The organism is Soehngenia sp. (assembly GCF_055108775.1).
Genome location: NZ_JBSQIL010000002.1, coordinates 1 through 84,253, shown reverse-complemented (window position 1 = coordinate 84,253; position 84,253 = coordinate 1). Strand labels below are relative to the sequence as shown.

The following is an 84,253-nucleotide window of genomic DNA, read 5'->3' as shown; positions in this document are numbered from 1 at the left end:
CTCCGTTTCTGTTTATTGTCATTGATAACATTATAACAGAGAAGCTCTCATGAGCGTTGTTTTTTTAGTTGTGTTTCATTTAATTATACAATTCGCCTTTTCAAAGAAAACTGGCTATTCAAATAATAATAGGCAGTTTTCTTTATTGATATAAGAAGTTGAGTATGTTATAATTTAATCATACTTAGTGCAATATGTGTGAAAATGTTTTCATACAATTAAAGGAGGTAATATTACCGTGTCAAAGGAAATTTTAAACCCATTAGAAAGTGCACAAAAACAGGTTAAGGATGCTTGTGATGCATTGGGGCTAGAGCCATCTGTCTATGAATTATTAAAGGAGCCAAAAAGATTCATAGAAATATCTATCCCTGTAAAAATGGACGATGGAAGCATTAAAGTGTTTAAAGGTTATCGTTCAATGCATTCGGATGCAATAGGACCTGGAAAAGGTGGAGTTAGATTTCATCCAAATGTAAATCCAGATGAAGTAAAAGCTCTTAGTGTTTGGATGACATTTAAATGTTGTGTAACTGGAATACCATATGGTGGTGGAAAAGGCGGTATATGTGTAGATCCTTCTACTCTTTCAAAGGGTGAATTAGAAAGACTTTCAAGAGGATATGTTCAGGGATTATATAAGTACTTAGGTGAAAAAATAGATATACCAGCACCAGATGTAAATACAAATGGTCAGATTATGTCGTGGATGGTAGATGAATACGTAAAATTAACTGGAAATATGTCATTGGGTGTATTCACAGGTAAACCAGTAGAATGGGGTGGATCACTAGGTAGAAATGAAGCAACAGGTTTTGGAGTGGCTGTAGTAGCTAGAGAAGCTATTGCGAAATTAGGAATAGACATGGATAAATCAACAGTTGCAGTTCAAGGCTTTGGAAATGTAGGAAGCTATACAGTAAAAAATGTTCAAAAACTTGGGGCTAAAATAGTAGCAGTAGCTGAATGGGCAAAAGAAGTCGGAACTTATGCTATCTATAATGAAGAAGGACTAGACTTTAATGATATGCAAGAATATGTTAAAGAACATAAGAACTTAGTAAATTATCCAAAAGCTAAGATGATATCATTAGATGAATTCTGGGGATTAAATGTAGATATTATGATTCCAGCCGCTCTGGAAAATGCAATTACTTTAGATATTGCTCCTAAGATCAAAGCAAAATTAGTATGTGAAGCTGCAAATGGACCTATAACTCCAGAAGCAGATGAAATGTTAAATAACAATGGTATAGTAGTAACCCCAGATATACTTTCTAACGCAGGAGGAGTAACTGTATCATATTTTGAATGGGTTCAAAATCTTTATGGATATTACTGGAGTGAAAAAGAAGTAGAAGAAAAAGAAGAAATCGCAATGGTAAATGCTTTCAATGCAATTTGGAAAATCAAAGAAGAATATAATGTACCAATGAGAAAAGCTGCATATATGTATTCAGTTAAAAAAGTATCAGATGTAATGAAACTGAGAGGTTGGTATTGATGAAAAAACTAGTCGAAAGACTAGTTTTTTTATTGATTATTTTTTTATTGTAGTATAATGTATATAAAAAACGAAGGGGACAAAATATGCTTTATTACGATATAAAAGAAATTAAAGGAAATCTTATAATAGAAGGGTTAAGAGATTTTAATCCTAAACATATATTTGAATGCGGGCAATCTTTTAGATGGAAGAAAGAAGATGATTCAAGTTATACGGCAATAGCCAATAAAAGATTAATAAACATAAAAAAACAAGACGATTATATAATCGTAAAAAATACCAATAGTGATGAATGGTTAAATTTTTGGCATGGTTATTTTGATTTGGATAGAGATTACAGCTACATAAAACAAAATCTATCTTATGATTTGCACCTAGTTAAAGCTATGGAATTTGGAGAGGGCATGAGATTATTAAATCAAGACCCGTTTGAAACTACCATATCTTTTATAATATCTTCAAACAATCAAATACCCAGAATTAAAAAATCGGTTGAATTGATATCGAATGACCTTGGAGAATACATAGGGAGTTTCAATTCTGTAGATTATTATAGTTTTCCTAATGCAGAAAAGATTGCTAGTCTAACTGATGAATATATAAAAGAAAAGTATCGAGTTGGTTTCAGATCAAAATATATCCTAGAAACTAGCAATAAAATTGCAAAAGGAGAATTTGATCTAAATGAGATTTGGAGTTTATCATATGATAAAGCTAAAGAGAAGTTAATGGAATTACCGGGAGTAGGGCCAAAAGTTAGTGACTGTATTTTATTGTTTGCATATAAAAAACAAGAAGCCTTTCCTATAGATGTATGGGTGAATAGAGTCATAAAAACTCTTTATCTTGGAGAAAGCGCAACTAAAAAAGATATTGAAAACTCCAAAACGAAGTTGTTTGGTGATTTTTCAGGATACGCACAGCAATATTTATTCTATTATGCAAGAGAGTTAGGGATAGGCAAATAAATACATCAAAGGAGGAAATTATGTTAGGAACAATAATAAATAGTTTAGCAATAATAATTGGTGCAATTATAGGTATTATTTTAAAAAAAGGAATTAGAGAAGAATATAAAAATACAGTAATGGATGGAATAGGATTAAGTGTTATTATTATTGGCATTTCTAATGCATTAGAATTTGAAAGTCTTGTGGTAGTTATAGTTAGTATTGTTGTAGGAAGCATTATAGGGGAGTTAATAAATATAGACAAGGGTTTAAATAACTTCTCAGTAAAATTGCAAGCTAAGCTTAAAAACCCTGAAGGTAATTTTTCAAAAGGGTTTATCACTGCATCTTTAGTTTATTGTGTTGGAGCCATGGCTATAGTAGGAGCAATACAATCAGGCTTAACTGGGAATCACCAGACTTTATATGCTAAAGCAGTATTAGATGGTATAACAGCAATTGTTTTTGCATCTACACTCGGTATAGGAGTAATGTTTTCAAGTGTGGCAGTATTTTTATATCAAGGAATTATAACATTATTCGCAAGTTCTATTAGCACTTTTCTTAATACACAAGTGATTAACGAAATTTCTTCAGTTGGCGGGATTTTGATAATTGCTATAGGAATTAATTTATTAGGGCTAAAAGAAATAAAGATAGCCAATATGCTTCCTGCAATCTTAGTGCCGCCTATTTATTATTTAATAATATCATTATAATTTTTAGGAAAACTTAGAAAAACAAAGTAAAAAATAGATATTTAAAGAAAATATAAGTAATAAGCAGAAAAACAACTGAAAATCCGGAAAATACACGCTTGATTAGCTTTTTAAATATGGTTATTATTGTATTAGATGTTAGCACTCAATTTAAATGAGTGCTAACAATATGAGCACGAAAAATATGATGGAGGAGGAGTAAAGATGAGTTTAAAACCACTTGGAGACAGAGTTATAATTAAAAAGATTGAAGCTGAGGAAAGAACAAAGAGCGGTATAGTTTTACCATCAACTGCAAAAGAAGAACCATCAATGGCAGAAGTTGTTGCTGTAGGTGCGGATATATTAAATGACGAAAAGAAAAAAGATCAAATTAAAGTTGGGGATAAAGTAATATTTTCAAAATATGCTGGAACAGAAGTAAAATTGGATGGACAAGAATTAACTATATTAAAATTAACTGATATATTGGCTGTGGTTGAATAATAAAAAAATTACTACAAGGGAGTGTTGGAGATGGCAAAAGAGATTAAATTCAATGAAGATGCAAGAAGATCTATGGAAATCGGTATAAATAAGCTTGCTGATACAGTAAAAGTAACACTTGGACCAAAGGGAAGAAATGTAGTATTAGAAAAAAGCTATGGTTCACCAGTAATAACAAATGATGGAGTAACAATCGCAAGAGAAATCGAATTAGAAGATAAATTTGAAAACATGGGAGCTCAACTAGTTAAAGAAGTTGCTACAAAAACTAATGATGTTGCTGGAGATGGTACAACTACAGCTACATTGTTAGCACAAGCAATTATAAGAGAAGGATTGAAAAATGTGGCTGCTGGAGCAAACCCAATGATCATCCAAAAGGGGATTAGAAAAGCAGTTGAAAAAGCAGTAGAAGGAATAAGAAGTTTCTCAGTTCCTATTGAATCAAAGGAAGCTATTGCTCAAGTTGCTTCAATTTCAGCTGCTGATGAAGAAATTGGAAAATTAATAGCAGATGCTATGGAAAAAGTAGGGAATGACGGAGTAATCACTGTAGAAGAATCAAAATCTATGGGAACTACTCTTGAAGTAGTAGAAGGTATGCAATTTGACAGAGGATATGTTTCAGCTTATATGGTAACTGACACAGAAAAAATGATTGCAGAATATGAAAATCCATACATCTTGATTACAGATAAGAAAATATCAAATATTCAAGAAATATTGCCAATACTTGAAAAAATAGTTCAATTAGGAAGACCTCTTGTAATAATTGCTGAAGATGTTGAAGGGGAAGCAATGGCTACATTGGTAGTCAACAAATTAAGAGGAACATTTAACTGTGTAGCAGTAAAGGCTCCAGGATTTGGCGATAGAAGAAAAGAAATGTTACAAGATATAGCTGTATTAACTGGTGGAACTGTTATATCTGAAGAATTAGGTTATGACCTAAAAGAAGCAACTGTAGACATGCTTGGTAGAGCAGGCAAAGTAAAAGTTGACAAAGAAAACACTGTTATAGTAAATGGAGAAGGAAATCCTGATGAAATTCAAAATAGAATAAAACAAATCAGAAGTCAACTAGAAACTACTGAATCTGAGTTTGACAAAGAAAAACTACAAGAAAGATTGGCTAAATTGGCTGGAGGAGTTGCAGTAATCCAAGTTGGTGCTGCTACTGAAACAGAATTAAAGGAAAGAAAACTAAGAATAGAAGATGCTTTAGCTGCAACAAGAGCAGCTGTTGAAGAGGGTATTGTTCCCGGAGGAGGAACTGTATTAGTTGATGTGATACCAAAGGTAGCAGAATTGTTAGAAACTACTGAAGGTGATGAGAGAACAGGAGTTAAGATAATTCTTAGAGCTTTAGAAGAACCAGTAAGACAAATTGCGACAAATGCTGGGTTAGAAGGATCAATTATCGTTGAGAAAGTAAAAGAGACTGAGCCTGGTATAGGATTTGATGCTTTGAAAGAAGAATATACTAACATGCTACAAAGAGGTATAGTAGATCCTACTAAAGTTACAAGATCAGCTCTTCAAAATGCTGCAAGCGTAGCTTCTATGATCTTAACAACTGAAGCTGCAGTTGCAGAGATGCCAAAACCAGAAACAATGCCACCAATGGGCATGGGTGGAATGGACGGAATGATGTAATAAAAAGGTCACATATGTGACCTTTTTATCTTTTTAAAATTAATAAGATAAGTTGACAATATTGCAAAAGTAGGTTATGATTTTAACAAAGATTATATGAGGTGGTTTTGTGGGAAGAGAAGTAGAGCTTTTAAAAGCATTAGCTGATAGTAGCAGACTTCAAATATTAGAAATCCTATCATATGGGCCAATGTGTGCTTGTGAGATAATGAAAAGGCTTGAATTAACTCAACCGACAATTTCTCACCATATGAAAATTTTAGTTAATGTCGGGCTTGTTGATGTACAAAAAGATGGGAAATGGATGAACTATTCAATTAACGAAAAAGCAATGAAAGAAATTCTTGAGTACATAAGTTTGTTTTTAAACAATAAAATGGAATATATTTGTGAAAAAGAAGACAAATAGATTGGATATTACATAATAACAAAAAGATTAGCTTAGGCTAATCTTTTTTGATTTAACATAAAGCTAATTTTGATTTGCTTGACAAAGTAAAATTAAGTTGTTAAATTAGAAAGAAAAACTTAAATACTATTATATGGAGGTATTAAATTGGAATTTATTGGTGAAGGATTAACTTTTGATGATGTTTTATTGTTGCCTGGAAAATCTGAGATCTTACCAAGAGATACAAGTGTCAAAACTAATTTGACAAAGACAATATCTTTAAATATTCCCCTAATGAGTGCAGGCATGGATACAGTAACAGAAGCTAAAATGGCAATAGCTATGGCTAGAGAAGGTGGCATTGGCATAATTCATAAAAACATGAGCATTGAAAGGCAAGCTCTAGAAGTAGACAAAGTAAAAAGATCCGAACATGGAATTATTACAGACCCGTTTTATCTATATAGAGATCATTACATATCAGATGCTTTAGAGCTAATGGAGAGATACAGAATTTCGGGAGTTCCCATTGTAGACGAAAGTCATAAACTTGTAGGCATATTAACAAATAGAGATATTAGGTTTGAGAAAGATACAAATAAAAAAATTGATGAAGTCATGACCAAAGAGAATTTAGTTACTGCTAAAAACTCTGTTACAATGGATGAAGCATTGGAAATTATGAAAAAGTATAAAATAGAAAAACTTCCTATTGTAGATGATGAAAATAAATTAATAGGTTTAATTACGATAAAAGATATTGAAAAATCAATTGAATTTCCGAATTCAGCAAAAGATGTTAACGGGAGATTATTGGCTGGTGCTGCAGTAGGTGTTACATCAGATATGATGGAAAGAGTTTCAGCACTAGTTAAAAGTAAAGTCGATGTTATAGTAGTTGACACTGCTCATGGACATTCTAAAAATGTCTTAGAAGCAGTTATTAAAATAAAAAGAGAATTTCCTGGGTTGCAAGTTATTGCAGGGAATGTAGCTACAGCCGAAGCAACTGTAGATTTAATAAAGGCAGGAGCAGATGCTATAAAAGTAGGGATCGGCCCAGGGTCAATCTGCACTACTAGGGTAGTAACAGGAGTTGGAGTTCCTCAAATTACGGCTATAATAAACTGTTCAATAGCTGCTAGTCCATACAATATTCCAGTAATAGCAGATGGAGGCATAAAATATTCAGGAGACATCACTAAAGCTTTAGCAGCTGGTGCGAGTGTAGTGATGGCTGGGTCTTTATTTGCAGGAACAGATGAAAGCCCAGGGGAAGAAGTTTTATATGAAGGAAGAAGATACAAAGAATACAGGGGAATGGGCTCTATGGGAGCTATGGATTCAGGTAGCAGTGACAGATATTTTCAAACTGAAACCAAGAAATATGTTCCTGAAGGAGTTGAGGGCAGAGTAGACTACAAAGGTGCATTATCTGATGTTGTTTATCAACTTGTAGGAGGATTAAAATCAGGAATGGGCTATGTAGGAGCTAAAAACTTAGTAGAATTGAGAGATAAGGCTAAGATGATTAAAATATCTTCTGCAACTTTGATTGAAAATCATCCTCATAATATAAGCATAACTAAAGAAGCACCTAATTATCAAAGAGGATTAAGATACTAAAAGTATATAAACTGTACAATTAAAGATAAATATAGTAAAATAATTGTATAAATTACAAAAATAAGGTGATTACAATGAAAATAGGCATCGATGTTGGATCAACAACTCTGAAATGTGTTGTTTTAGATGAAAATGATAATATGATATTTCATTCATATGAACGACATTTTTCTCAAATAAATGAAAAGACAATAGCTTTGCTAGAACAATTAAAAAATGAGTTTCCAAATATGAATAAGGCATCAGTCGCTATATCAGGTTCTGCGGGAATGGGCCTAGCTCAGAGGATAGGAATACCATTTGTGCAGGAAGTATATGCTACTAGGTTGGCAGTAATGAAAGAAATAGATAATCCTGATGTTGTCATTGAATTAGGAGGAGAAGACGCAAAGATTTTATTTCTTTCTAACGGAATGGAAGTAAGAATGAATGGTTCTTGTGCAGGAGGAACTGGTGCATTCATAGATCAAATGGCTACGCTAATGGGTATTACTCTCACTCAAATGAATGATTTAGCAAAATCGTATAATAAAATTTATACGATAGCCTCAAGATGTGGAGTATTTGCAAAATCAGACATTCAGCCTTTGCTAAATCAAGGCGCTAGCAAAAATGATATATCTTGTAGTATATTTCAAGCAGTAGTTAATCAGACAATTGGGGGTTTAGCTCAAGGAAGGCCTATAAAAGGCAAAGTAGTTTACCTTGGTGGACCTTTAACATTTTTTTCTGAGCTTAGAAGAAGATTTGACGAAACACTTAAGCTGAGAGGGATATGTCCGGAAAATTCATTATATTTTGTAGCACTTGGAGCTGCTGCATACAGTGCAAAAAATTCAGATATAATTATTGATGAAGTAATATCTAAAATAAAAAATTCACAGGCCGGGGTAAGATCTAAAGGAACTAAGCGATTATTCAGCTCAGAAGAGGAATATAATGAATTCAAAATAAGACATGATAAAAATTCAGTAACATATATAGATCCCACAACTTATTATAAAGGAGCTTATCTAGGAATTGATGCAGGTTCAACTACGATAAAGGCCTGCTTGATTTCAGAAGATGAGAACATATTAGATAGCATATATATGCAAAATGAAGGAAACCCAGTACCTATACTAAGACAATTTTTAATTGACTTTATGACAAAGTATCCACAGATAAAAATAAACGGCTCGGCTGTAACAGGATATGGAGAAGAATTGATTAAGAATGCTTTTTCTATAGACATCGGAATTGTTGAGACTATAGCTCATTATACAGCTGCGAAGAAATATAGGCCAGATGTGGATTTTATAATAGATATAGGTGGACAAGATATTAAATGCTTTAAAATAAAAGATGGGTTAATTGATAACATATTTTTAAATGAAGCTTGTTCTTCAGGATGTGGATCTTTTCTTCAGACATTTGCACAAGCATTAGGATATGATATCGCAGACTTTGCAAGACTTGGAATATATTCACAAAACCCTGTTGATTTAGGTTCGAGATGCACTGTTTTTATGAACTCATTGGTTAAACAAGCACAAAAAGATGGGGCAACAATAGCAGACATATCTGCAGGATTATCTATTAGTGTAATCAAAAATGCACTATATAAAGTTATAAGAGCATCTGATGCAAGTGATTTAGGAGAAAATATTGTTGTACAAGGGGGCACTTTTTATAACGATTCAGTGCTTAAAGCTTTCGAAGATGAATTAGGGAAAAAGGTAATTAGACCTAACATTGCAGGGCTAATGGGTGCATATGGAGCGGGTTTGTATGCAAAACATAATATAAAGGGCAATACAACAACAATAGGTTTAGAAGGTTTGCTCAACTTTGAGCATAAGGTAAGGAGCGTTATTTGTGGACTATGTGAAAATAATTGCACCTTAACTATAAATACTTTCGGAGACAGCAGAAAATTTATTGGCGGTAATAGATGCGAAAGACCAATAAAAGGAAAGATAAAAGAAACTAAATATAACATATATGATGAAAAGAGAGCACTATTAGAAAGTTATAAACCTATACCGGGGAAAAGAGGTAAAATTGGCATTCCTCTAGCGTTAAACAACTATGAGTTGCTCCCATTCTGGCATACAGTTTTTACTATGTTAGGGTTTGAAGTTATTCGATCGCCTTTTTCTAATAGAGAAATGTATACAAATGGACAGCATACGATACCATCTGATACTGTATGTTTTCCTGCCAAATTAGTGCATGGACATATTGAATATCTACTTAATGAAGGGATTGAAGTAATATTTTATCCATGTCTAACATATAATTTTAATGAAAAAAAAGGAGACAACCACTTTAACTGTCCGGTTGTAGCATATTATCCAGAGGTAATAAATGCAAATGTCGAAAGAACGAAAGACATCATTTTTATTAATGATTACATTGGGCTTCATACAAAGTCAACAATAGTGAATGGACTTTTTAAAGCTTTGAAAAAACATTTCTTGGATATTGACATAAAGGAAATAAGATTTGCTGTTGAGTGTGGTATGAGAGAATACAAGCTATACCAGGGAAAGATAAGGAACAAAGGAGAAGAATTTCTAGCATTATCGAAAGAACTCAATAAAAAGGCAATTGTGTTAGCTGGTCGACCTTACCATTTAGATCCTGAGGTAAATCATGGGATCGACAAACTGCTTACTGAGTTAGGAGTTATAGTTATATCTGAGGATTCCATAGCTCATCTAGGTAAAAGAGTTGAGACAAATGTATTGAATCAATGGACTTACCATTCAAGACTTTATACAACAGCTAACTTGATAGCTGACTATGAAAATGTCGAGTTGATTCAATTGGTTTCTTTTGGATGTGGTCTTGATGCTATTACAAGTGATGAAGTAAAAGAAATCCTAGAAGAAAAAGGGAAAATTTATACACAGATTAAAATAGATGAAATAACAAATTTAGGCGCAGTAAAGATAAGAGTAAGAAGTTTGTTGGCTGCCTTAGAGCAAAGAGAAAAAGAGGGTGAGCAAGTTGAGCAGAAAATATGACAGAATCGAATTTACTAAGGAAATGAAAAATGAATATACAATATTATGTCCGGATATGGCACCTATACATTTTGGGATATTAGAAAAGATTTTTAGGCTACATGGATATAATTTAGTTGTATTAAAAAATGAAGGTTCAAGTGTAGTTGATGAAGGGTTGAGAATGGTTCATAATGATACTTGCTACCCAGCTTTATTAGTTATAGGACAGATGCTAGATGCATTAAATTCAGGGAATTATGACACGGATAAGGTTGCTCTGATGATTACTCAAACAGGAGGAGGATGTAGAGCTTCAAATTACATCTACTTGTTGAGAAAGGCATTGAAGAAATCTGGATATGAGAATGTTCCAGTAATTTCATTAAATGCAGGTGGCCTTGAAAAAAACAGTGGTTTTAAAATAACATATAAAATGTTAATGCAATCAGTAGCAGCTGTTGCCTATGGCGACTTACTGATGTTATTAAACAATCAAGTAAAACCTTATGAAATAAACAAAGGACAGAGTCAAGAATTAGTCAATACATGGATAGATGAAATAGGAAATAGATTTGAGAAAAATGATGCTTGGGGACTAAAGAACATTCAAAATGTTTCCAAAGAGATAGCACAGTCCTTTTCTAAAATTCCTGTAAATAGGACTAATAAAGTCAAAGTAGGAATAGTTGGAGAAATATATGTTAAATTTTCGAGCTTAGGGAATAATAGACTTGAAGAATTTTTACATGAAGAAGACTGTGAAATAATGGTTCCTAGTTTAATGGGATTTTTAATGTATTGTGTGGAGAATGGAGTCATAGATTATAGTCTTTATGGAGGAAGTTGGTTAAAGAGTAAAACTATGAGTTTTATCAATGGATATTTATCCAAGGTTGAAGAGGCTACCAGTGAGGCAGTAAGATCTGTTGGTAATTTTGTGGTACCATCACCATTTATGCATACTAAAGAAATCGTTGATGGTATAGTAGGTTTGGGCTGTAAAATGGGTGAAGGATGGCTATTGCCAGCAGAGATGGTAGAGCTTATAAATTTGGGATATGAAAATATAGTCGTTGCTCAACCTTTTGGATGTTTACCTAATCATATAGTTGGGAAAGGAGTAATTTCCAACATTAAAAAGAAGTATCCAAATGCAAATATTGTACCAATTGATTATGACCCTAGTGCTACGAAAGTAAATCAAGAGAATAGAATTAAATTGATGTTATCTGTTGCGAAGGAAAAAATAAATGAACCAGAGATAAAAGAATCGATGAATTTTGAAAAAAGTAAAGAACTGATACTACAAAAATAAATGATGCTTAAGCATCATTTATTTTTTAATATTCTTATAGAATTTATAACAGCTAATATAGTAACTCCAACATCAGCAAATACAGCTTGCCACATAGTAGCAACTCCCAAAGCTCCTAAGATTAAAACTGTAAACTTTATTGTAAGTGCTAGATAGATGTTTTGATAAACAATTTTTCTTGTTTTATCAGAAATTTTTAAAAGATCGACTAATTTATGAAGCTCATCAGTCATTATGACAATATCAGAAGCTTCTATTGCTGCATCAGAACCTAGACCACCCATAGCTATACCAATATCAGATCTAGATAATACAGGAGCATCATTTATACCATCGCCAATAAATGCTATTTTGGACTTTGAATTTGAATTTTTCATCATTAAATCTTCAACTATTCTTACTTTATCTTCAGGTAATAAATCTGCATAATAGCTATCTATACCTAGATTTAAAGCAATATCCTTTGCAGCTTTATCGTTATCCCCAGTTAACATTATAATGTTGGTAATTCCGTTTCTTTTTAATTCTTTTATAGTTGATTTTGCATCTTCCTTTACAGTATCGCTTATCGATATATAACCAGCAAATGAACCGTCTATTGACACGTAAATGCTATCTGATTTCTCGTATTTTTCCGCAATATCAATCCCATTTGACCTTAAAAAATCAATTTTTCCAAGTATTATATTTTTGCCATCTACTATTGCCATTATACCATTGCCAGCATATTCTCTAAAAAAAGTAATTGAGGATGAATTTATATTGCGATTATAAAAATCGACAATAGATTTTGCTATAGGATGATTTGAATTATATTCCGCATGCGCAGCATAGTAAATTAGTTCTTCATCATCAAATTCTTCTGTTGAAACAACATCCTTAACTTTGAAAATCCCTTCAGTTAAAGTACCTGTTTTATCAAATATGAAAGTATTTACGAAATTTAATGCTTCTAAGTAGTTGCCGCCTTTAACTAAAATTCCATTTCTTGAAGCACTGCCAATCCCTGCAAAGAAACCTAAAGGAATTGAAATTACCAGTGCGCAAGGGCATGACACAACTAAGAAGACTAATGCTCTATATATCCAGTCACTAAAAGTAGCACCATTAATCAATAAAGGTGGGAATACAGCAAGCCCTATTGCAAGAAAAACTACCACAGGAGTATATATCTTTGCAAATCGAGTGATGAAATTTTCTGTTGGGGCCTTTTTCTCACTTGCTTCCTCAACAAGTTTCAATATTTTTGAAACAGAAGATTCTTTATATTCTTTTTCTACTTTTGCTTTAATTAGTCCATGAATATTTACAAACCCTGCCAGGATTTTATCTCCAGGTTTTATATCTTTTGGCATTGATTCCCCTGTGAGTGCTTTTGTATCAACAGATGATAAACCTTCTAACACTAAGCTGTCTAATGGAACTTTTTCACCAGGCTTTATCATGATAACATCACCGACATTTACATTTCTCGGATTTTTAGTAACTATATTTTCTCCATTGATTACATTAGCATAATCTGGTCTGATATTCATTAAATCGGCAATAGATTTTCTAGATCTATATATGGCTTTAGATTGAAAGTACTCACCAATCTCATAAAATATCATTACTGCTATTGCTTCTTCAAATTGATTTATAGCAATGGCGCCTAAAGTTGCTACAGACATTAAAAAGTTTTCATCAAATATTTCTCCCTTAGTAATGTTATATAATGAATTTTTTAACACTTTAATACCTGCAATAAGGTAACTGAGAATAAATAGGATAGTTTTAATATATTCATTAACTGGAAATATAAAAGCACAAATAACTAGCAATAAACTTATAGAAATTCTTTTCAAAATTGTATTATTATGTTTTGACCCTAAATCTATTTTCTCCTCTTCTCTTTCTTCATTATACTCTATCACATTTACATCAGGTTCGATTGACTTTACGATTGCTATAATTCTATTTATTAACTCATCAGTAGAATGATTTTTGAATTCTACATGTAATTTTTTACTGACAAAATTCAAACTTGCTTTTTCTACTTCTTTCATTTCGTTTACCTTGCTCTCAATTTTTTGAGCACAATTTGCACAGTCTAACCCATCTAATAAAAATATTTTGTTATCCATTTCTACTCACCTCTGCCCTTATGTGTTATATGAACAATGCCTTGGGCTATTATATCTTTCACATGTTCATCATCCAAAGAGTAATATACAACTTTTCCTTCCTTCCTATTTTTAACTAAATTACTATTTTTAAGTACTCTTAGTTGATGAGAAATCGCTGATTGGCTCATGTTGAGTAAATATGCAATATCACATACGCACATTTCTGAATCAATCAAAGCAGAAACTATCTTAACTCTCGTTTTATCACCAAAAACTTTGAAAAACTCAGATAATTTATATATTGTTTCGTCATCTGGCAATTTATCCTTTACTCTATTAACTATATCTTCATGTATACATGTTGTTTCGCAAACCTGCATATTATCCATAGAATTGTCCAAAAGTTTCACCTCCAATTTATATATGAACACATATTCATATATTCATATATAGTATAACTTAAATTTTACTATTATACAAGATTAATTTTGTAACTTTAATGTTACACTTTTTTATCACAATTGGTTATAATATATAGAGAAAGGAGATTTTAGAATGAAGAAACTGATTTTACTGCTAAGTTTGTTAATTTCGACTTCAGCATTAGCTGGTTGTCAACCTATGAATTCTAATTCTAAGACTAATGATAGATATATTTTGAATAAAATGTTACCTCATGAAATAGAATTGCCTTTAAGAAAAGATTATTTAGAACAAGAAGAAAACAAGAAGATTATTGAAAAATATTTAAATCTTTTAAATTCAAGCTTCGACCTTAATTTAGAAAACTACGATATTGGAGACTTAAATGGTGACGGAATAGACGAGATAGCTATGTATTTTACAGAAACAACAGGCAAAGAAAATATTGGAAAACTTTTGGTCTATTCATATGATGGCAATGGGTATTTTATGATTGATGAGGTTGAAATAAAATACGACAAAGAAAATTTAGATTTAAAAATTGGTGAAATTTATGAAGGGAAGCAAGGAATAATTTTAAAAAATCTAGCAAATGAGAACACCTCTGTAATTTATGTTTATTCAATCGAGGATGGGAAGATTGTTGAGGCTATAAACCCTAAAAAAGTAAATTTATTTTCAATAGATATAAATAATGAAATAAGAGATATAGACGGTGATGGAATTTTAAATTTCAACATTTATACGTTTGACCCAGAAGCAAACTCAGATCAAAACTCGAAAATATCAATATGGTATAAATGTGAGGAAAAAGGATCAGCAACTGTAGTAAAAAAAGAAAATATAAATGAAAACCATATAAATGATAAAATTTCAGTAGAAAAACTAGAAGCGTTTGGCGAAATTTCAAATATAGATGATTTGAGATACATCATAAATTATACTGAAAAAAATGAATTTTCAAATGTACTATATGAGTATTTAAATAAACTCAATGAATCACTTGATAGAGAGAATAAACTTCTATCTAATTATTTATATAATATAGATAGAAATGAATTAGATAGATTTTATGATGAAAAGGTATTAAGTAGAATAAACAATTTGGAAACAGGAATAAATATATCATCAAATATAAGTTTCAATTCTTTCTTATCAGAAACTATTCAAAAAGGATACATGCTTACAATCGAAAACAATAGGATAGTTTTTAAAATAAACTATGATAACTTTATTTAGATATTTGGATACAGTTTAACTAATGAATTAAAAACATACATTAACATAATTAGTCTTTATCAAAATAAACCCTCATCCAATTTAGGTGTTATAACGGTGGATAAAAGAGAAATAGCTTTAAGGCTAGTTGAAATTGAAAAATTCAGGATGGTTTTTCCATATTCAAATATGCTAGATGAAGTTCTAGAAATATATGAAAAATATATTAATGATCTCCTTTTCTTAGAAAGAGATGAACGAATTGTTGAAATGTCAGAATACAAAATAGATCAAACTTATAAAAATGAGCTTTTAGAGATAAAAGAAGAATTTGCGCAAACTTATTTTTCTGAATTAATTGAGAGAATGTTAATCTTAGTAGATGGCATAGGCGGAGGGGCTATAACCCCAACTATTAAAGATTATATCAGAGATATAATATAAAATAAGCACCACAATTAGAGTGCTTATTTTATATTATTTGACAAACTCATATCAGTATTTTATATTATGAATGTAAATTAAAAAATTCAATATACGGAGGCATTTAGGTGTTTGACTTTATAAACAATCAATTATTAAAAATGGAATGGCTCTCAAACTTAGTTGAGAAATTTGTAGTTGAGGTTTTGAATCTTGAAATAAGTTCAAGATTTGGTGCAAGCATTCATTTTTTTATTTATGATTCTATCAAAATATTCATATTATTATCTTTGCTTATATTCTTAGTATCATATATTCAAAGTTACTTCCCTCCAGAAAGGACAAAGAAAATTTTAGGAAGATTCCAAGGAGTGATTGCTAATACATTAGCAGCGTTATTAGGTACTATAACTCCATTTTGTTCTTGTTCATCAATACCGTTATTTATTGGCTTTACAAGTGCAGGATTGCCAGTTGGAGTAACTTTTTCGTTTCTTATTTCATCGCCATTAGTTGATTTAGCATCTGTGATATTATTAGGTAGCATTTTTAATTTAAAAATTGCTATTGCATATGTTTTTGTAGGGGTTATTTTAGCTATAATTGGTGGAAGTATTATTGACAAACTCAAGATGCAAAAATATGTTGAAGATTTTGTATTTTCTTCTAATCAGTTAGGTGAGGATATAGAAAAGTTAAATTTTAAAGATAGATTAGATTTTTCAAAAAATCAAGTAATTGATATAGTAAATAGAGTATGGAAGTATGTTTTAATAGGGGTATTCATAGGTTCTATGATACATAATTATATTCCAGAAAATGTAATAAATTCAATTTTAGGAAATGATAAATGGTATTCAGTACTTATTGCAACCATAGTTGGCATACCAATGTATGCAGATATATTTGGAACTTTGCCAATAGCAGAAGCATTAGTAACAAAGGGAGTAGGCCTTGGAACAGCACTTTCCTTTATGATGGCAACAACCGCATTATCTTTGCCATCAATGATAATGCTATCGAAAGTTGTTAAAAATAAATTGTTGGGATTATTTATATTGATTGTAACATTAGGTATAATAATAATAGGATATACATTTAATTTTATATCATATCTTTTTATCTAAGAGGGGGTTAGTATGGAAATTAAAATATTAGGTTCAGGATGTAAAAAATGCAATGAGTTAGAAGACAACGTAAAAAATGCTGTAGCAGAGCTTGGCCTAGATGCAAAAATAACTAAGGTGACAGACTTCAAGGAGATAGCAAAATATGGAGTAATGACTACTCCGGCATTAGTAATAGATGAAAAGGTAGTATCAAAAGGCAAGGTTTTAAAAAAGAATGAAGTAGAAGAGTTGTTAATTAAATAATAATATGACATTAACATATATGATATAAAATTTTTACAAAAATTTTATATCATATATGTAAAATATGCACAAAAACCCTAATTAAATAAAGCTTGAAAACGCTTCGTTATTTATATATAATAGTTGTAAGGTGTCACCATTTTTCAAAAATATAGGGGGGAAAGTAACTAATGAAAAAATTTTTAGTAATATCAATGTCAATGATATTGTTGATAGCTAGTTTAGCTGGATGTAGTTCAGGCGGAAGTAGTAGTGGTACAGAAATCGTTTTAATTACAGATAAGGGCAATATCGATGACAAGTCATTCAACCAAGGTTCTTGGGAAGGCGTTAAGGCTTTCGCTGAGGCAAACAAAATTTCACATACTTATATTAAACCTGAAGAAGCATCAGATGCAGGTTATTTGGCAGCTATTGATTTAGCAGTCCAAGGTGGAGCAAAAGTAATAGTAACACCTGGTTTCTTATTTGAAGTTCCAATTTATCAAGCGCAAGATAAATATCCAGATGTTAAATTTATCTTACTTGATGGGGCACCACATAATGCAGATTATACTGACTTTAGAACTGGACCAAATGTTGCAAGTATAATGTATGCTGAAGAGCAATCAGGCTTTCTAGCTGGCTATGCTGCAGTTATGGATGGAATGAGAAAATTAGGTTTTATGGGTGGTATGGCTGTACCTGCAGTTCAAGCTTTTGGATATGGATTTTTACAAGGAGCAGAATATGCTGCAAATGAGCTAGGACTACCTGATGGGTCAGTAACAGTGACTTATCACTATACAGGAAACTTTGAAGAAAATGATACTAATAAAGCAACTGCAAGGACTATGTACCAAGAAGGTGTAGAAGTAATATTTGCTTGTGGTGGTGCTGTAGGTAAGAGTGTAATGTCTGCAGCTCAAGAAGCCGGAGCAAAAGTTATAGGGGTTGACGTTGACCAAAGATATGATAGCGAAACTGTTATCACTTCAGCAACTAAAGGTTTAGCTGAATCAGTACAAAGTGTTCTTGAATCAATTTATGTAACTAACACTTGGGAAAACTATGCTGGTAAAACAACAGTATTCAACGCAGCAAATGGAGGAGTTGGTCTTCCAACAACTGTAATTGGAGATCCAAATGCTGATGCATTTGACAGATTTGAAAGATTTACTAAAGAACAATATGATGCTATATTTGCTAAATTAGCAAACAATGAAATTGAAGTTATTCGTTCAATTGATGTTGCAGATGCTACCGGATATGCAACTGCTCAAGAGTTAACTCAAGGCTTAGGATTAGCTAAAGTAAGAGTAACAACTAGATAATAAAAAAAATTAAACTTCAATTAATCATAAAAAAGTAAAAACAGGGGAAGGCGAGAGTTTTCCCTGTTTTTTTCTAAACCAATTGAAGATAATTTAATAGTTGAAAGTGCCCCGATAAATTATAATTATCGTCTGAGTAATTTGGCACTATTTGTTATGATTAAAAAAATGAATTACACAAAGGGTGAAAAACGTGGAAAATGAAAACTATATAATAGAAATGTTAAATATAACTAAAGAGTTCCCTGGAATAGTCGCTAATGATAATATCACCCTAAGACTAAAAAAAGGCGAAATACATGCGCTTCTGGGTGAAAATGGTGCAGGTAAATCAACTTTAATGAGTGTTTTATTTGGACTCTATCAACCTGAAAAAGGTGAAATTAGAAAAAATGGCGAAGTTGTAAAGATAAACAATCCTAACGATGCTAATGATTTAGGAATAGGGATGGTTCACCAACATTTTAGACTGGTTGAAGTATTTACAGTTCTTGAAAATATAATATTGGGAGTAGAACCAACTAAAAATGGATTTTTAAATATGGATGAAGCAAGAAAAAAAGTAGTAGAACTAAGCGAAAGATATGGACTAAAAGTAGATCCAGACGCTCTTATTGAAGACATTTCTGTTGGTATGCAACAGAGGGTTGAAATTCTAAAAATGCTTTATAGGGAAAATGAAATTTTGATTTTTGATGAACCTACTGCTGTTTTGACACCACAAGAAATCCATGAGTTATTGCAAATCATGAAAGGATTAGCTAATGAGGGCAAATCAATACTTTTTATTTCTCATAAACTAAATGAAATAATGGAAGTAGCAGATAGATGTACCGTTTTAAGAAAAGGGAAATACATGGGAACAGTTGACATCAAAAATACTACAAAAGAAGAATTGTCTAGAATGATGGTTGGAAGAGAAGTTTCACTTAAAGTAGATAAAAAAGAGAGCCAACCTGGAGAGGTGGTACTTTCTATTAGAAATATGACAGTTCCTTCAAAAATACACAAGAATAACGCAGTTAGAGATATTTCTTTTGATGTAAGAAGAGGCGAGATAGTTTGTATTGCAGGTATTGATGGCAATGGACAAACAGAATTAGTTCAAGCCTTAACAGGACTAGAAAAGATGCTTACAGGAAGTATTAACATATGTGGCAAGGACATTTCCAAAGCATCGGTAAGAGAAAGATCTATAGCAGGCATAAGCCATATTCCTGAAGATAGACAGAAATACGGACTGGTATTGGATTATACATTAGAGGAAAATTTAGTATTACAAAGATATTGGCAGCCACAATTCCAAAATAAAGGATTCATTAAATTTGATGAAGTAAGAAAATATGCTTTGAGATTGATTGACAAATTTGATATCAGAAGTGGGCAGGGACCAGTTACTATAGTAAGGAGCATGTCAGGAGGTAATCAACAAAAAGCGATAATCGCAAGAGAAATGGACAAAGATCATGAACTTTTGGTTGCTGTACAACCTACCAGAGGTCTAGACGTTGGAGCAATAGAATATATTCATAAAATGCTAATAGAAGGAAGAGATAGTGGTAAAGCAGTGCTTTTAGTTTCTTTAGAATTAGATGAAGTTTTAAACGTCAGTGACAGGATACTTGTCATGTACGAAGGAGAAATAGTAGGAGAACTTGATCCTAATAAGACAACAGACGAAGAGTTGGGCTTGTACATGTCAGGTGCAAAAAGAGACGATGTAAAGGAGATATACAATGCAGGATAAAAATGGTATGAATTCAAAAAATGAAAAGAAAAAGATCACTGAAATCAAAGGATTTTCATCATTTACTTCTGCTTTGATGGCAATTGTTATAGGTTTACTTTTCGGTTTTATAGTAATGCTCTTAGCAAATCCAAGCAATGCAGTAGCCGGATTTAGATATGTTCTACTCGGTGGATTAAGTAGATTTGGCGATGTTTTGTATTTTGCAACACCAATTCTCATGACAGGTTTATCCGTCGCTTTTGCATTTAAAATGGGCCTATTCAACATAGGAGCATCAGGGCAGTACACAATGGGAATGTTTTTTGCACTTTATGTTGCATTTATGTTTGATTTGCCACCAAGCATACATTGGATAATAGCTATTCTTGCAGGAATGCTTGGAGGTATGATATGGGGATTTATTCCAGGTATTTTTAAATCTTTATTAAATGTAAATGAAGTTATTACATCTATAATGACAAACTATATAGGGATGTATTTAGTGGATATGCTAATTCGTAGCAATTCTGCCATGTATATTCCTTCTATGACTAGAACTCAATATGTACCTCAACATGTTCAAATAAGGTCTTTAGGAATAGCAGGTTCGAATGTAAATTTTGGGATAGTTTTTGCACTGATTATAGCTGTTCTACTATATATAATCTTGCAAAAGACAACATTTGGATATGAACTTAAGGCAACTGGATATAACAAGCATGCGGCTCAATATGCTGGAATGAATGGAAAGAGGAACATTATCCTAACAATGGTAATAGCTGGAGCCTTATCAGGTTTAGGCGGAGCTTTTGCAATATTAGCACCATCAGAAATTGCAGGTAGTAGCATGACTTATGAACCCATAAATGTCATAGCAGCTAATGGATTTAACGGAATAGCAGTTGCTTTACTCGGTAATTCACATCCAATAGGAGTTATTTTCTCTGCTATCTTTATTTCATATATACAAAGAGGCGGTACATTAGCAAGTTTGGTTGGATATAAACCTGAGATAATCGATTTAGTTATTGCAGTAATTATTTATTTCTCAGCGTTTGCAGCAATAATGAGCTCTGCTATAAGAAGAATTTTTGCAAATAGAAGAAATAAAGAGGCACTAATTACAGAGCCGCAGATTGAAAATATCGAAGAAGATGTGGGTTCTGAAATAGAAAATTTAGAAAAGAATTCAAATAAGGAGGCAGAATAATGGATACTTTCTACTATTTAGTTCAAAATATGCTTCCTGTATCAATACCGCTTTTATTAGTAGCTTTAGGGGGAATGTTCACTGAGAGAAGTGGTGTAATAAATATAGGACTTGAAGGGACTATGCTCTCTGGAGCTTTTGCTGGTGCGTTATTTGCGTATGCAATTCAGGGCTCGGGACTATCACCAAATATGATACTTTTGATTTGTATGATAGTAGCAGCAGTAGCTGGAGCTATTTTTTCACAACTTCTATCTTTTGCTGCTGTAACAATGAAAGCAAATCAGGTTATCGTAGGAACAGCTATGAACATGATGATGCCTGCATTGATATTGTTAATCTCTAAGATGACTTTCAACAGTGATGGTGTAACTACAAGTGTTAGATATTTCATCAGGAAAGTACCTGTATTAGGGGATATTCCAGTAATAGGCGATATGTTTTTCAAAAACACTTATTTAACTGTTTTGATAGGATTTTTGATATTAATAATATCTACAATTGTATTATATAAAACTAAATTTGGGCTTAGATTAAGAGCCTGCGGAGAGCATCCACACGCAGCTGACTCTGTGGGTATAAACGTTAATAGAATGAGATATATAGGAGTTACAATATCTGGTATTTTAGGCGGTATAGGAGGATATTTTTATTCAGTAGGAATAACTGATGGGAATATAAATGGACACAATGGTGTAGCGGGATTTGGTTTCTTGGCATTAGCTGTCATGATTTTTGGGCAATGGCAACCAATAAAAATAATGTTTGCAGCTTTGTTCTTTGCATTCTTAAGAACTTTAGCATATTCAGTTCCATTGATTCCATTCCTAGACAATTTGAATATTCCAACAGATTACTATAAGATGATGCCTTATGTCGCAACAATTATAGTATTGGCATTGACTTCTAAGAATTCTAGAGCACCAAAAGCAGAAGGAATTCCTTTTGACAAGTCTCAGAGATAGTGGTAAAAAACCTAAGTGTTAAGTCACTTAGGTTTTTTACCACAAATAGTCCTCTCTATTAAACACACCTCTAACTTCTTTACCATCGATAAAACTCAATATATTTTTAACAGCAAACTCTGTAGCTCGAGTCATTGCCCCAGGGACCATACCTGAGTTATGAGGGGAGCCAATTACATTTGGTAGTTCGATAAAAGGAAATTCTACTTTAAACTCACCATGTCTGAATGGTTCAATCCACCAAGCATCGATTCCAGCTTTGAAATCAGGATTATTTAGTAGGTGTTCATAAAAATCCTTTTGATTTATTATCTCTCCTCTTGCAACATTTACAAGAATAGCATCTTTTTTCATAAGCTCAAATTGAGCTTTCCCTATCAGATTTTTAGTTGCTTTTGATAAAGGAATTGTTATAAAAATAAAGTCAGAATTAGTTAACACAAACTCTAGATCTTTTATTGTACCGATAAATGAAACATTATAATCTGTTTTTCCGCTTGTATTAATTGCATATATGTTAGGTTCAAATGGCTGAAGAAGATTATATATTTCTTTACCTATACCACCAAAGCCAATAATTCCATAATTTGCTCCGTGAAGTAACTTACCTTTGCTGGATTGATCAAATATTCCTTCTTTGATCTTCTGATGATTCACAAATAGATTTTTAGAAAGAGATAAAGCCATTGCCAAAGCATGTTCTGCCATTGCTTGAGCATAAGCTCCAACATTTCCAGCAACAGCAAGGCTTTCTGGGAATTTATCAAATGGCAAATGATCAGCACCTGCTGATAAAAGCTGCATAAGTTTTACTCTTTCCATAAAGTAAAACTCTTCTTCATTAAACTCTCTTATAGGATTCCATGAAAATATTATGTCAGCTTCCTTTATAGCATCAGACCTCTCAGTTTCATTTTCAATATACTTAATATTAGCTTTTTCTTTAAGTGAATTTTCAATAATTTCTCTTTGCTTTGAATTAGCATTAAAACTAACTAATACATTTTGTTTCAAACTATCACAACCTTTCTATTTACTAATAATTAGATACCCTTCTATATATTAAATTTAAACATATTTTAATATTCCATTGACACTTAGAACAAAAACTGCTACACTCAAATTGAAATAAATATAGCTCATATAAATCCCATAATAAGGTTGGGATGTTTCTACAAAATGACCGATAATCATTTGTCTATGAGCGAAAGTGTACCTAGGGTTCTTGAAAAAGACCGAGCGGTACAAATGTCTAAAGACATTACACCGGAGGGATAAAAGCCCAGGCGGGTAGGTTTCGCATATGACCTACCCACCTGGGCTATATTTATTATTAAATAATTTTAGGGGGAATATTATGTCGAATTTAAAAACTGACAATCTCTTGTACTCCGGTAAGACGAAAGATGTCTACAAATTAGAAGACGGAAATTATTTACTGAGATTCAAAGATGATGTAACAGGTGAAGGTGGAGTATTCGATCCTGGGGCAAATAAAGTAGGCCTTACCATTGAAGGTGCAGGTAGATCTGGACTAAGATTAAGCACTTACTTTTTTGAACTTTTCAATAGGAAAGGAATACCCACACATTTTGTTTCTTCAGACATTGACAATAACACTATGACAGTTTTACCTGCTAAACTATTTGGAAAAGGCGTAGAAGTTATAGTCAGATACCGAGCAGTAGGTAGCTTTTATAGGAGATATGCATTATATGTTGAAGAAGGAAGAAAAATAGGACCGTATGTCGAATTTACTTTAAAAGATGATTTGAGAGATGACCCACTTATAACAGAAGATGCACTTGAAATATTAAATATTATGAGAAAAGAAGAATCAAATAAAATAAAGAATATGGCTGTTGAAATAGCAGAGATAGTAAAGGATGAATTGGAGAAAAAAGGCATAGAGTTATATGATATAAAATTTGAATTTGGCAGAATAACAGAAGATAATCACATCGGATTGATTGATGAAGTGTCAGGTGGTAATATGAGAGCCTATAAAGATGATGTATATATCGAACCGTTGACACTTGAAAAAATAATGTTAAATAATTAATTAAACGCAATTAGATTAAATTTTATAGACCGAAAGTGTACCTAGGGTTCTTAATAAAGACCGAGCGGTACAGATGTCTTATGGCATTACACCGAAGGGAGAAAAGCCCAGGCGGGTAGGTTTCGCATATGACCTACCCACCTGGGCTTAAAAATTTAGGAGGTTGAAAAATGAAAAATTTTAGAATCATGATTGAAAAAAGGGAAGATTTTAATGTAGAGGCTAAAAAACTAAAAAAAGATGCTGAATTTCTAGGTATAGAAAAATATGACGATATAACTGTATTTAATGTTTATGATTTATTTAACGTTGATGAAGAAAAACTAAATGAAATAGTTGAAAAGATTCTGTTTGAACCAAACATTGACAATATATACTCCGGTGAATTAAATCTAAACAATGGGGAATTGGCTTTTAGATTTGAATACAACAAAGGGCAATTTGACCCAAGACAAAATGCCACAGAAATACTAATAAATAAATATTTAGGATATAAAGACTCATCTGTAAAAGTTTCAAAGATTATTTTAGCAAAAGGCATGTCAAATGAAGACTTCTCTAAATTAAAATTTTACTATATAAATCCAGTAAACTCTAAAGAAGTGCCTCTAAATTTAATAAGTGAAGATAAAGAAGAAATACAACCCAAAGAGATTGAAATCATAGATGATTTTATTAACTATTCAAAAGATGAATTAATAAGATTTAAAAGTAAATACGATCTTGCACTTGATTTAGAGGATCTCTTATTTATACAAGATTATTTTAAAAAATCCATGAAAAAACCTACAATTACAGAAATTAAAGTTCTCGATACCTATTGGTCAGATCACTGCAGACATAAGACTTTTATGTCGGAGATAACTGAGATAAAGCTTGAAGATGGAGATTATAGAGACTTATTTGAAGATGTAATCAAAGAATATCTTTCATCAAGGGAATTTGTCCATAATAACAACAAGCCAATATGCTTGATGGATTTAGCAACCATCAACATGAAAGAAATAGAAAAAAATGGGAAATTAACGGACAGAGAAATCTCTGAAGAAGTAAATGCTGCAAGCATAGAAATTGAAGTTGATGTAGATGGGGAAAAAGAAAAATGGCTTCTGATGTTCAAAAATGAAACACATAATCACCCTACTGAAATAGAACCATTTGGTGGGGCTGCTACTTGTCTAGGCGGGGGTATTAGAGATCCACTTTCTGGAAGAGGCTATGTTTATCAAGCAATGAGAATTACAGGGGCAAAGGATCCAAGTGCAAAATTTGAAGATACATTACAAGGGAAACTTCCTCAAAGAAAAATCACTACAATGGCAGCTGAAGGATACAGTTCATATGCGTATCAAATCGGTGGAGCCTCTGGATATATAAAAGAATTTTATGATGATGGTTTTGAAGCTAAGAGATTAGAATTAGGTGCTTTAGTAGCTGCAGCACCAAAGGATTGGGTAAGAAGAGGCATTCCTAAACCTAATGATCTTGTATTGCTTGTCGGGGGAAAAACTGGAAGAGATGGATTAGGAGCAGCTGTTGGTTCTTCAGTAGAGCAAAAGAAAGATGCCTTAACTACAGCAGGAGCACAAGTACAAAAGGGAGATCCTCAAATAGAGAGAAAGATTGTGAGACTGTTTAGGAATGAAAAAGCTTCAAAGATTATAAAACGATGCAATGACTTCGGTGCTGGTGGAGTAGCTGTAGCTGTTGGAGAGTTGGCAGATGGGTTGCTAATTGATCTGGATAAAGTACCAACTAAATATGAAGGTATGGACGGAACAGAGATAGCTCTATCAGAGTCGCAAGAAAGAATGGCTATAGTTATAGATGAAAATGATTTAGAGGAATTTATTAAATTAGCACAAGAAGAAGATTTAGAAGTGGCAGTCATAGCGAAGGTAACCGAAGAAAAGCGAATGAAGATTGTTTGGAAGAACAAAGTAATCGTAGATTTGGATAGAGAATTTCTTAACACAAGTGGAATTAGGAAAAAAGCTAAAATTCATATATTATCGCCTTCAAAAGAAACTTCAGTTTTCAAAGATAAAACAAAATCAAACTGTTCAAATGCAGATAGATTTGTCGAAAATTTAAAGGATTTAAATTGCTGTTCGCAAAAAGGATTAATTGAAAGATTTGATAATACAATTGGGAAAAATGCTGTAGTTGTTCAACTCGGAGGGAGAGAAAAACTAACACCTCAAGTTGGAATGGCCGCAAAATTGCCTGTTATGGGAAAACACACAAATACTGCTTCTATAATGACTTGTGGCTATGATCCGGAAATAGCTAAGTGGAGTACATTCCACGGTGGTTACTATGCTGTAATTGACTCTATAGCTAGAGTAGTAGCAATGGGAGGGGATTACAAAAGAATTAGATTATCTTTCCAAGAATTCTATGAAAGTTTAGGAGAAGATCCTAAGAAATGGGCTAAACCATTTACATCACTTTTGGGAGCATATAAAGTACAAAAAGAATTGGAAATACCAAGTATTGGTGGAAAAGATAGCATGAGTGGAAGCTTTGAAAATATAAATGTGCCACCATCTTTGTTCAGCTTTGCAGTATGCGTTGAAAAAAGTGAAAATATAGTTTCTCAAGAATTCAAATCAGCGCATTCTATAGTAATTGAAGTCATGCTAAAAAAAGATAACAATGATTTAGTAGATTTGGAAAATTTAAAACACAATTACAATTTAATTAAAAAAATGGTTGATGAGAAAAAAATTCTTTCTTCAAATGTAATTGGACACGGAGGAGTTGCAAAAGCAATATTTGAAATGTGCATAGGAAATTGTATAGGTTTTAAATTTGACAATGACTTTGAAGATATGTATACACCATCATTTGGGAATATTTTATTAGAAATTTCAAAAGATAATTTAAAAGATATTTCAGAATTAAATTATAGAGTTGTAGGAACTACACAAAAAGAAAAATGCATAAAAATCGGAGAAGAAACACTTGAATTGGATGAATTAAAAAAAGTTTATTTAGGTGTTTTAGAAGATATATTTCCTATAAAAGAAGACATCAAAAAAGAAGTATCAAATATTGAGTACAAAGGGTCACACTCAATGAAGAGCACTAAGACAATTGCAAATCCTAGGGTTTTGATACCAATTTTTACAGGCACAAATGGCGAATACGACATGATGAGTTCATTTGAAGAATGCGGAGCAGTTGTAAATACATTCGCACTAAAAACATTTAGCACAAATGAAATAAAAAAATCAATTAGGTTACTATCGAATTTAGTTAAAGAAACACAAATTCTCGGATTAGCAAATGGGTATTTCTTAGGGAATGAGCCTGAAACTGCGGCTAAATTATTGAAGGTTATATTTGATGATGAGTATTTAAAAGAATCAATATATGAATTACTGTATAAAAATGATGGCCTTATTTTGGGGATAGGTTCAGGATTTAATGCACTTATTAAACTTGGACTGATTGAACATGGCAAGTTTGTTAAACAGAATGAACAATCCCCATCGATTGTATACAATTATTCAGGTGATTTCTATTCAAATTTTGCTGATGTTAAAGTAACTTCAAAGTTGTCGCCTTGGTTTAATGAAATGGAAATAGGTTTTGAATACACAGTGCCTATTGCGACAAAAGAAGGAAGAGTGTTTTTGAAAGACAAAAAAGAATTGATTGAAAAAGGGCAAATATCAACTCAATTTGTAAAGAATGGGAAAGCTACCTACGATGGCTTATATAATCCAACTGGATCTGAATTTGCTATTGAGTCTATGACCAGTCCTGATGGAAGAATATTAGGAACAGTATCTGCAATCGATAGAATTGCTGATGGAATTTACAAAAATATAGAAATTAAAGGCAAACATAAGATATTTGAATCTGGAGTAAATTACTATAAATAATGGAGGGATAACTATGAAAGTTGCAATAGTTATGGGAAGTAAATCAGATATAAAAATAGCTATGGAAGCAAAGGAAGTATTAGATAGCTTTGGAATCGAAAACGAAATGAGAGTCATATCAGCACACAGAACTCCTAGGATAGCAATTGAATTTGCTGAAAAACTAGAGGAAAATGGATTCGATTTGGTAATTGCAATCGCAGGGAAAGCCGCTCATTTAGCAGGTGTATTAGCTAGCCTAACAATATTACCTGTAATAGGAGTACCAGCAAAATCATCAACTTTAGATGGAATAGATTCACTTCTTTCAACAATACAGATGCCTAAAGGAATACCAGTTGCAACAGTTGCGATAGATGGTGGTTATAATGCAGGGATATTATCGGCAGAAATTTTATCAATCAGGGATAATGATTTAAGAAATAAATTAAAATCTCACAAAGAAAAACTAAAATTAGAAACGATTAAAAACGATGAAGAAATAAGTAAATTATGATAGGAGGACCTGATTTGAGCGGAATAATAGGAGTTTTCAGCAAAAACAATAAAGAAGTTTCAAAATATATTTATTACGGCCTTTATGCACTACAGCATAGAGGCCAAGCAAGTGCGGGCATTTCAATAAATAACAATGGATTCATAGATTATGAAAAGAATTTAGGTTTAGTTGGTGATGTTTTCACAAAAGAAGTCATGGAACGACTAAAAGGCGATATTGCAATAGGCCAAGTAAGATATGCTTCTTATTCTGAAAAGAATACAAAATCCAATTCAGAACCACTAGTAGTAGGGTATAGAAAAGGTGCTTTGTCAATTTGTATGGATGGAGCGATTGAAAATTACGAAACATTAAGAGAAAAATTTGAAGAAAGTGGACATATATTTCAAACTGATTTATCTGTAGAAGTTATTGCATCTTTGATTGCAAAATATCATAAAGATAGTTTAACATATGCTATAAAAATGGCACTAGACGAAGTCAATGGCTCTTATTCACTTATTATAATGACTAAAGATTCGTTGATTGCTGCAAGAGATCCACATGGAATTAGACCACTTTCAATTGGAAAAGTTGGAGATGACTTCATTATCTCATCAGAAACATGTGCTATTGAATGTATTGGAGGAGAATTTATAAGGGATTGTGATCCTGGTGAAATAGTGATTATTGATGACAATGGAATTAGAAGCGAGAAGCTTCAAAGTAAAAAAAGAGCATTATGCATATTTGAATTAGTGTATTTAGCAAGGCCTGATAGCTATATAGACAACAGATATGTATATACATCAAGATTTAATGCTGGTGAAATTCTTTATACAGAATGCCCCACAAAAGCTGATGTAGTCATTGGAGCTCCCGATTCAGGAACAGTTGCTGCAATTGGTTATGCCAAGAAATCTCAAATACCATACACTGAAGGAATAATAAAAAATAGATATATTGGGAGAACTTTTATTGAACCAACTCAAGACATAAGAGAAGAAGGCGTGAGAATAAAATTAAACCCCTTAACTTCGAATATAAAAGGAAAAGATTTGATATTAGTAGATGATTCAATTGTCAGAGGAACTACTATCAAAAGAACTGTAGAAATGTTAAGAAAAGCAGGAGCTAAAAGTGTACATGTAAGAATTGCTTCACCTCCTGTAAAACACAGTTGTTTTTTAGGGGTGGACACACCAAATGAAGAGAATTTAATAGCAAATTACATGACAGTAGAAGAAATCAAAAAAGCTATAAACGCTGACTCTCTATATTTTATATCGCTTGAAGGCTTAGTAAAAGCAGCTGGTGGAGAAAATGGGTTTTGCAAAGGCTGTTTTACTGGGGATTATCCAGTAAAAAGATCAAAGGAGGAATAAAAATGCCTATTGACTACAAAGCATCAGGAGTAGATGTAGATGCTGCGAACAAAGAAGTAGATCTGTTAAAAGATATAGTTAAAAAGACCTATATAAAAGGTGTGCTCTCAGAATTAGGAGGGTTCTCAGGACTATTTGAAATAGATACTAATGAGTATAAAAATCCAGTCTTAGTATCTGGAACAGATGGAGTAGGTACAAAATTGAAATTAGCTTTTATGATGGATAAACACGACACAGTAGGCATAGACTGTGTGGCAATGTGCGTAAACGATGTTTTATGTCAAGGTGCAAAGCCACTATTTTTTCTTGACTATATTGCTACTGGGAAATTGATCCCTGAGAAGATGGCGCAGATTGTTTCAGGAGTAGCAAAGGGTTGTTTAGATAGTGGATGTGCATTAATAGGCGGAGAAACTGCTGAAATGCCAGGATTTTATACAGATGGCGAATATGACATCGCTGGATTTTGTGTCGGAGTAGTAGATAAACAAAAAATAGTTACAGGCGAAAATATTAAACCAAACGATTTGATTTTGGGACTTCCTTCATCAGGAGTTCATAGCAATGGATTTTCTCTTGTTAGAAAATTATTTTTTGAAGACAACAATTTCAAAATTGATTGTTATATAGAAGAATTTGGGAAAACATTAGGCGAAGAGTTATTGACTCCAACTCGAATTTATGTAAAAGAGATATTAGATTTGATGAAGAGTTATGAAATTAAAGCAATGAGCCATATTACAGGTGGGGGTTTCTATGAAAACATTCCAAGGATGTTAAAAGAAGGGTTAAAAGCCAAGATAGATATGAGTGAATTTAATACACCTTCAGTATTTAGATACATACAAAAACTTGGTGAAATTGACATGAGAGAAATGTATAGGACTTTTAATATGGGAATTGGCTTGGTGATGGTGGTTGATAAAGAAGTTGCATCTAAGATAATATCGCTTTATGAAACAAGGGGCGAAAAAATTTATGCAATAGGTGAAATAATAGAAGGAGAGAGAGGCATAGATCTATGTCTTTAAAAAAAATAGCTGTATTGATATCGGGTGGAGGCACAAATTTGCAAGCCATAATTGATGCTATTTTAGAAAAAAAGATAAATGCAGATATTAAAATTGTCATATCCAATAGAGAAGATGCTTATGGACTAGTAAGAGCTCAAAAACATGGAATTAAAAATATGTTTATAAGTTCAAAAAATCTAACTGATGAAGAATACAGCAAAAAATTATTAGAGATATTTAAACAAGAAGAGATAGATTTTGTAGTATTAGCAGGTTTTTTAAAAATACTCTCAAAAAATTTGGTGATGCAGTACAAAAATAAGATCATAAACATTCATCCATCACTTATCCCTAGTTTTTGTGGTAAAGGATATTACGGCATAAAAGTACATGAAAAAGCAATTGAATATGGTGTTAAAGTAACAGGAGCTACTGTCCATTTTGTTGATGAAACAGCGGATACAGGGCCAATTATTGAGCAAAAAGCAGTAGATGTTGACGATTTTGACTCACCTAACTCTTTGCAACAAAAGGTATTGGAGATAGAACACGAGATATTGGTATCGTCACTTGAAAAGCTCTGCAACGATGAACTTGTAGTGATTGGTAGAAGAGTTATTAAAAGAGGAGGCAAAGATGAAAAGAGCATTGATAAGCGTTTATAACAAGGATGGGATTGTTGAATTTTCAGAAAAGCTAATCGGATTAGGATGGGAAATAATATCCACAGGAGGAACATATAAAGAACTTAAAAGAGCAGGTATACCTGTCACTGAAATAAATGAGATAACGAAATTTCCAGAGATTTTAGATGGAAGAGTAAAAACGTTAAACCCTATCTTACATGGAGGCATATTATTCAGGAGAGATAATGAAAAGGACTTAGAAACATTAAATGAACATGGATTGTGCCAAATAGATATGGTAGTTAATAATTTTTATCCATTTGAAGAAACCATAAAAAAAGATGGGATAACTGAAGAAGAAGTCATCGAAAACATAGACATAGGCGGACCTTCAATGCTCAGGGCTGCAAGTAAGAACTTTAAATTTGTAACAGTAATTTTTGACAACGAAGACTATGAAACAGTTATTGATGAGATAGTAAGATTTGGGGATACTACTTTAGAAACCAGAAAAAAACTAGCTGGGAAAGCATATTCATACACAGCATATTATGACAGTTTAGTTTCGGATTATTTTAACAGTGCAAATTCTATACTATTTCCTAAACACCTCACAATAGGCTATAAGAAAAATATAGATCTAAGATATGGTGAAAATCAACACCAGAAAGCAGCATTATATGAGAAAAACATGCGAAATAAACCGAATATAGTAAATGCTAAGAAGCTTCATGGAAAAGAGTTATCATATAATAACATTTTTGATGCGAATGCTTTATTAGAATTATTAACTGAATTTTACGAACCAACAGCTGTTGCAATTAAACACGGCAATCCTTGCGGAATAAGCTCGTCAAAAGACATCTATACTGCTTATTTAAATGCGTATAATGCTGATACTGAATCCATATTTGGTGGCATAGTAGGATTAAATAGGGAGGTGGATGAAAAATTAGCTTTCAAATTATCTGAGATATTTTTAGAAATAATACTTGCACCTTCATTTACTTCAAAAGCACTTGATATATTACAAAAAAAGAAAAACATTAGATTGTTAGAAATTGATAGATTAAATGATTTCAAAAAAGATAATATGACTTTTAAAGCAATAAACGGAGGGCTTTTATATCAGGAAAAAGATAATTTACTATTTAATGGCGAGTTAGAGGTAGTGAGCAAGAGAAAGCCAACACCAACAGAACTTGAAGATATGAATTTTGCATGGATAATTTCTAAGTATATAAATTCAAATGGCGTTGTTTTAGCAAGAGATAAGACATCTCTTGGAATAGGACTTGGAGATGTAAACAGATATTTTGCAGTTGAGTCTGCGTTGAAAAAAGCAAAAGGCAATACTGAAAACTCGGTTTTAGCATCAGATGGCTTCTTTCCTTTTGATGACTCAATAAAATTATTAGCAAAATATGGCATAACAGCAATAATAGAACCAGGTGGCTCTATTAGAGATAAAGAGATAATAGAACAAGCTGATAAAAATAATATTGCTTTGGTATTTACAGGTATTAGGCATTTTAAACATTAGGAGGTGTGAGGTGAAAGTTTTAGTTGTGGGAAGTGGTGGAAGGGAACATGCTATAATAAAAAAGCTATCAGAGTCAGAGATGGTTGACAAAATTTATTGCGCCCCAGGTAACGGAGGTACTTTAGAACTTGCCGAAAATGTAGACATAGACTCTTTAGATATAGATAGATTAAAAGAATTTTCTATTGATAACAATATAGATTTAACAATTGTTGGACCTGAAGATCCACTAGCTAAAGGAATTGTAGACGAGTTTAAGAAAGAAAAATTAGTGATATTTGGACCTGATTTTAAATGTGCACAACTTGAAGCAAGTAAAAATTACTGTAAGAAATTTCTAATTGACAATGATATTCCTACTGCTAAATATAAGACATACTTCAATTATGAAGAGGCAGTGGCTGGATTGAAGGACTTTTTATTTCCACTTGTAATAAAAGCAGATGGGCTATGCTTGGGGAAAGGTGTAACAATTTGCAATGACAAAGAGGAGGCAGTTGAAACTTTAAAAAGCATATTCATTGACAAAATATTCGGCACACAAGGTGAAAAAGTGATAATAGAAGAGTACTTAGATGGGATCGAAGCATCACTAATGTGCTTTGTATCTCACAATAAAATATATCCAATGGAAAGCGCAAAAGATTACAAAAAAATCTATGACAACGATTTAGGGCCAAATACAGGAGGAGTTGGAGCATATTCTCCAAGCCCATTGTTTAAAGATGAATTTAAGAAGAAAATCTATGATAATATAATTAAAAAAATCGAAAAAGGTTTTGAAGAGTATGACTTTGATTATACTGGGATACTGTTTATTGGTTTGATGATTTGTAACTCTATTCCATATGTACTTGAATTTAATGTTAGATTTGGAGATCCTGAGACAGAAGTAGTATTGCCAAGATTAAAATCGGATCTGTTTAAAATAATGATTGATGCAATAGAAGGGAAATTAGATGCAGATTCACTTGTTTGGGACGAAAGACCATCTGTTGCTGTTGTTCTAACATCAGGAGGTTATCCAAAAGAATATGAAAAAGGATATGAAATAACTGGATTAGAAAAAATAGAAAAAGATGTATATGTATTTCACAATGGCACTAAGAGAGTAAATGGAAAACTTCTAACAAACGGAGGGAGAGTATTAACTATTGGCTGTGTTGAAGATATGAACAAAGCAATCGAGAAAGTTTATGAAGAGATTAAAAAAATAAATTTTCATAAAATGCAATATCGAAAAGACATAGGAAGAACTTTCTTTTTGTAAATAATCTATATTACTAAATATTTTTTAATTATGATATACTAATCTTAAGTTATAAATATAGCTGATTTTAAGGAGGAGATAGCTTGAAAACAGATGTCCAAATAGCTCAAGAGGCTAAAATGCTACCAATCAAAGATATAGCTGAAGGATTGGGTATATCAGAAGATGAAATAATCAATTACGGGAAGTACAAAGCTAAGATTTCACTAGATGTTTACAAGAGACTGAAAGATAAGAAGGACGGAAAACTAATATTAGTAACAGCTATTAATCCAACTCCTGCAGGGGAAGGTAAAACAACTACAAACATCGGATTATCAATGGCTTTAAACAAAATTGGAAAAACTTCAATTTCTACTTTAAGAGAACCATCTCTTGGGCCTAGTTTTGGAGTAAAAGGTGGAGCAGCTGGTGGAGGATATTCACAAGTAGTTCCAATGGAAGATATAAATCTTCATTTTACAGGTGATTTTCATGCTATAACATCTGCTCACAATTTGATTTCAGCACTACTTGATAACCACATACAACAGGGAAATGAATTAGGCATAGACCCAAGAAGAGTTGTGTGGAAAAGGGTCATGGATATGAATGATAGAGCTTTAAGACATATTGTGATTGGATTAGGTGGAAAGCCAAATGGTATGCCTAGAGAAGATGGGTTTGACATAACAGTTGCATCTGAGATTATGGCTATTTTCTGTCTTTCCGAGAGCCTAGAAGACTTAAAAGAAAGAGTATCAAACATGATTGTTGCATATAAATTTGACGGTTCGCCAGTGTTTGTCAAAGATTTAAAAGCACAAGGATCAGTAGCACTTTTGATGAAAGATGCAGTTGCGCCTAACTTAGTACAGACACTTGAAAACACTCCTGCTATAATTCATGGTGGGCCTTTCGCAAATATAGCACATGGAAGCAATTCAATATTAGCAACTAAATTGGCTTTAAAACTTTGTGAATACACAGTTACAGAAGCAGGTTTTGGTGCAGATTTAGGAGCAGAAAAGTTCTTTGACATCACATCAAGATATGGTGGGTTCAAACCAGATGCAGCAGTTATAGTCGCTACAGTAAGAGCTTTGAAACATCACGGAGGAGCTAAAAAAGATGAATATGGCTTAGAAAACTTTGATTATTTAAGCAAAGGCTTTGAAAACCTTGAAAAACATATAGAGAATTTGAAAAAGTTTGGAGTGCCTGCTATTGTTGCATTAAACAAATTCCCAACAGATACAAAAGCAGAACTTGATTTTGTAATAAATAGATGCAATGAATTGGGAGCAGAAGCAGTATTATCAGAAGTATGGGGCAAAGGTGGAGAAGGCGGAATAGACTTAGCAAAGAAAGTTGTTGAAGTTGTTGAGAAGAATGAAGCTAATTTCAAATTTTTATATGATGTAGAAGAAAGTATAAAACAAAAAATCGAAAAGATAGCTGTTGAAGTCTATGGTGCAGATGGTGTGGAATTTAGCTCTCAAGCTTTAAAACAAATTAAAGACATAGAAAAGCTTGGATTAGATAAGATGCCAATTTGTATGGCCAAAACCCAATATTCTCTCTCTGACGATCCTAGTCTATTAGGTAGGCCAAAGAATTTTAAAATTACAGTAAAAGAGATAAAGATATCCAATGGAGCTAAATTTTTAGTTGCTTTGACTGGAGATATAATGACTATGCCAGGTTTGCCAAAAGTACCAGCGGCAAATAGCATTGACATATTGGAAAATGGAGAAATAGTAGGATTATTTTAAAGCTGGATTTTTTTCCAGCTTTTTATTTACTTTTATACTTTTATACTGTAATATATATATAGATTAATAAATAAAAGGAGGACAAAAAATGGCATATAATTCAAAGATAAAAAGCAAACAAGCAGATGAGCTATTCAAAGCTATTCTTCTGCTAGAAGATTTAGATGAGTGTTATAGATTTTTTGAGGATATTTGCACAATAAAAGAAATACAAGCAATTGCTCAAAGATTTGAAGTAGCTAAGTTGCTATTAGCCAAAAAGACATATAATGAGATAGAGGAAGAAACAGGAGCTTCAACAGCAACAATAAGCAGAATCAATAGATCGCTAAACTATGGGGCTGATGGATACCAAATAGTATTTGAGAGAATGGGCCTTACTGATAAAAGATCTGACAGCTCAAAATAAAATCACTAGGGCAAAAAAGATTCGAAAATAATCGTATCAAAATATTTGTTATATTTGATAAAATCCTCTCGTGATTTTATTGTATAACCTACACAATAAGATCTATAAATAAATTTTACAATATTAAGAGATAAATTTGAAGAGAACCTATAGTCATAAGCTATGAAATCAGGTTTAGATACGAAATTTAACAATAAATATGTCAATATAAAATTTTGCAGAGAAAAACCTCTTTCTTTGATTAAATTAGAAGATAACTGGCCTCTAATGTATTGAGGCCTATTATTTTTCATCCATTTTAAAACATACGGATTAAAAGATTCAATCATAAATTTTCCATTATATTTATCTAATAGGTTTGCTATTTGATTTAAATCATCCATATCTTGTGTATTCTCTTTTTTTATCTCTATTATAAGTGGAACTTTTGAATCAACTAATTCTAAAACCTCTTCTAGACTAGGGATGTGTTCTGTCGAGTTTAATAAATTGATTTTTGTTAACTCTTCATAGATAATTTCATTTATATTTATATCTATTCCAGCAACTCTATTTAGATTATCATCATGTATAATAACGGGAATTTTATCTTTAGTTAATCTCACATCAAATTCTATTCCATAATTTAAATCCATAGCATTTTTAAATGCAGATAAGGTATTTTCAACATTGTTTCTTTCATTATCATGTAATCCTCTATGAGCATAATATATATTTAAATAACTTTTTAAATTTTTATCGTGTATAAGCTTAGGGCATATTAAATATAAATATATAACTACAACAATTAATAGATATAAAATATTAATCAACTCCTTAAATCAAGCTATAATTCTTGAATCTCCATGCTTTACTTTAGACATTGTCAATAGTGAAAGCAATGAAAAAACTACTGCATAAGGGAAAAGTATTCTATAACTTAAATTATCGATCAAAATACCAGATAATATAGGTGTAAGAATTTGAGCAGACATTGAAAATGTGTAATAAAGACCTGTATATTTACCTATATCTGTTGTTTTACTCATTTCAACAACCATCGGATAGGAATTTACATTTATACTTGCCCAGCCGATTCCGGTTAAAGCAAAAATAATGTTAATTATCGGAGAGAATTCAACAAAGAAAAATGCTAGAGCAAATGAGCTACCCATGAGAACTATACCAATCATTATAATTTTTTTCTACCATATTTAGTTGAGATGAATCCTACAGGAATGAAACTTAGCACAGCAGCGATAGTAGCCACTAACAATGCATTTGCAAAACTCCCTCCTTGCATACCCCAAACTACATTAGCATATCTCGAAAATGCTGTTGTTACCGCATTGTAAGCCATGAACCATAAAAATATTGATGCTAGAATTAAATATAAACTTTTTTTCACATCTTTTCCTAATTCATCATTAGATGCGGGTTTTTCATAATCTTCTTCTAATAATTCATTTTCTGAAACCTCAATTTCTTTAATTAATTTATTTTCTCTTATAGTTACAAGCAAAACAGTTACAGAAATTATCATAGTTAAAGCTACAGCTAAAAAGACGATAAAGTAATTAGGATTTTCATTAGAAGGGGTAAGCACCGATATATAAATAAGAGTTAATACTCCACCCAATGCACCCATTAAATTGATTACTGAATTTGCTTTGCTTCTTAAAGGTTTTTGAGTAAGATCAGGCATTAAAGCTACGGTTGGAGATCTATAAAAGCTCATTGCTAACAATACAATACCTAAAGATACAAAGAACAAAGTAAAATTACCATTATATGCAGCATTAGGAATGATCATCATAAATATGACCGATACCAAAGTTCCGATTAAAATGTAGGGAGTTCTTTTTCCTAATGGACTTTTAGTTCTATCTGAAAGCATACCGAAAAATGGGAGGAGAAATAGTGCTAATATATTATCTAAAGCCATTATTACTCCTATTAACGAATCTCTTATAAAAAAGTTATTTTTCAGGATCAAAGGGATGATAGTGTCATATAATTGCCAAAATGCAGATATTGATAGAAATGCTAAACCGATAAAAAAAGTTCTTTTATAATTAAGTTTCAAAATAACCCTCCTCATTATTTAGCCTTAAATTATAATTATGATATTTAATACCCTAATAATAGTCATAAAATCTTTTTTAAAAAATTATATAATTAATATTGTTTGACAACATAACTTTGCAGTATTAGAATGAAGAAGTATTTTATTATAGGAGTTGATATAATGGATAAGAATATTTGTTACTTTATTAAACCTGAAAAACACACTAAAAAGGAATTAATTAAGACATTAAATGAAAATCCTCAAATAAAGTTTGTATCATTAGCAGGAGTTGACTTAATCGGGCATGAAACGGATGAAAAAATTCCAATAAGCTTATTTTTGAAAAATATTGACGTATTTCTAGAAAAAACAGCTGTTCAAACAGATGGCTCTTCAGTATATCTTCCAGAAATTGCTACTCTAAATGACGCAAAACTTGATATGAAAGTGGATTTAGATGTTAATTGGTTTGTTGATTACAATTATGACAACATTGATGAGGAAACAAACTTGCCTATAGGAACTCTAAAAATACCTGTTTTTTTAGTTCATGACAGAGAGGCTGTTTGCTCAAGGTATATATTAAAAAAAGCAGTATCATATTTTGAATCTGAATTATTAAAATTAATTAAAGAAAATAAAGAGCAATTCAAAGAGTTTGGAATAAGCAGTAAAGATATAGAAAAAATAGAAATAACATCAGCTACAGAACTTGAATTTTGGGTAAAAACTCCAGAATATGAAAGGAACTTAGAGGAACTGACAAGCTCTCAAGAATTACATGAACAGTACTGGGCAAAGACTAGAGCTGAAGTACGGTCTGCATTAGAGAAAACATTGATTGAAATGGAAAAGTATGGCTTTCATCCTGAAATGGGGCATAAAGAAGTAGGAGGGGTAAAAGCCAAATTAAATCAAGATGGTTCACTTTCTGGTATTATGGAACAATTAGAAATTGATTGGAAATATGATGAAGCTATTCAGACAGCTGATAATGAAATGTTTATAAAAAACATCATAAGAGAGATTTTTAGACAAAATGGGATGGATGTAACTTTTTTGGCAAAACCAATCCCGGGGGTAGCAGGTAGCGGTGAACACACTCATTTTGGAGTTATTGCAAAATTAAAAGATGGCAGAAGTTTAAATTTATTTACACCAGCTAAGAAACATTTTTTAAGTAAAATTGGATATGGTGCTCTGATGGGGATTTTAAAAAATTATGAAATAATTAATCCTTTTATAACATCATCAAATGAAGCTTTCAAGAGATTAAAGAAGGGATTTGAAGCTCCCATTTGCATTGCTACTTCGCTAGGAAAAGATTTTGACACACCTTCTAGAAATAGAACTATTTTGATCGGTTTGATTAGAGATGAAGAAAATCCTTCGGCAACTCATTTTGAACTAAGAAGTCCAAATCCCCATACAAACACATATCTCTGCATAGCAAGTTGTTTAATGGCGATGTTGGATGGTATAAACTATGCAATATCAAACAATGTAGATGAAGATAATTTATTAAGAGAATTATCTAAAGAATATGGAGAAGATGCAAATTATTTGGAAAAAAATAGGGTATATAGAACAGAGAATAATATTTTTGATGATTTTACAGATGAAGAAAGAGAGAAAATGTTTGGTAAAGTTCCATCAAATGTTTATGAGAATGTTAAATCTTTTGATGAACAAAGAGAAAAATTGGAAGTCTTATTTAACGGTGATGTATTCTCGTCAAAAATAGTAGATAGTTATAGGATAGCTATAATTGATAAATGGTTAACTGAGTTAGAGTATAGAATTATTCCGAACTTTATGAAAGACATAAGAAATTTTAGAATCCTGCATGATATTAACACATCAAATGAATTAGATATACTCAACTGGGCAGAAATTGACAGACTGAGAAATGAACTAATGAAGGATTCGGTAAATGAAAAGAGTTTATTCACTCAAATAAAGGTAGCTATAGAAAACAGAGACTTAAATTTAGTCTCAGAATTACAGAATGAGATATATTTTAAAATGGAATATTTAAAATCATTATATGGGCGATATAAAATGAATTTATTGGATATTTAAATTTTAGCTTTGGAGGCAAGTCTTATGAAGAGATATTTTATCGTAGTGATTATTTTGCTTATATTGGCTTACCCAGTATATATTTTAATATTACACACTATGGACCTTTCTAGAAGTTTTGAAAAGGATGGAGTAAGATTTGTCTCCAAAGTAGACGATAAGTATTTTTATGTATATGAGAATGGGGATTTTAACAAATTCTTTATTAAAGGAGTAAACTTAGGTGCTGCAAAGCCTGGATATTATCCTGGTGAATTTGGAATAACAAAAGAAGATTATAAAAAGTGGTTTGAGCAAATTTCAGATATGAATGCTAACACCATCAGAGTATATACTATTTTGATGCCAGAATTTTACGAGGCATTTCTCGAATTTAACAAAGGCAGAGACAAACCACTATATTTAATTCATGGACTTTGGATTAATGAAGAAGATATATCAAATTATATGGATGCTTTCAATCCAAAATTAAAAAACGAAACTATCGACGAAGCCAAAACATTGGTAGATGTGATTAATGGAAATGCTAATATTCCATTTCAAAATGGCAAGGCATATGGTATTTATCAAAGTGATATATCAAATTATGTTATAGGGTATATATTGGGTATTGAATGGGACCCTCAATTTGTTATTGAAACTAATGAGAAAAATTCATCAAAGAATTTTTATTCTGGTGATTTTCTTTACACAGAAACAGCGTCTCCATTTGAGGCTTTTCTATGCGAATTAGCAGATGAAACTATTTCATATGAAACAACTAAATACAATAAACAACGTCCAGTAGCTTTGAGCAATTGGCCTACTACCGATCCTATCAAACATCCAAACGAACCATTGGAGACAGAAGATATGGTAAGTGTTAATGTAGAACATATCAAATGGAAAGACACATTTTTGCCTGGTATGTTTGCTTCATGTCATATATATCCATATTATCCTGATTTTATGAATTATCAAAAAGAATACATTAATTATGTGGATGAAAAGGGGAAAATAAATCCATATCGAGCATATCTCGAAGATTTAATTAAGGTTCACTCTATGCCAATAGTAGTAGCAGAATTTGGTATACCAAGCTCTAGAGGTATGGCACATGAAAATATATACACTGGATATAATCAAGGATTTGTAGAAGAAACAAAACAGGGGGAATTTTTAGTAGATATGCTTGATGACATCAACAAGTCTGGATATGCTGGAGCACTTATATTTAACTGGCAAGACGAATGGTTCAAGAGAACTTGGAATACTATGGACTTTGATAATCCAGAAAGAAGGGCATTCTGGTCAAACATTCAAACAAATGAGCAGATGTTTGGATTATTAACATTTGAGCCAGGCACAGAAGAAAGCATAATTTACAATGATGGAGACTTAACAGATTGGGAAGGAATAAATTCATATGGTGATGAAGAATTAAATTATTCTGTTCATAGCGATGAAAGATACATTTATCTTAAGATATTAATTAATAAATTCGATGAAAATAATGATAAACTTTTTATTGGAATTGATACTATAAAAAACCAAGGCAATAGAAGAGCGATAGACTTTGGGATTGATTTTGACATGTTCGCTGACTTTCTAGTTATTATAGACGGAAAAGATAATTCAAGGGTTCTCGTAGACTCTTACTATGACACTTACTATTTTGTTTATGCACATAACTTAGGGTTTGAAGAAAGAAAAATACAATTAGAAAACAGAAACTCTGGATATTTTAACAAAATATTTCTGGCATTAAACAGACCACTATTTTTGCCAGAAGATGAAATTTATTTACCTATGCAAAAATATGAAACTGGAAAGTTAAGACATGGTATTGGCAACCCAAATGATTATAATTTCGATTCTTTATCAGATTTTTATATCAAGGATGATGTTATAGAATTGAGAATACCTTGGATGTTGTTAAATTTTATGGATCCTTCTAAAAAAGAAATTATTTCGAACTTATATAAAGAGGGTATAAATGGGAATAATATAGACAAGATATCGTTTCAATTTATATTAGAAAGAGATTTTTCTAAAAAAAGAACAGATATATTTGATTATACTTATGATAATTGGGATATGCCTACTTATCATGAGAGATTAAAGAAGTCCTATTACATTGTTCAAGATGCTTTTAGTAAATTGGAGTGAATGAGATGAGAGATTATATTTTATTTTTGTTTAGAAATGAAACAGATGAAAGCATAATCGAAAAACTATCAAAACTAAATGTAGAAAGTGTTTTTGTTGATAGCAATATTTCTAAATTCATATCTTTGTTTGACCCTTTAGCGCTTATAGTAGATGATTTTACATTGTTTTCAAAAGAGAAAATAAAAACAAATCTACCAAAGATATATATATCTAATGAAGAAAATTTATGTGATGATGTTGAGAAAAATGATTTTTTTATTTTGAAGAAAGATAATATTTATGAGATTGTTAATTTAGTCAAACTACTAAAGCAAACGAAGGCTAACATATATTCCTTTAAAGAAAACATATATAAAAAGGAAATAGGAGAAAGTTTTTTATCAGGATTTTTGCAAATAAAGTCAGCAAACATTAAAAATAAATATTTAATGATTACGAAATTCATCTCAAAAAAGGATTATGCTGATTCTAAAACAATAATAAACCAAATCTACGAAAGCATCATTAAAATGATGTATATATATGACTATACCACAAAAGCTCTTTTTAATTATAGAGTAGATATAGATTCATTTGCTTCATTTTATATTAACTTAGATTTAAATAATTTTACAAAGAATTTAAAGGAAGTAATTTCGAGATTTAATTCAGAAAATAAATCAACAGAAAATATCGAATTAAAATTTAAAATAATAAAAATAAATGGAGAGACTCTCCCAGTAGCACATTATAATTTTGAAGAAGAAGAGATTCTAAACAATGACATAATTATCGAGTTAAACAATTCATATAATAGAAGGATTATATTGATAGATGAAGATAAAATAATAAGAAGTATTTTAAAGGCAAGGTATTTAAATAAGGGTTATGATGTTTTAGAATTTGACGATTTAGCAGAAGCATTGAAAGTTTTGGATAAAGATTCTTATGGTGTTATCATAACAGAATTTTACACAAAAAATATGAATGCAGATGATTTTTTGTTAAGACTAAAAGAATTAGAATTGAATATTCCTGTTATTATATTAAGCAGTCAAAAGAATGAATCAAGTGTAAATAGATTGTTGAAATTAGGTGCAGTTGATTATATTTACAAACCTTTCTCACCAATTGAATTGGATGCGAGATTGGAAAAATTATTGGAATAGGTGAGAATATGGAATTTGTGATTATATACTCAATAATTATATTTTCTATCTTGATAATATCTCTGTATCTTTATCTTTTTTATGAAAGGGTTAAAGAAAAAAGGAGGAACAGGGCAATTATTAAAAATGAATCGGCTATAGAACAACTATTAGATAACATAATTTCAAAAATAGAACAACAAGAAATAAACGATGATGAAATTTATGCATTAAAGTCCTTGTTAAACGATGAACTAACTGCGCAAATTTTAACAAAGAAGTTTATTCATTATATTGAAAGTTTTCGAGGAACATTTCTTCAAAGCATAATCAATTTATCTGAAGAAATAGGACTAGTAGATTATCAAATAAAAAAGCTCAATACTAGAAATGTAAATGATAGGATCTTAGCAATTAAGAATTTAGGGGAACTTAGAAGCAAAAAGGGCTTAGAACCGATATTGAAAATGCTAAATAGCTCCAATCCTGAACAAATATATTCAAGCTTAAAAGCAATTTCAAACATAGGAGATGAAGAATACTTCATAAAAGCATTTAACATGATTGATGAGAATATCATCTTAAGTGAAAGAAGTTTGATAGAAATAGCAGATAGCTTTAAGGGAGATAAAAGCAAGGTATATTTAGAATTGATGAAATCGGACAAAGACTTTGTCTCAACAGTTTTCATAAAATCTGCTGGAAATTTTAGAGATTCAAAATTGCTTGATGAAATATACAAATTCTTAAATGACAAAAACAATGAAAAGAAAATAGCTGCAGTTAGAGCTTTTGGCAACATTGGTGATAATAGATATCTAGATGACATCATAAAACTTTTAGATAGTGATTCTTGGGAATTAAGGGCAACATGTGCTAAGGTTTTGGGTCAGATAAACGATAAAAAAGCAATAGAGGCATTAGTAGGGTTGTTGAAAGATGAAAATTATTATGTCAGAAGAAATGCAGCAAATTCTATAATACATTTAGATGGAGGATTAGAATCTGCTAAAGAAATACTTCAAGGTGATGACAAGTTTGCAAAAGATATTATAATAAATGCAATTGAAACTGCTTACTCTTGGAATGAACTTGTAGAGTATGATAAAAAAACATCAGAACCTAAGCTCACTAAATTAATAACAGATTATATTGAAAATGAATAACAGTGGGAGAAATTGCTTATGATAACTAATTTTGTTTTGGGATTTAACTTTTTTATTATATTTTATGTATTTATAATCAACTTTATTTATTTCATTCAATTGATATTTGCAATATTTAATTTATATGAATATATTGAGAAAATCAAGTACTCAGACTATAAAAATTATATAGTTTCGGACAACATGATACCAATTTCGATTCTAGTTGCTGCATATAATGAAGAAAATACTATTGTTAACAATGTTGACTCGCTTTTAGCATTAAAATACCCTATGTTTGAAGTTGTAGTCATTAATGATGGTTCTAAGGATAACACCTTAGAAGATTTGAAAAGACATTTTGAGTTAGAAAAAATCAACAAACCCATCCATAAAAGAGTAGAGACCAAGAAAGTAAGAGGTATTTATGAAAGCAAAAAATATTCAAATTTGATTGTCATAGATAAAGAAAATGGTGGGAAAGCTGACGCATTAAATGCTGGAGTAAATATATCTAGTTATCCTATAGTTGCCTCTATAGATGCTGATTCTATTTTAGAATCAGATGCACTTGTAAGGGTAGTTATGCCTTTTATTGAAGATAAGAATACAGCAGCTGTCGGCGGCATAGTAAGAATAGCGAATGGCTCAAAGATTGTAGATGGAAGAGTAGTAAATGTAAATATACCCAAAAGCAAACTAGCGAGATTTCAAATAATAGAATATCTTAGGGCTTTTCTAATAGGCAGAGTAGGCTGGGATGCTATCAATTCAGTTTTGATAATATCTGGTGCTTTCGGAGTTTTTAGAAAGGATATTTTGGTAAAAGTGGGAGGGTATGCTCATACTATTGGTGAAGATATGGAGTTAGTTCTAAAAATCCATAAATATTCCATGGATAATAAATTAAATCTAAGGGTTAAATATATCCCGGATCCAGTATGCTGGACTCAAGCACCAGAAAATTTAAAGGGCTTAAGGACTCAAAGGAGAAGATGGCAAGTTGGTTTAATGCAGAGCTTGTTTTCATATAAAAGCATGTTGCTTAATCCAAAATACAAGCAAATAGGACTATTTACTTTACCTTATTATTGGATTTTTGAGATGTTAGGGCCACTAGTAGAAACATTAGGGTATATATTAATACCAATTTCATACTTTATTGGCCTATTAAATATTAAATACTTAGTGCTCTTTTTTAGTGCATCGATACTTTATGGAATAATATTATCTTTAGGAGCATTACTATTGGAGGAATATACATTTAATAAATATCCTTCTATAAAGCAGATTTTAATTTTATCGATTTTTGCAATTTTAGAGAATTTTGGATTTAGGCAGCTAATGACATTATATAGAACAGAAGGGTTATTTAGATACAATTCACTAAAAAACAAATGGGGCTCTATAAGAAGAACAAAATTTAATTGAGAGGATTAAAATCCTCTCAATTTTTTTAAGTCATTTTTACTATATTTTTACCTTTTTTCTTTGCTTTTAATAACTCTAAATCTGCTTTTTCAATAGCTTTATGATAATCATCTTTTACCTCATCTTCTTCTATTTCATAAACTCCAAAACTCGCAGTTATTTGGATTTGTATATCGTTATAAGTTATTTTAGTATTTTCTAAATTTGTTCTTATCCTTTCGGCAACTTTATATGCATTTTCTAAATTTGTATTATTTAGCACTATTATGAATTCATCTCCACCAAATCTAGCTATCCAGTCATTTTCTCTAATATGAATTTTCACTAGATTTGTAAAAGATTTCAAAACTTCGTCTCCAACTAAATGTCCAAAAGAATCATTTATATTTTTAAAATTATCTAAATCAGCCATTATTACCGAAATAGGAGAATTATTTATTGCAGATTTATATATGTCCGAAGGAAGAGTATTTTGAATATAAATTCTGTTATAAGCCCCAGTGAGAAAATCTAGAGATGCTTTATTGTTTAATTCATCAGCACTATTTAGTAGGTCAATTTTTATATCGTTTTCAAGGTCTTTTATCGTGAAAGAATTAGAAGAATCCTTGATGAATTCGACAACAAGCTTATCATTATTTATCCATATAGGCACTGCCATTACAATAAATACTGTATCACTTTTTTGTTCAATTTTAACACAAGTAGTCTCGGAATTATATGATTTCATTGAAACACAATTTTGACATACATTATTTTTTTCCCAGTAGCTATAGCACTTCACATCATCTAACATCTTCTCTGAGTTATCAGACTTAAAATAATATATTTCCTTCGTCACAGGGTTAATAATCCTTATTGCATCATAGATGCTAGATAAGGTATCTACAGTATCCATTAATGATTCTATATTCAAAAGTTTTGACAATTAAATCTCCTCCCTATTAGACAAATTATACTAAATAGTTGTAATAATTACAATATAAAAATATTTTAATATTATGTTAACTTACATTATTTATCTAGCAGAACTTTCATTGGAAAATAAATTTAGAATGCTATATAATTATTGTTAGATTAATTGGGATGGTGAAGATATGAATTATTTAGACGGACTTAATGATAATCAAAAAGAGGCTGTTTTATATAACGAGGGGCCGTTACTTATCATGGCTGGTGCAGGGAGTGGGAAAACCAAAGTAATAACTCACAAAATCGCATATATTATCGATAAAAGATTGGCTAGACCTTCAGAAATTTTAGCAATAACTTTTACCAACAAAGCTGCCTCTGAAATGAGTGAAAGAGTAGAAAAGTTGATAGATGTAGATGTATTGTCAATGTGGATTGGAACTTTTCATTCAATCTGTGTAAGGATATTAAGAAAAGATATAGATAAATTGGGGTACAGTTCAAATTTTACTATTTATGACAGGGATGACCAATTAACACTTATAAGAGAATGCATGAAAGAGATAAATCTTAGTAAGGAGACATATAAAGAAAGTTCAATATTAGCAAAGATTAGCAGTTTAAAGAGTTCAAATATTACTCCAGATGAATATATAAATGAGAATTACAGGGATTTTAGAGAAAGAAATATAGGAGAAGTATATGGATTGTATCAAAGAAAATTAAAGGAATATAATTCTCTTGATTTTGATGATTTATTGATCAAGGCTGTGGAATTATTAAGTAGTGATGCCAATATAAGAAAATATTACCAAAACAAATTTAAATTCATATTTGTAGATGAATATCAAGATACAAATAAAATTCAATATCAATTTGTAAGACTATTAAGCACAAAAGAAAACAATATTTGTGTAGTTGGGGATTCTGACCAGGCTATTTATTCTTGGAGAAATGCTGATATATCGAATATATTGGATTTCGAGAAAGATTTTGATAGGGCTAAAGTAATACTCCTAGAACAAAACTACAGATCAACAAAAAACATATTAAAGGTAGCTAACGAAGTTATAAAGAACAATAATTACAGAAAGCATAAAGATCTTTGGACCGATAAAAGCGATGGAGAGAAAGTTTTTTATGCTGAATTAGAGTATTCAGAAGAAGAAGCATATTTTGTGGCAAATAAAATTCATAATTTGCTATATAAAGGATATAAACTTAATGAAATTGCAATATTATATCGGACTAATGTACAGTCAAGACCGTTTGAAGAGGCTTTTATGTCAGAGGAAATTCCATATAAAGTTGTTGGGGGATTGAAATTTTATGATAGGAAGGAAATAAAAGATATTATTTCTTATCTTAAGTTTATACAAAATCCTAATGACAATATATCCTTAAAAAGGATTATAAACGTTCCAAAAAGAGGTATTGGAGAAGCTAGCATAAAAACATTAGAGGAACTAGCAAATAAATCAAATGAATCCATTTATCAAGTATTGTTAGATAAGAATTTAGTAAGAGAAAACATCACACAAAGGACAGTAAAATCAATAGAAAATTTTTTACAACAAATTAACATCTTGATTGCAAAAAAAGAGTTGCTTGGAGTAAAGGATTTTATAGATGAAGTGATTAATTCGATTGGATATATTGAAGAGCTAGAAAAGGAAAATACTGTTGAAGCGAGGACTAGGCTAGAAAATATAAAAGATTTCTTGTCAGTAGCGCTAAACTTTGAAAACAAAAACAAAACAGGCTCTCTAGAAGACTTTCTAGCTTCTATTTCATTATTATCAGATGTAGATAAGACAAATGATCAAGAAAATGCTGTGTCACTAATGACAGTTCATAGCGCAAAAGGACTAGAATTTAAAGTTGTGTTTCTAGTAGGAATGGAAGAAGGACTATTTCCTATATCTAGAAGTTTAGATAGTGAAGAAGAACTTGAAGAAGAAAGAAGATTATGCTATGTTGCAATAACTAGAGCTAAGGAAAAACTATTTATCACAAGTGCTAAAAGAAGAACACTTTATGGCAATACAAACTATACGATACAATCTAGATTTATTAATGAAATGGAAAATTATTTAGAAATCGATGAAAGAACATCAAATAGAAAATTAGAAAAAGAAACTCAATCTAGAGATAAGCTGGTTGAATTCATAGACTATACAAAAGACCATTACACTCCTAAAATAAACTATCAAAATACAAAAATTAATCAAAAAAACAACAATGTTAATATTGAAATAGGCATGAAAGTCAAGCATCCCAAATTTGGAATAGGCATGATTGTGATGATAAAAGACGATGGAAATGACAAGAAAATCACTGTAGCTTTTGATCAAGGCGGGGTAAAAACTTTACTTTACTCAGTGGCACCTATAACAATATTATAGGAGGGTTAATTTCATGGATCAAATTAATAGAATAAAAGAGCTGATTGAAATAATAGAGGACTTGAATTATCATTACTATACCCTGGATGAGCCAAAAGTAAGTGATAAAGAATACGATGAGCTTTATGATGAATTAGTTAGATTAGAAAATGAGACAGGATTTATTTTGCCTTATTCTCCTACACAAAGAATTGGTTCAGAAATTTTAGAAGGCTTTCAAAAACACAATCATATTTCCAAGCTATGGAGTCTAGATAAAGTTAATAGTTATGATGAGCTGAGAAATTGGGCTAAAAAAATTGAACAGACCATAAACGATTATAATAAGAACAATTTAGAAAAATTGCCTTTGCCAACTTATGTACTTGAATATAAATTTGATGGTCTTACTATAAATTTAACATATGACAACGGAAATCTCATACAAGCTGCCACTAGAGGCAATGGAGTTGTTGGTGAAGTCATTCTACCTCAAGTAAAAACTATCAGATCTATACCTTTAAGGGTCAAATATAAATATAAATTTGAAGTCCAAGGCGAAGCTGTAATGCCTCTTAGTGCATTAGAAGAGTATAATAAAACAGCACCAGAACCGTTAAAAAATGCTAGAAATGCAGCTGCAGGAGCATTAAGAAACCTAGATATAAATGAAACAAAAAGAAGAAAATTAAAAGCCCTATTTTACAATGTTGGATATATAGAAAGACATAAATTCAACACCCATATGGAAATGATAGAATTTATAAGAGATAATAAAATTCCAGTATTTGATTATATTAAACTATATTCAGATATAGATGAATTAATTAAAGAAATTGAATTTCAAAAAGAGCACAGAAAGACCCTAGATATATTAACCGATGGAATGGTTATAAAGATTAACGATTTAAGAACTCGAGAAATACTTGGCAACACAAACAAATTTCCAAGATGGGCAGTTGCATATAAGTTTGAAGCTGAAGAAATAAGTACAAAAGTAATTGCGGTTGAGTGGAATGTAGGAAGGAGTGCTAAAGTAACACCTACAGCCATATTAGAACCTGTTGAAATAGGTGGAGTAACAGTAAAACGAGCAACATTAAATAACTATGATGATATTCAAAGGAAAAAAGTCAAGATAGGTGGAAGGGTGCTTGTTAGACGATCAAATGATGTAATCCCTGAAATTCTAGGTAGTTTACCTACAGATGAACCTACTCAAGAGATTGTTAAGCCAACACATTGTCCGGCATGTGGAAGTGAACTTATTCAAAACGGAGTTCATATTTTTTGCCCTAATTCGATTTCGTGTAAACCACAGCTTGTATCAAGATTAGTTCATTTTGCATCAAGAGATGCGATGAACATAGATGGATTTAGTGAAAAAACTGCACAGATGTTTGTTGATAAATTAGGTATTACAGAATTATCTCAAATATATGATGTGACTATTGATGATTTGTTGAAATTAGAAGGTTTTAAAGAAAAGAAAGCAAAAAAACTTTTAAATGCAATCGAAAAAAGCAAAAAGGTAAAACTTGACTCTTTTATTTATGCCCTAGGAATAACTAATGTTGGCATAAAGACCGCAAGAGACCTAGCACTTAATTTTAAATCACTAGACAGGTTAATGAAAGCTAATTATGAAGAATTGATAAGTATAAAAGATATAGGAGATGTGGTTGCAAGAAACATAATAGAATTTTTTAATGATGACAAAATAAAAACAAGCCTATATAATCTTTTAAAAAAAGGCATAGAAATACAAGAATTAGAAGAAAACAAGAAAGAAACTATATTGTCTGGGAAAAAAGTAGTAATCACAGGAAGTTTTGAGAGCTTTAAGAGATCAGAGTTATCTGAAATTTTAAAAGAGATGGGTTGTGAGGTAAATAATTCTGTAAGCAATAAAACCGATTATTTGATTGTAGGTAGTGACCCAGGTAGCAAGTTAGACAAAGCACAGTCATTGGGGATAAATATTTTAAATGAAGAGGAAATTAAAAAAATTATAGAAGAGTATTTAGAAAGGAGAGAGTCTAATGATTAGCAAAGAAGAAGTTAAAAACATTGCTGAGATAGCCAAGTTAAAATTTGGAGAAGATGAACTAGAAGCATTTACTGAAAAGTTTTCATTGGTTTTAGATTTTGTGCATAACATAAATAAAGTTGATACCGAAGGTATAGAGCCTTGTTACGGGATTAGCGAAGAAAATGGATTTTTCAAAGAGTTAGAAGAAGAACAGACACTAGATAGAGAAGAAGTCCTCAAAAATACGACTGAGTCAGAATACGGATACTTTAAAATATTGAAAGTAGTTGAATAAAGGGGTGGAACAATGGATATTACAAATTTAAAAGCCTGGGAAATAAGAGAAAAAATTTTGAATAAAGAAATATCTTCTTATGAAGTTACTGAACAATTTTTAGAAAAGATAGATGAAGTTGAAGACGAGATAAATGCATTTATTACAATTGATGCAGATAGAGCTCTAGATGAAGCTAAAAAGGTAGACAAAAAAATTGCTCAAGGCATAGAAATTGGAATTTTGGCAGGGTTACCTGTTGCTATAAAAGACAATATAATGACCAAAAATTTAAGGACAACTTGTGCTTCAAAGATGCTAGAAAAATATATACCTCCATATAATGCAACTGTAGTTGAAAAAATTAAAAAAGAAGATGGAATAATAATAGGTAAAACTAACATGGATGAATTTGCAATGGGAGGATCCACAGAAACCTCATATTTTGGTATTACTAGAAATCCTAGAAATAAATCTATAGTACCAGGAGGCTCATCAGGTGGTTCGGCAGCAGCAATAGCAGCAAATGAGGCAGCACTTTCTTTAGGAACTGACACAGGAGGATCGATAAGACAACCTGCAAGCTACTGTGGTGTAGTTGGGATTAAGCCAACTTATGGACTTGTTTCAAGGTTTGGAGTTGTTCCGATGTCTAATTCATTAGATCAAGTAGGTGTGTTTGGGAAAGATGTAAAAGATGCATATTTAGCACTAAAGAGCATTGCAGGGTTTGATCCACATGATGCAACATCATCAAAGAGGGCAAAACTAGAAGAATTAAACTTCGATGAAGTATCTCTTAAAGGTCTAAAAATTGCACTACCTAAGGAATATGATGAACTTAGGGTAAAAGGTGATGAAAAGATCAGAGTTGTTTTTGAGAACAGTATTAGAGTTTTTGAAAGAAATGGTGCAAAGATTGAATATGTTTCTTTGCCATATTTAAAATATGCTCTAGAAACTTACTATTTGATATCAACTGCAGAAGTTAGCACAAATTTATCAAGATTTGATGGAATTAGATATGGACATAGGGCATTTGAATATAAAACACTTGATGAGTTATATATAAACTCTAGAACTGAAGGATTTGGTGAAGAGACTAAAAGAAGAATAATGATGGGAACATATGCACTATCTCAGGGATATAAAGATGAACATTATAAAAAGGCATTGAAAATAAGAACTCTGATAAAAAATGACTATGACAGAATTTTTAAAGATTACGATGTTATATTATCTATTACATCTCCAATTTTACCGTTTCCATTTGACTCAGTAATTAACTCTCCTGTGGATATGTACAAGGCTGATACATACACAGTGCCTGTTAACTTAGCTGGATTATGTGCTATTAGTGTTCCGATGGGAGAAGTTGACTCATTGCCAGTTGGATTGCAGATTACAGCAAATAGATTTAATGAAAAGACATTATTTACAGCTGCTTATGGTTACGAAAGGAGTGCTAATGATGAGCTATAAAACACTGGTTGGTTTAGAAATTCATGTGGAATTGATGACTGAAAGGAAGATGTTTTGCAATTGCAAAAATGAATTTGGAGCGATGCCAAATACAAATGTTTGCCCTGTGTGTTTAGGTCTACCAGGAGCTTTGCCAGTTATGGATAAAGAAGCAGTTGAATATGCTATAATGGCAGGTTTGGCATTTAACTGTGAAATTGAAAAAACGATAATTATGGATAGAAAAAGCTATTTTTATCCTGACTTAACAAAAGGTTATCAAATATCTCAATCAGATTTTCCACTTTGTAAAGGAGGATTCCTTGAAATAGATTTAGATGAAGGGCCAAAGAAAATTAGGCTTGAGAGAATTCATATTGAAGAAGATACAGGAAAGCAGATTCATACTGAAAATGGGACAACTCTACTGGATTTTAATAGAAGCGGAGTTCCTCTAATAGAGATAGTAACTAAACCAGATATTAATTCATCAGAGGAAGCTAGGCTATTTCTAGAAAAACTTAAAAATACTATCAAATATTTAGGCGTTTCAGATGTAAAGATGGAAGAAGGATCTCTCAGGTGTGATGTAAATATAAATGTAATTGATGAAGAGAGAAATATTAGGACAAATATTTCTGAGATAAAAAATTTAAATTCTTTTAAATCTGTAGTTAAAGCTATAGAATATGAGCAAAAAAGGCATATTGAAGCACTTGAAAATGGCAGCAATACAGACAAAGAAACCAGAAGGTTTAATGAACTTACTGGAGAAACTATTTTGATGAGAAAAAAATTTCAAGCCTCAGATTATAGATACCAGTTCGAGGCTGATCTGACGCCGATAGAAATAAAAGAAGAATGGATAAACGAAATAAGAACTGCCATGCCAGAATTACCTGATCAAAAGAAAAGAAGATTTATGAAAGATTATAAACTTAATGAATATGATGCATCTATACTTACTCAATCAAAAGAACTATCTTTCTTTTATGAAGAACTAACAGACCTTGTAAATGACGCAAAATTAGCTGCTAATTGGGTAATGACAGATGTATTAAGACGATTAAAAGAAGAAGATAAAGAATTATCTCAACTTAATTTAACACCAAAAGCATTAGCAGAATTATTAGATTATGTCAAATCTGGAAAAGTTAATAATAATACTGCAAAAAAAGTTTTAAGAGAAATGCTAGAAACCGGAGAAAGTGCTAAAAATATAATTGATAAACAAGGGCTTATACAAATTAATGATGAAGAAGAACTTTCTAGAGTGATTGATGAAGTAATAAAAGATAATCAACAGTCAGTTGAAGATTTTAAGAATGGAAAAGATAGAGCGCTTGGATACTTAATGGGGCAAATTATGAAAAAAACTAAAGGTAAAGCAAATCCTAATACTGCTAATAAAATGTTAATAGATAAGATAAATGAGAACTAAACTTTTATAAATCATATTAAAACAAGGGGAGGGCTAATATGACTAAAAAAAGAAGTTTAACAGCTAAAATTTTAATATCATTAGCATTTGGACTAATAGTAGGAATAATTGTGTACCAATTACCTGATTCAGCATTCAAAGAAACAGTTTTAATCAATGGAATTTTTCTGTTTTTAGGTCAGGTTTTCTTAAGAGCAATAATGATGGTAGTCATTCCATTGGTGTTCGTATCATTAGTAAATGGGGCTGCGAACATGGGAGATATCAAAAAATTAGGTAGAGTTGGGACAAAGACGATTATTTTTTATCTTACAACAACAGCATTTGCTGTATCATTAGCTTTGTTATTAGGTTATATTTTAAAACCGGGATATGGTTTAAATATGGGGAGTATTTCTTCTGTTGAAGTAACAATAGCCGAAAAGATACCTCTTGTCCAAGTTCTCTATGAAATGATTCCAAACAATGTGATTTCTGCTATGGCTAATGGCAATATGCTGCAAATAATAGTATTTGCGTTATTAACAGGAGTAGCCCTCTCGCTATTAGGAGATAGAGTAAATATTGTATTGAAACTATTTGAACAACTGAATGAGCTTGTGATGAAGCTAGTTGAGATTGTAATGCTATTTGCACCATTTGGAGTATTTGGTCTTATCGCAAGGACTTTTTCAACTGTGGGATACACAGCGATGATACCTTTATTAAAATTTATCTTAGTAGTATACCTAGGCCTTGTAATACATATGCTTGTAGTATATGGATTGCTTTTAAAAGGATTAGGGAAAATAAATGTTAGTAAATTCTTGAAGAAGTTTTCCCCTGCTATGTTTGTGGCATTCTCCACAGCTAGTAGTTCTGCTACAATACCATTTTCACTTGACATATGTGAGAATAGTATCGGAGTATCAAAGGATATAGCTTCATTTACTATACCACTAGGAGCGACCATCAATATGGATGGTACAGCAATCATGCAAGGTGTAGCTGCTTTCTTTGTAGCTCAAGTATATGGTGTGGATTTATCATTATCCGCAATATTAACAGTAGTTTTAACTGCTACATTAGCATCAATTGGCACAGCAGGAGTACCTGGAGCGGGGACTATCATGTTATCAATGGTGCTTCAATCTGTAGGACTACCACTAGAGGGTATTGGACTTATCATGGGAATAGACAGAATAATAGACATGGGAAGAACAACACTAAATGTTACAGGAGATGCAGTATGTACTGCTATTATAGCTAAACAAGAAAAAGAATTTAATGAAGAAATATTTAATTCATGAGAAGTTGTTTTCAACTTCTCTTTTTATGTCTACCCAGCATGGGTATAAATATTAAAAAGGAGGATTAGATTTATGAAGAAATTAAAAATAGATTTTTTTCATGATGTATTATGAGCTTGGTGCTATGCACTATCGCCTAGGTTGAGGCAATTAAGAAATGAATTTATGGAAGAAGGCATAGAAATCGAGATATATCATCATAGTTTTGCTTTAGCAAAAGAAAAAATAAATCTAGCACAGATGTTTGGTGACAAAGAAAGGGCAAAGAAAGAGATATTAAACCATTGGAAAGCAGCAAATGAGAATTCTGATGAAAAAAACATCAATTATGAATTAATGGCTACACGAACACATGATTATCCATATTCTATGCCAGGACTTATAGCATGTGAAGCTGCAGCGATAATGGGTGGAGAAGAAGCTCATTGGGATTATTTTGACAGAATTCAAAAAGCTCATTTGACTGAATGCTTAGATATAACACAAGAAGACGTCCAGCTAATGTGTGCAAGAGATATTGGACTAGATGAAGATAAGTTTAAACAGTTAATCTCAGATGAAAACACTATAAAATTAGTTGAAAAGGATTTAAAACTAGCTAGAGAATGGGGGATAACAGCAGTTCCAAGTTTAGTTTTAAATGAAAGATATCTAATTTCTGGTGCTCAGAAAAAAGAATATTTGAAGCAACAATTCTTAAAAGTTGTTAATGAAGAAGATATTTTATAGTTGAAGATGCTCCTTTTAAAAATAATCACTTAAAACAAAAAAAAAAGTAACGATATATAAATAGTGATTATGTTTAAGGAGAGTTAAACTATGAGAATTAAAAAATCAAAAGATAATAATAAAAAACAGATAAATCAGAAGCACTTAAGAAGTTACAGCACTAACAAGCAACTTCTTGGAATATGCAGATAAATTGAAAGAATTATCTAATGAACTGAGTAAATTGATACAGATATTTAAAATTTAGAGCTAGATTTTCTAGCTCTTTTTTTTTATTTAAAGTGTATAATATATTATGGCAATACAATTAGCTTAAGGGGGAAAAACTATTGGAAATAGGTAAATTATCAAATGAAATGTTAGAAAAAATCATAATAGAAAACATTAAATATAAGCGAAAAGAAATCTTAGTAGGTTCAAAAATAGGGGAAGATACTGGAATAATTGATTTTGGGGATAATTATTGTGTTGTGAGCACGGATCCTATAACAGGTGCAACTAAGAATTTAGGAAAACTCGCAGTGTATGTATCATTAAACGATGCTGCCACAAAAGGAGCAGAGGCAGTAGCTATTTTGATAACTTTACTATGCCCAGAAGGTACATCTATTGATATCATAGAAAATATAATGAAAGATATTTCTGATACTGCTAAAGAAGAAAAAGTAGAAATAATTGGAGGACACACTGAGATAACTGATGCTGTAAATAGAGTAATAGTTAATGCTACAGTTCTAGCCAAGTTGAATAGAAAATATCTCCCTGATTATTCTCAAATTAGGGAAGGTGATAAAATAATAGTAACAAAATGGTTAGGAATGGAGGGCACAAATATATTGGTAAATGAGCTAGGAGATAAAGCCTTTAAAATATTAAATGAAGATGAAGTAATACATTCTAAGAAATTGATAAATAACATTTCTGTAACAAAAGAAGGTGCTATTGGAATAAAAAATGGTGCACTTTATATGCATGATATAACTGAAGGGGGATTATTTGGTGCTTTATGGGAGGCTTCTATAGCGACAAGCAAAGGACTTTTAGCTTATGAAAACAAATGTCCGTTACTTGATGTTACAAAGAAACTGTGTGATTGGTTTGATATAAATCCATATAAATTGATATCAAGCGGGAGCATGTTAATGATAGTTCCAAGAAACAAATTTGACATATTACTTTCTAAACTAAATGAAGAAAATATATTTGCTTCATGTATTGGTGAAGTAGTTGATAGAGGAGTATTTTTCGTAAACAATGGAATTAAAGAACCAATAGAATCCCCCAAAAGTGACGAATTATATAAAGCTCTAAAACTCATATTTTGATGTTACATTATCATTACAAATTCTCAAATTGCTTGAAACCATTTTTCTAAAGTGATATATATTATTTTAAAGGAAGGATATTCGTAACTAGAAATTTTGAGGAAGGAGCTTTAAAATGAACAAGAAACTAATATCATTATTATTTATAATGTTTTTTATAATTATGAGTAAAAATGCATATGCCAGTGAATTTTTCACTGTAGGAATTGATGGGAATAGCACTAAAGTTAGACAAGTTTCAGTCCTTGTGGATGGGAATGAATTAGATTCTAAAGTTCCTTCATTTATACTAGGAGATAGGACTCTAGTCCCTTTAAGATTTGTAGCTGAGAGTTTTGGAGCGACTGTTGGATGGGAAGCTGACACCAAAAAAGTTACTGTAGTTAATGGGCCAACAGAAGTTATCTTGACGGTTGATAGTAATAAAGTATTAGTAAATGGGGTTGAAAGAATTCTAGACAAAAACTCTGTCCCCAAATTAGTTACTTATAATATTGATGGAAAGCCTGATGGAAGAACAATGGTACCGGTTAGATTCATATCTGAGGTGTTAGGATATGAAGTATTATGGGATCAAAACAATTACACTGCACAAATTAATACATCAATAATAGCTTCTATAACAAACATTAGAACTGTTTTTGACTCAAATGGAAACCATAAATTAGCAATTGATAGTGATAAGGAATTAGAATATCAATTAAATTATGATTCAAATCAAAAGGTTTATAATTTAGTGTTCAAAAATGCTAAATTAAATATAATGGGGAACAATCAACTTATCTATGAGAATGATATTGGAGGCACATTGATTAATAAGGTTGTAGCTGAACAATCATCGCTACCTCCAAATCCCTATGAAATTAAAATGACAATTATTATGAACTCAGAAGGGAAAGAGGTTGTTGAAAAAACTCCTGATGGAAAAACACTAATATTTTCTTTTAATCCAAATACACCTAAAGCAACTGTCAATAATATATCAAATATTAGCATGGGTTTTATGGACGGAAAAGAAGCAGTAGTCATAAAAGGAGTAAATGGGAATGAATTCAATAGCTTTACATTAAACAATCCAACTCGTTTTGTGGTAGATATTAAAGATGCAACTTTATTGGGAAATTCTTCCCAAATATATAACTATAAATTTGGATTTGTTAACTCTGTCAGAGTTTCACAGTTTACATCTGATACCAACAATAGTCAAAATGAAAAGATAGTTAGAGTTGTTTTAGACATAAATTCTGGAGTTAATCCTAAAGTCGATATTATTAAGAGTGGGGATGAACTATACATAGTTCCTGAAAACACTTTATTTAATTATGTTTCTTATACTAGCAATCAAACTTCATTTGATCTTAGTATCCCAGGGATTCCAAATAATCTAGTAATAACTGATTATATTGCTCAAAACAACCAATTGATAATTTCATTTGATAATACTTTAATAGATATTCCAATTGGTAAATATAATATAAATGATAACTTTATAAGTACTATTGAAATAGAAAAGACAGCAAATACATCTATATTGATTATAAATTTGAATAAGAAAATTATATATAATAGAGAAGAAAGTAGTCCATATTATAAAATCAACGCAATATCTGAAAATACAACTCCTTTGAACCCATCAACAAAAACGATTGTAATAGATGCTGGGCATGGTGGGAAAGACCCGGGTGCTATTTCTGTATTTGGGGATAAAGAAAAGGATATAAATTTATCGATCGCTTTAAAACTTGAATCTTTATTAAAACAAAGAGGTTATAACGTCATCATGACTAGAAGAAATGATGTATTCGTTGACTTGTATGAAAGACCCAAGATTGCAAATGATATAAATGCAGATTTATTTATAAGCATTCATGCTAATTCTACACTTTCTAACTCGGTAAACGGTTTGGAAGTGCTATATTGTCCAGCTACAGAAAGTTCAAATAAATCAACTGACCAATATCCTCTTGCAAAAACAATACACGACTCAATAATAAGTTCTACTGGGATAAATTCTAGAGGAATAAAGAAAAGATCAGATTTAGTAGTGCTAAGGCTTACTAATATGCCAGCAATACTTATAGAGACTGCTTTTTTATCGAATCCAGATGATGCCCAAAGATTAGTTGATAACTCGTTTCAGGAGAAAGTAGCTTTAGGAATTGCAAATGGGGTTGAAGAATATTTTAAACAGTATTAAAATGATAAGGGAAGGGATACCTTCCCTTATTTATTGAAAGGAGATATAAAGAAATTGGAAGCTTTTTTAGGTTATGCTATTATTTTTTTTGCTAGAGTACTTGATGTCTCATTAGCTACTATTAGAACTTTGATGGTAGTTCAAGGAAGGAAAGTGCAAGCTGCTGCAATTGGATTTTTTGAGGTTGGAATATATGTCACAATTCTTGGTAGAGTTGTTACCAGCTTGGATAACCCATTAAATTTACTTGCATATTGCTTAGGATTTGCTACTGGAAATTATGTTGGTATAATTCTTGAAAATAGGATAGCTTTAGGAAATCTTTTTGCTCAAATAATCCCAGGGGTTGATAAAAAAGAAGAATTACTTAAAGCTTTGAGAGAAAATGGATTTGGGGTTACGGTTATCGTAGGAGAAGGACTAAAAGGAAGTAGAGAAATTTTCAATGTGGTATTAAACAGAAAAGATTTAACAAAACTTAGAAAAATAGTTGAGAGCATTGATAAAAATGCATTTTTGACAATAAATAACATTAGTCCAATAAGAGGTGGATACTTTAATGCTGTTAAAAAATAAATCTCCTAAAGGAGATTTATTTTTTAACATACTAACTGTTTTTTTTAATAATCTATAAGAATAGGGGAGATTTAATTGAGAATTGACAACAGAGATTATGATGAATTAAGAAACATTAAAATAACTAGGGATTATTTAATGCATCCATATGGTTCAGTTATGATAGAAGTAGGGAATACAAAAGTAATATGTACAGCCATGATTGAAGAAAAAGTACCTTTCTTTTTAAAAAACACCGGAACTGGGTGGATAACGAGCGAATATGCAATGTTGCCAGCTAGTACTTCTGTGAGGAAAGTAAGAGACTCTGTAAAGGGCAAAATTGATGGAAGAAATCAAGAAATCCAAAGGCTCATTGGAAGGTCTTTAAGAAATGTAATAGATTTAAAAGCACTTGGAGAAAGAACTATTTGGATCGACTGCGATGTAATTCAAGCAGATGGAGGAACAAGGACAGCTTCAATCACAGGAGCATATATTGCTATGGTAGATGCTTTATATAAACAATTCAAGGATAAAGGGAATAAACTTCCGATAAAGGACTACTTAGCTGCAGTTAGCGTAGGAATTATAAAAGAGGGACCTGTATTGGATTTATGTTTTGAAGAAGATTCCAAAGCACTAGTCGATATGAATGTAGTAATGACAGGAAAGGGAGAATTTGTTGAGATCCAAGGGACAGGTGAGCATAAACCATTTTCTAGAGAAGAACTAAATATTTTATTAGATTTAGCTTCAAAAGGGAATAATCAAATTATAGAGTTAGAGAAATCAATTTTTGGGGAAATAAATTCATATATAGGGGAATGAATATGAGAAAACTAGTAATAGCTTCCGACAATCAAAACAAAGTTAATGAAATCAAAGAAATACTTAAGGGATTGCCCCTTGAGATCTTATCAAAAAATGAAGTAGGGCTAAAAAACTTAGTAGTAGAAGAAGATGGTGATACTCTTTTGGAAAATAGTTTCAAAAAAGCTAGAGAGATAGCAAAACAAATTGATTGGATAGTAGTTGCAGACGATACTGGGCTGTTTGTAGAAGATCTTTGCGGAGAACCTGGTATATATTCAGCACGATATGCAGGAGAAGATGGTAATGATAAAAAAAATGTAGAATTGCTTTTGAAAAAACTAAACGGCAAAGAGAGTAAAGCATATTTTGAAACAGTAATTTCTTTGATCACCGAAGATAAAAAAGAGTATACAGCTTCTGGGAGATGCTATGGAAAGATAGTTGCAACCCCTAGGGGAGAAAGCGGATTTGGATATGATCCAGTTTTTCAGCCAGAAGGATTTGATAAAACTTTTGGGGAAATGGATCTAGACACTAAAAATAGGATAAGTCATAGAAGAAAAGCTTTAGAAAATTTAAAAGAAATTTTGGAAGAGATACTTGGTGAAGATTATGAAAATATTAGTAATTAGTGACACTCATAGAAAAATTTCACCTCTTATTAAAACTGTAAATAAAGAAAAATTTGATTGCATATTTTTCTTGGGAGATAATGTTGAAGATGGTGAAGAGATAGCTAACAGATTAAAGATTAATGAAAAATATATAGTTCGAGGCAATGGAGATTTTTATGCTGATTATCCAGATAAATTATTAATTGAATTATTAGGGCATAAAATTTTGTTGGTACATGGACATAAAGAAGGCGTAAAGATGGGATTAAGAGAGTTGGAAAATCAAGCAAAGAAAGAAAATGCTCAAGCTGTATTCTTTGGACATACACACATACCATTTATTGACAAAATAGAAGATATCCTATTTTTAAACCCTGGAAGCCCTACTTATCCTAGGGGAGGAGAATTTAAGAAAACTTTTTCTGTAGTAGATATTACAAAGGATCATTTATGGGCTGACATTAGATATATAACAAAATGAGAGTATATGCAAAATTTTTTGAAAACTCTTTTAAATTATATTTTGATTAATTAGAAAATTCGTGTTATAATTTAAAAGCGTGGAACTATTTTGATAAATATTTAATTTATAAAATTCTAGTTAGGGGGAATGCATGTTGAAATCGTATTCAACAGACAAAATTAGAAATGTATCTTTATTGGGGCATAGTAGCAATGGTAAAACAACATTGACAGAAGCTTTCTTATTCCAAGCAGGAGTAACCACTAGACAAGGAAAAGTAACAGAAGGAAACACAATTTCAGATTTTGATAAGCAAGAGATAGCTAGAAAAGTTTCGATAGCAACCTCTGTTATTCCAGTAGAATGGAATAATGTAAAAATAAATATATTGGATACACCTGGATATTTTGATTTTATCGGAGAGATGTATGGGGCCAAAAGGGCTTCCGAAAGTTCAATAGTCTTAGTAGATGCGTCTTCTGGCATAGAAGTAGGTACAGAAAAAGCATGGAAGAATGTTGAAAAATATCAAACCCCTAGACTTATTTTTTTAAACAAAATGGATAAAGAAAATATAAATTTCGATAAAGTGATGGAAGAATTACAGACAAAATTCGGGGAAAAAATCATACCTTTTGCATTCCCAATCGGTGAAGCTGAAAGTTTCAAAGGATTTGTAAACGTAATAGAAGAAAAGGCATACGAATATTCTGGTAAAACAAGGAAAGAAATTCCTCTAACTGATGAGCAAAAGGATAGAATAGAGGAAATAAAAGAAAAGATTATAGAAAAAGTTGCTGAAACTGATGAAACATTGATGGAAAAATATTTTGATGGATTGGAATTCACTCCTGAAGAGATCGAAAAGGGCATAAGATTAGCTGTTAAATCTGCTGATTTGGTACCTCTAGTATTGGGATCAGCTGAAAAAGCAATAGGAGCCGATTTTTTATTGGATTTAATCATTAAATATTTGCCTTCTCCAGCTGATTTAGTAAGTGTAAAAGGGAAATGGAATGATAAAGAAGTCGAGAGAAAAATAGATGTAAAGGAACCGTTTTCAGCGATTGTATTCAAGACTATTGCCGATCCATTCGTAGGAAAAATTTCAATTTTTAAAGTGTTATCTGGCAAGATAACCAAGGAAACTGAAGTTTTCAATTCTACAAAAGAAAAAAGCGAGAAATTAGGGAATCTGTTTTTCTTAAGAGGGAAAAATCAGATTGAAGCAACTGAGATTTTAGCTGGAGATATAGGAGCAACATCAAAACTTAATTTTACTCAGACAGGGGATACATTGTGCGACAAAAATAATCCTGTGTTATACGATACAATAGAATATCCTCAACCAACATTGTTTATGGCTATAGAACCTAAAAACAAAGGTGATGAAGAAAAGATATCGGCATCTTTAGCTAAACTAATGGAAGAGGACCCTACTTTTGTAATACAAAGAAACTCTGAAACAAAACAACTTTTGATAGGTGGACAAGGAAATGTTCAACTTTCAGTAATAGTTGATAAATTAAAACAAAATTTCGGAGTAGATGTAGTATTAACAAGTCCTAAGATAGCATATAGAGAAACAATAAAAGGGACAGCATCTGTACAAGGAAAGCATAAAAAACAATCTGGTGGAGCAGGTCAATATGGTGATGTACACATTAGATTTGAACCATGCGAAGAAGAATTCGTGTTTGCAGAAGAAATATTTGGTGGGTCTGTGCCGAGAAACTTCTGGCCGGCAGTTGAAAAAGGGATTAGAGAGTCTTTGGAACACGGTGTCTTGGCAGGTTATCCAGTAGTAAATATTAAAGCTGTATTGTTTGATGGATCTTATCATGATGTGGACTCAAATGAAATGGCATTTAAGATAGCTGCTTCATTAGCATTTAAAAAAGGTATGGAAGCAGCAAAGCCTGTACTTTTAGAACCTATTGTCAGAGTAGAAATAGTTATTCCCGAAGAGTATATGGGAGATGTAATGGGTGATATGAACAAGAGAAGAGGAAGGATACTAGGTATGGAACAACTTCCAGATGGTAGCCAAAAGATAGTAGCAGAAGCCCCTCATGCTGAAATGTTTGAATATGCAATTGATTTAAGAGCTATGACTCAAGCTAGAGGGAGTTTCACAATGGAATTTGTAAGATATGAAGAAGTTCCATCTATGATAGCTGAAAAAATAATTGAACAGGCAAAAAGAGAAAAAGAAAATCACTAATAAATATAAGAGGTGTTAACACCTCTTATATTTTTTTAAAAAAATATTGATTACAAATTAATATTTGTGATATAATACAGTTGACAATTACAAAAGAGTTTTTGTTTTGTAAACTGTCAAACGATAAAGGCAAACCTGTTGAAAAGCAGGGACGCAAAGCTATAGGGCCTTAAAGGGCAGCCAGCTACCGAAAGGAGAGTTTACTATGTGTAAAAGACTCGTTTGTTTATTTTTGTCCTTATTTTTAATGTTTAACTTTTATGGGGTGGTTTCGGCAGAATCCCAATTTAGTGTAACTGCATTAGATAATCGGATGAAAGTTGAATCATCAGAATATGGGCAAGGGGTTAGAGTTGCTGTACAACATGGAGAAAACAAATACTACTACAGCATGTCAAACTCAACCATATATCTCCCGATGCAACTAGGCACAGGAAATTATGAAGTAAAACTTTTAAAACATATCGAAGGCAATAGATATAGAGTCCTCGATAAAAAGTATATGTATCTTTCTGAAGAACCAGTTGATGCGTTTCTTGCTTCTGCACAGCCAGTTGATTGGGAAAACAATGAGAAGCTTGTGGCTTTGACAAAAGAAGTAATAGCAGATAAATCTACTGACGAAGAAAAAGTTATTGCAGTTTATGAATATATTGTTAAAAACATGAAATATGATAGAGCCAAGATAAAGAATTTAAATGATGATTATGTTCCAGATTTAAATTCCACAATAGACTCTAAAAAAGGCATCTGTTATGATTATTCTTCATTATTTGCCAGCATGTTGAGATCTGAAGGTATACCATGTAAACTTGTAAAGGGTTATAAAAATGATCTTAAAAGTTACCATGCTTGGAATGAAGTATTTATAGATGGAGAATGGAAAATTATCGATACTACTTATGATAGTGCATTTGTAAATAAGAGACAGAAAGTATCGATGTTTAAAGATGACTCAGAATACAATAAAGTTAGAGAATATTAATTAAGCCTTTAAAGGCTTAATTTTTCATCCCATAAGACAAAGAAAGTCAAAGTCAAGGAGGTAGCTGTTATGTCTGGGCTAAGCAATATAATTGAAGAATTTATCAAAAATCTAATCGATGAAATGAATGGTGTTGTCGAAATACAAAGAAATGAGTTAGCGAATTATTTTGATTGTGCACCATCGCAAATAAATTATGTACTAAGCACAAGATTTACTCCGTATAAAGGATATTATATTGAGAGTAAAAGAGGCGGCGGTGGGTATATAAAGATAGTAAAAGTTGATTTCAAAGAAAGGCAAGGTTTTGACTTTGAACATATAATCAATGACTTAATTGGGGAATCAATTACAGAGTCTAAAGCTGCGGATATAATAAAGACATTTTATGAAGAGGGTCTTATATCTAAAAAAGAGGCAGATTTGATTAAAGCTGCTACCAGTGATAGAGCTTTTGGGGTTGAAGTGGAAGATAGAAATAGACTAAGGGCTAATATATTGAAAAACATTATACTAATACTTGTTGAATAGAGGGATAAAAATGATATGTGAATCATGCAAAAAGAGAGATGCTAAAATTCATTACAAAACAGTCATAAATGGAGTAGTGGAAGAACATCATTTATGCGAGATTTGTGCGGCTGGATATAAGGAAGATTTAATAAACAAGTTCCCGTTGCATAAGCTATTTGGAAGTATTTACTCTACACCTGATGTTAAATGTAAAAATTGTGGATTGAGTTATGAAAAATTTAGATCAACAGGAAAGCTAGGATGCTCAGAATGCTATGATGCATTTGGAGATGATTTAAAGAATATCATTAAGGGTATACATGGGCATACTAAACATACAGGGAAAATGCCCAAGAGGGCTTATCCATTATTGTTGATTGAAAAAGATATCAATAGGCTAATTAGTGAACTAGATACAGCAGTAAAGAATGAAGAATATGAAAAAGCAGCTCTATTGAGGGACGAGATTAAGGAATTAAAAAACAAATTGGAGCTAGCTGACAGGAGTGATAATAATGACCAAATGGATTGAAGATAGTCAAATAGACCCTGTTGTGGTGAGTTCAAGAATTAGATTAGCCAGAAATTTAAAAAGCGATACTTTTCCATTGTATTCATCAAAAGAAGAGGCAATTAAGACTTTGGAAAAAATCAGACAAGCTGTTGATGAATTACTTCCTAATGGGGAATATGTATACTACAACCTTGAGCAATTGGAACCACGTGAAAAAATGAGATTTATGGAAAATCATTTGATAAGTCCAGGGTTGGTTGAACAGACTGGGAAAAGTGCATTCTATTTGAGAAATGATGAAAAGGCAACAATAATGATAAATGAGGAAGATCATCTAAGACTTCAAACATTATATCCTGGATTGAAATTGAATCAAGCATGGGAAGAATGTGAGAAAATTGATGACTTGTTAGAATCTAAATTAGATTATGCATTTCATAATGAATATGGATATTTAACTTCTTGTCCAACTAATGTTGGGACTGGCTTAAGAGCATCAGTGATGCTTCATTTACCAGCAATGACAATAACAGGTTATATCATGGGATTAATGGATGCTCTAAGAAGAATAGGACTAACAATTAGAGGTATATATGGCGAAGGGACAGAAGCAGTTGGACATTTATATCAAGTTTCTAACCAATTAACACTTGGAGAAACAGAAACTGAAATCATCAAAAAAATTGACGAAGTAGCAAATGAAATTAGAAACAGAGAGCAAAATACGCGAAACTTTTTATTGGAAAATAAGAAATTGGAGATTGAGGATAAGGTATATAGAGCTCTAGGGATTTTGCAAAACGCAAGAATGATATCATCTAATGAAGCTATGGAGCAGATATCTATTGTTAAGCTGGGGCTTGATTTAAAGCTTATAGAGGATGAAAAATATAAGGATTTGATAAAACTGATGATAGATATCAAACCGGGGAATATTCAAAATAGATCAAATAAAGCTATGAATAGAATTGAAAGAGATATAATGAGAGCAGATATAGTCAGAAATTATTTTAGTTAATGGAGGGTTTTATATGGGTATGAATGGCAGATTTACTGAAAGTGCACAGAAAGCAATTTTGTTGTCTCAAGAAGAAGCTAAAAAGTTCAACCACAATTATATAGGAACGGAGCATTTACTCCTAGGATTAATGGCAGAGGATCAGGGTTTAGCTGCTACAACATTAAAAGAGTTCGGTGTAACATTAGATAAAATAAGAACAGAAGTATATAATATAGTAGGAATGGGAGAAGAAGGCTCTGAGGTTTTAGGATATACACCTAGGACAAAGAGAGTATTTGAATTATCATTTCAAGAAGCAAGAAATTTAGGACACAACTACGTTGGTACTGAACATTTATTATTAGCATTAATAGTCGAAGGGGAAGGCATTGCTACAACTATACTAAAGAGATTAGGCATAGATCCTCAAAAATTAGCACAAAGGATTGTTACTAAAATCACAGACCCAGCAAATTACAACAAGACGAACGAAGAGGATAAAGAAACACCAAATCTTGATAAATATACAATTGATTTAAATAAAATGGCTCAAAATGGAGAAATAGATCCTGTAATAGGCAGATCCAAAGAAATAGAGCGGGTCATACAAGTTTTAAGTAGAAGGACTAAAAACAATCCAGTGCTCATAGGAGAGCCGGGAGTTGGTAAAACAGCTATAATTGAAGGGTTGGCACAAAAGATAGTTGAAGGCACGGTGCCGGAAGTTATTAAAGACAAGAGAATATTGACACTAGATTTACCTGGGTTAATAGCAGGTGCTAAATATAGGGGAGAATTCGAAGAAAGGTTAAAAGCCGTTATGAAAGAATTGAAAGAAGCTGGAGATGTCATATTGTTTATAGATGAACTCCACACTATAGTTGGAGCTGGTGCTGCTGAAGGAGCAATTGACGCCTCAAACATTCTTAAACCAACACTTGCAAGAGGGGAATTGCAAATAATAGGAGCAACTACAATTGATGAGTATAGAAAGTATATTGAAAAAGATTCTGCACTAGAGAGAAGATTGCAACCTATTATGGTAGAGGAACCAAGTGTAGAAGACACAATTAAAATTCTCCAAGGATTAAGAGATAGATATGAAGCTCATCATGGTGTAAAAATAACTGATGAAGCTATACAAGCGGCTGCTGAATTGTCATATAGATATATAACCGATAGGTTTTTGCCAGATAAGGCAATTGACTTGATTGATGAGGCTGCGTCAAAATTGAGAGTAAATAATTACGTTGCTCCTTTAGAGTTGAAAACATTAGAAGAAAGATTAGAAGAACTTCAGCATGAAAAAGAAGAAGCTATCAATACTCAGAACTTTGAAAAAGCAGCTCGCATAAGGGATGAAGAAAAAACAATAAAAGAAGAAATGGAAAACAAAAAAATACAATGGGAAAAGAAAAGACATGATACAAATCTAGTAGTTGGTTACAATGAAATAGCTGAGATTGTATCTCAATGGACCGGAGTGCCTGTAACAAACATGAGCACTGAAGAAAGCGAAAGACTATTAAACTTAGAAAAAGAACTTCACAAGAAAGTTGTTGGTCAGGATCAAGCAGTAGAAGCTGTTTCTAAAGCTGTAAGAAGAGCAAGAGTAGGATTAAAAGATCCAAACAAGCCAATAGGAAGTTTTATATTTGTTGGACCAACTGGTGTGGGTAAAACTTATTTAGCAAAGGCTCTAGCGCAAGCATTATTTGGCGATGAAGATGCAATGATAAGAATAGATATGAGCGAGTATATGGAAAAACATTCAGTATCAAGGCTTGTAGGATCTCCTCCAGGATATGTTGGTTATGAAGAGGGAGGCCAATTAACTGAAGCAGTCAGAAGAAAACCTTATTCTGTCGTTTTGTTTGACGAGATTGAAAAAGCACACCCAGAAGTCTTCAACATGCTACTTCAAATTTTGGATGATGGTAGATTAACTGACTCTAAAGGAAGGACAGTAGACTTTAAAAATACAGTTATAATCATGACATCAAATGTAGGAGCTACTTCAATTAAAAAGCAAAATATTCTTGGATTCTCAACAAATGAAGAAAATGACAAAAAAGAATATGAAAAAATGAAAGAGATTATAACAGAAGAACTAAAAAGGACTTTTAGACCTGAATTTTTAAATAGAATTGATGAGATAATAGTTTTCCATGGACTTGAAGAAAATCAAATATATGCAATAGTTGACTTGATGGTACAAGGACTAGAAGAAAGATTAGGTAGATTGGGAGTAAAGGTAAAGATTTCTGAGGATACAAAGAAATATATTGCAAAACAAGGATTTGATTCTGTATTTGGAGCTAGACCACTAGAAAGAACAATCAGAAAAATGATTGAAGATAAATTAGCTGAGGAGATATTAAAGGGGAATATTCACATAGATGATGAAGTTGAAATTGATTATGACGGAGAAAATTTAGTTTTCAAAAAGACTGCATTAAAACAATAATTTGGAGGAAAGCTAAGTGCCTAAGAAATCAAACATATATAGATGTAAAAGCTGTGGATATGAGATGGTAGGGTTTTTAGGTAAATGTCCACAGTGCAATGAGTTTGGGACTATGGAGATTGTTTCGGTAGAGTTATTTGAAAAAACAAAGACAAAATCAACAATCACTCCGTTTAAATTATCTGAAGTAGACTCTAAAAATAGTGAAAGGATAAAAACGCAAATAAATGAATTCGACAGAGTAATGGGGGGAGGGATAGTCAGAGATTCTGTGACTATCCTTACCGCAAAGCCCGGTGCTGGAAAATCTACTCTGTTATTGCAGGTTGCCAATATACTGGCAAAAAAAGGAATCAAGGTTTTATATGCATCTGGAGAAGAGTCCAGCTCACAAATAAAATCTAGAGCTTTAAGAATATTAACTGATATAGATGAAAATTTATTTGTGATTTCGGATAATAGCTTAGATAGAGTGGTTGAAGTAGCTAATAATTTAGATGCCGAATTTATTATAATTGATAGCATTCAAACATTTACAGTAGAAGAAGCGTTACCTTCTCGTGCAGGCTCTCCTACTCAGACAATGGGATGTGCAAATGAACTTGTCAAATTAGCAAAAGAGAGCAAGAAACCAAAAGTAGTTTTCATAGTAGGACAGATGACTAAAGAGGATGAGTTAGCTGGAGTTAGAGCACTTGAACACCTAGTGGATTGTGTTCTTGTCATAGAAGGGGAATCAGGAGAAGAGCTAAGAACTTTGATTACTACAAAAAACAGGTATGGATCTACTGGGGAAATTGGCTTTTTCAGCATGACTGAAAGAGGGATGCTTTCTATAGACAATCCCAGTGAGTTTTTTATGACTAGAAGAAACAAAGATAACAACGTATCAGGAAGCTCATTAACAGTAGTGAAAGAAGGTACCAGACCTATAATCTTAGAAATAGAATCACTAGTATCTCATTCGTTCACACCATATCCTTCAAGAATTAGCGATTCATTGAAGAGAGATCATTTAAATACCTTGATATCAGTTCTAGAACAACGTGGGGGAATAAATTTATATGACAAAAATGTTGTAATTAAAACTACAGGAGGAATCAGATTAAAAGATCAGGCTTCAAATTTGGCTATTATAATGAGTATTGCTTCTTCATATTATGATATAGCCATAGATACGGACACTGTCTTTTTAGCGGATGTGGGACTAACTGGAGAACTAAAAAAAATACCTTCTTTAGAATCAAGATTAAAAGAAGCCGAAAGAATGGGTATAAAAAAAGCTTACATTCCCTATGATGTTATAATGAATACAAAATTTAAGAACTTGGAGATTGTTAAAAATAAATTGCTTAAAGATGTACTTAAGGAGTTTTTTAAATAGTGGGGGAATACCCCACTATTTCATTGTATATATTCCGAGAATTTTGTCTCTCTCTAATTCTTTTTTTATTGTATCAGATAGATTAAAGCCGAGAGTTTCAGCTAAAGAACTCAAAAAAAAGATATATGCTCCGATTTCTTCTTCTAATTTTTCCTTACAAACATTACAGATATTTCCTCTGACATGGGAATCTAACGTTTGAACTAATTCCTCAAGAGTGTCAGAATCAAAATCCTGTTTTTTAGCTACAATCTCTATGCACCCGCAGTTTGTTACTGATTTTGCTACGGCTCTATTAATTCTTGCGTTATATTCATCTAACTTTGTCATTATATCCAATATACTTTTATGTCTAATTGAAACTCTACTTGATAATGTTTGCAAATCATCTATAATATTTTTTTCATCTAGTGTATCCATAAAATCACCCTTTCTTACATTCATTATAAAAAAAGTCTACGGGGTTTGTCAAACATTATGAAATAAGATTAAAAATTTTCTTTAAATTGTGTAAAATTACAATGAAATAAAAAATAATTGACTCTAAATAATGGTTATGATACTATATAAACTTTACATTCTCCATTAGTTGGGTTATACTTAAAATGTAGAATCTATAAAAGGAGGAAATCCTATGTTTAAAATTGGCGATAAGATTGTGTACCCAATGCATGGCGCTGGAGTGATAGAGGATTTAGAAATTAAAGAAGTGTTGGGAGAAAAAAGAAAATACTTTATATTGAGAATGCCAATCGGAGATATGAAAGTAATGGTACCTGTGGAAAATATAGAAGAAGTCGGAGTAAGAGATATAATTACAGAAGAACAAGTAAAAGAAATTTTTGATATATTAAGAGATAATAAATCAAAAATGCCTGATAATTGGAATAGGAGATATAGAGCAAATTTAGATCATATAAAAACCGGAGACATATATAAAATTGCAGAAGTCGTTAGAAACTTAAGTATTTTAGATAAAGAAAAGGGTCTTTCAACAGGTGAGAGAAAGATGTTGAATGATGCAAAAAAAATATTATTTTCTGAACTAGTGCTTGCGGCTAATTTATCAATTTTAGAGATTGAGAGATTAGTTCAGGAAGCTATTTTTAATGAGCAAACATAAAAATATCTGGAAAGTTTAGGCAAATACAGATATAATACTTTTAAAAAGAGGAGGTGAAAAGATGGTAGAAAAAATAGTCAGAGCTATCATCACTTCATTTGGAATGGCATTAGGATTTCTTTTATATAGCATATTAGATAATTTAAATTTGATTAATTTTAGTGGAAGCAACTCAATCATAGCTATTATTTCTTTTGTTATAATATTTGGAATTATATTTTTCTTTTTATCCCCTAAATTCATACAATTTGCTAAATATTTAGCAAAAAGAATTGAACATGAATTGCAGAGATTTACTTTGCAAAGCATAATATTTAGTTCAATAGGCTTAATCATAGGCTTGATTATAGCGTATCTATTAAGTCAACCTCTATATATGATAAAAATACCATATATTGGGATTATTGGATCGGTATTGCTATATATATTCTTTGGATATTTAGGGATAAGAATTCCATTTAGGAAAATAGACGATATCAATGCTAGCATTAAAAATTTTACAACAGACAATGACTTAATAAAGAGGAGTTCAAAAGATAAATCAAAATCTTTTAAGACTTCTCCAAAGATATTAGATACAAGTGTCATTATTGACGGCAGGATTGCAGATATTGTAAAAGCTGGTTTTATAGAAGGACCACTAGTAATTCCTGAATTTGTTTTAGAAGAACTTCAGCACATAGCTGATTCCTCTGATCCTTTAAAAAGAAATAGAGGTAGGAGAGGGCTTGACATATTAAACAGAATTCAAAATGAGCTAGATACCGAAATTATTATTCATGATAAAAAATTTGAAGATATAACAGAAGTTGATTCCAAGTTGTTAAAGCTTACTCAAATGCTAAATGGTAAAATAATAACTAACGATTATAATTTAAATAAGGTCGCAGAAGTTCAACGTATAGAAGTGCTTAATATAAATGATTTGGCAAATGCTGTAAAACCAGTTGTATTGCCGGGGGAAGAGATGCTAGTGCAAGTTGTTAGAGACGGAAAAGAGTCAGGGCAAGGATTAGCATATTTAGATGATGGTACAATGATTGTAGTGGAATCTGGCAAAAAATATATAGGCGAGAACATAGACGTAGTCGTTACATCGGTGCTTCAGACCTCTGCTGGCAAAATGATTTTTGCAAAGCCTAAATAAAATTAGCTTAGATAGAGGTGATGATAATGTATAATGGCAATTTTGTATCAGTCATAATCGCTTCAGCCGGAATGAGCAACAGAATGGGCAGCGGTGTAAACAAACAGTTTATTTTGATCGACAATAAACCAATACTAGCTCATACAATTGAGAAATTTGACAGATCAAAATATATAGATGAAATTGTAGTTGTTGCAAGAGCAACAGAAATCGAATATTGTAAAAAAGAAATAATTAAGAAATATGGGTTTAAGAAAGTTACAAATATAGTTAAGGGTGGAAAGGAAAGACAAGACTCAATATATAATGGGATATTGGCATTGAGCGAGAAATCAGATATTGTACTTACTCACGATGGAGCAAGACCTTTTTTAAGAGAAGAGCTTATATTAAAAGGAATTGAAGGAGTAATTAAATATGGTGCTTGTGTCATTGGAGTACCAGTGAAAGATACCATAAAAGTAGTGGATGAAAACAATAAAGTGCATCATACTCCAAATAGAGCGTTGTTGTGGGCTGCTCAGACACCACAGTGTTTTAAAACAGAGCTATTAAAAAAAGGGTATGAATATGCTAACTTCGAAGGTATAATAGCAACTGATGATAGTTCTTTAGTCGAAAAATACGGACATCCTGTCATGATGATTATGGGAAGTTATGATAACATAAAGATAACTACACCAGAAGATTTGATTATTGCTGAGTCAATACTAAAAAATATTGAGACCAACAAATCGAATGATGATTTTGGAGGTGTACTATGAGAATTGGATTTGGTATGGATGTTCATCAATTTAACGAGCATAGAGAGCTTATACTAGGGGGAGTTAAAATTCAGCATGAGAAAGGATTGTTAGGCCATTCTGATGCAGATGTCTTAGTTCACAGTATAATGGATGCTATTTTAGGAGCTTTGGCATTAGGTGACATTGGGAAACACTTCCCAGACACTGATATGGCATATAAAGACATTTCTAGTATGATTCTATTGAAAAAAGTGTATGAGCTTATGAAAAATAGCGGATATAAAGTAGGCAATATAGACGCTGTTATAGCTGCTCAAAATCCAAAACTAGCTCCATATATTACTAAGATGAGAGAAAATGTGGCAAATGCCTTAAACACTAACATTGAAAACATAAGTATAAAAGCAACAACCACTGAGAAACTTGGGTTTGAAGGCAGAGAAGAGGGAATGACTAGCTATTGTGTTTGCCTGCTTGAAAAAGATGTTGACAATAAAAATATTTTTGTATAGACTATAAAATTAGTAGCGATGAGAGGAAATAGTAGTTAATTATGGTACTTAGAGAGGAAACTTATAGCTGAGAGGTTTCTTGCCCAATGATTGACGAACCCACCCTAGAGCATTTAGCGAAAGCTTAACGTTTGGCTCGTTATAGCCTATGAGTGAATCCAATGAAACTTGGATTAACAAGAGTGGTACCGCGGAGTTTGCCTTTCGTCTCTTTATGTAGATGAAAGGTTTTTTTATTTATTCAAAGAGGAGGAATAATCAATGAAAATGTCAAATCTTTATATGCCAACTTTAAGGCAAGTGCCAGCTGAAGCTGAAATTCCAAGTCATCAACTCCTTTTAAGAGCTGGTATGATTAGAAAATTAGTTAGTGGAGTTTATTCATACCTACCTTTAGGGTATAGGTCGATTAGAAAGATTGAAAATATAGTCAGAGAAGAGATGGATAAAAAAGGGGCTCAAGAGTTATTGATGTCAGCAATTCAACCAAGAGAACTATGGGAAGCATCTGGCAGATGGGACAACTTCGGTCCAGAAATGTTTAAACTCAAAGATAGAAATGACAGAGAGTTCTGCTTAGGGCCAACACATGAAGAATATTTTACAAATTTAATTAAAGACGAGGTAAATTCATATAAACAACTTCCTCTTATAATATACCAAATTCAAACAAAATATAGAGATGAAAAAAGACCAAGATTTGGAGTTATCAGAGCTCGCGAATTTATAATGAAAGATGCATATAGTTTTGATGTCGATGAAGAAAGCATGAAATTATCTTACCAAAAGATGTGGGATGCATACGATGCGATATTTACTAGGCTCAAATTGAACTATAAAGTTGTTCAAGGCGATACAGGAGCAATGGGAGGAAAAATTTCTCACGAATTTATGGCAATGAGTGATGTGGGAGAAGGCAGAATTGCATATTGCAAAGACTGTGATTACGCTGCAACAGATGAAAAAGCAGATGTAGTAATTAAAGTAGAAAACAATGAGCCTATGATGGAAATTGAAAAAGTATATACACCAGATATAAGGACGATTGACGAACTAACAGAATTTTTGAATATTGATAAAAATAGATTTGGAAAAGCAATTATTTATAAAGCAACCGGCAAACCTATTGTAGTATTGATTCCAGGGCATAGGGAACTAAATGAAACAAAACTGATAAACTATTTAAAAATAGCAGAACATGAATTGGAAATGGCAGATGAAAATACAATAAGAGAAATTAGTTTAGCAGATAAAGGATTTACAGGACCTATTGGGATTAAAGATGCTAGAATAATAGTTGATAAAAGGATTACTTTTATGAGAAACATAGTAGTAGGAGCTAACGAAACTAATTATCATTTAAGAAATGTAAACTATGGGAGAGACTTTGAGGCTGAGGTAGTTGAGGATCTACTTTTGGTTGAAGAAGGAGATATTTGTCCAAAATGTGGTAGTAAGCTCTATATAGATAGAGGTATTGAAGTAGGGAATATATTTCAACTTGGTACAAAATATTCGAAGAGTTTAAATGCAACATTTCTAGATGAGAACGGCAAAGAAAGAGAATTTGTCATGGGAAGCTATGGAGTAGGGGTATCGAGATCATTAGCAGCAATAGTTGAACAGTATCATGATGAAAAAGGTATAGTTTGGCCATTTGTCGTTGCTCCATACCATGTGATAATAACTATAATCAACACAAAAAAAGAGGAACAATATGCCTTAGGACAGAAATTATATGATGAATTGACGAAAAAAGGCATAGAAGTTTTATTGGATGACAGAAACGAAAGTGCTGGAGTAAAATTTAATGATAGAGATTTGATTGGAATACCTGTTAGAATCACAGTAGGCAAGTTTGCAAATGAAGGCATAGTAGAGTTTTCTTTAAGGAAATCCAATGAAAAGGAAGATTTAAAAGCAGAAGAAGTTTATGATAGAATAATAATGGCATTTAAAGAGGAAGGATTTGAACTATAATTATCAAGGGGGATTAATATGGATAATGTAAGAGTAAGGTTTGCACCCAGTCCTACAGGTTATCTTCATATCGGTGGATTAAGAACTGCATTATATAATTATTTATTCGCAAGGCAGAACAAAGGGAATTTTATTTTAAGAATTGAAGACACTGATCAGACAAGGTTTGTAGAAGGTGCAATTGAAAATCTCATAAATTCACTACTCTGGGCAGGTATAAGCTATGATGAAGGAGTTTTCATAGAAAATGGTAAAATCATTGAAAAAGGGGAATTTGGACCTTATATACAATCAAAGAGACTTGATATTTATCAAAAATATGTTGATGAACTAATAGAAAAAGGTCATGCTTATTATTGTTTTTGCACTAAAGAAAGGCTTGAAAAAGTTAGAGAAGAGCAAAAAATTAGTGGGCAGATACCTAGGTATGATGGTTTTTGCAGGAATATTCCATTAGAAGAAGCAAAAGAGAGAATAAAAAAAGGTGAAGAATATGTAGTTAGATTAAAACTTCCTCTTAATAGAGACATTAACTTTTATGACATGGTAAGAGGACATATAACTATTAACACTTCAGATATGGACGATCAAGTCTTGCTAAAATCAGATGGATTTCCAACCTACCATCTAGCAGTAGTAGTGGATGATCATTTAATGGGGATTACCCATATAGTAAGAGGTGAAGAATGGCTGCCATCTACACCAAAACATGTATATCTATACGAAGCTTTTGGATGGGAAAAGCCAACATATGTTCACCTGCCAACAGTTTTAAATAAAGATAGAAAGAAATTATCTAAAAGGCAGGGCGATGTTTCGGTTGAAGATTTTAGAAATAAAGGATATTTGCCAGAAGCTTTAGTTAATTATTTAGCTTTAGTCGGTTGGAGCCCAGAAGACAATCAAGAAATAATGAGTTTAGAAGAAATGATAGAAAAATTTTCATTTGAAAGGGTTTCGAAAACTGGCGGGATATTTGATATCGATAAATTAAATTGGATAAATTCTCACTATATACGTACTTCTTCCACAGAAAGAATCAGAGAATTAGCTATTCCTTATTTGATAAATGAAAATTTAATAGATGAAAAATTCGCAAAAGAAAATGAATATTGGCTTGATTGTCTAGTTGATACATTGAAAGAAAATTTAAACACAATAGCTGAAATACCTCAAAAATCTATGTTTATATTTGCAGAACAAATCGATATAGATAAGGATTTATTCGATCAACATTTAAACAACGATAATACTCCAATTCTTATGAATGCCATAATTGAGGAAATACAAAATATTGACAACTTCAACATAGATGAAGCCAAGATTTTCATGAAAAAGATTCAGCAAAAGACAGGCATAAAAGGTAAAAACTTGTTTATGCCAACTAGAGTAGCATTAACAGGAAGCGAACACGGGCCTGAGCTTGTTAACATACTCTTTTTACTAGGAAAAGACAAAATAATCAATAGGGCAAGAAATGTTTTGAAAATCTATTCAGGTATTATATAATATGATTAACGTTAGATGTTCGATAAGGCTTAAACCAAGGAGGATACTATGAATTTATATAATTCCCTTACCAGAAAAAAAGAAGAGTTTATTCCTTTAGTAGAAGGAAAAGTAACTATGTATAACTGTGGACCAACTGTATATAATTATATACATGTAGGGAATGCAAGACCTTTGGTAGTCTTCGACACATTGAGAAGATATTTTATTTACAAAGGGCTAGATGTTAAAATGGTAATTAATTTTACTGATATAGATGATAAGATAATAAATAGAGCAAAAGAAGAAGGAAAAGAAACCACTGAAATAGCTCAGACTTATATAGATGCATTTATGGAAGATGCAAAAGAATTAAACTTGTATGAATATCCAACCATCCACCCAAGAGCAACAGAATACATCAATAAAATGATAGAGTTTATTGAAGGGTTAATTGCAAAAGGGGCAGCTTATGAAGTAAATGGAAATGTGTATTTTAGGATAGATAAAGCTAAAGACTATGGGAAATTGAGCAAAAAAAATATCGATGAGCTAATTAGCGGAGCAAGGATTGAAATCAACGAAGACAAAGAAAATCCATTGGATTTTGTTTTATGGAAGAAAGAAAAACAAGGAGAACCATCTTGGGATAGTCCTTGGGGAAAAGGTAGACCCGGGTGGCATATAGAGTGTTCAGTTATGGCTAGAGCCTTATTAGGCGAAACTATAGACATCCATTCGGGAGGAGAGGATTTGCAATTTCCACATCACGAAAATGAAATTGCTCAATCTGAGACTTTGACAGGAAAACCATTCGCAAGATACTGGCTTCACAATGCCATGTTAACAGTTGACAACAAGAAAATGTCCAAATCACTAGGGAATTTCTTTACGCTCAAAGATATAAAGAAAAGTTATGATTTAGAAGTATTAAGATTCTTTCTATTGTCTGCACACTATAGATCTCAAATCAATTTTAGTAAGGAAGCTATGGATCAGTCCAAAAGTGCATTAGATAGACTGTATAATGCAAAAACAAACCTTGAATATTATATTGAAAATGCTAGCCTAAATGAAGACAAAAAAGAATATGAAAAAATCAAAGAAAATGTAGATTTTTACAAAAATAAATTTATAAATAGCATGGAAGACGATATAAATACAGCAGATGCAATAGCATCAATATTTGAACTCGTAAGATATATAAATCAAAACTTAGATGAAAGTAAACCTAAAGAAGCATTAGAATATGTATATAAAGTATTTATGGAACTTAATAGAGTTTTAGGGATATTATCTAAGAGAGTAGAAATCTTGGAAGAGGACATTTTAAAATTAATAGAAGAAAGAAATAATTATAGAAGAAACAAAGAATTTTCCAAAGCAGACGAGATAAGAGATGAGCTTAAAAACAGAGGGATAATTCTAGAGGATACAAAAGATGGTGTAAAATGGAAAAGGATATAAACCATATTTTTAAATCGACAAATAATAAACTTGTTATAGAAGATATAGAAAGGCTTCACCCACTTCAATTAGCATATATAGGAGATGCTGTATATGAATTGATGGTAAGAAGCGCAATCTTAGATGTTGATTTAAATGTAAATAAGTTGAATGAAAAAGCTAGAAAATACGTTAAGGCTACATCTCAAGCTAGCGCGGTTAAGATTTTAGAGGGAATATTTACAGAAAAAGAGTTATCCATAATTAGGAGAGGGAGGAATGCAAAGATAAATTCCTCCCCTAAGAACACAGAAATCATAGACTATAAGTATGCAACTGGGTTGGAATGCTTAATTGGATATCTTTATTTAACTGAACAATTTGAAAGGTTAGGAGAAATCTTTAATAAAATATTTGATTTGGATAAAGGAGCATTCATATGAAAGTAGAATTGCTAAGATATACGCCCGATGGAGAAAAGTTGATAGCTTCTGCGGCAAAACTATGCTATTCACAGGTTGGAATTGGAGAAATTGAACAAAGTCAAGATGATGAAAAAATAGAATCCTTTCTCAACATGTTAGTAGAACTTGGACATGAAAGTCCAATAGAACATGTAAGCTTTACATTTGGAATTGAAGGAGTTTCAAGGGTTTTGACTCATCAGCTTGTTAGACATAGATTAGCAAGTTACTCACAACAATCTCAGAGATACGTAAAATTAGATCAATTTGAATACATAGTGCCACCTAGTATATTAGAAGATGAGGAAGCATCTGAGATTTTCTTAAAGATGATGGAAGAAGATCAAAAAGCATATAATAGAATAACTCAAATTTTAACCGAAAAGAAAACTAAACAATATATATCTGATGGAATGAGCGAAAAAAAGGCTAGGTCAAAAGCCGAAAAAGAATCCATAGAAGATGCAAGATATTTATTCCCGAATGCATGTGAAACTAAAATTGTCATGACTATGAATGCAAGGAGTCTTATGAATTTTTTTAGTTTAAGAACTTGCAATAGAGCACAATGGGAAATTAGAAACTTAGCTATAGAAATGTTAAGGGAAGTTAAAAAGGTATATCCTACATTATTTAAAAATGCAGGACCTAATTGCATAAAAGGCCCATGCAAAGAAGGAAATATGACCTGTGGGAAAATAAACGAAGTAAGACATTTTTTCAAAGAACTAGACAATAAATAGAGTGGAGATATTTATATGAATGATAAAAATTCAAATCACATAATAGGCAGAAATCCAGTCCTTGAACTTTTAAAATCAGACACACAAATTGATAAACTTTATGTACAAAAATCTGAAAGCAAGGGCTCTATCATCAAAATAATCAATCAGGCTAAAGAAAAAAATATAATAATTCAATATGTTGAAAAAGAAAAACTTGATTATCTCTCTAATGGTCTTGCTCATCAAGGGGTAATAGCTGTCGTTAATGATTATACCTATAGCGATATAAGTGAAATAATCGATTATGCAAAAGAAATAAATCAAGACCCATTTGTTGTAATATTGGATGGGATTGAAGATCCTCATAATTTAGGTGCTATTATAAGGACTGCTGAATGTGCTGGGGTCCATGGGATTATCATACCCAAACGAAGAGCGGCAACAGTTAATGAAACAGTAATAAAAACATCGGCAGGAGCAGCTATTCACATGAAAATAGCTAAAGTCACCAATATTTCTACAGCAATAGAAGAGTTAAAAGAGCTTGGGCTGTGGATTTATGGAGCAGATATGGATGGGGAAAGCCTATATTATAAAACCAGTTTAAGAGGGCCAATTGGATTGGTAATCGGCTCAGAAGGCAAAGGTATCTCTAGATTGGTAAAAGAAAAATGTGACGGATTATTAAAAATACCAATTAACGGGAAAATAGGATCGTTAAATGCTTCTGCAGCTGCAGCAATATTGATATATGAAGTGGAAAGACAAAGAAATGGAAACTAAGAAGAAAGAATATCTTTATGTAGATGGATACAATATAATAAATTCATGGGAAGAACTAAAGGAACTTTCTAAGATTAGTTTGGAAGAAGCTAGGATTAGATTATTGGAAATCCTTTCTGAGTACCTTCACTATTCGAAGATTGACATAACAGTAGTTTTTGATGCATATATGGTCAAAGGGAACATCACTACAATCGACGAATATAAAGGTGTAAAGGTTGTTTATACCAAAGAAAACGAGCTAGCTGATCACTACATAGAAAAAGCATTAGATGAGATTGGCAGATTAAAGAAAGTAACCGTAGCTACATCGGATAAGCTTGAGCAAGACATAATATTGCAAAAAGGAGGGATAAGAATATCTGCATTAGAGCTAAAAGCAGAAATTGAAAATGCAAAGAAAGCAGTAGAACGAAAACGCAAGAGAATGAATATGCAAAATGATATTCAAGTAGGAAAACTCGAAGACCTTTTAAAAGATACTCTAGACAAATGGAAAAAGGAACAATAACTTCAGGAGGCTTGCCTAATGAAAATTAAGACCGAAAATAATAGCATAAATGAATATTTGCAAATGTCAGATGAACAACTAGTAAAACTTGCCCAAGAAGAAGATAAAATAGCACTTGAAATTTTGATAAAAAAATATACAGGCATCATAAAACGTAAAGCTGCTAGATATTATATACAGGGAGCAGAAAATGAAGATTTAGTTCAAGAAGGACTAATTGGATTATATGAGGCTATAAAAGCATATAATCCTGATAAATACACTTCGTTTAAGTATTTTGCGAACATTTGCATCACTAGGCAGATCATAACAGCATTTGATTCAGCCAACAGACAGAAAAACTCTCCGTTAAAAGATTATGTTTCATTAAATAAGGAAGTTTGTGGGCAACATACAGATTTAAAATACGAGGATATGATATCATCAGTAAATAGCTTGGATCCACTAGAAATATGCATTCTTGAAGAGGAAATCTTGAATATAGAAAACAAAGTGAACGCTCTTTTGAGTGATTTTGAAAAAAAGATTTTTTCAATGTACTTGAATGGGTGCACATATAATGAGATGGCTGATAAATTAAATTGCAAAGTAAAAAGGGTAGATAATGCACTGCAGAGGATAAGGAAAAAAATTGAAACTTATTTATCGCCGATTAAGCAGTATTGACAAAATGTTAATTATGTAGTAGAATAGATTACTGTAAGCCCACGTAGCTCAGCAGGTAGAGCACTTGCATGGTAAGCAAGAGGTCACCGGTTCAAGTCCGGTCGCGGGCTCCAAATAACAAGAGACACTAGGACGAGTTTTCTATAAAGACAAAAAATAAATATAGGAGGAATAAAAATGGCAAAACAAAAGTTTGAAAGAAAGAAACCACACGTAAATATTGGAACAATAGGACACGTAGACCATGGTAAGACAACACTAA

At 31.8% G+C, this 84,253-nt stretch carries 72 protein-coding genes, 1 tRNA gene, 1 pseudogene, 2 riboswitches and 1 other annotated feature; of the genes and pseudogenes, 66 read left to right on the top strand and 8 right to left on the bottom strand.

Features of this window, described 5'->3' with window-relative positions:
- The first annotated feature begins 238 nt into the window (after window positions 1-238).
- The 9 genes from ACTB1H_RS00815 (at window position 239) to ACTB1H_RS00775 (ending at window position 11,643) form a co-directional block, all read left to right on the top strand.
- A complete protein-coding gene (locus tag ACTB1H_RS00815; RefSeq protein ID WP_463260927.1) occupies window positions 239-1,504 on the top strand; it encodes a Glu/Leu/Phe/Val family dehydrogenase in 1,266 nt (421 codons plus the stop codon).
- 86 nt (window positions 1,505-1,590) lie between these two features.
- The gene (locus ACTB1H_RS00810; RefSeq protein ID WP_463260926.1) at window positions 1,591-2,475 is read left to right on the top strand and encodes a DNA-3-methyladenine glycosylase family protein; all 885 of its coding nucleotides are present in this window, start codon (window positions 1,591-1,593) and stop codon (window positions 2,473-2,475) included.
- 20 nt (window positions 2,476-2,495) lie between these two features.
- Window positions 2,496-3,176, top strand: coding sequence for a DUF554 domain-containing protein (locus tag ACTB1H_RS00805; RefSeq protein ID WP_463260925.1), 681 nt, complete (start codon window positions 2,496-2,498; stop codon window positions 3,174-3,176).
- 204 nt (window positions 3,177-3,380) lie between these two features.
- Window positions 3,381-3,662, top strand: coding sequence for a co-chaperone GroES (locus tag ACTB1H_RS00800; RefSeq protein ID WP_463260924.1), 282 nt, complete (start codon window positions 3,381-3,383; stop codon window positions 3,660-3,662).
- Between the two features lie 30 nt (window positions 3,663-3,692).
- Window positions 3,693-5,318, top strand: a complete 1,626-nt coding sequence (gene groL / locus ACTB1H_RS00795) for a chaperonin GroEL (protein ID WP_463260923.1) — start codon at window positions 3,693-3,695, stop codon at window positions 5,316-5,318.
- 109 nt (window positions 5,319-5,427) lie between these two features.
- Window positions 5,428-5,727: an ArsR/SmtB family transcription factor gene (locus ACTB1H_RS00790; protein ID WP_463260922.1), complete on the top strand. Its 300-nt coding sequence runs from the start codon at window positions 5,428-5,430 to the stop codon at window positions 5,725-5,727.
- A 147-nt stretch (window positions 5,728-5,874) separates the two neighbouring features.
- The gene (guaB, locus tag ACTB1H_RS00785) at window positions 5,875-7,335 is read left to right on the top strand and encodes an IMP dehydrogenase (RefSeq protein WP_463260921.1); all 1,461 of its coding nucleotides are present in this window, start codon (window positions 5,875-5,877) and stop codon (window positions 7,333-7,335) included.
- Window positions 7,336-7,409: 74 nt separating this feature from the next.
- A complete protein-coding gene (locus tag ACTB1H_RS00780) occupies window positions 7,410-10,346 on the top strand; it encodes an acyl-CoA dehydratase activase-related protein (RefSeq protein WP_463260920.1) in 2,937 nt (978 codons plus the stop codon).
- A complete protein-coding gene (locus tag ACTB1H_RS00775) occupies window positions 10,330-11,643 on the top strand; it encodes a hypothetical protein (protein ID WP_463260919.1) in 1,314 nt (437 codons plus the stop codon). Before ACTB1H_RS00780 ends, ACTB1H_RS00775 begins: the two co-directional genes overlap by 17 nt.
- Before the next feature lie 14 nt (window positions 11,644-11,657).
- Here the strand turns inward: ACTB1H_RS00775 and ACTB1H_RS00770 are convergent, their stop codons facing one another.
- Both ACTB1H_RS00770 and ACTB1H_RS00765 read right to left on the bottom strand, forming a co-directional pair.
- Window positions 11,658-13,766 (bottom strand): heavy metal translocating P-type ATPase, encoded by a 2,109-nt coding sequence (locus tag ACTB1H_RS00770; RefSeq protein ID WP_463260918.1) that lies wholly within the window; start codon window positions 13,764-13,766, stop codon window positions 11,658-11,660.
- A gap of 2 nt (window positions 13,767-13,768) precedes the next feature.
- Entirely contained in the window at window positions 13,769-14,137 is a 369-nt protein-coding gene (locus ACTB1H_RS00765) for an ArsR/SmtB family transcription factor (RefSeq protein ID WP_463260931.1), read from the bottom strand.
- Between the two features lie 166 nt (window positions 14,138-14,303).
- Between ACTB1H_RS00765 and ACTB1H_RS00760 the strand changes: the two genes are divergently transcribed.
- The 8 genes from ACTB1H_RS00760 to ACTB1H_RS00725 all read left to right on the top strand — a co-directional run bounded on the left by ACTB1H_RS00760 (window position 14,304) and on the right by ACTB1H_RS00725 (window position 22,402).
- Window positions 14,304-15,410 carry a hypothetical protein gene (locus tag ACTB1H_RS00760; RefSeq protein WP_463260917.1) on the top strand — a complete coding sequence of 369 codons (1,107 nt, stop codon included), beginning with the start codon at window positions 14,304-14,306 and terminating at the stop codon, window positions 15,408-15,410.
- Between the two features lie 96 nt (window positions 15,411-15,506).
- Window positions 15,507-15,833, top strand: coding sequence for a hypothetical protein (locus ACTB1H_RS00755; protein WP_463260916.1), 327 nt, complete (start codon window positions 15,507-15,509; stop codon window positions 15,831-15,833).
- A gap of 107 nt (window positions 15,834-15,940) precedes the next feature.
- Window positions 15,941-16,939 carry a permease gene (locus ACTB1H_RS00750; RefSeq protein WP_463260915.1) on the top strand — a complete coding sequence of 333 codons (999 nt, stop codon included), beginning with the start codon at window positions 15,941-15,943 and terminating at the stop codon, window positions 16,937-16,939.
- 12 nt (window positions 16,940-16,951) lie between these two features.
- On the top strand, window positions 16,952-17,185 hold the full coding sequence (locus tag ACTB1H_RS00745) for a thioredoxin family protein (RefSeq protein ID WP_463260914.1): 234 nt from the start codon (window positions 16,952-16,954) through the stop codon (window positions 17,183-17,185).
- A gap of 170 nt (window positions 17,186-17,355) precedes the next feature.
- Window positions 17,356-18,498 (top strand): BMP family lipoprotein, encoded by a 1,143-nt coding sequence (locus ACTB1H_RS00740; RefSeq protein WP_463260913.1) that lies wholly within the window; start codon window positions 17,356-17,358, stop codon window positions 18,496-18,498.
- Between the two features lie 220 nt (window positions 18,499-18,718).
- The gene (locus tag ACTB1H_RS00735; protein WP_463260930.1) at window positions 18,719-20,245 is read left to right on the top strand and encodes an ABC transporter ATP-binding protein; all 1,527 of its coding nucleotides are present in this window, start codon (window positions 18,719-18,721) and stop codon (window positions 20,243-20,245) included.
- Window positions 20,235-21,437 carry an ABC transporter permease gene (locus ACTB1H_RS00730; protein ID WP_463260912.1) on the top strand — a complete coding sequence of 401 codons (1,203 nt, stop codon included), beginning with the start codon at window positions 20,235-20,237 and terminating at the stop codon, window positions 21,435-21,437. The genes ACTB1H_RS00735 and ACTB1H_RS00730 overlap by 11 nt, the downstream gene beginning before the upstream one ends.
- Window positions 21,437-22,402 carry an ABC transporter permease gene (locus tag ACTB1H_RS00725; RefSeq protein WP_463260911.1) on the top strand — a complete coding sequence of 322 codons (966 nt, stop codon included), beginning with the start codon at window positions 21,437-21,439 and terminating at the stop codon, window positions 22,400-22,402. The genes ACTB1H_RS00730 and ACTB1H_RS00725 overlap by 1 nt, the downstream gene beginning before the upstream one ends.
- Window positions 22,403-22,438: 36 nt before the next feature.
- Here ACTB1H_RS00725 and ACTB1H_RS00720 read toward each other — a convergent pair whose 3' ends face one another.
- Window positions 22,439-23,416, bottom strand: a complete 978-nt coding sequence (locus tag ACTB1H_RS00720) for a 2-hydroxyacid dehydrogenase (RefSeq protein ID WP_463260910.1) — start codon at window positions 23,414-23,416, stop codon at window positions 22,439-22,441.
- A 105-nt stretch (window positions 23,417-23,521) separates the two neighbouring features.
- Window positions 23,522-23,623, top strand: a riboswitch (purine riboswitch).
- A gap of 136 nt (window positions 23,624-23,759) precedes the next feature.
- Here ACTB1H_RS00720 and ACTB1H_RS00715 point away from each other — a divergent pair.
- From ACTB1H_RS00715 to ACTB1H_RS00670, 10 genes are all read left to right on the top strand, one after another.
- Window positions 23,760-24,464 (top strand): phosphoribosylaminoimidazolesuccinocarboxamide synthase, encoded by a 705-nt coding sequence (locus ACTB1H_RS00715; protein WP_463260909.1) that lies wholly within the window; start codon window positions 23,760-23,762, stop codon window positions 24,462-24,464.
- A 170-nt stretch (window positions 24,465-24,634) separates the two neighbouring features.
- Window positions 24,635-28,357, top strand: a complete 3,723-nt coding sequence (locus ACTB1H_RS00710; RefSeq protein ID WP_463260908.1) for a phosphoribosylformylglycinamidine synthase — start codon at window positions 24,635-24,637, stop codon at window positions 28,355-28,357.
- Window positions 28,358-28,370: 13 nt separating this feature from the next.
- Window positions 28,371-28,853: a 5-(carboxyamino)imidazole ribonucleotide mutase gene (purE, locus tag ACTB1H_RS00705; RefSeq protein WP_463260907.1), complete on the top strand. Its 483-nt coding sequence runs from the start codon at window positions 28,371-28,373 to the stop codon at window positions 28,851-28,853.
- A 14-nt stretch (window positions 28,854-28,867) separates the two neighbouring features.
- Entirely contained in the window at window positions 28,868-30,220 is a 1,353-nt protein-coding gene (gene purF, locus ACTB1H_RS00700; RefSeq protein WP_463260906.1) for an amidophosphoribosyltransferase, read from the top strand.
- A gap of 2 nt (window positions 30,221-30,222) precedes the next feature.
- Window positions 30,223-31,254: a phosphoribosylformylglycinamidine cyclo-ligase gene (gene purM, locus ACTB1H_RS00695; protein ID WP_463260905.1), complete on the top strand. Its 1,032-nt coding sequence runs from the start codon at window positions 30,223-30,225 to the stop codon at window positions 31,252-31,254.
- Window positions 31,245-31,901 carry a phosphoribosylglycinamide formyltransferase gene (purN, locus tag ACTB1H_RS00690; RefSeq protein WP_463260904.1) on the top strand — a complete coding sequence of 219 codons (657 nt, stop codon included), beginning with the start codon at window positions 31,245-31,247 and terminating at the stop codon, window positions 31,899-31,901. The genes purM and purN overlap by 10 nt, the downstream gene beginning before the upstream one ends.
- A complete protein-coding gene (purH, locus tag ACTB1H_RS00685) occupies window positions 31,873-33,405 on the top strand; it encodes a bifunctional phosphoribosylaminoimidazolecarboxamide formyltransferase/IMP cyclohydrolase (protein WP_463260903.1) in 1,533 nt (510 codons plus the stop codon). The genes purN and purH overlap by 29 nt, the downstream gene beginning before the upstream one ends.
- Before the next feature lie 10 nt (window positions 33,406-33,415).
- Window positions 33,416-34,675: a phosphoribosylamine--glycine ligase gene (gene purD / locus ACTB1H_RS00680; RefSeq protein WP_463260902.1), complete on the top strand. Its 1,260-nt coding sequence runs from the start codon at window positions 33,416-33,418 to the stop codon at window positions 34,673-34,675.
- An 83-nt stretch (window positions 34,676-34,758) separates the two neighbouring features.
- The gene (locus tag ACTB1H_RS00675; protein ID WP_463260901.1) at window positions 34,759-36,429 is read left to right on the top strand and encodes a formate--tetrahydrofolate ligase; all 1,671 of its coding nucleotides are present in this window, start codon (window positions 34,759-34,761) and stop codon (window positions 36,427-36,429) included.
- A gap of 88 nt (window positions 36,430-36,517) precedes the next feature.
- On the top strand, window positions 36,518-36,838 hold the full coding sequence (locus ACTB1H_RS00670) for a YerC/YecD family TrpR-related protein (protein WP_463260900.1): 321 nt from the start codon (window positions 36,518-36,520) through the stop codon (window positions 36,836-36,838).
- A gap of 5 nt (window positions 36,839-36,843) precedes the next feature.
- On the opposite strand, the gene ACTB1H_RS00665 is transcribed toward ACTB1H_RS00670, so the two are convergent.
- From ACTB1H_RS00665 to ACTB1H_RS00655, 3 genes are read right to left on the bottom strand one after another with little or no spacing between them, the layout of a single operon-like run.
- The gene (locus ACTB1H_RS00665) at window positions 36,844-37,650 is read right to left on the bottom strand and encodes a glycerophosphodiester phosphodiesterase family protein (protein WP_463260899.1); all 807 of its coding nucleotides are present in this window, start codon (window positions 37,648-37,650) and stop codon (window positions 36,844-36,846) included.
- 9 nt (window positions 37,651-37,659) lie between these two features.
- A complete protein-coding gene (locus tag ACTB1H_RS00660) occupies window positions 37,660-38,010 on the bottom strand; it encodes an MFS transporter (protein ID WP_463260898.1) in 351 nt (116 codons plus the stop codon).
- Window positions 38,010-38,903, bottom strand: a complete 894-nt coding sequence (locus tag ACTB1H_RS00655; RefSeq protein ID WP_463260897.1) for an MFS transporter — start codon at window positions 38,901-38,903, stop codon at window positions 38,010-38,012. The genes ACTB1H_RS00660 and ACTB1H_RS00655 overlap by 1 nt, the downstream gene beginning before the upstream one ends.
- Window positions 38,904-39,065: 162 nt before the next feature.
- Here ACTB1H_RS00655 and ACTB1H_RS00650 point away from each other — a divergent pair, with 162 nt between their 5' ends.
- Genes ACTB1H_RS00650 through ACTB1H_RS00630 form a run of 5 tightly spaced genes read left to right on the top strand, consistent with a single transcriptional unit; the run spans window position 39,066 to window position 46,821 of the window.
- The gene (locus ACTB1H_RS00650; RefSeq protein WP_463260896.1) at window positions 39,066-40,967 is read left to right on the top strand and encodes a type I glutamate--ammonia ligase; all 1,902 of its coding nucleotides are present in this window, start codon (window positions 39,066-39,068) and stop codon (window positions 40,965-40,967) included.
- A 24-nt stretch (window positions 40,968-40,991) separates the two neighbouring features.
- The gene (locus ACTB1H_RS00645; protein WP_463260895.1) at window positions 40,992-43,115 is read left to right on the top strand and encodes a hypothetical protein; all 2,124 of its coding nucleotides are present in this window, start codon (window positions 40,992-40,994) and stop codon (window positions 43,113-43,115) included.
- 5 nt (window positions 43,116-43,120) lie between these two features.
- Window positions 43,121-44,266 (top strand): response regulator, encoded by a 1,146-nt coding sequence (locus ACTB1H_RS00640; RefSeq protein ID WP_463260894.1) that lies wholly within the window; start codon window positions 43,121-43,123, stop codon window positions 44,264-44,266.
- 8 nt (window positions 44,267-44,274) lie between these two features.
- Window positions 44,275-45,411 carry a HEAT repeat domain-containing protein gene (locus ACTB1H_RS00635; protein ID WP_463260893.1) on the top strand — a complete coding sequence of 379 codons (1,137 nt, stop codon included), beginning with the start codon at window positions 44,275-44,277 and terminating at the stop codon, window positions 45,409-45,411.
- An 18-nt stretch (window positions 45,412-45,429) separates the two neighbouring features.
- Window positions 45,430-46,821 carry a glycosyltransferase family 2 protein gene (locus tag ACTB1H_RS00630; RefSeq protein WP_463260892.1) on the top strand — a complete coding sequence of 464 codons (1,392 nt, stop codon included), beginning with the start codon at window positions 45,430-45,432 and terminating at the stop codon, window positions 46,819-46,821.
- Between the two features lie 25 nt (window positions 46,822-46,846).
- On the opposite strand, the gene ACTB1H_RS00625 is transcribed toward ACTB1H_RS00630, so the two are convergent.
- Entirely contained in the window at window positions 46,847-47,749 is a 903-nt protein-coding gene (locus ACTB1H_RS00625; RefSeq protein WP_463260891.1) for a GGDEF domain-containing protein, read from the bottom strand.
- Between the two features lie 169 nt (window positions 47,750-47,918).
- On the opposite strand from ACTB1H_RS00625, the gene ACTB1H_RS00620 reads away from it, so the two are divergent.
- From ACTB1H_RS00620 to radA, 20 genes and pseudogenes are all read left to right on the top strand, one after another.
- Window positions 47,919-50,138: an ATP-dependent helicase gene (locus ACTB1H_RS00620; RefSeq protein ID WP_463260890.1), complete on the top strand. Its 2,220-nt coding sequence runs from the start codon at window positions 47,919-47,921 to the stop codon at window positions 50,136-50,138.
- 13 nt (window positions 50,139-50,151) lie between these two features.
- Window positions 50,152-52,167, top strand: coding sequence for an NAD-dependent DNA ligase LigA (gene ligA, locus ACTB1H_RS00615; protein ID WP_463260889.1), 2,016 nt, complete (start codon window positions 50,152-50,154; stop codon window positions 52,165-52,167).
- Window positions 52,160-52,444 (top strand): Asp-tRNA(Asn)/Glu-tRNA(Gln) amidotransferase subunit GatC, encoded by a 285-nt coding sequence (gene gatC, locus ACTB1H_RS00610; RefSeq protein WP_463260888.1) that lies wholly within the window; start codon window positions 52,160-52,162, stop codon window positions 52,442-52,444. Before ligA ends, gatC begins: the two co-directional genes overlap by 8 nt.
- Before the next feature lie 12 nt (window positions 52,445-52,456).
- Window positions 52,457-53,905 carry an Asp-tRNA(Asn)/Glu-tRNA(Gln) amidotransferase subunit GatA gene (gatA, locus tag ACTB1H_RS00605; RefSeq protein WP_463260887.1) on the top strand — a complete coding sequence of 483 codons (1,449 nt, stop codon included), beginning with the start codon at window positions 52,457-52,459 and terminating at the stop codon, window positions 53,903-53,905.
- A complete protein-coding gene (gene gatB / locus ACTB1H_RS00600; RefSeq protein ID WP_463260886.1) occupies window positions 53,895-55,325 on the top strand; it encodes an Asp-tRNA(Asn)/Glu-tRNA(Gln) amidotransferase subunit GatB in 1,431 nt (476 codons plus the stop codon). Before gatA ends, gatB begins: the two co-directional genes overlap by 11 nt.
- A 38-nt stretch (window positions 55,326-55,363) precedes the next feature.
- Complete coding sequence (locus ACTB1H_RS00595; RefSeq protein WP_463260885.1) at window positions 55,364-56,614, top strand: dicarboxylate/amino acid:cation symporter; 1,251 nt, start codon at window positions 55,364-55,366, stop codon at window positions 56,612-56,614.
- A 129-nt stretch (window positions 56,615-56,743) separates the two neighbouring features.
- A pseudogene (locus ACTB1H_RS00590) lies at window positions 56,744-57,343 on the top strand (DsbA family oxidoreductase); the annotation flags it as partial.
- Between the two features lie 329 nt (window positions 57,344-57,672).
- On the top strand, window positions 57,673-58,668 hold the full coding sequence (locus tag ACTB1H_RS00585) for an AIR synthase family protein (protein WP_463260884.1): 996 nt from the start codon (window positions 57,673-57,675) through the stop codon (window positions 58,666-58,668).
- A 115-nt stretch (window positions 58,669-58,783) separates the two neighbouring features.
- Window positions 58,784-60,865 carry an N-acetylmuramoyl-L-alanine amidase gene (locus ACTB1H_RS00580; protein ID WP_463260883.1) on the top strand — a complete coding sequence of 694 codons (2,082 nt, stop codon included), beginning with the start codon at window positions 58,784-58,786 and terminating at the stop codon, window positions 60,863-60,865.
- Window positions 60,866-60,919: 54 nt separating this feature from the next.
- Complete coding sequence (locus ACTB1H_RS00575) at window positions 60,920-61,441, top strand: DUF2179 domain-containing protein (protein WP_463260882.1); 522 nt, start codon at window positions 60,920-60,922, stop codon at window positions 61,439-61,441.
- A 75-nt stretch (window positions 61,442-61,516) separates the two neighbouring features.
- Window positions 61,517-62,251 (top strand): ribonuclease PH, encoded by a 735-nt coding sequence (gene rph / locus ACTB1H_RS00570; protein ID WP_463260881.1) that lies wholly within the window; start codon window positions 61,517-61,519, stop codon window positions 62,249-62,251.
- A 2-nt stretch (window positions 62,252-62,253) separates the two neighbouring features.
- Window positions 62,254-62,868, top strand: coding sequence for an RdgB/HAM1 family non-canonical purine NTP pyrophosphatase (gene rdgB / locus ACTB1H_RS00565; protein WP_463260880.1), 615 nt, complete (start codon window positions 62,254-62,256; stop codon window positions 62,866-62,868).
- Window positions 62,849-63,331: a metallophosphoesterase family protein gene (locus ACTB1H_RS00560; protein WP_463260879.1), complete on the top strand. Its 483-nt coding sequence runs from the start codon at window positions 62,849-62,851 to the stop codon at window positions 63,329-63,331. The genes rdgB and ACTB1H_RS00560 overlap by 20 nt, the downstream gene beginning before the upstream one ends.
- Before the next feature lie 136 nt (window positions 63,332-63,467).
- Window positions 63,468-65,537, top strand: coding sequence for an elongation factor G (gene fusA, locus ACTB1H_RS00555; RefSeq protein ID WP_463260929.1), 2,070 nt, complete (start codon window positions 63,468-63,470; stop codon window positions 65,535-65,537).
- A 118-nt stretch (window positions 65,538-65,655) separates the two neighbouring features.
- A riboswitch (cyclic di-GMP riboswitch) is annotated at window positions 65,656-65,729 on the top strand.
- Window positions 65,730-65,742: 13 nt separating this feature from the next.
- A complete protein-coding gene (locus ACTB1H_RS00550) occupies window positions 65,743-66,522 on the top strand; it encodes a transglutaminase-like domain-containing protein (protein WP_463260878.1) in 780 nt (259 codons plus the stop codon).
- Between the two features lie 69 nt (window positions 66,523-66,591).
- Window positions 66,592-67,053 (top strand): CtsR family transcriptional regulator, encoded by a 462-nt coding sequence (locus ACTB1H_RS00545; RefSeq protein WP_463260877.1) that lies wholly within the window; start codon window positions 66,592-66,594, stop codon window positions 67,051-67,053.
- A 10-nt stretch (window positions 67,054-67,063) separates the two neighbouring features.
- The gene (locus ACTB1H_RS00540; RefSeq protein WP_463260876.1) at window positions 67,064-67,567 is read left to right on the top strand and encodes a UvrB/UvrC motif-containing protein; all 504 of its coding nucleotides are present in this window, start codon (window positions 67,064-67,066) and stop codon (window positions 67,565-67,567) included.
- On the top strand, window positions 67,551-68,567 hold the full coding sequence (locus tag ACTB1H_RS00535) for a protein arginine kinase (RefSeq protein ID WP_463260875.1): 1,017 nt from the start codon (window positions 67,551-67,553) through the stop codon (window positions 68,565-68,567). Before ACTB1H_RS00540 ends, ACTB1H_RS00535 begins: the two co-directional genes overlap by 17 nt.
- Before the next feature lie 13 nt (window positions 68,568-68,580).
- The gene (locus tag ACTB1H_RS00530) at window positions 68,581-71,016 is read left to right on the top strand and encodes an ATP-dependent Clp protease ATP-binding subunit (RefSeq protein WP_463260874.1); all 2,436 of its coding nucleotides are present in this window, start codon (window positions 68,581-68,583) and stop codon (window positions 71,014-71,016) included.
- Window positions 71,017-71,032: 16 nt separating this feature from the next.
- Entirely contained in the window at window positions 71,033-72,400 is a 1,368-nt protein-coding gene (radA, locus tag ACTB1H_RS00525; protein ID WP_463260873.1) for a DNA repair protein RadA, read from the top strand.
- Between the two features lie 15 nt (window positions 72,401-72,415).
- Here radA and ACTB1H_RS00520 read toward each other — a convergent pair whose 3' ends face one another.
- Entirely contained in the window at window positions 72,416-72,820 is a 405-nt protein-coding gene (locus tag ACTB1H_RS00520) for a nucleoside triphosphate pyrophosphohydrolase family protein (RefSeq protein ID WP_463260872.1), read from the bottom strand.
- Window positions 72,821-73,034: 214 nt separating this feature from the next.
- Between ACTB1H_RS00520 and ACTB1H_RS00515 the strand changes: the two genes are divergently transcribed.
- The 14 genes from ACTB1H_RS00515 to ACTB1H_RS00450 form a co-directional block, all read left to right on the top strand.
- Window positions 73,035-73,523 (top strand): CarD family transcriptional regulator, encoded by a 489-nt coding sequence (locus ACTB1H_RS00515; protein ID WP_463260871.1) that lies wholly within the window; start codon window positions 73,035-73,037, stop codon window positions 73,521-73,523.
- A gap of 61 nt (window positions 73,524-73,584) precedes the next feature.
- Window positions 73,585-74,670 (top strand): PIN domain-containing protein, encoded by a 1,086-nt coding sequence (locus tag ACTB1H_RS00510; protein ID WP_463260870.1) that lies wholly within the window; start codon window positions 73,585-73,587, stop codon window positions 74,668-74,670.
- 26 nt (window positions 74,671-74,696) lie between these two features.
- On the top strand, window positions 74,697-75,434 hold the full coding sequence (ispD, locus tag ACTB1H_RS00505; RefSeq protein WP_463260869.1) for a 2-C-methyl-D-erythritol 4-phosphate cytidylyltransferase: 738 nt from the start codon (window positions 74,697-74,699) through the stop codon (window positions 75,432-75,434).
- The gene (gene ispF, locus ACTB1H_RS00500) at window positions 75,431-75,928 is read left to right on the top strand and encodes a 2-C-methyl-D-erythritol 2,4-cyclodiphosphate synthase (RefSeq protein WP_463260868.1); all 498 of its coding nucleotides are present in this window, start codon (window positions 75,431-75,433) and stop codon (window positions 75,926-75,928) included. The genes ispD and ispF overlap by 4 nt, the downstream gene beginning before the upstream one ends.
- A gap of 9 nt (window positions 75,929-75,937) precedes the next feature.
- Window positions 75,938-76,143, top strand: a binding site (T-box leader).
- Window positions 76,144-76,189: 46 nt separating this feature from the next.
- The gene (locus ACTB1H_RS00495) at window positions 76,190-77,908 is read left to right on the top strand and encodes a proline--tRNA ligase (RefSeq protein WP_463260867.1); all 1,719 of its coding nucleotides are present in this window, start codon (window positions 76,190-76,192) and stop codon (window positions 77,906-77,908) included.
- 18 nt (window positions 77,909-77,926) lie between these two features.
- On the top strand, window positions 77,927-79,417 hold the full coding sequence (gene gltX / locus ACTB1H_RS00490; protein ID WP_463260866.1) for a glutamate--tRNA ligase: 1,491 nt from the start codon (window positions 77,927-77,929) through the stop codon (window positions 79,415-79,417).
- A 48-nt stretch (window positions 79,418-79,465) separates the two neighbouring features.
- Window positions 79,466-80,863, top strand: a complete 1,398-nt coding sequence (gene cysS, locus ACTB1H_RS00485) for a cysteine--tRNA ligase (RefSeq protein ID WP_463260865.1) — start codon at window positions 79,466-79,468, stop codon at window positions 80,861-80,863.
- Complete coding sequence (locus tag ACTB1H_RS00480; RefSeq protein ID WP_463260864.1) at window positions 80,848-81,285, top strand: Mini-ribonuclease 3; 438 nt, start codon at window positions 80,848-80,850, stop codon at window positions 81,283-81,285. The genes cysS and ACTB1H_RS00480 overlap by 16 nt, the downstream gene beginning before the upstream one ends.
- A complete protein-coding gene (gene thyX / locus ACTB1H_RS00475; RefSeq protein WP_463260863.1) occupies window positions 81,282-82,049 on the top strand; it encodes an FAD-dependent thymidylate synthase in 768 nt (255 codons plus the stop codon). The genes ACTB1H_RS00480 and thyX overlap by 4 nt, the downstream gene beginning before the upstream one ends.
- Window positions 82,050-82,064: 15 nt before the next feature.
- Entirely contained in the window at window positions 82,065-82,814 is a 750-nt protein-coding gene (gene rlmB / locus ACTB1H_RS00470; protein ID WP_463260862.1) for a 23S rRNA (guanosine(2251)-2'-O)-methyltransferase RlmB, read from the top strand.
- Window positions 82,783-83,325, top strand: coding sequence for an NYN domain-containing protein (locus tag ACTB1H_RS00465; protein ID WP_463260861.1), 543 nt, complete (start codon window positions 82,783-82,785; stop codon window positions 83,323-83,325). Before rlmB ends, ACTB1H_RS00465 begins: the two co-directional genes overlap by 32 nt.
- An 18-nt stretch (window positions 83,326-83,343) precedes the next feature.
- Window positions 83,344-83,991, top strand: a complete 648-nt coding sequence (sigH, locus tag ACTB1H_RS00460; protein WP_463260860.1) for an RNA polymerase sporulation sigma factor SigH — start codon at window positions 83,344-83,346, stop codon at window positions 83,989-83,991.
- A gap of 37 nt (window positions 83,992-84,028) precedes the next feature.
- A tRNA-Thr gene (locus ACTB1H_RS00455) sits at window positions 84,029-84,104 on the top strand.
- Between the two features lie 64 nt (window positions 84,105-84,168).
- On the top strand, window positions 84,169-84,253 hold an 85-nt coding region (locus ACTB1H_RS00450; protein WP_463260928.1), incomplete at its 3' end, for a GTP-binding protein.

What these genes read in the sequence shown, in the direction of transcription:
- ACTB1H_RS00495 (WP_463260867.1), top strand. Translation starts at nt 76,190, where the DNA reads ATGAAAATGTCAAATCTTTATATGCCAACTTTAAGGCAAGTGCCAGCT.
- ACTB1H_RS00760 (WP_463260917.1), top strand. Translation starts at nt 14,304, where the DNA reads ATGAAGAAACTGATTTTACTGCTAAGTTTGTTAATTTCGACTTCAGCA.
- groL (WP_463260923.1), top strand. Translation starts at nt 3,693, where the DNA reads ATGGCAAAAGAGATTAAATTCAATGAAGATGCAAGAAGATCTATGGAA.
- ACTB1H_RS00620 (WP_463260890.1), top strand. Translation starts at nt 47,919, where the DNA reads ATGAATTATTTAGACGGACTTAATGATAATCAAAAAGAGGCTGTTTTA.
- ACTB1H_RS00580 (WP_463260883.1), top strand. Translation starts at nt 58,784, where the DNA reads ATGAACAAGAAACTAATATCATTATTATTTATAATGTTTTTTATAATT.
- purN (WP_463260904.1), top strand. Translation starts at nt 31,245, where the DNA reads ATGTCTTTAAAAAAAATAGCTGTATTGATATCGGGTGGAGGCACAAAT.
- ACTB1H_RS00670 (WP_463260900.1), top strand. Translation starts at nt 36,518, where the DNA reads ATGGCATATAATTCAAAGATAAAAAGCAAACAAGCAGATGAGCTATTC.
- ACTB1H_RS00540 (WP_463260876.1), top strand. Translation starts at nt 67,064, where the DNA reads ATGATATGTGAATCATGCAAAAAGAGAGATGCTAAAATTCATTACAAA.
- rdgB (WP_463260880.1), top strand. Translation starts at nt 62,254, where the DNA reads ATGAGAAAACTAGTAATAGCTTCCGACAATCAAAACAAAGTTAATGAA.
- ACTB1H_RS00510 (WP_463260870.1), top strand. Translation starts at nt 73,585, where the DNA reads ATGGTAGAAAAAATAGTCAGAGCTATCATCACTTCATTTGGAATGGCA.
- cysS (WP_463260865.1), top strand. Translation starts at nt 79,466, where the DNA reads ATGAATTTATATAATTCCCTTACCAGAAAAAAAGAAGAGTTTATTCCT.
- ACTB1H_RS00635 (WP_463260893.1), top strand. Translation starts at nt 44,275, where the DNA reads ATGGAATTTGTGATTATATACTCAATAATTATATTTTCTATCTTGATA.
- ligA (WP_463260889.1), top strand. Translation starts at nt 50,152, where the DNA reads ATGGATCAAATTAATAGAATAAAAGAGCTGATTGAAATAATAGAGGAC.
- ACTB1H_RS00480 (WP_463260864.1), top strand. Translation starts at nt 80,848, where the DNA reads ATGGAAAAGGATATAAACCATATTTTTAAATCGACAAATAATAAACTT.
- ACTB1H_RS00640 (WP_463260894.1), top strand. Translation starts at nt 43,121, where the DNA reads ATGAGAGATTATATTTTATTTTTGTTTAGAAATGAAACAGATGAAAGC.
- ACTB1H_RS00530 (WP_463260874.1), top strand. Translation starts at nt 68,581, where the DNA reads ATGGGTATGAATGGCAGATTTACTGAAAGTGCACAGAAAGCAATTTTG.
- gatC (WP_463260888.1), top strand. Translation starts at nt 52,160, where the DNA reads ATGATTAGCAAAGAAGAAGTTAAAAACATTGCTGAGATAGCCAAGTTA.
- ispF (WP_463260868.1), top strand. Translation starts at nt 75,431, where the DNA reads ATGAGAATTGGATTTGGTATGGATGTTCATCAATTTAACGAGCATAGA.
- ACTB1H_RS00630 (WP_463260892.1), top strand. Translation starts at nt 45,430, where the DNA reads ATGATAACTAATTTTGTTTTGGGATTTAACTTTTTTATTATATTTTAT.
- ACTB1H_RS00810 (WP_463260926.1), top strand. Translation starts at nt 1,591, where the DNA reads ATGCTTTATTACGATATAAAAGAAATTAAAGGAAATCTTATAATAGAA.
- rlmB (WP_463260862.1), top strand. Translation starts at nt 82,065, where the DNA reads ATGAATGATAAAAATTCAAATCACATAATAGGCAGAAATCCAGTCCTT.
- ACTB1H_RS00550 (WP_463260878.1), top strand. Translation starts at nt 65,743, where the DNA reads ATGTGTAAAAGACTCGTTTGTTTATTTTTGTCCTTATTTTTAATGTTT.
- thyX (WP_463260863.1), top strand. Translation starts at nt 81,282, where the DNA reads ATGAAAGTAGAATTGCTAAGATATACGCCCGATGGAGAAAAGTTGATA.
- gatB (WP_463260886.1), top strand. Translation starts at nt 53,895, where the DNA reads ATGAGCTATAAAACACTGGTTGGTTTAGAAATTCATGTGGAATTGATG.
- purE (WP_463260907.1), top strand. Translation starts at nt 28,371, where the DNA reads ATGAAAGTTGCAATAGTTATGGGAAGTAAATCAGATATAAAAATAGCT.
- ACTB1H_RS00770 (WP_463260918.1), bottom strand. Translation starts at nt 13,766, where the DNA reads ATGGATAACAAAATATTTTTATTAGATGGGTTAGACTGTGCAAATTGT.
- ACTB1H_RS00660 (WP_463260898.1), bottom strand. Translation starts at nt 38,010, where the DNA reads ATGATTGGTATAGTTCTCATGGGTAGCTCATTTGCTCTAGCATTTTTC.
- ispD (WP_463260869.1), top strand. Translation starts at nt 74,697, where the DNA reads ATGTATAATGGCAATTTTGTATCAGTCATAATCGCTTCAGCCGGAATG.
- ACTB1H_RS00645 (WP_463260895.1), top strand. Translation starts at nt 40,992, where the DNA reads ATGAAGAGATATTTTATCGTAGTGATTATTTTGCTTATATTGGCTTAC.
- ACTB1H_RS00545 (WP_463260877.1), top strand. Translation starts at nt 66,592, where the DNA reads ATGTCTGGGCTAAGCAATATAATTGAAGAATTTATCAAAAATCTAATC.
- ACTB1H_RS00730 (WP_463260912.1), top strand. Translation starts at nt 20,235, where the DNA reads ATGCAGGATAAAAATGGTATGAATTCAAAAAATGAAAAGAAAAAGATC.
- purM (WP_463260905.1), top strand. Translation starts at nt 30,223, where the DNA reads ATGCCTATTGACTACAAAGCATCAGGAGTAGATGTAGATGCTGCGAAC.
- ACTB1H_RS00765 (WP_463260931.1), bottom strand. Translation starts at nt 14,137, where the DNA reads ATGGATAATATGCAGGTTTGCGAAACAACATGTATACATGAAGATATA.
- ACTB1H_RS00465 (WP_463260861.1), top strand. Translation starts at nt 82,783, where the DNA reads ATGAAGTGGAAAGACAAAGAAATGGAAACTAAGAAGAAAGAATATCTT.
- gltX (WP_463260866.1), top strand. Translation starts at nt 77,927, where the DNA reads ATGGATAATGTAAGAGTAAGGTTTGCACCCAGTCCTACAGGTTATCTT.
- sigH (WP_463260860.1), top strand. Translation starts at nt 83,344, where the DNA reads ATGAAAATTAAGACCGAAAATAATAGCATAAATGAATATTTGCAAATG.
- ACTB1H_RS00800 (WP_463260924.1), top strand. Translation starts at nt 3,381, where the DNA reads ATGAGTTTAAAACCACTTGGAGACAGAGTTATAATTAAAAAGATTGAA.
- ACTB1H_RS00780 (WP_463260920.1), top strand. Translation starts at nt 7,410, where the DNA reads ATGAAAATAGGCATCGATGTTGGATCAACAACTCTGAAATGTGTTGTT.
- ACTB1H_RS00650 (WP_463260896.1), top strand. Translation starts at nt 39,066, where the DNA reads ATGGATAAGAATATTTGTTACTTTATTAAACCTGAAAAACACACTAAA.
- ACTB1H_RS00805 (WP_463260925.1), top strand. Translation starts at nt 2,496, where the DNA reads ATGTTAGGAACAATAATAAATAGTTTAGCAATAATAATTGGTGCAATT.
- ACTB1H_RS00710 (WP_463260908.1), top strand. Translation starts at nt 24,635, where the DNA reads ATGAAAAATTTTAGAATCATGATTGAAAAAAGGGAAGATTTTAATGTA.
- ACTB1H_RS00745 (WP_463260914.1), top strand. Translation starts at nt 16,952, where the DNA reads ATGGAAATTAAAATATTAGGTTCAGGATGTAAAAAATGCAATGAGTTA.
- ACTB1H_RS00595 (WP_463260885.1), top strand. Translation starts at nt 55,364, where the DNA reads ATGACTAAAAAAAGAAGTTTAACAGCTAAAATTTTAATATCATTAGCA.
- ACTB1H_RS00740 (WP_463260913.1), top strand. Translation starts at nt 17,356, where the DNA reads ATGAAAAAATTTTTAGTAATATCAATGTCAATGATATTGTTGATAGCT.
- ACTB1H_RS00535 (WP_463260875.1), top strand. Translation starts at nt 67,551, where the DNA reads ATGACCAAATGGATTGAAGATAGTCAAATAGACCCTGTTGTGGTGAGT.
- ACTB1H_RS00735 (WP_463260930.1), top strand. Translation starts at nt 18,719, where the DNA reads ATGTTAAATATAACTAAAGAGTTCCCTGGAATAGTCGCTAATGATAAT.
- ACTB1H_RS00725 (WP_463260911.1), top strand. Translation starts at nt 21,437, where the DNA reads ATGGATACTTTCTACTATTTAGTTCAAAATATGCTTCCTGTATCAATA.
- purH (WP_463260903.1), top strand. Translation starts at nt 31,873, where the DNA reads ATGAAAAGAGCATTGATAAGCGTTTATAACAAGGATGGGATTGTTGAA.
- ACTB1H_RS00560 (WP_463260879.1), top strand. Translation starts at nt 62,849, where the DNA reads ATGAAAATATTAGTAATTAGTGACACTCATAGAAAAATTTCACCTCTT.
- ACTB1H_RS00515 (WP_463260871.1), top strand. Translation starts at nt 73,035, where the DNA reads ATGTTTAAAATTGGCGATAAGATTGTGTACCCAATGCATGGCGCTGGA.
- gatA (WP_463260887.1), top strand. Translation starts at nt 52,457, where the DNA reads ATGGATATTACAAATTTAAAAGCCTGGGAAATAAGAGAAAAAATTTTG.
- ACTB1H_RS00520 (WP_463260872.1), bottom strand. Translation starts at nt 72,820, where the DNA reads ATGGATACACTAGATGAAAAAAATATTATAGATGATTTGCAAACATTA.
- ACTB1H_RS00715 (WP_463260909.1), top strand. Translation starts at nt 23,760, where the DNA reads ATGTCGAATTTAAAAACTGACAATCTCTTGTACTCCGGTAAGACGAAA.